The 113,698-nt window shown below is 67.7% G+C and carries 106 protein-coding genes and 1 pseudogene (1 of these 107 cut by a window edge); 44 read left to right on the top strand and 63 right to left on the bottom strand.

What is annotated here, in order from left to right:
* Positions 1–136: 136 nt before the first annotated feature.
* Together AC1RU4_RS14860 and AC1RU4_RS14865 are read right to left on the bottom strand one after the other, a co-directional pair.
* Positions 137–484 carry a hypothetical protein gene (locus tag AC1RU4_RS14860; protein WP_492891873.1) on the bottom strand — a complete coding sequence of 116 codons (348 nt, stop codon included), beginning with the start codon at positions 482–484 and terminating at the stop codon, positions 137–139.
* Positions 485–561: 77 nt separating this feature from the next.
* Positions 562–942, bottom strand: a complete 381-nt coding sequence (locus AC1RU4_RS14865; protein ID WP_492891874.1) for a hypothetical protein — start codon at positions 940–942, stop codon at positions 562–564.
* A gap of 165 nt (positions 943–1,107) precedes the next feature.
* On the opposite strand from AC1RU4_RS14865, the gene AC1RU4_RS14870 reads away from it, so the two are divergent.
* The 7 genes from AC1RU4_RS14870 (at position 1,108) to AC1RU4_RS14900 (ending at position 15,616) form a co-directional block, all read left to right on the top strand.
* A complete protein-coding gene (locus tag AC1RU4_RS14870) occupies positions 1,108–1,344 on the top strand; it encodes a helix-turn-helix transcriptional regulator (protein ID WP_492891875.1) in 237 nt (78 codons plus the stop codon).
* The gene (locus AC1RU4_RS14875; RefSeq protein ID WP_492891876.1) at positions 1,341–1,814 is read left to right on the top strand and encodes a hypothetical protein; all 474 of its coding nucleotides are present in this window, start codon (positions 1,341–1,343) and stop codon (positions 1,812–1,814) included. The genes AC1RU4_RS14870 and AC1RU4_RS14875 overlap by 4 nt, the downstream gene beginning before the upstream one ends.
* Positions 1,815–1,945: 131 nt before the next feature.
* The gene (locus tag AC1RU4_RS14880) at positions 1,946–4,501 is read left to right on the top strand and encodes a trypsin-like peptidase domain-containing protein (RefSeq protein ID WP_492891877.1); all 2,556 of its coding nucleotides are present in this window, start codon (positions 1,946–1,948) and stop codon (positions 4,499–4,501) included.
* Between the two features lie 364 nt (positions 4,502–4,865).
* Entirely contained in the window at positions 4,866–8,288 is a 3,423-nt protein-coding gene (locus AC1RU4_RS14885; protein ID WP_492891878.1) for an SIR2 family NAD-dependent protein deacylase, read from the top strand.
* A gap of 621 nt (positions 8,289–8,909) precedes the next feature.
* On the top strand, positions 8,910–11,168 hold the full coding sequence (locus tag AC1RU4_RS14890; RefSeq protein ID WP_492891879.1) for a KAP family P-loop NTPase fold protein: 2,259 nt from the start codon (positions 8,910–8,912) through the stop codon (positions 11,166–11,168).
* Positions 11,169–11,296: 128 nt separating this feature from the next.
* Complete coding sequence (locus AC1RU4_RS14895) at positions 11,297–12,736, top strand: IS1182 family transposase (protein WP_492891880.1); 1,440 nt, start codon at positions 11,297–11,299, stop codon at positions 12,734–12,736.
* A 579-nt stretch (positions 12,737–13,315) separates the two neighbouring features.
* Positions 13,316–15,616 (top strand): hypothetical protein, encoded by a 2,301-nt coding sequence (locus AC1RU4_RS14900; protein ID WP_492891881.1) that lies wholly within the window; start codon positions 13,316–13,318, stop codon positions 15,614–15,616.
* A 171-nt stretch (positions 15,617–15,787) separates the two neighbouring features.
* On the opposite strand, the gene AC1RU4_RS14905 is transcribed toward AC1RU4_RS14900, so the two are convergent.
* The 13 genes from AC1RU4_RS14905 to AC1RU4_RS14965 all read right to left on the bottom strand — a co-directional run bounded on the left by AC1RU4_RS14905 (position 15,788) and on the right by AC1RU4_RS14965 (position 29,238).
* Complete coding sequence (locus tag AC1RU4_RS14905) at positions 15,788–16,753, bottom strand: AraC family transcriptional regulator (RefSeq protein ID WP_492891882.1); 966 nt, start codon at positions 16,751–16,753, stop codon at positions 15,788–15,790.
* A gap of 137 nt (positions 16,754–16,890) precedes the next feature.
* Complete coding sequence (locus AC1RU4_RS14910; RefSeq protein ID WP_492891883.1) at positions 16,891–17,235, bottom strand: hypothetical protein; 345 nt, start codon at positions 17,233–17,235, stop codon at positions 16,891–16,893.
* A 71-nt stretch (positions 17,236–17,306) separates the two neighbouring features.
* Complete coding sequence (locus AC1RU4_RS14915; protein ID WP_492891884.1) at positions 17,307–18,047, bottom strand: ADYC domain-containing protein; 741 nt, start codon at positions 18,045–18,047, stop codon at positions 17,307–17,309.
* 190 nt (positions 18,048–18,237) lie between these two features.
* Positions 18,238–20,181: a PAS domain S-box protein gene (locus AC1RU4_RS14920; protein ID WP_492891885.1), complete on the bottom strand. Its 1,944-nt coding sequence runs from the start codon at positions 20,179–20,181 to the stop codon at positions 18,238–18,240.
* The gene (locus AC1RU4_RS14925) at positions 20,178–20,906 is read right to left on the bottom strand and encodes a response regulator (RefSeq protein WP_492891886.1); all 729 of its coding nucleotides are present in this window, start codon (positions 20,904–20,906) and stop codon (positions 20,178–20,180) included. Before AC1RU4_RS14925 ends, AC1RU4_RS14920 begins: the two co-directional genes overlap by 4 nt.
* 202 nt (positions 20,907–21,108) lie before the next feature.
* Complete coding sequence (locus tag AC1RU4_RS14930) at positions 21,109–23,118, bottom strand: nucleotidyltransferase family protein (RefSeq protein WP_492891887.1); 2,010 nt, start codon at positions 23,116–23,118, stop codon at positions 21,109–21,111.
* Complete coding sequence (locus AC1RU4_RS14935) at positions 23,115–23,804, bottom strand: glycosyltransferase family 2 protein (protein ID WP_492891888.1); 690 nt, start codon at positions 23,802–23,804, stop codon at positions 23,115–23,117. The genes AC1RU4_RS14930 and AC1RU4_RS14935 overlap by 4 nt, the downstream gene beginning before the upstream one ends.
* An 11-nt stretch (positions 23,805–23,815) precedes the next feature.
* Positions 23,816–24,493 carry a glycosyltransferase family 2 protein gene (locus AC1RU4_RS14940; protein ID WP_492891889.1) on the bottom strand — a complete coding sequence of 226 codons (678 nt, stop codon included), beginning with the start codon at positions 24,491–24,493 and terminating at the stop codon, positions 23,816–23,818.
* Positions 24,490–25,518, bottom strand: a complete 1,029-nt coding sequence (locus tag AC1RU4_RS14945) for a hypothetical protein (RefSeq protein ID WP_492891890.1) — start codon at positions 25,516–25,518, stop codon at positions 24,490–24,492. Before AC1RU4_RS14945 ends, AC1RU4_RS14940 begins: the two co-directional genes overlap by 4 nt.
* A gap of 1 nt (position 25,519) precedes the next feature.
* On the bottom strand, positions 25,520–25,936 hold the full coding sequence (locus AC1RU4_RS14950; RefSeq protein WP_492891891.1) for a PqqD family protein: 417 nt from the start codon (positions 25,934–25,936) through the stop codon (positions 25,520–25,522).
* Between the two features lie 177 nt (positions 25,937–26,113).
* Positions 26,114–27,058 carry a ketopantoate reductase family protein gene (locus AC1RU4_RS14955; RefSeq protein WP_492891892.1) on the bottom strand — a complete coding sequence of 315 codons (945 nt, stop codon included), beginning with the start codon at positions 27,056–27,058 and terminating at the stop codon, positions 26,114–26,116.
* 17 nt (positions 27,059–27,075) lie between these two features.
* Positions 27,076–28,182 carry a tartrate dehydrogenase gene (locus AC1RU4_RS14960; protein ID WP_492891893.1) on the bottom strand — a complete coding sequence of 369 codons (1,107 nt, stop codon included), beginning with the start codon at positions 28,180–28,182 and terminating at the stop codon, positions 27,076–27,078.
* A gap of 111 nt (positions 28,183–28,293) precedes the next feature.
* Positions 28,294–29,238 (bottom strand): LysR family transcriptional regulator, encoded by a 945-nt coding sequence (locus tag AC1RU4_RS14965; protein ID WP_492891894.1) that lies wholly within the window; start codon positions 29,236–29,238, stop codon positions 28,294–28,296.
* A 195-nt stretch (positions 29,239–29,433) separates the two neighbouring features.
* On the opposite strand from AC1RU4_RS14965, the gene AC1RU4_RS14970 reads away from it, so the two are divergent.
* The 5 genes from AC1RU4_RS14970 (at position 29,434) to AC1RU4_RS14990 (ending at position 35,302) form a co-directional block, all read left to right on the top strand.
* Complete coding sequence (locus tag AC1RU4_RS14970; RefSeq protein ID WP_492891895.1) at positions 29,434–30,393, top strand: carbon-nitrogen hydrolase family protein; 960 nt, start codon at positions 29,434–29,436, stop codon at positions 30,391–30,393.
* 4 nt (positions 30,394–30,397) lie between these two features.
* A complete protein-coding gene (locus AC1RU4_RS14975) occupies positions 30,398–31,018 on the top strand; it encodes a glutathione S-transferase family protein (protein WP_492891896.1) in 621 nt (206 codons plus the stop codon).
* A gap of 57 nt (positions 31,019–31,075) precedes the next feature.
* Complete coding sequence (locus AC1RU4_RS14980) at positions 31,076–32,125, top strand: TRAP transporter substrate-binding protein (RefSeq protein ID WP_492891897.1); 1,050 nt, start codon at positions 31,076–31,078, stop codon at positions 32,123–32,125.
* Positions 32,126–32,215: 90 nt separating this feature from the next.
* A complete protein-coding gene (locus tag AC1RU4_RS14985) occupies positions 32,216–34,099 on the top strand; it encodes a TRAP transporter large permease (protein WP_492891898.1) in 1,884 nt (627 codons plus the stop codon).
* A gap of 15 nt (positions 34,100–34,114) precedes the next feature.
* A complete protein-coding gene (locus AC1RU4_RS14990; RefSeq protein ID WP_492891899.1) occupies positions 34,115–35,302 on the top strand; it encodes a trans-sulfuration enzyme family protein in 1,188 nt (395 codons plus the stop codon).
* Between the two features lie 125 nt (positions 35,303–35,427).
* Here the strand turns inward: AC1RU4_RS14990 and AC1RU4_RS14995 are convergent, their stop codons facing one another.
* From AC1RU4_RS14995 to AC1RU4_RS15010, 4 genes are read right to left on the bottom strand one after another with little or no spacing between them, the layout of a single operon-like run.
* Complete coding sequence (locus AC1RU4_RS14995; protein ID WP_492891900.1) at positions 35,428–36,324, bottom strand: efflux RND transporter periplasmic adaptor subunit; 897 nt, start codon at positions 36,322–36,324, stop codon at positions 35,428–35,430.
* Positions 36,321–36,545 carry a DUF1656 domain-containing protein gene (locus AC1RU4_RS15000; RefSeq protein ID WP_492891901.1) on the bottom strand — a complete coding sequence of 75 codons (225 nt, stop codon included), beginning with the start codon at positions 36,543–36,545 and terminating at the stop codon, positions 36,321–36,323. Before AC1RU4_RS15000 ends, AC1RU4_RS14995 begins: the two co-directional genes overlap by 4 nt.
* A 2-nt stretch (positions 36,546–36,547) precedes the next feature.
* Positions 36,548–38,677: an FUSC family protein gene (locus AC1RU4_RS15005; protein WP_492891902.1), complete on the bottom strand. Its 2,130-nt coding sequence runs from the start codon at positions 38,675–38,677 to the stop codon at positions 36,548–36,550.
* A gap of 37 nt (positions 38,678–38,714) precedes the next feature.
* On the bottom strand, positions 38,715–38,924 hold the full coding sequence (locus tag AC1RU4_RS15010) for a hypothetical protein (RefSeq protein WP_492891903.1): 210 nt from the start codon (positions 38,922–38,924) through the stop codon (positions 38,715–38,717).
* Between the two features lie 176 nt (positions 38,925–39,100).
* Here AC1RU4_RS15010 and AC1RU4_RS15015 point away from each other — a divergent pair, with 176 nt between their 5' ends.
* The 3 genes from AC1RU4_RS15015 (at position 39,101) to AC1RU4_RS15025 (ending at position 41,719) form a co-directional block, all read left to right on the top strand.
* Positions 39,101–39,421 carry a hypothetical protein gene (locus AC1RU4_RS15015; protein ID WP_492891904.1) on the top strand — a complete coding sequence of 107 codons (321 nt, stop codon included), beginning with the start codon at positions 39,101–39,103 and terminating at the stop codon, positions 39,419–39,421.
* A gap of 298 nt (positions 39,422–39,719) precedes the next feature.
* Positions 39,720–41,282, top strand: coding sequence for a sensor domain-containing diguanylate cyclase (locus tag AC1RU4_RS15020; protein ID WP_492891905.1), 1,563 nt, complete (start codon positions 39,720–39,722; stop codon positions 41,280–41,282).
* A gap of 131 nt (positions 41,283–41,413) precedes the next feature.
* Entirely contained in the window at positions 41,414–41,719 is a 306-nt protein-coding gene (locus AC1RU4_RS15025; RefSeq protein WP_492891906.1) for a hypothetical protein, read from the top strand.
* Positions 41,720–41,850: 131 nt separating this feature from the next.
* Here AC1RU4_RS15025 and AC1RU4_RS15030 read toward each other — a convergent pair whose 3' ends face one another.
* Positions 41,851–42,822, bottom strand: a complete 972-nt coding sequence (locus tag AC1RU4_RS15030) for a GlxA family transcriptional regulator (RefSeq protein WP_492891907.1) — start codon at positions 42,820–42,822, stop codon at positions 41,851–41,853.
* 240 nt (positions 42,823–43,062) lie between these two features.
* Between AC1RU4_RS15030 and AC1RU4_RS15035 the strand changes: the two genes are divergently transcribed.
* Both AC1RU4_RS15035 and AC1RU4_RS15040 read left to right on the top strand, forming a co-directional pair.
* Positions 43,063–43,899, top strand: coding sequence for an alpha/beta fold hydrolase (locus AC1RU4_RS15035; protein ID WP_492891908.1), 837 nt, complete (start codon positions 43,063–43,065; stop codon positions 43,897–43,899).
* 160 nt (positions 43,900–44,059) lie between these two features.
* Complete coding sequence (locus AC1RU4_RS15040; protein WP_492891909.1) at positions 44,060–44,815, top strand: SDR family oxidoreductase; 756 nt, start codon at positions 44,060–44,062, stop codon at positions 44,813–44,815.
* Positions 44,816–44,889: 74 nt separating this feature from the next.
* On the opposite strand, the gene AC1RU4_RS15045 is transcribed toward AC1RU4_RS15040, so the two are convergent.
* From AC1RU4_RS15045 to AC1RU4_RS15065, 5 genes are all read right to left on the bottom strand, one after another.
* Positions 44,890–45,429, bottom strand: coding sequence for a flavin reductase (locus tag AC1RU4_RS15045; protein ID WP_492891910.1), 540 nt, complete (start codon positions 45,427–45,429; stop codon positions 44,890–44,892).
* 41 nt (positions 45,430–45,470) lie between these two features.
* Positions 45,471–46,784, bottom strand: coding sequence for an NtaA/DmoA family FMN-dependent monooxygenase (locus AC1RU4_RS15050; protein ID WP_492891911.1), 1,314 nt, complete (start codon positions 46,782–46,784; stop codon positions 45,471–45,473).
* A 6-nt stretch (positions 46,785–46,790) separates the two neighbouring features.
* A complete protein-coding gene (locus AC1RU4_RS15055; protein WP_492891912.1) occupies positions 46,791–47,627 on the bottom strand; it encodes an ABC transporter ATP-binding protein in 837 nt (278 codons plus the stop codon).
* Positions 47,628–48,446 carry an ABC transporter permease gene (locus AC1RU4_RS15060; protein WP_492891913.1) on the bottom strand — a complete coding sequence of 273 codons (819 nt, stop codon included), beginning with the start codon at positions 48,444–48,446 and terminating at the stop codon, positions 47,628–47,630.
* An 89-nt stretch (positions 48,447–48,535) separates the two neighbouring features.
* Complete coding sequence (locus AC1RU4_RS15065) at positions 48,536–49,618, bottom strand: putative urea ABC transporter substrate-binding protein (RefSeq protein WP_492891914.1); 1,083 nt, start codon at positions 49,616–49,618, stop codon at positions 48,536–48,538.
* Positions 49,619–49,751: 133 nt separating this feature from the next.
* On the opposite strand from AC1RU4_RS15065, the gene AC1RU4_RS15070 reads away from it, so the two are divergent.
* Positions 49,752–50,381, top strand: coding sequence for a TetR/AcrR family transcriptional regulator (locus AC1RU4_RS15070; RefSeq protein WP_492891915.1), 630 nt, complete (start codon positions 49,752–49,754; stop codon positions 50,379–50,381).
* 17 nt (positions 50,382–50,398) lie between these two features.
* Here the strand turns inward: AC1RU4_RS15070 and AC1RU4_RS15075 are convergent, their stop codons facing one another.
* The 7 genes from AC1RU4_RS15075 to AC1RU4_RS15105 form a co-directional block, all read right to left on the bottom strand.
* Complete coding sequence (locus AC1RU4_RS15075) at positions 50,399–51,262, bottom strand: efflux RND transporter periplasmic adaptor subunit (protein ID WP_492891916.1); 864 nt, start codon at positions 51,260–51,262, stop codon at positions 50,399–50,401.
* Complete coding sequence (locus AC1RU4_RS15080; protein ID WP_492891917.1) at positions 51,259–51,468, bottom strand: DUF1656 domain-containing protein; 210 nt, start codon at positions 51,466–51,468, stop codon at positions 51,259–51,261. The genes AC1RU4_RS15075 and AC1RU4_RS15080 overlap by 4 nt, the downstream gene beginning before the upstream one ends.
* A gap of 3 nt (positions 51,469–51,471) precedes the next feature.
* On the bottom strand, positions 51,472–53,553 hold the full coding sequence (locus AC1RU4_RS15085; protein WP_492891918.1) for an FUSC family protein: 2,082 nt from the start codon (positions 53,551–53,553) through the stop codon (positions 51,472–51,474).
* Positions 53,550–54,011 (bottom strand): MarR family winged helix-turn-helix transcriptional regulator, encoded by a 462-nt coding sequence (locus AC1RU4_RS15090; RefSeq protein ID WP_492891919.1) that lies wholly within the window; start codon positions 54,009–54,011, stop codon positions 53,550–53,552. Before AC1RU4_RS15090 ends, AC1RU4_RS15085 begins: the two co-directional genes overlap by 4 nt.
* A 111-nt stretch (positions 54,012–54,122) precedes the next feature.
* Positions 54,123–55,703, bottom strand: coding sequence for a DHA2 family efflux MFS transporter permease subunit (locus AC1RU4_RS15095; RefSeq protein WP_492891920.1), 1,581 nt, complete (start codon positions 55,701–55,703; stop codon positions 54,123–54,125).
* Positions 55,700–56,188, bottom strand: a complete 489-nt coding sequence (locus tag AC1RU4_RS15100) for an isoprenylcysteine carboxyl methyltransferase family protein (RefSeq protein ID WP_492891921.1) — start codon at positions 56,186–56,188, stop codon at positions 55,700–55,702. The genes AC1RU4_RS15095 and AC1RU4_RS15100 overlap by 4 nt, the downstream gene beginning before the upstream one ends.
* Before the next feature lie 244 nt (positions 56,189–56,432).
* Positions 56,433–57,563, bottom strand: coding sequence for a type III polyketide synthase (locus AC1RU4_RS15105; RefSeq protein WP_492891922.1), 1,131 nt, complete (start codon positions 57,561–57,563; stop codon positions 56,433–56,435).
* A gap of 175 nt (positions 57,564–57,738) precedes the next feature.
* Here AC1RU4_RS15105 and AC1RU4_RS15110 point away from each other — a divergent pair, with 175 nt between their 5' ends.
* The 4 genes from AC1RU4_RS15110 to AC1RU4_RS15125 all read left to right on the top strand — a co-directional run bounded on the left by AC1RU4_RS15110 (position 57,739) and on the right by AC1RU4_RS15125 (position 60,972).
* A complete protein-coding gene (locus AC1RU4_RS15110) occupies positions 57,739–58,239 on the top strand; it encodes an RNA polymerase sigma factor (RefSeq protein ID WP_492891923.1) in 501 nt (166 codons plus the stop codon).
* Positions 58,236–59,030: an anti-sigma factor family protein gene (locus tag AC1RU4_RS15115; RefSeq protein WP_492891924.1), complete on the top strand. Its 795-nt coding sequence runs from the start codon at positions 58,236–58,238 to the stop codon at positions 59,028–59,030. Before AC1RU4_RS15110 ends, AC1RU4_RS15115 begins: the two co-directional genes overlap by 4 nt.
* Positions 59,031–59,118: 88 nt before the next feature.
* Positions 59,119–59,802: a cysteine hydrolase family protein gene (locus AC1RU4_RS15120; protein ID WP_492891925.1), complete on the top strand. Its 684-nt coding sequence runs from the start codon at positions 59,119–59,121 to the stop codon at positions 59,800–59,802.
* Between the two features lie 114 nt (positions 59,803–59,916).
* Entirely contained in the window at positions 59,917–60,972 is a 1,056-nt protein-coding gene (locus AC1RU4_RS15125) for a dipeptidase (RefSeq protein WP_492892058.1), read from the top strand.
* A gap of 14 nt (positions 60,973–60,986) precedes the next feature.
* Here AC1RU4_RS15125 and AC1RU4_RS15130 read toward each other — a convergent pair whose 3' ends face one another.
* Positions 60,987–62,762 carry a chloride channel protein gene (locus tag AC1RU4_RS15130; RefSeq protein ID WP_492891926.1) on the bottom strand — a complete coding sequence of 592 codons (1,776 nt, stop codon included), beginning with the start codon at positions 62,760–62,762 and terminating at the stop codon, positions 60,987–60,989.
* A gap of 456 nt (positions 62,763–63,218) precedes the next feature.
* On the bottom strand, positions 63,219–63,476 hold the full coding sequence (locus tag AC1RU4_RS15135) for a DUF2188 domain-containing protein (RefSeq protein WP_492891927.1): 258 nt from the start codon (positions 63,474–63,476) through the stop codon (positions 63,219–63,221).
* Between the two features lie 237 nt (positions 63,477–63,713).
* Between AC1RU4_RS15135 and AC1RU4_RS15140 the strand changes: the two genes are divergently transcribed.
* The 4 genes from AC1RU4_RS15140 (at position 63,714) to AC1RU4_RS15155 (ending at position 68,124) form a co-directional block, all read left to right on the top strand.
* Positions 63,714–65,270, top strand: a complete 1,557-nt coding sequence (locus AC1RU4_RS15140; RefSeq protein ID WP_492891928.1) for an MFS transporter — start codon at positions 63,714–63,716, stop codon at positions 65,268–65,270.
* 197 nt (positions 65,271–65,467) lie between these two features.
* Positions 65,468–67,174 (top strand): uracil-xanthine permease family protein, encoded by a 1,707-nt coding sequence (locus AC1RU4_RS15145; protein WP_492891929.1) that lies wholly within the window; start codon positions 65,468–65,470, stop codon positions 67,172–67,174.
* A 159-nt stretch (positions 67,175–67,333) separates the two neighbouring features.
* Positions 67,334–67,666 carry an STAS domain-containing protein gene (locus tag AC1RU4_RS15150; RefSeq protein WP_492891930.1) on the top strand — a complete coding sequence of 111 codons (333 nt, stop codon included), beginning with the start codon at positions 67,334–67,336 and terminating at the stop codon, positions 67,664–67,666.
* Between the two features lie 35 nt (positions 67,667–67,701).
* Positions 67,702–68,124, top strand: coding sequence for an ATP-binding protein (locus AC1RU4_RS15155; RefSeq protein WP_492891931.1), 423 nt, complete (start codon positions 67,702–67,704; stop codon positions 68,122–68,124).
* 20 nt (positions 68,125–68,144) lie between these two features.
* Here the strand turns inward: AC1RU4_RS15155 and AC1RU4_RS15160 are convergent, their stop codons facing one another.
* From AC1RU4_RS15160 to AC1RU4_RS15175, 4 genes are all read right to left on the bottom strand, one after another.
* Positions 68,145–69,737 (bottom strand): Na/Pi cotransporter family protein, encoded by a 1,593-nt coding sequence (locus AC1RU4_RS15160; RefSeq protein WP_492891932.1) that lies wholly within the window; start codon positions 69,735–69,737, stop codon positions 68,145–68,147.
* 184 nt (positions 69,738–69,921) lie between these two features.
* Positions 69,922–70,290, bottom strand: a complete 369-nt coding sequence (locus tag AC1RU4_RS15165; protein ID WP_492891933.1) for a response regulator — start codon at positions 70,288–70,290, stop codon at positions 69,922–69,924.
* Between the two features lie 5 nt (positions 70,291–70,295).
* Positions 70,296–72,692 carry a response regulator gene (locus AC1RU4_RS15170; protein ID WP_492891934.1) on the bottom strand — a complete coding sequence of 799 codons (2,397 nt, stop codon included), beginning with the start codon at positions 72,690–72,692 and terminating at the stop codon, positions 70,296–70,298.
* A gap of 56 nt (positions 72,693–72,748) precedes the next feature.
* Entirely contained in the window at positions 72,749–73,924 is a 1,176-nt protein-coding gene (locus AC1RU4_RS15175) for a PP2C family protein-serine/threonine phosphatase (protein ID WP_492891935.1), read from the bottom strand.
* 170 nt (positions 73,925–74,094) lie between these two features.
* On the opposite strand from AC1RU4_RS15175, the gene AC1RU4_RS15180 reads away from it, so the two are divergent.
* Positions 74,095–74,283, top strand: a complete 189-nt coding sequence (locus AC1RU4_RS15180) for a hypothetical protein (protein ID WP_492891936.1) — start codon at positions 74,095–74,097, stop codon at positions 74,281–74,283.
* 59 nt (positions 74,284–74,342) lie between these two features.
* Here the strand turns inward: AC1RU4_RS15180 and AC1RU4_RS15185 are convergent, their stop codons facing one another.
* A complete protein-coding gene (locus AC1RU4_RS15185) occupies positions 74,343–75,422 on the bottom strand; it encodes an NAD/NADP octopine/nopaline dehydrogenase family protein (RefSeq protein WP_492891937.1) in 1,080 nt (359 codons plus the stop codon).
* 73 nt (positions 75,423–75,495) lie between these two features.
* The gene (locus AC1RU4_RS15190; RefSeq protein ID WP_492891938.1) at positions 75,496–75,957 is read right to left on the bottom strand and encodes an Lrp/AsnC family transcriptional regulator; all 462 of its coding nucleotides are present in this window, start codon (positions 75,955–75,957) and stop codon (positions 75,496–75,498) included.
* A gap of 334 nt (positions 75,958–76,291) precedes the next feature.
* Here AC1RU4_RS15190 and AC1RU4_RS15195 point away from each other — a divergent pair, with 334 nt between their 5' ends.
* The 11 genes from AC1RU4_RS15195 to AC1RU4_RS15245 all read left to right on the top strand — a co-directional run bounded on the left by AC1RU4_RS15195 (position 76,292) and on the right by AC1RU4_RS15245 (position 86,880).
* Positions 76,292–77,032 carry an aspartate/glutamate racemase family protein gene (locus tag AC1RU4_RS15195; protein WP_492891939.1) on the top strand — a complete coding sequence of 247 codons (741 nt, stop codon included), beginning with the start codon at positions 76,292–76,294 and terminating at the stop codon, positions 77,030–77,032.
* Between the two features lie 131 nt (positions 77,033–77,163).
* Positions 77,164–78,264 (top strand): extracellular solute-binding protein, encoded by a 1,101-nt coding sequence (locus AC1RU4_RS15200; protein WP_492891940.1) that lies wholly within the window; start codon positions 77,164–77,166, stop codon positions 78,262–78,264.
* Positions 78,265–78,352: 88 nt separating this feature from the next.
* The gene (locus tag AC1RU4_RS15205) at positions 78,353–79,333 is read left to right on the top strand and encodes an ABC transporter permease (protein ID WP_492892059.1); all 981 of its coding nucleotides are present in this window, start codon (positions 78,353–78,355) and stop codon (positions 79,331–79,333) included.
* Between the two features lie 10 nt (positions 79,334–79,343).
* Positions 79,344–80,135, top strand: a complete 792-nt coding sequence (locus AC1RU4_RS15210; RefSeq protein ID WP_492891941.1) for an ABC transporter permease — start codon at positions 79,344–79,346, stop codon at positions 80,133–80,135.
* A 3-nt stretch (positions 80,136–80,138) separates the two neighbouring features.
* Positions 80,139–81,209, top strand: coding sequence for an ABC transporter ATP-binding protein (locus AC1RU4_RS15215; RefSeq protein WP_492891942.1), 1,071 nt, complete (start codon positions 80,139–80,141; stop codon positions 81,207–81,209).
* Between the two features lie 94 nt (positions 81,210–81,303).
* Positions 81,304–82,818, top strand: coding sequence for an NAD(P)-binding domain-containing protein (locus AC1RU4_RS15220; RefSeq protein WP_492891943.1), 1,515 nt, complete (start codon positions 81,304–81,306; stop codon positions 82,816–82,818).
* An 8-nt stretch (positions 82,819–82,826) separates the two neighbouring features.
* The gene (locus tag AC1RU4_RS15225) at positions 82,827–83,417 is read left to right on the top strand and encodes a 2-hydroxychromene-2-carboxylate isomerase (RefSeq protein WP_492891944.1); all 591 of its coding nucleotides are present in this window, start codon (positions 82,827–82,829) and stop codon (positions 83,415–83,417) included.
* A gap of 12 nt (positions 83,418–83,429) precedes the next feature.
* The gene (locus AC1RU4_RS15230) at positions 83,430–83,978 is read left to right on the top strand and encodes a CMD domain protein (RefSeq protein ID WP_492891945.1); all 549 of its coding nucleotides are present in this window, start codon (positions 83,430–83,432) and stop codon (positions 83,976–83,978) included.
* 1 nt (position 83,979) lies between these two features.
* Positions 83,980–84,558, top strand: coding sequence for a peroxidase-related enzyme (locus AC1RU4_RS15235; protein WP_492891946.1), 579 nt, complete (start codon positions 83,980–83,982; stop codon positions 84,556–84,558).
* On the top strand, positions 84,559–85,944 hold the full coding sequence (locus AC1RU4_RS15240) for an MATE family efflux transporter (protein ID WP_492891947.1): 1,386 nt from the start codon (positions 84,559–84,561) through the stop codon (positions 85,942–85,944).
* 93 nt (positions 85,945–86,037) lie between these two features.
* Positions 86,038–86,880: a quinoprotein dehydrogenase-associated SoxYZ-like carrier gene (locus AC1RU4_RS15245; RefSeq protein WP_492891948.1), complete on the top strand. Its 843-nt coding sequence runs from the start codon at positions 86,038–86,040 to the stop codon at positions 86,878–86,880.
* Positions 86,881–86,923: 43 nt separating this feature from the next.
* On the opposite strand, the gene AC1RU4_RS15250 is transcribed toward AC1RU4_RS15245, so the two are convergent.
* The 11 genes and pseudogenes from AC1RU4_RS15250 to AC1RU4_RS15300 all read right to left on the bottom strand — a co-directional run bounded on the left by AC1RU4_RS15250 (position 86,924) and on the right by AC1RU4_RS15300 (position 95,646).
* Entirely contained in the window at positions 86,924–87,340 is a 417-nt protein-coding gene (locus tag AC1RU4_RS15250; protein ID WP_492891949.1) for a hypothetical protein, read from the bottom strand.
* Positions 87,341–87,552: 212 nt separating this feature from the next.
* Positions 87,553–88,251: a hypothetical protein gene (locus tag AC1RU4_RS15255; protein ID WP_492891950.1), complete on the bottom strand. Its 699-nt coding sequence runs from the start codon at positions 88,249–88,251 to the stop codon at positions 87,553–87,555.
* Between the two features lie 18 nt (positions 88,252–88,269).
* Positions 88,270–89,418, bottom strand: coding sequence for a pyrroloquinoline quinone biosynthesis protein PqqE (gene pqqE / locus AC1RU4_RS15260; RefSeq protein ID WP_492891951.1), 1,149 nt, complete (start codon positions 89,416–89,418; stop codon positions 88,270–88,272).
* A pseudogene (gene pqqC, locus AC1RU4_RS15265) lies at positions 89,415–90,482 on the bottom strand (pyrroloquinoline-quinone synthase PqqC). The gene pqqE and the pseudogene pqqC overlap by 4 nt, the downstream one beginning before the upstream one ends.
* The gene (gene pqqB, locus AC1RU4_RS15270) at positions 90,479–91,405 is read right to left on the bottom strand and encodes a pyrroloquinoline quinone biosynthesis protein PqqB (protein WP_492892060.1); all 927 of its coding nucleotides are present in this window, start codon (positions 91,403–91,405) and stop codon (positions 90,479–90,481) included. The pseudogene pqqC and the gene pqqB overlap by 4 nt, the downstream one beginning before the upstream one ends.
* Before the next feature lie 56 nt (positions 91,406–91,461).
* Positions 91,462–91,539 carry a pyrroloquinoline quinone precursor peptide PqqA gene (gene pqqA, locus AC1RU4_RS15275; protein WP_492892061.1) on the bottom strand — a complete coding sequence of 26 codons (78 nt, stop codon included), beginning with the start codon at positions 91,537–91,539 and terminating at the stop codon, positions 91,462–91,464.
* 226 nt (positions 91,540–91,765) lie between these two features.
* Positions 91,766–92,455, bottom strand: coding sequence for a response regulator transcription factor (locus tag AC1RU4_RS15280; RefSeq protein ID WP_492892062.1), 690 nt, complete (start codon positions 92,453–92,455; stop codon positions 91,766–91,768).
* Positions 92,455–94,179 carry a sensor histidine kinase gene (locus tag AC1RU4_RS15285; RefSeq protein WP_492891952.1) on the bottom strand — a complete coding sequence of 575 codons (1,725 nt, stop codon included), beginning with the start codon at positions 94,177–94,179 and terminating at the stop codon, positions 92,455–92,457. Before AC1RU4_RS15285 ends, AC1RU4_RS15280 begins: the two co-directional genes overlap by 1 nt.
* 190 nt (positions 94,180–94,369) lie before the next feature.
* Positions 94,370–94,639: a histidine kinase gene (locus AC1RU4_RS15290; protein WP_492891953.1), complete on the bottom strand. Its 270-nt coding sequence runs from the start codon at positions 94,637–94,639 to the stop codon at positions 94,370–94,372.
* 69 nt (positions 94,640–94,708) lie between these two features.
* A complete protein-coding gene (locus AC1RU4_RS15295; RefSeq protein ID WP_492891954.1) occupies positions 94,709–95,176 on the bottom strand; it encodes a cupredoxin domain-containing protein in 468 nt (155 codons plus the stop codon).
* Positions 95,177–95,436: 260 nt separating this feature from the next.
* The gene (locus AC1RU4_RS15300; protein WP_492891955.1) at positions 95,437–95,646 is read right to left on the bottom strand and encodes a hypothetical protein; all 210 of its coding nucleotides are present in this window, start codon (positions 95,644–95,646) and stop codon (positions 95,437–95,439) included.
* 535 nt (positions 95,647–96,181) lie between these two features.
* Here AC1RU4_RS15300 and fae point away from each other — a divergent pair.
* Positions 96,182–96,688, top strand: a complete 507-nt coding sequence (gene fae, locus AC1RU4_RS15305; protein WP_492891956.1) for a formaldehyde-activating enzyme — start codon at positions 96,182–96,184, stop codon at positions 96,686–96,688.
* Between the two features lie 260 nt (positions 96,689–96,948).
* Here the strand turns inward: fae and AC1RU4_RS15310 are convergent, their stop codons facing one another.
* The 4 genes from AC1RU4_RS15310 to AC1RU4_RS15325 form a co-directional block, all read right to left on the bottom strand.
* A complete protein-coding gene (locus AC1RU4_RS15310; protein WP_492891957.1) occupies positions 96,949–97,692 on the bottom strand; it encodes an ABC transporter ATP-binding protein in 744 nt (247 codons plus the stop codon).
* Positions 97,680–98,429 (bottom strand): ABC transporter permease, encoded by a 750-nt coding sequence (locus AC1RU4_RS15315; RefSeq protein ID WP_492891958.1) that lies wholly within the window; start codon positions 98,427–98,429, stop codon positions 97,680–97,682. The genes AC1RU4_RS15310 and AC1RU4_RS15315 overlap by 13 nt, the downstream gene beginning before the upstream one ends.
* 64 nt (positions 98,430–98,493) lie before the next feature.
* Positions 98,494–99,507 (bottom strand): ABC transporter substrate-binding protein, encoded by a 1,014-nt coding sequence (locus tag AC1RU4_RS15320; RefSeq protein ID WP_492891959.1) that lies wholly within the window; start codon positions 99,505–99,507, stop codon positions 98,494–98,496.
* The gene (locus AC1RU4_RS15325) at positions 99,504–100,070 is read right to left on the bottom strand and encodes a DUF3280 domain-containing protein (protein ID WP_492891960.1); all 567 of its coding nucleotides are present in this window, start codon (positions 100,068–100,070) and stop codon (positions 99,504–99,506) included. The genes AC1RU4_RS15320 and AC1RU4_RS15325 overlap by 4 nt, the downstream gene beginning before the upstream one ends.
* Positions 100,071–100,327: 257 nt before the next feature.
* Here AC1RU4_RS15325 and AC1RU4_RS15330 point away from each other — a divergent pair, with 257 nt between their 5' ends.
* From AC1RU4_RS15330 to AC1RU4_RS15350, 5 genes are all read left to right on the top strand, one after another.
* Positions 100,328–101,587: an ABC transporter substrate-binding protein gene (locus AC1RU4_RS15330; protein WP_492891961.1), complete on the top strand. Its 1,260-nt coding sequence runs from the start codon at positions 100,328–100,330 to the stop codon at positions 101,585–101,587.
* A gap of 55 nt (positions 101,588–101,642) precedes the next feature.
* Positions 101,643–102,635, top strand: coding sequence for a PQQ-dependent catabolism-associated beta-propeller protein (locus tag AC1RU4_RS15335; protein WP_492891962.1), 993 nt, complete (start codon positions 101,643–101,645; stop codon positions 102,633–102,635).
* Between the two features lie 311 nt (positions 102,636–102,946).
* Entirely contained in the window at positions 102,947–103,747 is an 801-nt protein-coding gene (locus tag AC1RU4_RS15340) for an ABC transporter ATP-binding protein (protein ID WP_492891964.1), read from the top strand.
* Positions 103,748–103,880: 133 nt separating this feature from the next.
* Entirely contained in the window at positions 103,881–104,723 is an 843-nt protein-coding gene (locus AC1RU4_RS15345; RefSeq protein WP_492891966.1) for an ABC transporter permease, read from the top strand.
* 23 nt (positions 104,724–104,746) lie between these two features.
* Positions 104,747–105,436, top strand: a complete 690-nt coding sequence (locus AC1RU4_RS15350; RefSeq protein WP_492891967.1) for a hypothetical protein — start codon at positions 104,747–104,749, stop codon at positions 105,434–105,436.
* Positions 105,437–105,460: 24 nt separating this feature from the next.
* Here the strand turns inward: AC1RU4_RS15350 and AC1RU4_RS15355 are convergent, their stop codons facing one another.
* The 8 genes from AC1RU4_RS15355 to fhcD form a co-directional block, all read right to left on the bottom strand.
* Positions 105,461–106,096 (bottom strand): PQQ-dependent catabolism-associated CXXCW motif protein, encoded by a 636-nt coding sequence (locus AC1RU4_RS15355; protein ID WP_492891968.1) that lies wholly within the window; start codon positions 106,094–106,096, stop codon positions 105,461–105,463.
* A 158-nt stretch (positions 106,097–106,254) separates the two neighbouring features.
* Complete coding sequence (locus AC1RU4_RS15360; RefSeq protein WP_492891969.1) at positions 106,255–107,091, bottom strand: substrate-binding domain-containing protein; 837 nt, start codon at positions 107,089–107,091, stop codon at positions 106,255–106,257.
* A gap of 49 nt (positions 107,092–107,140) precedes the next feature.
* On the bottom strand, positions 107,141–107,803 hold the full coding sequence (locus tag AC1RU4_RS15365) for a c-type cytochrome, methanol metabolism-related (protein ID WP_492891970.1): 663 nt from the start codon (positions 107,801–107,803) through the stop codon (positions 107,141–107,143).
* Between the two features lie 212 nt (positions 107,804–108,015).
* Entirely contained in the window at positions 108,016–109,821 is a 1,806-nt protein-coding gene (gene xoxF5 / locus AC1RU4_RS15370) for a lanthanide-dependent methanol dehydrogenase XoxF5 (protein WP_492891971.1), read from the bottom strand.
* Positions 109,822–110,208: 387 nt separating this feature from the next.
* The gene (locus tag AC1RU4_RS15375; protein WP_492891972.1) at positions 110,209–111,195 is read right to left on the bottom strand and encodes a quinoprotein relay system zinc metallohydrolase 2; all 987 of its coding nucleotides are present in this window, start codon (positions 111,193–111,195) and stop codon (positions 110,209–110,211) included.
* A gap of 212 nt (positions 111,196–111,407) precedes the next feature.
* Complete coding sequence (locus tag AC1RU4_RS15380) at positions 111,408–111,806, bottom strand: c-type cytochrome (RefSeq protein WP_492891973.1); 399 nt, start codon at positions 111,804–111,806, stop codon at positions 111,408–111,410.
* A 201-nt stretch (positions 111,807–112,007) separates the two neighbouring features.
* Positions 112,008–112,823 carry a formylmethanofuran dehydrogenase subunit C gene (locus AC1RU4_RS15385; protein WP_492891974.1) on the bottom strand — a complete coding sequence of 272 codons (816 nt, stop codon included), beginning with the start codon at positions 112,821–112,823 and terminating at the stop codon, positions 112,008–112,010.
* Positions 112,820–113,698: the 3' portion of a formylmethanofuran--tetrahydromethanopterin N-formyltransferase gene (gene fhcD, locus AC1RU4_RS15390; protein WP_492891975.1), read on the bottom strand. 33 nt of this gene lie beyond the right edge of the window; only the last 879 of its 912 coding nucleotides appear in the window; its start codon lies beyond the right edge, outside the window; its stop codon occupies positions 112,820–112,822. Before fhcD ends, AC1RU4_RS15385 begins: the two co-directional genes overlap by 4 nt.

The following is a 113,698-nucleotide window of genomic DNA, read 5'->3' on the forward strand; positions in this document are numbered from 1 at the left end:
ACGCAGTTCAGCCTGCAGCCGGATCAGCGCCGCATCAGGGTGGGCGTCGTCCGGCGTCTGGAGCTGCGCCGCGAGGGTGACGACCTCCTCCGGCGAGAGGAACGGGCGTGCGGCGAGGATGTCGCGGGGGCTGCGCTCAATCATGGGGCTTGCCGACCTTCTGAGCCCGCTCCGGCGCGCTCGCGGTCCGCTGCTTGGCGGCGGAGGTGTGCGCCGAGCGCCCAGCAGACTGGGCGACATGCTCCTCAATCTCCCGTCGGCACTCCTCATTGTGCGCCTCGACGGCCCACGCGGCTCCAGCCTCAAGGAAATTGATGGCGTCGCCGAGAACATGCCGCGCCGCCTCCAGGGCCGCCGGCGTGAGGTTGCCGTTGTCGCCGGCGCAGAGGGCGGCGTGCACGGTGAGCACGTAGCTTAACCCCTGCTGTAGGTCGTCATAGCCGCTGTTCCCGACGGGGAATGCGACCGGGTGGAATGCGGACATGGCTCCTCCTTCGCCGGTCACGCGCGCTGCGCGCCGGCTGGGCGTTGGTTGGGTTCCGGATCGGAAAGAGTGGGCGCTTACCGCTCGATCGACATTAGGTCGATGTGGAGCGTGTGGAGCCCGAGCAGCGTCAGCCGTTCGTAAGTGTCGGGTTGCATGCCCGGACCCGGGTGCGCGTATTCGAGGATCACCCGCAGCTTACCCAGCATGCTGCCAATGGTCGGCGCCTGCGCCGTCAGCACGGCGAGGGCAAGGTCGTCCTCCTCCGCTTCGGCTCGCAGCGCCTCACCCTCGGCCGCATCCGGCGCATAGGCGTTCAGACGGTTCCGGTCCCAGGCGGCGAGCGCGAGCTCGAACCGTTCGCGCATCGCTCCGAGATCGGACAGAGCGTGCTGGGCTTCCGACCGCTCACCCGGTCGGGCCTTCGGAGGAGTTTCGGCGGGAGTGGTCGCTTTCATGGAATCACTCTCCTCGGGAGGTCGGGGCTGCAATCACCGGGAGGGCCTGTTTGGGGCTCCCGAGTGCATCCACTTGATAATTTCTCAAGTAGGCTTTGATTAACCGCAAGCGGAGAATGCGTCAAGCGGACTTGAGAAAAAATCGCGTGGACGCTACAAAAAGCCATGATCACTCCTCAGCAAATTCGCGGCGCCAGAGCGATGCTTTCCATGACCCAGGCCGAATTGGCGGCGGCGGCGGGCATCTCCACCACAGCGCTGAACAACATTGAGCGCGGAGCCGCGGACCCCAAGGCTTCAACCCTGGGCGCCATCCAGCGCGCCCTTGAATCCGCGGGCGTGATCTTCGTCGCGGAGAACGGCGAGGGGCCGGGGGTGAGGTTGCGGAAGGAGCGGCCTTGACGGGAGACGGTTGCAACGAGGCATCTGAATTTTACGAAATGGTCGTCAGACCGACGGTGGCGGAGTTTCTCAGCCGGCCGTCAGATCAACGCCTAGCTTGTTTGGCATGCCTCTCCCTCTCAGCTCTGGTTGAGCACTACGTCCACGCAACCGCAGTGCCCAACGCAGATCGCAAGGCAGTGGCCGAATTTCGCCGCGCATCGCAGCTCGAAAGCATGGCCGTTGGCCGAGTGCACGACATCGCCAACGCAACAAAGCATGTTGTGCGAGACGGGAATGCTCTCAGCTTTCGCGACATCGAAGCGCAGGAGATCCGTGTCGGTAACATTCGTGCAGGCTGGTCATGCAATGGTTTGGAGGTCATGGTCGAAGTGGAGCCGCGCCAGTTTTTGCTGGTAAGTCAGATCGTCCGAGCGGCAGACGAATGGTGGCAGGCGAAGCTGGGTGTCGCGGATAGCGCCGCCCCTTAGACACTCTTGAAAGCCCAGCGTGCTTGCCGCTTCGATAGGCCGCTCTTCTGGAATGGAATAGGACCTACAGCCGGGGATTGCAGACCACTTGCCCGGCGGTATGCTGCTCCCGCGAGTGGGGGCATCGTGGCATGAACTATCGGATTTTCGTTCTATGCTTTGTCGCAGCGGCTGCTTGGTTCAGTGCAACCGCTGTCAGTGCCGAGAGCTTCGTCCCGCCATCGGGTAAGCAATGGGTGACGCTCGCGAGCACGCAGGATCTGGACACGGCCATCGCTGTCGCCCGGACCTTCCATGGCCAGGCCCGTGTCGTGAGAGCGAAAAATGGCTGGTATGCCGCCACGCTCGAACCGCGGACCGGAACGGTAGAGGCTATTCGCAAGGAAATACCCTGGCCGCCGCTGCCAGCCGACGCCATGCTTTCGAAAGGCACTGCCTATCTTGAAACCGTCTGGCGCTATTTCGAGGTGAAGCAGGCTACCGCGACTGTCTCAAAGGACAAGCAAGGCGTAGTGCGGATGAACGGCCTTGAGGTCACGCTTAGCCGCGAGGCGCAGCAGGAGGGATGGACGGCGCATCTCGTCGGTCGCGACCCCACCGGGGTAGTGTTCGACTTGCGTCACAACTTCGATGTAGCCGTGGACTATGACTCCTCAATTTCCCTCGTCGAGCTCGACCGATCAAACTCGACACCCGAGATCGTTTTTGATGCGTTCTCCGGCGGTGCTCATTGCTGCACGACGTCGATTGCTCTCACACAAACCTCGACCGGCGTATGGCGCTTCGTCGATCTTGGCACTCGAGATGGCGAAGGCCTCGATCTCGAAGACGTCGACGAGGATGGTGCCGCGGAGATCATTCGCGTCGACAACCGATTTCTCTACACGTTTGATTCTTATGCGGGGTCGATGCAGCCGATCCTCATCGACAAACTGAACGCCGTCCGCGTCGATGACGTGACCATGCAGCCATCCTTCCGACGCCGCGTCTTACAAGATGTGCGGTGGATGGAGTATTACGCCAAGGTTGAGCCTAACCAGTGGCGTTCAAACGGATTCCTCGCCGCCTGGGTTGCCGCAAAGACACGCATCGGCGAAGGCGACGAGGCCTGGCAGAAGATGCTGCCAATCTACGACCGAACATCCGATTTCGGCATCGACGACTGCGCGGCGCCTGTTGCGCTGAAGGACTGTCCACAGGCGAGCCGACAGCGATTGCCGTTTCCCGAAGGCCTACGGCGCTTCATGAAGGAGACCGGCTATGGGGTAGCGCCGACGGGCGATGGCACCGCGGGGCTCATTGCTCCGGCGACCGTCACGCTGAAAGACGCGCGCGCTGCCTTTATGAGCCTGCCAGTCGAAAGGCGCCGAGATGTTCAGCTTCTGCTTGCGACGGTGGGACGGTGGCCCGCGGTCGCCAATGATGGCTTTGGCCCGAAGCTCCTCGACGCTATTCGGGGTTTCCAGTCGTCCGTCGGACGCGTACCGACCGGCATTGTGACACCCGACGATTATGACGCGCTGCTACGTGCCGCCTCGCCAATCCTTCGACTGTGGGGACTGGAGCGAGTCCGGCACCCTTCCGCGGATGCGACCATATGGGTGCCGCGAGGCGTTGCAGCTGATCGTTCTGCGATGAAAGCAGGTGTTGAATTTTCGTCGAGATCGACTGGAGCCTCTGTTTTCTTCGCGTTTCTACCCTTCACCAATATCAGCGGCGCCTTCGATTATTTCGTGCAGAAGGCGAAAGATGACGGCGAGACCATCGACTACACAGCCGCGAAGGTGGAATTCTTCGTGATCAGTTCGCATTTGGATGGAGCTTCAAGATATACGCGCTTCCAGATGCGACCAGGGGGCATGACTGGTTTCACTCTGGTGTGGCCGAGTGATTCCGATATCCACGGAGACAGACTTGCAACAGTGATGTCCGATCTTTTCCGCGCCGAGAACGAACTCGGCCAGAGGCGCGTCCCTCCGGCTCCGCTTAATGAGATTGCACTTAGCCCTTCTTCGCGACCGGCCGAGCCGTCGGCTTCTTCTCCAATTCCCCCTTCAACGTCAGCGGTGGAAGTCTCCGGTTCAGGCTTCTTCATTACCGCGGATCGGCTGCTCACCAATGCCCATGTCGTTAGAGGCTGCGACAAAGTCACAGTGTCGATCGACGGGCGCCGCTCTCCCGGCAATGTCCTGCGCCGCGACCCAATCAACGATCTGGCGATGGTCGAAACGTCGGCACGGTCTACGGCGATCGCGAAATTGCGCCTGGGCGTGCGGCTCGGCGAAGATGTCGCGGCGTTTGGCTATCCACTCAGTGGGCTGCTCGCGAGTTCAGGAAATTTCACCAGAGGCACAATAACCGCAACAGCGGGGCTTCGAGATGATACTCGGCATCTGCAAATATCTGCCCCCGTTCAACCCGGTAATAGCGGGGGGCCTTTGCTCGACGAGACCGGCAACGTCGTCGGCGTGGTCGTGTCAAAGATTGATGCGGTTGCTGTGGCGGCTGTAACGGACGACATCCCGCAGAACGTGAATTTTGCCATCAAAAGTGCGATCGTCGCCAGTTTTCTGGACGCGAACAACATCAACTATGATCTCGGCGTTGCAGGCGAAACATTGAAGTCTGCGGACCTCGCTACCAAAGCCCAGTCGTTTTCGGCGGTGATCGTCTGCATTCCAGAGTAACGCAATGCTGTGTGGGGCGACTGGCAGATCCCACTGTCCGCTAATCCCGGAGAACGGCAGCAGCCCGGCGTGAGGCTGCGGAAGGGGACATAGGCGATGAAAGATCTGCAAGCTGCCCTTGGCGATCTCAAGTCATCAATCGACAGACAGAACGAGATTCAGGAAGGGATAAATGCACTGTTCCGAATCTTTAGCTGATCTACCCGATCGTCCAGCACTGGAGCAGCTTAGCCGGGCGCTATGGTCGCGCGGAACATTGCGCGGGGCGGCCGTTATGATCGGTGCCGGCGTCAGCCGCACCGGGGTTCGACTTCCCGCCAACGACACCCCGCCACCGCCCCTGTGGATGGATCTCGCGGATGACATGGCGCGCGAGCTTTATGGCGCGCAAAACGCGAACGCGCCGAAGGACCCGCTGCGGCTCGCTGAGGAGTTCCGTGCCGGCCTCGGCGACGCAGCGCTGATAGATTTTCTGCGCAACCGCATTCGCGACGACGCATTCGAGCCGGGACAAATCCATCGCGACTTGCTCGATCTTCCTTGGGCCGACGTGCTGACGACGAACTACGACACGCTGCTCGAGCGCGCGGCGAAGGAGGTACGGCGCGGCTACGATGTCGTTCTTGCGGAAAACGACCTAGCCCACGCACGCGGCCCGCGGATTATCAAGTTGCACGGCTCGCTACGAGATGGGACGGGCGTCGTGATCTCAGAAGAGGACTATCGCACTTACCCGCAGCGCCAAGCGGCGTTCGTCAACACGGCTAGACAGGTGTTCATCGAGAACGAGTTGTGTCTGCTCGGCTTCTCCGGTGACGATCCGAACTTCCTGCAATGGGCGGGATGGGTGCGCGACCGACTGGGCGGCCGCGCACGGCGCATCTATCTTGTCGGCGCACTCGATCTGCCGCCCGTGAAACGGCGCCTGCTAGAGGCGCGCGGCGTCGCGCCGATTGACCTCGCCCATGCGGTTAAGGAAGAGCGGGCCGATCGGCGCCATGCTGCTGCAATTTCCTTGTTTCTCGCGCATCTCAAGGCCGCCAAGCCTTCGGAACCGGACGAGTGGCAACCGATTCCGTCCAACAGCTATCCGAGATTAGGCGAAGGCGATCCCAAAGACTGGCCTCGTGACTTTCGAGATCCAGAGAAGGTCGACAAAGCATTTCGAGCGACGTTAGCGATCTGGCGAACGGACCGGCAAACATGCCCAGGGTGGCTCATCTGCCCTCGCGATGTGCGGCGTTCGATCGGATTCGGCACCAATGCCGTCGATAATCTTTCGCTCGCCCTCGACTCCCTGCCTGAGAACGAGCGCCGGGACGCGCTCTTGGAGTTGGTCTGGCGGTACGACCGCGGGGCTCAACCTCTCCCACCGTGGCTGGCGGATCGTATGGACGCGATTTCGACGCCTGAGGCTCTTGTCGACGCCGAGCCCGAGTTAATACGCGCGCTTGCACGAAGCCTACTGGGCGCCGCGCGTTCGGCGGACGACGAAGCCGCTCTCGCGAGCCGCGCCGCTCGCTTCGAAGCTCTCACCGTGCCGGGTGATCTGCTAGCTATCGTAACTCACGAGCGCTGCCTTTTCGCGCGCGACCGGCTCGACTTCGCATTCGTGGCAGAAAACGCGAGCAAGGTCGAGGGCTACGATCCGGTTTGGGGACTGCGGCGGGCGGCACTGCTCTATTGGGTCGGAGAGACGGAGAGGGCCCTGCTGACCATCGGCGCGGCGGCCCGAGAGTTGCGAGCACGGGTTCTGCGTGATCCCGACAGCGTCGCGCTTCGTTCGCGGTTGGCGTGGGCAAAGATGTTGGCCCATGCATTGCCTTGGGAGGACGACGGCGTTCTTCATGCTGAATTGGACGGCCTGGATCGGCTGGCACTGCGTGATTACGGCACTTGGGAGCAGTTGCGCGCGCTCGACTCGGAAGTCGACGAGGGTCTCCGGAAGCGTTTGGAAGCGAGGCAGATCGAACCCGGATTCGAAGCTGGGACCTACAGCGACAACCGGAGAACCACCACCTTCAGCAACGCCTCGAAGGTCACGTCGCTCGGCGAGTTGCGCCACATTGCCGAACGAGCAGGACTGCCGATCCGTACGCAGAACGTGAACGTGCTCGGCACTCAGCTTGCCGACGCGCTCCGACTCGTCTTCGAACCGACTGCTGCGTGGCACTCTGCGTTTCTTTCGACGAAACCGAGTTACTCCAAGGGGCCGATCGACATACATCTCGGTCGCATTCCCGTCGCCCGACTTGACGCGGAAGCGGTCGCCGAGCTGCGGAAGCGGCTTGAATACGCAATCGACTTTTGGCGCAATCGCGTTCGCAGAAGAGACGAGTTTTCTGACCACATTCAGATCCTGCGTCTCTACGTTGAGGCGCTGTCCCGAATAGCTGCCCGCGACGATGCCGACACCGCCAAAGCCCATGCGCGCCTCGCGGTAGAGATGGCAAGAGATGAAGCATTGAATCATTGGTGGCTGAACGAGCCGATTGGACATCTGCTAAAACGCGCCGTCGATGCCTTTCCCCCTGACAAACGAGGTGAGCTGTCACCCGAACTTCTGCATTTCCCCTTGGCTGCAGAGCGGGACGCAGGCGGCCGATCGATGTTTTGGTATAATCCCGGTCCGGACGCCTACCGCTTCGTTCGCCGAAGCGGGAATGAAGCCATCTTCGACGCTCGCGTAGCCGCATTCCTTCACCATCTGGCTGCCGGTGAACCCTCGCGGCCGGAGGCTGCCGTACGCCTGCTTTACCTGTACGAGAATGGGCAGTTGACGAGCGATCAGATCTCGTCGTTCGCCGAGGCCCTTTGGAAAGACGCCCCCAAGGAGAGCAATGCGTCGCCTGAGGGTACGAATCTGCTCTTGCACGCCTTCCTGATCGCGCCCGCACCCTCGGACATTGACGCCCGCGCGCGTGTCTACGCGAATCTTTTCGCGCCTGGCGCAACACCGGACCCGGTCAATTTGGTGGCAGCGGTTTCGGGCCGAACCTCTTATCTACAGCCAAACGAAGCCGACGCGGTTCGGCTGTTCCACGATCTGGCAAACTGGCGTCCGAAAGAGCTGCCCCCCGAGGGCATCACTCATGTTTTCGCCCGTTCGAGTTACGAAGAAAGCAACCGGATGCAGGCCTCCATTCTGGGCATAGTGGCCGCGCCTGCGCTCGCAAAGCATGATCGCACGATTGAACGGGCCGAGGCCGCGCTGACCTTTTTGCACGAGACGAAGCTGCCGGAGAGCCTAGCCGCGCTACCAGTGTTCTATGGTCTCAACGCCGACGTCGACGGCCGGATCGCAACTGCCTTTCGCCGGGCGCTTGCGATGGGCGACCGCCAGGCGACGCCCGCCGCTGTCGGCGCCCTCGACCGATGGCTGCGTCTATCCGAAATCGGTGAGGCATCTCCCCTGCCCGATGTCCTACGTGATAGGGCGTTGCGGGCACTGGAGCGAGGGCGGATCGGCGAATTGGTGAGTCTCATCTATCTTGCGCGTCGCCTGATCGAGGCCGGCCGCTGCGGCGATCCTGAACTCGATCAGATCGTCGAAGTCCTTGATGAGCTCCGCGCGGCGACGGACTATGGTCCCCCGGACGGCGACGCGGATGTTGAGTCTGACCGGGTCGTTTCCTTGCCCCTCGTCCGGGCCGAGTGCGTACGCCTTGCATTGGCGCTGGAGCAGAAGGGAGTAACAACTGAGTCGGTTCGCGCATGGCAAGACCTCGCAGCCCATGATCCCCTTCCAGAAGTTCGCCACGCCGCGCGTGATGTAACGAATAAATAATGTTGACGCTCGGGCTTGCCCGATTTGACGAACGCAGCCCATCGGGCATCATGCCTGTGCTGGCCCGCTGCCGATCGGCATGCCGCTGCCCTCTGGAACACCGCGGCGGGCCAGCGCCTTACAACCGGAACGATCCATACCGCCCCCCAACTGCCCTTTCAGCGACGTCCGCTTTGCGCCGCCATCTCGGCCATTGATCGGGTAACGGCCGCGGCCCAAAAGCGGACATTCGCGCGGTGGGGCACGTCGGTACCTTTGCGCCAAAAGCAGGCTTTGAGATCCAGCCGGAAAGCGGGCGTTCACTGGAGCCCGGCCGTGGAGCGTTTCCCGACCCATTGCGGAGTTTAATGCCGCGAAGCTAGTCTACAGTGGGGATGCGGATGTGACGCGGCCATCGCCGACTTCGCTCAGGAGTTGGTCGTTCGCCGACCTTCACCGCGATGCAGATCTACCGAGATACCCGATGAGTAAGAATGCGCCGAACGAGGTGATTTTTGCCGGAATTCGAGAGTTCAAGGCGAGGCGAGCCAAACGCGAGCCAGCCTTCCATTGATGCCGTGCTGCCGGGCTGTAGGCCGCACAAACTATTCCCGTTTCACGGCAGCTGAGCACAGCCTTTATATGACCGACGCAGCAATTAACTCGCCTACCCAAAAAACTGAGCTGCCTTACCTCGGCGACGATCAGCCCAAGGATAATCCTTGGCAACAGGATCGGCTGGGATACGCGCCGTTCTGTCGTCGCGTCGCTCAAACGCTTATCCGACTGCGCGCCCCAAGTGGCTACGTCATCGGCCTCAATGGGCGATGGGGTAGCGGCAAATCGACTGCGCTGAATTTCATCAAGAGTTACATCGAGAAGCACAATCAGGAGAGCGACGATGAGCACGATAAAATCACGGTCGTTGACTTTCGACCGTGGATCGTCTCTGGGCATCAAGACGTAATCGCGACATTCTTCAAAGTTTTGGCGGAGAGCCTTGGCGATCCCGCACCGTGGTACATGCGGTTTCTGCGCCGGCTTTGCCGATGGTTTAAGTCATCGGCAGATCCTCTAATTGATGCCGTCGCGAAGGTTGGCATCGTTATCGATCCTTCGGGCGGGACAGCCACGACAGCTATTTCACGCAGCCTGAAAGGGCTGGTGTCTGCGTCCATCTCCCGTTTTCTGGCCGAACCGTCGCTTCAGAAAAGCCATGAAAATCTTCGAACTCAATTGGCCGAGGATGGTCGCCGATTTGTCGTCACGATCGACGATCTCGACCGTCTTCAAGACGATGAAGTTTTAGCCATACTGCAGATGGTAAAGACCGTCGGGCGGTTGCCGAACATTGTCTATATCCTGATCTATGATCAGCAGATCGTGGGGCAAACTCTTAAAGCGAGCGTGCCACAAGGCAGCGGCCCCACCTTCATCGAGAAAATTATTCAACAAGAGTTGGAGCTGCCACAGCCTGGGAGAACGAGGCTCTTGGCGATGCTTGACCAGGAAATCTCGTTCATCGCTTCCAAAGTTCCAGAAAACGATCGTTGGTCGACCATCGTAGTGGATGGCATCTACCATTGGATCCGTAGGCCTAGGGATGTCGTGCGGTTCGCCAACTCACTGATTTTTGCTTGGCCATCGCTGGAGAATGAGCTCGACGGAGCTGATCTCATCGCGATGGAAGGGTTGCGCATTTTTGAGCCAGGCGCGTTTGCTTGGATTCGCGACAATCGAGATTTCCTTTTTGGCGAGGGGCGCTACACGCTCGCGCGAGATAATGTGCTTGCCGACGCAGTCTTGCTGCTGAAGAAGCAGATTCCGGAGGAGCGCCATAGGTCTGCAATGACTCTACTCAGCATGCTTTTTCCGCAGCGCATTAAGGCCTTCAAGGATTCTGAAGCCTTCGGTAGCGGAGAAACATATGCTGATCAGGTTTCCCGTCGCGGGATCGCAACCAGCCAAGGCTACGACGCGTATTTCACGCTCCACGTGTCCGGCGATCGCATCTCCAACACATCGATGCTGGCATTTATCAAAGCGTTCGATGACGAGGCCGCAATCGAGGCTACGCTACGCTCATACGTCGGCAAGAAGTCGGCGACTGGGTCAGATTTGATCGGGGACTTCATTGAAGAGCTCCAGATGAGATTCAGGAGCAGCAGGAAGCCTAAGCCGACGAGAGCACTTCTCAATGTCTTGCTTCGTAATGGAGAGGCAATCATCTCGCAAAGTGAGACCAGGGATTTTCTCCGGCTTTCGCCAGCTTCGCGTTTCGGCTTCCTTATCGATGATATCCTGGATGGGTGGACGATCGACGAGGCAGGCACGCATCTGATTCAAGCCTTTGAGCAAGAGTCGGCGGCACCTTCGGCATTGGCCGACGTGTACGTTGACAGGGGACGGGAGCTGGACATTTTCGAACGTGGCGGCCGAACATCGGACGGGCCGCGCATAACACCGCAGGCGTTCGATAGACTTGGACAGACCCTCCTCTCTAGGATCGCCACCAGCGCGTCAGATGGCACGCTTGTCGACGCGCCTGCGTACTATGACATCATCAAGGCGTGGGTTTATTTGGCTGGAAACGCCGCGCCCCAATCATGGCTGGAGGCGAACATGCCGGTCAGCGCGCAATTCCTTGTTAAGTTGGGCCGCGGAATGGTTTCCCATACCATCGGCGGGCGGCGAAAATCGTACGAAATGACTAACCGGCCAGAGCCCCAGATCATCGATCTGAGCTTGCTACGGAGTGCTGCAGTTCATCATCTCTCGGCAGCGAAACTTTCCGAGGATGAGCGCGATCTACTGAATGAGCTCGTACGAGGTTCCGAGCGATTTATGAGCGAGACATCTATGCCCGACGATCCGTCTGGTGAAGCGGATGATGATGCATGATTATGCGAGTGCTCGATCGCGCCAGAAACAGATCTTGCCAAGTGCGTGTATGAACGTCCGGCATGGGGCCGAGGCTGTGTGAAAACCCCTGATTTTGCTATGTTTAGGCACTGCTTCGGAGGTGCCAGATGGGACGTTTTGTCGAGGCTGCCGACCGTCATCAGGCGAGCTTTCTGCCCGCTTGTTTGGAGGACTATGTCGATCCCGACAATCCGGTCCGCATCATCGATGCCTTTGTCGATGAGCTCGATCTTGCCGAGCTCGGTTTTGCCCGCGTGCAGCCGGCATCGACCGGCAGGCCCGGCTACGCGCCGGGCACGATGCTCAAGCTTTATGTCTATGGATACCTGCATCAGCTGACCTCGAGCCGGAAGCTGGAGCGCGAGGCGGGCCGCAACATCGAACTGATGTGGCTGACCGGCAAGCTGGCACCCGACTTCAAGACGATCGCGGACTTCCGCCATGACAATGCCAGCGCGATCCAGATCGCGTGCCAGCGCTTCGTCGCCATCTGTCGTGCACTGGGTCTTGTCGGTGGCGGCATGGTCGCAATCGACGGGTCACGCTTGCGCGCGGTGAACACGCACGAGAAGAACTACACCAAGGGCAAGCTGGCGCGCCGGAAGGCCCATGTCGAGGAAAGCATCGCGCGCTATCTCGCCGAGCTTGAGGAAGCCGACAGTGCGGAAACCGGACCGGCCACTCCCCGGATCCATCACCTGACTGAGCGACTGGCGTCGCTGCGTGGTCGGCTTCGCGAACTCGAGGAGATTGGCCAGCAACTGCAAGCCGCTCCCGATGAGCAGGTGTCGCTCACCGATCCGGATGCCCGTGCCATGGCGACCGGGAGCGACCATCGCGGCGTAGTCGGCTACAACGTCCAGGCGGCCGTCGATACCAAGCATCATATCGTGGTCACCACCACGGTGACGAACCGCGGCCATGACCGGTCGCATCTGCTTGAGATGGCCACGGCCGCACAGGCCGAGATCGGCGCTACCGAGATGATCGTCCTTGCCGATCGTGGATACTATGAGGGCGAGCAGATCCGCGCCTGCGCCGAAGCTGGCATCATCCCGATGGTGCCCAAGCCAAATACCTCACCGGCTCAGGCGCGTGGTTTCTGGAGCAAGGCCATGTTCGTACATGAGCCTGAGACCGACACCTACCGCTGCCCAGTCGGCGCGCAGCTCCAGAAGCGCTTTGCCAGGGTGGAGGGCGGCAAGCTCATAAGCGTGTACTTCAACCAAAAGGCCTGCGGTGCCTGCGCATCCCGTGCGCTGTGCACGGCCGGCAAAGAGAAGCGCATCCGACGATGGGAGCACGAAGCGGTGCTCGATGCCATGGAGCGCAGGCTTCAAGCGACGCCCGAAGCCATGGCGGTCCGCCGCTGCACGGTCGAGCACGTCTTCGGCACCATAAAAGGATGGATGGGCGCCACCCACTTCCGAACGCGCGGCCTCAAGAACGTCTCCACTGAAGCCAGCCTGGCGATCCTGGCCTACAACATCAAGCGCGTCATCGCCGTCGCCGGCGCTGCATCGACCCTCAAAGCGATAACCGGGTGAACGGAGCTAACGCGCGCCGTGGCAACAACCTGCGCGACGAGCCACAGTGAGTTCTCACACAGCCTCGGCCCCAAACCGGCCATTCGCCGTCGCCGTAGCGAACTTCTGCTTCTGGCGAACCCGTCGCCCTATGACACCTCATCGGTAGCACTTCGGCTTCCGCCCTCCCGGCTTGCTGTAAGCGCTGCGCCCGCCACAGCTGCGGCCATTGCGCATCTCGTCATAGGGGCAGTCGCACGTGCCGACATAGGGCGCTCGGATCGGCTCGAAGCCGCCGCCAGGACCGGCGTGAATGCCAGCGCGAGTTGCCGCTGAGCCTTCCAGTTCACCCGCCCGTGCAAATCCCACTGCATCGGGAGCGCCGGGACGGCATTGAGCCTCCTGTCCACAAGAACCGAGCCGAGGGCGAGGAGGGCAACGGTTGCGATTGAGATCAAGGCCTCGACGGTCAAGCGGGTCTCCTCGCGTTCGCGGATCGCGCGAGTTCGCGCAGCGGCACGCTACCGGCGGATTCTTCCCGTCGCCAGAGCGAATCTTCCAGAAGGCGCGCCCTTCTCAGCTACCGTCTGGAGCGCTGCCATGACCAATTTCTCGACGACCTTCGCCCGCATGCTGGCCAAGTTCTGTCGGCAACGGGTGGCAAGCGTTCTCGCACCCGGCGACGCTCGAAATCTGCAGGCCTATCTGCTGGAGATGCTGCAAAGTCGGCGTTCTCCCCCACGCTCTGATCGAGGCTACGACTGGCGAGCGATAGCTGCTGGCTCCGGCGTGGACGAGATGACCCTTCATCGCGCCGAGCGAGCCCTTGAGCCCGGCTTCGATGCACTCCGCCGATACCTACGTCGCTCCGGCGGAAGCCCAAAGAAAGCGGCGGCATCTCTTTCGAGCAAAGCCAGGCAACGCCGCGTCGGACCCTCCCGCATCGAGCCGTTGCCGCCTGCCGAGGCTCCTATGGCGAAGAAGCGTGGACCGCGTGCGAAGCCATTCTTGGAATTTCCGCCGGCCGATGACAGCGCATGGGTTGATCCCGACACATTCCCAGATGCACTCGACCTCCACATGCGCCGTCATGGGGACAGCGCAAAGCATCTGGCCATGGCGCTGCAGAACTGCGGCGGCTACGTCGACGCAACAACGGTGCGCATGTGGCGCCGAGGCGTGAAGATCCCTCGCGCATCCCGCAGCATGGCGGCGCTGGAAATGATCGAAAGGCGGTACCGTCTGCCGCCCGGCTATTTCTCGGCCAAGCTGCCGAACACCAACCGCTGCACCTCCGCTGGCACCATCTCTGGCATCAGTCGATCCGAGCGACGGCGGCTCGCCTGGCACCTGCCGGCAGACTTCGATCGCCGCCCGCTGAATGAGCGCGAGGAAATCCTCGAATGGGTGCAGCGGGTCGTGATCTCGGGTTCGACCGAGTATCGTCGCTTCCAGGCTGCGGCAATGAAGCATCGCTATGCCATCCGCTTTCCGGGGCTGGCGGGACAATCGACGCGTGCCCGCGGACTCTACCGCTTCTGCCGGGATGAGGACGGTGCCTTGGCCGATCCGGACATTGCCACACCGGCCGTGGATGCGCCGCCGCGGCTGGCGCAGGAGATGGAAGACCTCGTCCGCTTCAAGACCTCCACGCTCACCGCCTTCGGCTATCAGCGCAACGGCGTCTGGGGTGAGGAGACCGCATCCCAGAAGGTCGAGCACCTCGGGCTCATGTTCGGCGCGCTTGCGGCCGCTCCCGGTGGCGCGGTCCATGGCTTCGGCGTCCCCCTTGAAAGCCTCACCTTCGGACTGCTGGTCTTCCCGATCATATGGGACTGGTACATCCAATGGCGCGAGCGCCGGCGGGGCTTCTACACGGCGTGGGAGGTCGACATGCTGCAGGTGGCGGTCGCGCTGACCCGTGCCGAAACGGGATGGCTACGGCAAAGCCCGCAGATCGCTGACCGCATAGCGCCTATTCCGAACCTCATCACCGAACAGGATATTGCCGCCGTTCGCGCCGACTGGGCCGGCGCCTGCGAGCAGATGTACAAGCACGGCCTTGCTCGAGCACGAGAGGTGCAGCGGGTCGCCCAAGTCCATCGCGATCCATTCGAGCCCATCATGGTCGTGCTTGAGGACGAGAGCCCGGTCGGCGCGTACCGTAAAATCACCGAGGAGATTCTGCGGCTGATGCCCGATGAGCGTCGCTACCCCGTCGCGGCTGCGGAAGCTGTCCGTGCCTTCTTGATGCTGCGTCTCGGACTGCATCTTGGGCTGCGCCAGAAGAACCTGCGTCAATTGCTCGTCTGTCCGCGCGGCCGCATTCCCAGCTCCGAGCGGCGCCTCGTCGAGATGAAGCGGGGCGAACTACGCTGGAGCGAGCGCGATCACGGATGGGAGGTGTTCATTCCGTCCGTCGCGTTCAAGAACGCCAACTCGTCGTTCTTCGGCAGCAAGCCATTCCGACTGATCCTGCCCGATCTCGGCGACCTTTACCGCTACCTCGAAGCCTATATCGAGCAGCACCGTGGCTTGCTGCTCAAGAACGCCACCGATCCAGGAACCCTGTTCGTGAAGACGGTGAAGCAGACGAGCAAGGATGCCGCCTACTGCCAGAACACCTTCTACGAGGCCTGGCGGCTCGCCATCCAGCGCTATGGGATCTTCAATCCCTACACCGGCCGCGGCGCCATCGAGGGCCTTCTCCCGCATGGTCCGCACAATGTCCGAGACGTGCTCGCCACGCATATCCTGAAGCAGACCGGTTCCTACGAGCAGGCGAGCTACGCTATCCAGGACACGCCCGAGATTGTGGCGAAGCATTACGGGCGCTTCCTGCCGCAGGACAAGGCTGCGCTCGCGGCGCAAATTCTCAATCAGGTGTGGGAGGCGGCCTAAAAGCCCCCTCCCCACTCGAGCCGCAGAATTATGTTGGCACATTCGTTGGCACATGTATCACGATCACAATACTACTCTATTGTATTTATTAGTTAATTTCACAATGATATCCGTCCTGCCGGGCCCTTTCAATGATTTAGCAGGATTTTACGGTTGGCGCCCCGGTGGCGGCTATGACCGAGTCCGGGCCTCCCCTGGCGTCATGCCGAAGCGCCGACGAAAGCAGCGGTTGAAATAGGAAATGTCGTTGAACCCGACATCGAGTGCGATCAGGCCGATGGCACGGCCGCCGAGGCGCGGATCGCGGAATATCGCGAAGGCGCGTTTCAGGCGCAGGTCCAGGACATATTCGGAGAACGTGTAGCCCTCGCCCCGAAGCAGCTTGCGCACATAGCCGGCGCTGATGCGCAGGGGCTGTGCGACCGTCTCGGCGGAGAGGTCGCCGCGGCCGAGCTGCGCCAGCACCTCCCTTTTGATGGTGCGCAGCCGGGCGGCGCGCACGCCCCGCTCGGCAAGCAGCCCGCTCGCGTCGCTCCGTGCGCCGAGGAGAACGCATATCAGATCGCGCAGATGCAGCGCGACCGTGCCGAGCAATTCCGGCGAGGCGGTCGCTCCAAGCTCCATCGCGCCCCGGGCATAGCCCGCCAGCAGGCGCAGCGCTTCGGTTTCAGGAACGAACGGCTGCATCAGGGCCGAGCCGACATCGCTCACATAGGGCAGGACCGACATGCGCGGCAGTTGAATGGTCAGGAGACAGCCGTCATCCACGAGCGTGTGGCTCGCAATCTCCGCGCTCGACATCAGCACGGCGCCGCCCCGCGGAATCGCCTCCTCGCGGCCGAGCTGGCTGGCAAGGGCGCGCCCGTTCGTCACCACCGCCAGGACGAGGCTGTCGGATGCGCTCTGGAGCAGCGGCCGCGTGATGCTGGTGCGCGTCGCCGAGCGCGAGCTGAACAGAACGTTCACCCCCGGTAGCGGGCGCAGCGCGACATCGGCGCGGAACGGCCCGTCGTCGAGGGTCTCGATATCCAGGTTGAACAGATGGCGCCCATAGACCTCGCGCCAGACGGCGAGCCGGTCGCGCTCGGGCAGGTCGTCGGTCGACAGGCGAACCTGACCGGAGCGCGATGGGGTCACAGCCGTTCCGTGATGCGGGCTTGAGCGCACAGACTAGCCGAAAGCTTTCAACCTGGCTCGGCTATTCGTATGCCCCGCACCACCCCCGACCAGGGGCACCTGCCAGGCGCGATGCCTGTCGGGTGCCCCGTGCGGGACTAGCGGGCGACGGTTTCGCCGGTCGGCAGTTCCACGGCGACAAGATCGGCAATGCTGCCGGCGCCGAGGATCGGCTCCGCCACGATGCCGGTGGGGAGCGCATTGGCGGTCAGGACGTTGGCGGTCAGGACGTTGGCCGTCAGCACGTTGGCAGTGAGTACATTCGCGGTCAGCACGTTCGCAGTGAGGACGTTCGCGGTCAGCACGTTCGCAGTGAGAACATTGGCGGTGAGGACATTGGCTGTCAGCACGTTCGCGGTGAGCACGTTGCTGGTGGTGTCGGCGGCAGCCGGGGCCGCGGCAAGGGCGAGCACGGACAGGGCGATGAAGGCGATGCGGGTCATGGGAGTCTCCTGGTGTCGTCTGAATCCGGCGCGGCACACGGTCCGGCGGGATGGGGGGAAGTGATCGCGGTTCAGCGCGATCGGTTGAAGAGCAATGCCTTGCCGGTCTCGCCGGCTCGCGCCCGCTCCTCCGTGCAAGCGGGGCCAAGACGGCCTGCGAGCCGAAGACACGACTGTTGCAGGCCGTCGAGGGTCATCTTGGCCGGCACGCGGGTATGAGCGACGCACGTGGCGCCCTCGATTCCCCATGCGGCCTCGAAGTTCAGATCGTCTTGGCCGGCGCTCGCGGCGCGTTTCTGGATGCCGATATCGTCATAGATATCGATCGCCATGCCGGTGAGCGTGGTGGCGTGGTCGCCGCAATAGTCGGCACGCACCAGCTTCACGCAGGCGCGGTGATAGACCGCGAGATCGGTGCCGTCCGGCAGGGTCTTCCACGGCTTGTAGCCGAAGCGCACGCACTTGCCCTGGGCACCGCCGGAACAGGTGAGCGTGAAGCCTTGCGGCGAGACGAAGCGGCCCTCGGAATCCCACTGGCCCCGCACCGGAAAAACCCAGCGCTTGCCCTGCGGATCCGGCTCGCAGATTTCCGAGGCGTTGCCGGCGGCATCCAGCACGCTGGCGCGATAGAGCAGCACCTCGTGGTCCGGGTCCCTCTCGTCGACCACGATCTCCTCGATCCGCACATGCCCGACGGTGTCGGAACCGGGCAACTTGAGCGAGAGCGTGGCGCCCGCCAGTTCCATCCCCTGCAGGATCCGCCCGCTGGCGAGGGTGATGCGGAATGCCGTGCCCAGCACCTCGGTCGACACGATCCGGTCCGGCTCCGCCGCGCCAGCCGCCGCCCCGGAGAAGAGGGCTCCGGCGAGCAGGACGACGCGGGCTCCGGCGCGGAGCCACGAAGGACATCTGGAGGGGGAAGGCTGTGTGGCTGTGATCATCATGGGCGGAGACTGGGCCCCGCCGGTTTCAGTCGTATGCCGCCTGTGCTTCCGGATTGTTTCAATTGGTTCCGGGCGGGCACCGCAAGGCGCAAAAGGCTCCGAGAACCCGGCGCACCTCCTCCGGCACGAACGGCTTTTCCAGCACCGGCCGACGCGCGCGGGCGAGGAAGCTGCCGGTTGCCGGACCCAGCGTATCGGCGGTGATGAACACCACGCGCGTGCGCAGGTGGCGCTTGCGGTCCAGCAGCCAGTCGAACAGGGCCGGCCCGTCGAGGTCGGGCATGTGCAGGTCGCAGAGAATGGCGTCGTAGTCCGACCGTTCCAGCAGGCCGCGGGCCTGCGTGCCGCCGAGGGCGACGTCGCATTGGAAGCCCATAGCCGAGACCATCTGCGCCAGGATGGCGGCGACCTCCGGTTCGTCGTCGACGATCAGCGCCGTGCCGGCCTCGAGAGGAATGGCAGCCTCGGGACGCACGGCCGGGAGCGGAATGACGGCGTCTGCTGCGGCGTCGGTCGCCGCGGGCCGCAGCCTCACCTCGAAGCAGGCCCCGCCGATCTCGGTCGCGGCCAGCACCAGGGTGCCGCCATGCGCCTCGACGATCCCGCGGGAGACCGCCAGGCCGATGCCGGTGCCGTGTCCCATCGGCTTGGTGGTGAAGAACGGGTCGAACACGCGGCCGCGAATGTCCGCACCGACACCGGGACCGTTATCGGTGACGGTCAGCAGCAGACCATCGGCCTCCACGGACGCGGCCACGCGGATATGGCGCGGCAGCGCCTGCGCCTGGAGCGCCTGCTGGGCGTTCACCAGCAGGTTCACCATCACCTGCGTCAACTGGTCGGCATCGCCGACCGCGAATGGAAGGTCATCCGGGATCACGACGTCCACGGTCACGCCGCTGCTGCGCAGGTTATAGGCCAGCAGGTCGATCGATCCCGTCACCAGCGGGCGCAGCGCAAACGGGCGCAGCGCGATCGGCCGCTGGCGCGCCATGGCGAGGAAGGTGCGCACGATGCGTCCGCAGCGTTCCGCCGCCGACTGGATCCTGGCCGCCCGCTCCGCCAGCGGCGGCGCCGCCTTCGCGGCATCCTCCCCCAGCATCAGGGCATGGCCGATGACGATGGACAGCGGGTTGTTCAGCTCGTGTGCGACGCCGGCCAGCAGCGAGCCGAACGCCGCCATCTTCTCGCTCTGGTGCAGCGCCTCGCGGCCGCGCGCGATCTCGGCGGCGGCGGCCTTGGCATCGGAGAGATCGCGCAGATAGGCGGTGAACAGCCGCCGCTCCGGCAGGCTCACCTCGGTAATGGTGAGTTCCACCGGGAAAATCTCCCCGTTGGCACGCACGCCCTCGATCTCGATGCGCCGGCCCAGCACATGCGCCGCGCCGGTGGCGAGATAGCGGGCGAAACCGGCCGCATGGCGCGCGCGCAGATGCTCCGGCACGATGATGTCACCTATCGGCTGGCCGAGCACGTCGGCGCGCGCATGGCCGAAGGTGCGCTCGGCGGCCGGGTTGAATTCCACCACGCAGCCCGCCTCGTCGATCATGATGACGCAGTCCAGCGCCGAGACCGTCATGGCGGCGCCGAGCGCCTGGCTCATGTCCAGCACCGCCATCTGCTCGGCGAGGCGACGTTCGGCACGCTTCATCTCGGTGAGGTCGCGCACCAGCAGGCGGTAGCCGTCGATACCGCCGCCGGCGCCATGATGGGGTACGCAGACGCCCTCCGCAAAGCGCGGTTCCGTCTCGCCCGGCCCTGCCAGCCAGCCCCGCCAAGCCGAGGTCCGACCGCCCACGGCGTGCTCGCCATGGGCGCGCACGATCTCGGGCGCCCGGTAGCCTTCGATGCCCTGCGGCGCATAGGCACGGTTGGCGTAGAGATAGCCATGCGCGCGGTCGAGGCGCGCGACGCCGATGGCCATGGCCTCCAGCATCGCGCCGAGCCATTCGTCGGCGGCATCGGCGACCGGCACGGGAGGCGCGGCGTCGAACGGTTTCATGACGGATCGCCGCCGCGGGCGGCGGGCACAAACATGTAGCCGGTGCCGCGCACGGTCCTGATCACCGCCGGCCTTCCGGGATCGGCCTCGATCTTCCGGCGCAACCGCGTGACGCGGATGTCGATGCTGCGGTCGAAGGGGTCGCGGTTGCCGCGGTGCGCCAGGTCCAGCAGGCGGTCCCGGCTGAGCACCCGGTTGGGATTGGCGGCGAACACTTCGAGCAGGGCGAATTCCATGGCGGTCAGCGCCAGCAGGCTGCCGTCCTGCCGGACCAGGCAGTGGGATTCCATGTCGAGCATCAACGCGCCGAACGGCACGTGCCGGCGGCCGGGCGCAACGTCGATGACGGCGGCCGGCCGGGCGGTGCGGCGCAGGATGGCGCGCAACCGCGCGCGCAGCTCCCGCAGATCGAACGGCTTGCTCACATAGTCGTCGACGCCGAGCTCCAGCGCGACGATGCGGTCGATCACATCGGTCACCGAGGTCAGCATCACGATCGGCACGTCGTCCTGTGCCCTGATCCGCCGCGCGATGGTGAAGCCGTCCTCGCCGGGCATGTTGACGTCGAGCATGATGAGGTCGGCGCCCTGCTTCGCCAGGCAGGCGTCGAGGTCGTTGCCGCTTGCCGCCGTGCGGACCGCAAAGCCGTGCCGGCTGAGATAATCGGCGATCAGCAGGCACAAATCGGCTTCGTCATCGACAACGATGATGCGTGGCTGATCCATCGGTCCTGAAAGTCCCCCTGCCCCGGAGCCGGATTCCGCGCGCATGATCGCAATTGACGGGTCGGTCGCTGAAGACATGGTCCGAAGTATCGCACCGGCCTGACGCAGCGTCTTGGACGGGGCGCGACGGATGTCTTGTCCTGGACGGGACAGCGACGCCCTGATCGGCTCGCTCTCCTGCGCGAGGCGGGTGACCGCTCGGCTAGATCGGGCAGGCGGCTTGCGAGGCCGGCTCGCCGCCGGGCGGAAACATCTCCGGCGTGACGGATGCCACTGCGAGGCCGAGCTTGCGGCGGTCCCCGGACTGGCCGAGATCGTGCGGCGAGACGGGGCCGTGCAGCGTGATGGTCATCTCGATCACCGAACCCGCCACGCAGGTCTCCGGCAGCACGACCCGCACGATTCCGCCGGGCGAGAGGCCGCGGCCGGCGGCAGCCGTCTCCGGCAGGCTGAAGCGGACCGGCTCCGCGTCGTCGACCCGGATGTCTAAGCCGAGCGGCGCGCCATCGGCGAAGACATGGCGCACGTTGAGCGCGACGGCCCGGACCGCGCCGGCCTCCACAGCGGGCAGGCGGAGCAGGAGACGCGCCTCCTCGCCCACCGTCCAGCGCCCGAACGCCTCGGGTGGGCCCCAACCGCTCCAGGCCAGGCAGGTGCTGTCGGATCCGTCGAGCGAGATCGAGCGATCGAGCAATGGCAGGCGCACCTGCGCCTCCGCCGTGGTGAGCATGTCGATCTGATCGACCCGCACGCCGAGGCGGCGCGAATCCGTGGTGAAGGCACGCATCTCCTCGTCGCTGAACAGGCCCTCGAGCCCCAGCCAGACGGCCGCGACCGCACCGTCGCCATAGGCGAGCAGACGCCCGGTCATGGTCACGCAGAGTCCATCCGGGTCCGGGGCGAACTCGCCGCTCCACAGGCCGTCCCCCGCCCAGGCCTGCAGCTTCAGGCGATCACGGATGTCCGCGAAGGGTGTCAGGAGCAGACGCAGGCGCCACGGCTCGCCGACGACGCCCCCGGCAACCGGGAGGCCGAAAACGCAGGCGTCGGCCTCGCTCCAGCGCCAGCCCTCTTCGGGGAAGCTCCAGCCTTCGAGAAAGACCACGTCGTCCGGGAAGGCGGCGAATTGCGGCGATGCCGCCCCGCGCAGCGACCGGCCCTGCAGCGACAGCGCGACGGCCCGATCGGGCGGCGTCTCCCGGTCGAAGCCGTCATTGGAAAAGCCGCGCGCGTTCTGCCCGCGCAACCGCGCCGTGCGCTCGCCGGGCGATACCGCAGGGCGCCCGCGCAACCCGATTTCGCGGTCCTGCCGCCGGACATGCCACGGATTCGCCAGCAGCGGCGATTTCAGCGCGCCCGGCGGCAGCGGGCGCCCGGCGACCTCCCGGACCGTCAGCAGGGACTTCCGCATCCAGCGCTGAAGCTCGAACTCGCGCGCGAGCCGGTGAAACAGCGCCCAGTCCCATCCGTCGGCGGGCGACAGCCGGAACAGCAGGTCCACCTCGGCGATCCAGTCCGCCCGCTGCTCGATCTCGTCGTGAAAGGCATGGGCAAGCAGGACAAACAGATGATCGGTCAGCGATACGACCAGGATCGGGCGTCCGTCCAGCCGTGCGGGCATGCAGCGCATCCTCACCCCGTCGGCATGGCGCGGCACCGCGATCGCCGCCGCCGGCCGCCAGTGCAGGTCGATCGCGGTCCCGCGCGGATCGCTCAGGCCGATGGCGTGGTAGCGCTCGAAGTCGGTCTCCGAAAACGCCTCCCCCAGCGCTCCCCGCCAGCCGGCCTCGTTCAGCACGGTCATCGCCGCCCGTGCCGCGTCGGGGCGGATCAGCAGGTCGAAGTCGCCCGAAGGCCGTGTCTTGACGGTTTCCGGGTAGCGGGCCATCAAGGCCGCGCCCTTCATCAGGGCAATGTCGATGCCGGCGGCCTCAAGGAGGTCCAGCGCCTTGATGAGCGTCCGGCGACGGAGCACCCCGGCCAGCCAGATGTGCTTGACCTGCCCGCCGATCCAGGCCAGCCGGTCATCGGAGAAACCGAGCCGCAGCATATTGGCGTGGAGCAGCGGCATCAGCCGCAATTCGCGCCCCAGCATGTGGTCGGGATCGGCATAGCGCCGCCATTGCCTGAAGGATTCGAGGGCCCGCACGTCGTCGCGCAGACAGGCTTCGAGCAACCAGCGATCGCGGTCAGCCAGCGGCAAGCCGTTCATGACGGGCCGCTCCGCCCGCGCTTGGCATCGGCAAACGCCTTCATCGTCAGCAGGTAGTCCCGACGCTGCCGCTCCCGGTCCTGCCGCCCCATATTGTGCGCATGGATGCGACGGCGGCACACCACGTCGGGCAGAAGCCGCCAACTGAAGCCCAGGCCGACGGCGCGCGCGTACCAGTCGATGAAATCGGCGGCGCGGCGGTCCGGGTCGAACCCGCCCACGCGCTCGAAGGCCGCGCGGCGGACCAGCATGGCGCTCTTCATGAGGCAGGGCTGGGGCGTGGTGGCGAGGCGCAGGGAGGCACGATCCTCGGCCGCCAGATCGGGGCTCGCGAAGGTCTCCATGAAGCCGAATACGGCGTCGAGGCCGGGATCCGCCGCGAGGGCGGCCACCTGCACGGCCAGCTTGCCGGGGAGCCACAGATCGTCGGCGTCGATGATCCCGAGCAGTTCGCCGGTCGCCTGCGCCGCTGCGCGGTTGAGTGCCGCGCCGACGCCCCGGTTGTCCTGGCGGATGAGCCGCACCTCGTCGCCGAAGCCCGCCATCGCTTCGGCCGACCGGTCGGCCGAACCGTCGTCGACGGCGATCACCTCGAACGGCGCCGGCCGCTGGTCGAGCACCGAGCGGATCGCGGCTCCGACATAGGCCTCGGCGTTCCGGCACGCGATCAGGACGGAGATGCGCATGGGGAACCCCTCTATCGGCGACGGCGCGCCGCCGCGCGCATGGCCGCGAGCAGGGCCGGCGCGCTGCGTTCGGCAATTCGCGACCGGTTGCGCCCATGCTGGCGATAGAGCACGGTCACGGCATCGATCGTCACGATCCGCGCGCCGGCCTCGACCAGGCGCAGGTAAAGGTCGACATCCTCGGCATGGTCATGCGTGCCATCCATGCCTCCCACGGCGAGCCACAGCGACCGGCGGATCAGCAGGGACGGGAACAGGAACGGCGTCGGATGCGGCTCGGCGCGCCGGAGCCGCTCGTCGACGTCTACCCCCGCCTCGGCACGCAGGCGGAACGCACCGCATACGATGTCGGCCTCCGGCTCGGCGCTCCACGCGTCCAGGAGCGCGGCCATGCGTCCGGGCGGCCAGAGATCGTCATGATCGAGGAAGGCGAGCGCCTCGCCACGGGCGCGGCCAGCGCCGGCATTGCGGGCCGCCGCTGGGCCGCCGCGGTCCTGCGCGATCAGGACGACGTCGGGATGCTCCCGCCGCACGATGGCAGCGGTGTCGTCCGTCGAACCGTCGTCCACGACGATGATCTCGTCGACGGGACGTGTCTGGCTGCGGACGCTCGCCAGGGCGTCGCGGATGAAGGCCGCGCCGTTATGCACCGGCATGACGGCGCTGACGGTCGCCGGCGCGCCCTTCACGACAGACGTTCCGCAAGCGCGGCGAGCGCACGCTCGCTGTCGGGACCCGGATCGAAACGCGTCGGCGGCAGGGCCGTGAGCAGCCGCGCGATCTTGTGCAGCCGCGCCTGCTTCGCGCCCGGCGTCGCGACCATGGTATTGGCGGCCAGGTTGACGAGAACGTTCGAGCGACGGATCGGGGTGAAATCCGGTGACGGACGGCCGACGCGTTCGAGAAACAGGATGTCCCGCAGCGCCGCCTCGCCGGCATGCAGCCCGGCGAGGCCAGTGAGGTTCAGTTCGTGGCGTGTCTCCGCGAAATCATGGGAGATGGCGGTGCGTGCCGCGGCGAGGTGGGGAAAGCGGGCGGCCATGTCGTCGCGCAGGCGTGCGGTCGCGAACAGCGGTGCGACCGCCGGCGCGTCATCCGTGCGCAGGAGAACGTAGTCGTCGCCGATGAAGCGCCAGCCGGCGCCCAGGCCGGCGAGACTGAGCGTGGTCTTGCCGGCGCGGCCGGGGCCGGTGAACACGCAGGCGCGCCCGTCCCTGGCGAGCGCGGCCGCATGGACGGCGATCCAGGGCGTATCGTCGAACATGGCCTGGATCGCCGGCAGGAAAGGACGCGAGCGCTCCCACGCCTTGATCGCCGCCTTGTCGGCCACCCAGCAGACCGCACGGCGGCCCGGCCGGTCGACGACATAGAGGCAGGGCGAATGCCGGCCCATCCAGAGGCAATAGGTGTCGGCGCTCTCGACAAGGCGCATGTCCGGCTCGGCGGCGCTGAAGCCGGCCAGCGGCAGCGGCATTCCGGCATCGCCCGAGAGCACGAAGAGCGACCATGGCGGCTCGTCCCTACCCGGCTCCGACGCCGGGTGGAATGCGTCGGCGAACAGGCCCGCGAGGTCGCCGTCACCGAACTGCAGCCGGATCGTCAGCGGCCCCGCCGTCACCAGGCGCATCGCCGCGACCGGCGCCTTCGCCGCCGAGGCAAGAAGCGCCGCGACGGTGTCGGCCTGCACGGGTTCGAGTGAATCGGCCGCGTTCACGTCAACGATGCGGCTCGTCGGACGTGGCGACAAAGGGCCATCCCGCGGGCGAGGCCTCGTGGATCGGATCCACCAGCAGGAGCCCCTGCAGATCGTCGAACTTCTGGAGCGTCGGCGAAGAGAAGGTCGTCGGGGCCGGCAGTTCCTCCCGCGCCACGGCAGGCACCGGCACGAGAAGACCTTCGCCCTGCAGTTCGTCGATGAAGCGGGCGATTTCGGCGGGATCGCCCCCCGTCACGGCAGCGAACTGCCGGCCGGTATGACCGGCGATGAGCGCCTTCCAGATGTCGGGTCCCGACGCGTCGACGGCATAGAAGAAGCCCGTCTCGAGATTGGCGATCACCGTTTCGTCGCCGAAGTTTTCGAAGATCACTTCGGGTCCGGCCGAGGCGAAAACACGATCGAGAACGGCGGCCATTGGCAAATCCCTGCTCGCTCCGCGCATGATCACCGCCTTGCGGCCGGAAGCACCCGGACCAAATCGCGCGGGGCATGCCGGATAATTATGACGTTGCACGTGCCGGTTTCAACCCAAAAGCGGCGGCGGCGCAGAGGTCCGCGGCAGGCCTCCCTACGCTGGCGGCTCAAACCATTTCTAAGCCGCGCGTCCGGCGAGCAGCCGCTGCTCATAGGCCTTCACATGGGTGAAGGCGAGGCGCAGCGTCGGATCGTCGATCCCAGCGGCAATGGCCTTGCCCATGACGTAACCGATGATGTGGTCGACCTCGGTACGCCCTTTCCGCTCGATGTCGCGCAGCATGGAGGTCGCATAGGCGGAGGTGGGTTCGGAGAAGATCGCGCGATAGGTCGCCATGAACGCCTCGCTCGGCCGGTGGCCGTTTCGGGCGGCAACTTCGCTGACGGTGTCGAGAAGACGCAGAAGCTGCTCGCCGCCCTGCGGCGTGCGGACGATCTCGCCCACATTGGCGCGCATGAGACAGGTCATTGCCGCCGCCGTGGAGAGATGCACCAGTTTCTCCCACATGCGCTGCATGATGTCGGGGACGGCTTCCACCTCGACACCCCTGGCTCGCGCGAACGACGACGCAATCGCGAGAACACGTTCGCTCATCTCGCCGGACTGCTCGCCGAAGGTGAGAAACCGCCAGTCGTTGAGCTGCCGGACGGTGCCGTCCTCCGTCAGCGTGGCCTGTATCTTGGCACTGCCGCCAAGGACGCGCCCGCTTCCAAAGACGTCGTTCAGCAGATCGATATGAGCGACACCGTTGAGCAAAGGCAGCACGGCCGACGATGCGCTCATGGCGGGGGTGATGGCGCGCACGGCGTCGTCGAGGTCGTAGGCCTTGCAGGTCAGGAGAACGACATCGTAGTCGGGCGCCAGTTCCGCCGCCAGGACCGTCTTGACGGTGATGCGCGCATCGCCGAACGGGCTCGCGATCTTCAGCCCGTCACGCTGGAGGGCGAGTTGCCGACGCTCTCTCACCAGGAAGGTGACGTCGCCCCCCGCCTCCGCGAGACGCCCGCCGAAATAGCCGCCGATGCCTCCGGCACCGAGCACCAGGATCCTTGGATCGCTCATGATTTTTCCTTGTAAACCTAAACTTGGATCGCGCTGGAAATGGCCCGCGTGACGGTACGCATGTCGGCCGTGCCGCCAAGATCCGCCGTGCGAGGCGCATCCCGATCCGCCAGCACCGCCTCGATCGCACCCTCGACGGCGCGTGCCGCGGCATGCTCTCCGAGATGATCGAGCATCATTGCCCCGGACCAGATCTGGCCGATGGGGTTGGCGATGCCCCTGCCCGCAATGTCAGGGGCTGAACCATGCACGGGCTCGAACATCGAGGGATGCAGGCGCTCGGGATTTATGTTGCCGCCCGGCGCGATGCCGATGGAGCCGACGATGGCGGGGCCGAGATCGGAAAGGATGTCGCCGAACAGGTTGGACGCGACCACCACGTCGAATCTTCCCGGCTGCCGCACGAAATGGGCGGTCAGGATGTCGATGTGGAACTGGTCCGTGCGGATGTCGGGATAATCGCCCGACACGGCCTTGAACCGCTCGTCCCAGAACGGCATCGAGTGGATGATGCCGTTGCTCTTGGTGGCGGAGGCGACATAGCCCTTGCGGCCGCGTGCGAGCTCGAAGGCATAGCGCATGACGCGATCGCAGCCATGGCGCGTGAAGACGGATTGCTGGATCGCGAGTTCGTCGGCGCGGCCTTCGTTGATGCGCCCACCGAGCTGCGAGTATTCGCCTTCGGTATTCTCGCGCACGACGTAGAAATCGATGTCGTCGCCGAACGGCGGCCGGAGCGCGCCCTCCACGCCCTTGAGCGACCTGACCGGACGCAGATTGACGTATTGATCGAAGCTGCGCCGGATCGGGATCAACAGGCCCCAGAGGGAAACATGGTCCGGCACGCCGGGATAGCCGACCGCGCCGAGATAGATGGCATCGAAGCCTCGCAATTGGTCGATGCCGTCGTCGGGCATCATGCGTCCCGTCTTCAGGAAGCGCTCGCAATTCCAGTCGAAGCCGTGCCATTCGAAGGCGAAGCCATGCCGCCGCGCGGCGGCTTCCAGCACTTCCTGTCCCGCCGGAACCACTTCGTTGCCGATGCCGTCACCGGGAATGACGGCGATCCGATATGTCTTTGTCACGACGCCCACACTGCCTGCTTGTTTGCGGTGGCGGATCATCGGTGCCGGCGCGGGCCGTGAGAACCTCAATGTAGGGAAGCGAGCTTTGCGTGATGCGCAAATCGACCGGGCAAGGGCTCCTGTATCCGCTTGCCGCGGTCCGGCTCCGCCTCAGCGCGCTTCCGCGTTTTGCGGAAACGCGGAAGCCAGCTCGTCGAGCATGTAGTTGGCCGCCGCACTTAGCTGACGGTTTGAATGACGGCAGAGGCAGACGCGCGTGCCATTGTGCTCGGCGCCTTCCAGCTCCAGCGCCACCAGTGCCTCATCGGCATTTTCACCCCAGATGGCGAAGGCCGGCACGATCGCGGCTCCGGCGCCCGAACGCGCGTAGAGCTTGAGCGCGGCGATGGAATTCACCGTGAGATGCGGCACGGTCCCGCCTTTTTCCGGCGGCAGGAGAGCGTCGAAGGCCACCCGCGTCGCATAGCTCCGGGGCGGCAAAGCCAGGCACGTCCCGTCGAGCAGGTCGACGCTGGCAACCGTGCCGCGGGCGGCCATGTCATGCTCGCGGCTCACGATGGCGACCAGCCGGCTGCGGTGTTCGGCGACGATTTCAAGCTCCGAATGGCTCGGTGCGTTGAAGACGACCGCAAGGTCCGCCCGTTCTTCCAGCAGCGCCCTTTCCGCCTGCCGGCCGGAGGCGACCACGATATCCGTCTTGATGTTCGGGTAGCTGCGGGCCATCGCACTGATCCTGGGCATGAGATAATCGGGGACCAGGGCTTCCGAAGCGTAGACCGAGACGTGGCCGCGCTTGAGCGCGTGGACGTCGTCCAAATCCGCCGCCAGCCGATCCATCCGGCGCAACACATGCCGGGCGGCCTCGATGAAGACCTCCCCCGCACTGGTTGGCCGCATGCCGCGCGAATGCCGCTCGAACAGCGTCACGCCGAGCTCGTGCTCCAGCTGCGCGACCTGGCGGCTCAGTGCGGACGAGGTGAGATGCACGTCATGTGCGGCGGCGAGAGTAGAACCGTGCTCCGCGATGGAGATGACGTACCGCAGAACCTGAAGCGGCATGCGCGGCAGCGCGCCGACGATCTTGGATCGGCCCATGAGTTCCCCCTGAAGCTGGATTCGCCGAAAGGCCTTCCTTGGAAGCCGCTGCCCGAGGCGCCTGCAGGTCGTCGGCAACTCCCCGTACCGCTTTGCAAGATACGCAAAGCAGACGTCGGCACATTGAAATTGTCAATGAGGCGTCAAACCAACAGCATCCACGGGAATGAAACTTGCTTGGACCCAAGGTGACTCATGAACGCTTTCGACGCGGATATTGCGGCCAGCCCGATGGTTTCCGTCGCGGTCGTCCAGGCGGCGCCTGTCGCCTTCGATCTCGCCCGGACCCTCGACAAGGTCGCCGATCTCACCGCGGATGCCGCTAGGTCGGGGGCGCAACTGGTCCTCTTCCCGGAAGCGTTCGTCAGCGCCTATCCCCGTGGCCTCGACTTCGGCGCACGGATCGGCGCGCGTTCGGATGAAGGACGCGAATGGTATCGGCGGTACGCTGAAAACTCCCTGCTGGTTCCGGGCGCGGATTTCGAACGGCTCGCGGCCATTGCTGCCCAGAACAGGGTTCATCTGGTCATCGGCGTCATCGAGCGCGACGGCGCGACGCTGCATTGCACGGTGCTGTTTTTCGGGCCGGATGGCACCTATCTGGGCAAGCATCGCAAGCTGATGCCCACGGGTTCCGAACGCCTCGTCTGGGGACAAGGCGACGGCTCCACCCTCTCCGTTGTCGACACACCCCATGGCAGACTGGGCGCCGTCATCTGCTGGGAAAACTACATGCCGCTCCTGCGTGCCGCGATGTACGCGAAGGGTATCGACATCTATTGCGCGCCCACGGCCGACGGACGGGACAGCTGGCTGCCGAGCATGCGCCACATCGCGCTGGAAGGGCGCGTGTTCGTCCTGACGGCCAACCAGTTCTGCCGCCGCAGCGACTATCCCGACGATTATCCGACCCCCTTCGGCGATGAACCGGACACCGTCATGTCGCGGGGCGGCAGCTGCATCATCGGCCCCATGGGCAACATACTGGCGGATGCCGCCTGGGACCGCGAAGCGATCCTGACCGCCGAGCTCGACCGGCGGGACCTTCTTCGAGCCCGCTACGATTTCGATCCGGTCGGCCATTACAGCCGCCCGGACGTGTTCCAGCTGCTGGTCGACGAGCGCGCGCGGACAACGCTGCGCAGCACGGTCTGAGGCGATGCAGCTCCTTTACACGCCCTTCTCGCCGTTCTCTCGCAAGGCCCGGGTCGTGGCCAACGAGAAGGCGATAGACGACCGGATCGATCTCGTCCTCACCGAGGTGGGCACGCATGTTCCGTTGCGAACCGCGGCTCACGACCAGCTCGCCGAGGTGACGCCTCTGGTGAAGATCCCGGTCCTGATCGACGGCACCGAACGGATCTTCGATTCGCGGGTGATATGCGAGTATCTCGACGCGCTGTCCGAACATCCCCGCATGTTCCCCGAAAGCGGTCCCGCGCGTTGGCGGGCGCTTCGTCGACAGGCGATCGGCGACGGCATCATGGACGCCGCCATCCTGTGCCGGTTCGAACAGGCCCGCCCGTCCGGGCGCGCCTGGGACGAGTGGTCGGCGGCGCAGACGCGACGGATCCTGCTCGCCCTCGACACGCTTGAGAGCGGCCCGCCATCGACCGACGACATCGATATCGGGACGATCAGCATGGCCTGCGCGATGGGCTATCTGGACTTCCGCTTCGCCCATCTCGGCTGGCGCACCGGCCGCGCCGCCCTGGCACGCTGGTTCGATGTCTTCCGGCTCCGCCCCTCGATGCAGGCGACCGACCCCGGTTCGCCCTAGGCGTCCGACCCACCATTCCAGCACCACGACGATGCCCGACCGAGCTGCCCGCAGACGGTGGCCGGCCTCATGCCTTTCCAGAGGAGATCGATCATGACGACACGACGCATGTTCCTTAAAGCCACGGCTGGCGCAGGGGCCTTGTGTGCAGTCAGCGGGCGCCCGCTGCGCGCGCAGACACCGCAGTTCCGCTACCGTCTCGGCCATCCCTACCCCGAGAACCTGCCGGTGCACCAGCGCGCCCTGGAAGCCGCCGAGAAAATCCGCAAGGACACCAACGGTCTCGTCGAGATCGGCGTCTACGGCAACAGCGCGTTGGGCGGCGACACCCAGATGATCTCGCAGGTGCGCTCGGGCGCGCTGCAGTTCTATTCCGGCGCCGGCGTCATCGTGTCGAGCTTCGTACCCGTGGCCGCCATCAGCGGCGTCGGCTTCGCCTTCAAGGACTACCCGGCGATATGGGCCGCGCTCGATGGCGAACTGGGCGCACACATACGCGGCGCCTTCGACAAGGCGGGTCTCCATGCGTTCGAGAAATGCTGGGACACCGGATTTCGACAGGTGAGCAGCAGCACTCGCCAGATCAAGGCACCGGACGACTTCCGCGGCTTCAAGATCCGCGTTCCGGTCAGTCGGGCCTACACCTCGCTGTTCGAAGCGCTCGGCGCCTCGCCGGCCGCGGTCAACCTGGCGGAAGTCTATTCGGCCTTGCAGACGCGGATCGTCGAGGGACAGGAAAACTCCATCGCCGTCTTCACCGCCGCCAAATTCTACGAGGTCCAGACATATATCAGCCTGACCAACCACATGTGGGACGGCTCCTGGCTGCTCGCCAACGGCGCGGCATGGAAGGCGCTGCCCGCCGATGCCCAGGCCATCGTCTCCCGGCACTTCAACGATGCGGCACTGGTGCAGCGTGTCGATTCCGAGCGGCGGAACGACGACTATCGTGCCCAGCTCGTGACCCATGGCATGACGGTCAACGAGATCGATCCCGAGCCGTTCAAGCAGGCACTGCGCACCAGCGGCTACTACACGGACTGGGCCGGACGCTACGGCGCCGAAGCCTGGAGCATTCTGGAAAAATACGCGGGCAAGCTGTCCTGAGAAATCCAATCTGCTGGGAAGTCGATGCGGGCCCACCCATGAGCGTGGGCTCGACACCTACCGCTGCCGGAACGACGGAAGGATGCGAGCATGATGCCGACACAGGCCGAGACGGGTTCCGTCGAACGATCCTCGACCTTACGCGCCCGGACCGGGCTGCTGGAGGCCACGGAGAAAAGGCTCGCCACGACGGTTGAACTCGTCGTCGCCGCCCTCGTGGTTGCGGAGATCCTCATTCTCTTTACCGGCGTGGTGTCCCGCTATGTCTTTCACCGGCCGCTGGTCTCGGCCGACGAAATCGCCGCGATCCTGTTTCTATGGCTCTCCATGCTTGGTGCGGTCGTGGCGTTTCACCGCGGCCAGCACATGCGGATGACCGCCTTCGTCTCCAAGGTGCCGCAGGGATGGCGTTCCTTCGTGGACAATGTCGCGCTGACGGCCGGCATGCTGTTCCTGGCGCTGCTGGCGGGACCGGCTTTCCATTACGCGGCCAACGAGGTGGTCATCCTCACGCCGGCCCTGGAAATCTCCAATGCCTGGCGCGCCGCCGCATTACCGGGCGGCATCGTGCTGATGGTCGCCTTCGGCGCCATTCGGCTGGTGCGATCCTCCAGCCTGTCGAGCGGCAGCGCCGCCCTTGGCCTCCCGCTTGCCGCCGCCGCTGCATTCTGGATGATGGGGAGCGTGTTTCCCGCTCTCGGCAATCTCAATCTGCTCGTCTTCTTCGTCGTGCTGGTTGCCGGGCTGGTCTTTTCCGGCGTCCCGATCGCCTTCTGCTTTGGCCTCGCCACATTCGGCTATTTGTCCCTGTCCACCAGCGTGCCGCTCGAAGTCGTCGTCGGCACCATGGAGGAGGGAATGAGCCACCTCATCCTGCTGTCCGTGCCGATGTTCGTGTTTCTCGGACTGCTTATCGAGATGACCGGCATGGCGCGCACCATGGTCGCGTTCCTGGCGAGCCTGCTGGGCCATGTGCGCGGAGGGCTATCCTATGTGCTGGTGGGTGCCATGTATCTGGTTTCCGGCATATCCGGCGCCAAGGCAGCGGATATGGCCGCAGTAGCGCCGGTGCTGTTTCCCGAAATGAAGGCGCGCGGCGCCAAGCCCGGCGACCTCGTCGCGCTGCTCGCCGCCACGGGTGCACAGACCGAGACCATTCCGCCGAGCATCGTTCTGATCACCATCGGGTCCGTGACCGGCGTTTCGATCGCCGCCCTGTTCACCGGCGGGCTGCTGCCGGGCGTCGTCCTCGGCGCGACCTTGTGCGCCGTGGTCTGGTTCCGCTATCGGCATGAGGACCTGTCGCATGTCCAGCGCGCGACGGGGCGCCAGATCGCGCGCAGCCTTGTCGTCGCGCTGCCCGCCCTGGCGCTGCCGTTCGTCATCCGCATGGCCGTCATCGAAGGCGTCGCCACCGCCACGGAAGTCTCGACCATCGGGATCGTCTATGCGGCTTTTGTCGGTCTGTTTGTCTACCGACAGTTCGACTGGAAGCGGCTGGGGAACATGCTGGTGGAGACCGCGGCGCTATCGGGCTCCATCCTCCTGATCATCGGCGCGGCCACCGGCATGGCCTGGTCGCTGACGCAATCAGGCTTCTCCCATGACCTGGCCGCGGCGATAGCCGGCTTGCCGGGTGGGCACATCACCTTCCTGCTGGTGTCCATCGTGGCCTTCATCATTCTCGGCAGCGTGCTGGAGGGCATTCCCGCGATCGTCCTGTTCGGGCCTCTCCTGTTTCCCATCGCCCGGCAGGTCGGCGTGCACGACGTCCAGTATGCGATGGTGGTGATCCTCGCCATGGGTATCGGCCTGTTCGCCCCGCCCTTCGGCGTCGGCTACTACGCGGCTTGCGCGATCGGCCGCGTCAACCCCGATGAGGGCATGAAGCCGATCCTGGGTTATATGATCGCCCTTGTGATCGGGCTTCTGCTGGTCGCGGCCTTTCCCTGGATATCGATCGGGTTTCTCTGAGAGGTCGCCAATTCGATGCCCATACCCAGCAAAAACGACCGTCCGATCCACATCAGGACGCTCGCGGTGCACGGCGGCCAAAAGCCGGATCCGGCGACCGGCGCCATCGCTCCGCCCATCGTGACGACGTCATCCTATTCCTATGGCGACTTCGACACGGGGGTCGATCGATTTACCGGCGAGAAGCCCGGCTATCTCTACAGCCGTTTCGCCAATCCCACCGTTGCCGTGTTCGAGGCCAAGATGGCGGCGCTGGAAGGAGGCGAGGCGGCTGTCGGGTTTGCAAGCGGCATGGCGGCCATCAGTTCCACGCTCCTGGCCATGCTTTCGGCAGGCGATGAGATCGTCTCCGTCGGTACGGTGTATGGCGGTACCGAGGGCGTCATCAGATCGCTGTTGCCGCGACTGGGCATTCGATGCATCCAGCTTGCAAAGCTTGAGGATCTTGCAGCGGCGATGACGCCTCGGACACGCGTCGTTTACGTCGAAACGCCGGCGAACCCGGTTCTGGGCATCGTCGACCTCGAAGAGGCATCCAGAATTGCGCACGACGGAGGCGCCATGGCGGTTGCGGACAATACTTTCGCAACGCCATGCCTCACCCGCCCCTTGTCGCTCGGAATAGATATCGTCGTCCATTCTGCGACAAAATTCATAAGCGGGCATGGGGATGCGACGGGAGGCATAGCCGTCGGCACGGCCGAGGCGATGCGGAAGGTGAGGCAGGCAGGCATGCTGCAACTGGGAAGCTGCCTCAGCCCCCATGATGCCAGCTTGCTCATCCGCGGCCTGAAGACCATGCCGTTGCGCGTGGAGGCCGCCTCGCTGAGCGCACAGAGGATCGCGGAATATCTGAACGGCCACGCCGCCATCGGAACCGTCTTCTACCCGGGCCTCCCCGACCATCCCGGGCATGATATCGCGGCACGCCAAATGGCATCGTTCGGCGGCATCCTGTCATTCGAAATGAAGAGTGGGCGCGACGCCGCCCGCGCCTTTCTGGACAAGCTGAAACTCGTAACGCAGGCGGTCTCGGTTGGAGATACCGATTCGCTGGCCTGCCATCCCGCAACCACCACCCATAGCGCGGTCCCTCCCGAGGCACGTCAGAAGAGCGGCGTCACCGAGGGACTTGTGCGATTGAGTGTAGGCATCGAATACGCGGATGATTTGATCGGCGATATCGCGCAGGCGCTGCAATGAGCATGCTTAGACCGCGAAACCTGCAGCACGGGTGACGGCCAAGAGCTGCAGATGGGGCGTCGGCTGCGGCACTGGCAGCTTGACGCTCCGGCTGTCCGAGCGGTCTGCCGGCGTCATATGCGTCCTTACGGTTGCGATGGATGCCGTTCCGGAGACGGGCGCACCACGACGGTAGCGGACATGCCTGCCACCAGGGACAGATCGGCGGGTATGTCGTCGAGCGCGATGTGCACCGGGATGCGCTGTGCGAGGCGGATCCACCCGAAATTGGGATCCACCGCCGCGAGCAGGCGGCCATTGGCAGACGTAGGATCGGCGATGGCCCGGCTCAGCCCCTGCACGTGGCCTCCAAGCACCACTCCGCCCGCCATCAGCCGCACCTCGGCAAGGTCGCCCACCCGGATGGCCGGCAGCTTGGTCTCCATGAAATAGGCGTAGACGTAGAAGGAATCCCGGTCGACGACCGCCAGCACACCGTTGCCGGCCGTCGCATAGTCCCCCACCGTGGCGGTGAGATTGGTGACGAAGCCGTTGACCGGCGAGCGCACCGTGCTGCGCTCCAGGTTGAGCTGCGCCGTGGCGAGTTCGGCCCGGGCGAGCTGCAGCGTCGCCGCGACCTCCCCGGCCTTGGTCCGTGAGGTCTCCGCGGTCACGATGGAGATGGCGCTCGGGTCGCTCGCCAGCACCTTCGCGTCACGGTCGGCATTGTCCTGCGCGAGCTTGAGCGCCTGCTCGGCCTGGGCGACGCTTGCCTGCGCCTGCTCGGCGGCGAGGGCGAAACGCTGCCGGTCGATCACGAAAAGCACGTCGCCCCTGGCCACGGCCTGGTTGTCGACGACCGCGATCGAGGTGACGAGCCCCGACACGTCGGGCGCCAGCTCGACAACGTTGGCCTGCACGCGGGCGTCCCGCGTCCAGGGCGACAGCGCATAGAAGTCCCACAGCCACCAGCCGACGAGCCCGGCCGCGATCACCGCAACTGCCGTCACCGCCACGCGCAGGGCCGATGCCGTCCCGATCATGCACCGCTCCCGAGGAAGACCACGAAGCCCACCATCAGCACATAGAGGGCAAGATTGAACAGGGATCGATGCCAGACATGGCGATAAAGGCCGAACCGCCCCATCAGCCACCGGATGGCCGCGAAGGGCACCAGCGCCAGTGCCGCCCAGAGCAGCATCGGTGGGAGGTAGAAACCGAGGAATTCGACGGTGTGGAACAGAGCGAGGCTCGGCGCGCGCATGCTCAGCTCCCGAAGCCGCGTTCGAAATAGGGACGGTCGATGGCGAAGCGGTCAGCGACGAAACGCAGCGAGGCGCCGGCCCGCAGCACCGCCCGCGCCGCCGGCGTGCCCGGCTCCAGGCGGCGCGCGGCGAGCGCGACGCGCGCCGTCGCGACCACCACCTCGACCTCGGCGAGCGGCAAAGGCCGGGCGGCGCGGCTGCCTGCCAGCGCTTCGAGCGCGGCGGCGAACCGTTCGAGGAACGCTTCCAGTTCGCGGGCGACATCGCGCGGCATTGCCGGATCGGCGATGCCGCGGACCAGCCGGCCGAGCTCAAGCGCCGTGGAGGCGGCGCCCAGCGTGCCGCGAAAGAACACCTCGTCGCGCGAACGGTCGAGCGCAAGGCGCGGCAGCAACGCGGAAAGCATGGCGACGATCTCGTCGAAAGCCCGCCTCGGCACCACCTCGCCGCGCGCCACCGCCGGCAGCACGACGCCGAGGGTGCGTTCCCAGCTCTGGTCGCGCCGGGCGCGCGAGGTCACCGGCACCGCGGCGATGACGGCGAGACAGATGACCATGCCGAGGACCAGCGCGGCCGCCGCGTTGACGAAGGCGAGCTCATCCGGCGCCGCCGCGTTGCCGGTCCCCACCTCGGCGATGGTGAAGCCGCCGAGGGCGATGCCGGTCCAGGCATGGCTCGGCGTGCCCGCCATCAGCCCGGCCGGCAGCAGCACCAGGACCAGCACCAGCGCCAGCGCCTCGAACCCTTCGAGATAGGGCAGCACCAGCACCATGACCGCATAGGCGAGCCCGATGCCGACGACGCTGCCGACGAGGAACGAGCGCGCGCCTGCCTGCGGATTGTCCTGGTTGACGGCGAAGAACAGCATGGTGGCGCCGCCGGAGACGATCGAGAAACCGCTGCTCCAGCCGGTGGCCATCCACACCGCACTGAGGAGCACGATGGCGAGAGCGGCGCGAACCGCATTGGCGAGCGCTTCCAGCGACCCTTCCGCGGCCGATCGACGGCGGCGGCCCGCGCCCGAGCCCCGCGCGCGGCGCAGGCTCGCCGCCTCGGCGACCACCACCATGGACAGGCCGTGGAGCAGATCGCCCGCCCGGCGCAGGATCAGCAGCCCGTTGGCGAGCGCATCGAAGGGAGCCGTTCCGGCCATGGCCTCAAGGTCGGCGGCGGCGGTGGCGATCCCCGATCGCGCCGCCAGCAGTTCGCGACGCAGGGCCTGCGCATCGTCCCAAACCGTGTCATCTGCCGCGAGCCGCTCGATACGTGCCGCCGTCGCCTCCAGCGCCGGTCGCATGCAAGCCAGCACCGCCGGCGCCCCGTCCTTGCCGAAATCGTCGAGGCGGAAGAACAGGCCGCGCGCTATGGAGAGCACGACAAGGAATTCCCGCACGGTGCGGGCGAGGCCGCGCGCGTCGGCGCGCATCTCCGGCGCCTCGAAGAGCGCATAGGATCGCAGGGCGTCGAACGAAATCGCCTCGGCGACCATCTGCCGGCGCATCGCCACGAAGGCGGCGGGCGGCGAGGCGAGGCGCAGCGCCGTCGACACGTAGCGCGCGAGGCTGCGGAAGGTGTCGGCGAGCGCCTCGCGCAAAACGTCGCCGGCATAGCGCGGCAGCACGATCGCGCTCGCCGCGGTGCCGCAGGCGATGCCGATGAGAATCTCGGCGACGCGGTCGCCGGCGACGATCCACGCGACGACCGGATCCATCGCCCCTTCATAGGCGATGAGGAGCGCCGTATAGCCGGCAAGCAGAACCGCATAGGCCGCATAATTGCGCAGCCGTGCGCCGAAATAGAAGCTCGCGCCGACCACGAAGGCGGTCGCGCCGACGAGAAGCTCCGCTTCCTGCGAGAACATCCCGACCAGCGCCAGTCCGACGAGCCCGCCGGCGACGGTCCCGGCGGCGCGACAGGTACCCTTGGCCATCGCGGCACCGACGGTGGGCTGCGCGAGGAGATAGACGGTCAGCGTTGCCCATTGGGGATCGCGAAGCTCCAGCCAGTAGGCGATCGCCAGGGCGACGATGGCTGCGACCGCGGTCCGCAAGGCGAAGACGACATTGCGCCAGCCGAGATCGACCGAGAATCTGCCGCCTCCGCGACCGGCTTCCGTCCCAGCGACGCTCATCACGCTCCACTTCGGCCGCCGGATACGTCCCCTCCGCCTAGCTTCGATACGGCTTCATGGCGAAGATGCCGGACTGATCCGACTGCACCTGCGCCTTGGCCTGCGCCAGCAGATGATCCTGCAATTGCTCGACCGATCCGAACAGCCAGCCGCAGCCGACACATTTTACCGGCGCATGGTCTCCATCCGCCTGATCGAACGAAAAGCGGGTGTCGCCGCACTGCCGACAAACAATCTGAAGATCCATGATTGCCTCCGTGGCCGGGCGGAGGAGTGCGAACGGCAACGAAACGCAACACGCGTCTGCACACCTGTGGGTCTGCGTCTGGAACGGGGAACATTGAGCCACAGCGAGCCTGGCGAGGCAACATTCAAGGAGCCGCCCGGCATCGGCGGAACGGCCGTTCGTCGGTGCGGAGTACCATGACGGATCTCGCTCGCCACGACAGGCCGGAGGCGATCGACGAGGGCAGCGGCCTCACCGTTCGCGGTGAATTTTCAGGGCGTCAGGAGACGCTGGAGCTTCGAGACGTCGTCAGGCACGCTGAACGCGAGGCCGGCAGGTGTAAGCTCGGTTATCTCGATCTTCACCGGGTGGCCGGATTCGAGAACCAGGACCGCTTTGCCGGAATTGCGCGCTTCAATCATGGTGGCGACTTCGGCGCTGAGGATACCTGTCGCGGTGACCACGTCCTGCCGGGCACCCTGATCGTGAAGCGCAAGCTCATAGGTCGCGGTGGATGAACCGAACGATCGGGTGCGGAGCCAGCCGGCCCCTTTGAAGCTGCCATGTATCATGGTGCACTTGCCGACTTGATGTGCCGAAGCCACGGCTGACGTGTGCGTCAAGATTGTGAACGAATGGCAGGCGCCGAAGTTCCCCGGCAGCGCCGCTCGTCCGGTACCGGCGCCTCCGGGCCGGATATCCTCGGGGAGAGGCCGAAGAATGACCCGTAGAATGTGAAATCGGCTCGCCCGGAATGCCGGCGCGGGTTAGCCTGATACAACCGCATGCATTATCTGTGATTGTCCGGGAGACGGAATGGACGGACAGCACAAGGGAACGGCCCGGGATGGCAGGGGCAACCTGGAGCGCCATCAGCGTCTCCTGGTCATCGGCAGCCTTTTCGCCGCCGTTGCCGTGCTGGCGACGATCGGCATCGCGCTGTGGCAATCGCGGGAGGACGCCTGGGAGCGCGCCCTGCTCGCGGAGACCAATATGGCCCGTGCCATCGCCACCCATGTCGAGCGCCATATCCAGAAATACGATGCCGCCCTCGGCCTGGTGGCGCAGGAGCTTCAGGATCCGTCGTTCAGTACGCTTCCGCCGACGTTCTGGCAGCGAATGCTCGCGAACATCGCCAATGGCGCCGAATATGTCGGCTCGATCCTAATCCTCGACGAGCATGGCGACATCGTCGCCGATTCAGCGATCCAACCGCGCACGGCCAATTTTTCCGACCGCGACTACTTCAAGGTCCATCAGATCAAGGCCGATTTCGGGACCTATATCAGCCAGCCCTATCAGAGCCGGCTCCGCAACGGTGACTGGAGCATTGCGCTGAGCCGCCGCCTCACCAAGCCGGACGGCAGCTTCGCCGGGGTCGCGCTGATCGCGGTGCGGCTGGAGTTCATCCGCTCGCTCATGCGCGTCATGGAGCTGGATCCGAAGGACGTGATGGTGGTCCTCAACGACGGGGGCCGGGTGCTGATGCGGCAACCCTCCGCCAATGGCGACGGCGATGTCGGACTCGACCTGTCGACCAGCCCCAATTTCCTGCGGATCAGGCGCGAAGGGACCGGCTCGTTCACCGCGACGGCAACCATCGACCATGTCGATCGCATGTACAGCTTCACCCGCGTCGCCGGTACGGATCTGATCGTGAATGTCGGCATGGCCACCGAGCCGATCTTCGCCGCCTGGCGCAGCCGATCCCTCGTCATCGCCATCATGGCGGGGCTGGTCAGCGCCGCGCTGGTGGCGCTGGCCGTGCTGCTGCGGCGGGAGCTTCGCCAGCGGACACGGGCAGAGGCCGATCTCGCATTGCTGGCGACCACGGATGCGCTCACCGGCCTCGCCAACCGCCGCCGCTTCGACGAGGTGCTGAGCAGGGAGTGGCGCCGCGCCGTGCGGACGAACGGCCTGCTTTCGGTAATGCTGATCGATGCCGACAATTTCAAGCAGCTGAACGACCGCTACGGCCATGCGGTCGGCGATGAAATGCTGAAGCTTCTGGCGCTTGCCATCGACCAGTGCGCACGGCGGCCCGGAGATCTTCCCGCACGGATCGGCGGCGAGGAGTTCGCGATCATCCTGCCGGATACCGGCTCGGACGGCGCGCATTTTCTTGCCGAGAAGGTCCGCATGACCTTGGCGCAAACCTCGCTTCCGATGGGCTCCACGACCATTCCGGCCAGCACCATCAGCATCGGCATCGCCAGCACCCTCGCCGGCGAAGCGATTTCCCCCGCCGCGCTGCTGGAGACGGCGGACCGGGGCGTGTATGCCGCGAAACGCGAGGGACGCGACCGGGTGGTGCGCGGCGAGCTGGCGACCCATCAGCCCGCGGCCCCGTCGCTGGATGCCCCGCCGACCCGGCACTGAGGTAGCGACGGCGCGCCACGCCGCTTTCGCGGGATCGTAGGACCGGAACCGTCGGCCAGCGCTGCGAAAGCTGGCGGAACCCTGCCGCGGCACGGAACGTTCTCCCTGGGTAAGCACCAGGGAGAACGGAAATGGGTGAAGTCTTTCTGACTGCCACCGAGACGCCCGGTGAGACACCTGCCCGCGGCTCGCTCGGAACGCCGTCTGCGGCACGCGAAACCTATGAAATCGTTGGACGCGAAGCCGATTGGCACGTCGCCTATGACGGCGAACGCGGCATGGGTTACGCTACCAGGGAGGCCGCGTTCGAAGCCGCCGTTGCCGGTGCCGCCAATGCGATCCGGGCGGGGCGCGAGGTCGTCATCATCGTTCCCGGCGCCGCCAGCGGCGAAAGCCTGCTGGGTGGCGAGAACCCCACCGGAGCGGCTCGGGCCTGACGGCATCGGGAGAGGGTTGAGAGAAGCAGAAGCCTGGCATGTCGATTTTGCGGGTCGGCATCCGGCATCGCGCGGCTGATCGCAGGCAGGTGGAGCCGACGCTCCGCTAGCGGCGCCTTCCAGCGGCCGCCTCACGCCGACAGCCGGTCCTCGCCCGCATCGAGCCGTCGCATCACGCGGCGCAGTTCCTGCGGGGTATGGCCGAGCGTACGCAGGAAGCTCTCGCACATGCGCTCGGGATCGACGAAGCCGACCAATCGGGCGATCTCGTCGAAGCTCCGGCGGCCGTCCTCGACCATCGGCCGCGCGGAATCCACCCGTAGACGCTCGATCGCCTTGGCCGGTGTCATGCCGGTCGAGGCGGTGAAGGCACGACCGAACTGGCGCACGCTCAGATGCGCCACCTCCGCCAGCTGCTCGACGGAAAGGCGTTCGGCGAGGTTCTCGCGTGCATAGCTGAGGCTGCGGCGGATGCGGTCGGAGCCGGGATCGAAGTCGAGCAGCGAGGAGAACTGGTTCTGGCCGCCTGGGCGGCGATAATAGACGACCAGCATCCGCGCGGCGGCCTGGGCGATGTCCTTGCCGAGGTCCTCCTCGATCAGGGCCAGCGCCATGTCGATGCCGGCCGTCATTCCGGCAGAGGTCCAGAGCGGGCCGTCCTGCGTGTAGATGCGGTCGCCCTCGACCTGCAGCGCCGGATAGCGCGCCTTCAGTTCCGGCGCGAAGAACCAGTGCGTGGTCGCCTGCCGTCCGTCGAGCAGGCCGCTTTCGGCGAGCACGAAGGCGCCGGTGCAGACGCTGGCGACCCGCCTCATGAGCGGAGCGGTCTCGGCGACGCATCGCGCCAGCGGCCGCAGTTGCTCGACCTCGGGCGGTATCGGCGCGCCGACGACGAGAAACGTGTCGGCCGGCTCGATGATCATCGGCTGCGTCACCACCTCGATACCGGTGGAACTGCGGACCGGACCGCCCGTCGCCGACACGACCTCAAGCCGGTAGCTGCTGCCGGCCATGTGCCCGGCAATCGAGAAGGCCTCGAGCGGCCCGGACAGATCGATGAGCACGAAACCCGGATAGACGAGGAATCGGATGGTTCGGGTCATGTCCAGAATACCGGGATCTATGTCCTTTCAGACGCGATGTCACATGACTAGCGTATCCCTCACCCACATTGAATACGGGGAGCGGCCGATGACGGAATTTACGCGCAGCGGACTTATCGATTCCGATCGCCGCGATATCATCGCCCTCGATGCGGGGATGGCCCTGTTCGCCGCCGTGCCGACTTTCCCGCCTTCGCTCAGACAGCCTCACCCACTTTCGTACCCGCAAGGAAGACCATCATGACCACGGTGACCACCAAGGACGGCGTCGAAATCTTCTTCAAGGACTGGGGCCCGAAGGAGGGGCAGCCGATCGTGTTCCATCACGGCTGGCCGCTCTCCTCCGACGACTGGGACAACCAGATGCTGTTCTTCGTGCAGCGCGGCTATCGGGTCGTCGCCCATGACCGCCGCGGCCATGGCCGTTCCACCCAGGTCAGCGACGGCCACGACATGGACCATTACGCCGCCGACGTCGCCGCGGTGGTGGAGCATCTCGACCTGAGCGACGCCGTGCATGTCGGACACTCCACCGGCGGCGGCGAGGCGACCCACTATGTCGCCCGGCACGGCCAGACCCAGGGACGGGTCGCCAAGCTCGTCATCATCGGCGCGGTGCCGCCTCTCATGCTGAAGACTGCCGCCAATCCCGGCGGTCTGCCGATCGAGGTGTTCGACGGCTTCCGCAAGGCGCTGGCCGATAATCGCGCCCAGTTCTATCTCGATGTCCCGACCGGCCCGTTCTACGGCTTCAACCGGCCGGGGACGACGACCTCGCAGGGCGTGATCGAGAATTGGTGGCGGCAGGGCATGATGGGCGGCGCCAAGGCGCATTATGAGGGCATCAAGGCATTCTCGGAGACCGACTTCACCGAGGACCTGAAGATGATCGAGGTACCGACCCTCGTCATGCACGGCACCGACGACCAGATCGTGCCTTATGCCGACTCGGCGCCGCTGTCGGCGAAGCTGCTCAAGCACGCCACGCTGAAGAGCTATGACGGCTTCCCGCACGGCATGTGCACCACCCATGCCGATGTGATCAATTCGGACCTGCTCGCCTTCATCAAGGGCTGATCGGGCTCCCGACACGAACCGACGGCTGGCCGCCTGCCGCGGCCGGCCGTCTCCCGAGCGGCGGATCGGGGATATGCACGCCCGGTATCTGGTATTTTATTACCATCAAATGACAGCGGCGGGCGCTGTCCGCCGCAACTGGCGGCAAGGAGGCTGAACCATGAAGATCGTCATCATCGGCGGAACCGGGCTCATCGGCTCCAAGGTCGCCGTTCTGTTGCGCGACGCCGGCCACGAGGTGGTCGCCGCCTCGCCCCGCACCGGGGTCGACGCCTTCACCGGCGAAGGGCTGGCCGGCGCCCTCGACGGCGCGCAGGTCGTCGTCGACCTCGCCAATTCGCCATCCTTCGAGCCGGGCGCCGTACTGGAATTCTTCCGCGTCTCCGGGCGCAACCTGATCGCCGCGGAAGCCGCAGCGGGCGTCGGGCACCATGTCGCGCTGTCGATCGTCGGCACCGACCGCATGCCGGGCAATGGCTATTTCCTCGCCAAGGTCGCGCAGGAAGAGATGATCATCGCCTCCGGTATTCCCCACACGATCCTGCGCTCGACCCAGTTCATGGAGTTCATCGGCGGCATCGCCGCCTCCGGCGTGCAGGACGGCGTGGTGAGGCTTGCTCCCGGCCTGTTCCAGCCGATCGCCGCCGAGGATGTGGCGGACTTCGTGGCGGACACCGCCCTCGCCTCGCCAAGGAACGGAATCGTCGAGATCGCCGGGCCGACGCGAGCCCCTCTCGACGCGATCGTCGCGCGCTATCTCGCGGCCATGGGCGACGCTCGGCCGGTGGTGGGCGATCCCGATGCCCGCTATTTCGGCGGCCGCGTCGAGGAATTCTCCCTCGTGCCTTTGGGCGAGGCCCGCCTCGGCCGGACCGACCTCGACGCATGGCTCCGCCGCCGCCCACTCTCCCTCTGAAGGCCCCTCGCCTCCCACGGCATAGCCGGGCTGGATCGCTGCGGCCCGCCACCCGCCGCGGCGAATGCCGGATGTCAGCCTTCGCCCGGTCCCAGCGCGTGATAGCGCCGTTGGAAATAGACCAGACCCTCCTGCGCCCCGGCTTCGCCGAGACCGACCACCTCGCAGAACAGCACGTCATGGGTGCCGACTTCGACATGGCGCACGATCCGGCAGTCGAAGGCGGCGAGCGCGCCCACCAGCACCGGCGCGCCGGTGATGCCGCGGTGCCATTCGCCGACGGAGAAACGTTCGGCGGGCGGGATGCGCCCACCGAAGCGATTGGACAATTCCTCATGCCCGGCGGCCAGCGTGTTGACGCACAGCACGCCGTTCGCATGGATCACCTTGCTCGCCGAGCTGCCCCGGTTGAGGCAGACCAGCAGCGTCGGCGGTGTGTCGGTGACGCTGCAGACGGCGGAGGCGGTGAAACCGTGGCGCCCGCCAGGCCCATCGGTCGTCACCACGTTCACCGCGGCGCCGAGCCGCGCCATGGCGTCGCGATATTCCTGACGCCCCACCGGCGCAGGCACATGTTCCGGCGGCTCGGCTTTCGGTCGCGGAACCTTGCCCATCGGGGTCTCCTCGCTCGATGCCCCGTTTACGCGAAGCATCCTCAGAACTCGCGCAGATTGTCGCGCAGCAGCTGGTGCTGATACGCGGTCCGGGTCAGGCCGCGCCGCTGCAGCTCCGGCACCAGCCCGTCGGCGATCTCGGTCAGGTAGCGGCGGCTCACCCGCAGCACCGGCGTGGTGATGAGGAAGCCGTCGCCGCCGACCTCTGCCATCGCCGCCTCCATCTTGTCGGCGACCTGGTCCGGCGTGCCGATCAGTTCCAGCGAGGAGACGAGGCCGCCGCCGCCATCCGCCGCCAGTTCGCGCAGCGTCTTGCCGGAGCCCCATTGCTGGAACTTGTCGAGCGTCCCGGACTCGCCATTGGTTATCAGCTTTTCCGGCAGCGGCTTGTCGACGTCGAACTGCGCAAAGTCGATCTCGGTGATGGCGGAAATGGAGATAAGCACGTCGGTGACGAAATTGTCGGACGTGGTGACGCGGTGGTATTTCGCCTTCGCCTCCTCCTCGGTCTCGCCCAGGGTCGGGGTAATGCAGAACAGCACCTTGATCTCGTCGGGATCGCGGCCGATCTTCGCCGCCCGGGCGCGGATATCGTCACGGAATGCCTTCATCCCCTCGACGCCGTTGGCGACGGAGATGATCGAATCCGCATGCTGCGCGGCGAAGTCGCGCCCGCGCGGCGAGGCGCCCGCCTGCACGTAGACCGGCCGCCTCTGCGGCGACGGCACGGTGTTGAGCGGCCCGCGAACCTGGAAATACTTGCCCTTGTGGTCGATCGTGTGAACCTTGGAGCCGTCGGCGTAAAGGCCGGCCTTGCGGTCGAGCACCACCGCATCCGGCTCCCACGAGTCGAACAGCTTGCCGACCACCTCCATATATTCGTCCGCCATGGCATAGCGATCCTCGCGGGCGGGCAGCTTGTCCATGCCGAAATTCTGCGCGGCGAGATCCTCGGCCGAGGTGACGACGTTCCAGCCGAAGCGCCCGCGCGTCAGGCTGTCGATGGTCGAGCACAGGCGCGCCAGCATGAAGGGCGGATAGGCCATGGTCGACAGGGTGGCGACGACGCCGAGATGGCGGGTGGCCATGCCCATGGCGACGGCCAGCGGCGCCGGATCGTGCTTCGGCACCATCATCGCGCTCTTCAGCGAGAGGTCGCGCGAACGGCCATAGGTTTCCGGCACCATGAGCTTGTCCTCGATCATGATGTAGTCGAAGCACGCCCGCTCCAGCGTCTGCGCCATCTCGACATAGAACTGGCCGTCCCAGGGATAGCCGCCCTGCCCGAAGGTCTCGCGCCATTCATCCGGCGTGAAATTCATGAACCAGGCGAGGTGGAAGCGCTTGTCGGCCATTACCGGTCATTCCTTCACGAGTGCCGGGGCACGGACGCCGCCGGCGGATACGAAAACATCGGAGATCAGGGTGAGGCGCGCCCGCTCGCGCTCGGCCTCGAACCGCCGCGACTCGCGCGCGACACGGCACTTGGCCTCGAAATCGGAGACGATGGTGGCGCCGAACCGCTCGGGCGCCTGCGGGTCCGCGCGTGGCCGGTCGACGGCGACGACGCGCGTCCCGAGCAGGAACGCCTCGGGCAGGTCGTGGGTGACCATCACGATGGTCATCGCGTTCTCCTCCCACAATTCGCGCACCAGTTCGTGCATCGACTTGCGGGTGCCGGGGTCGAGCGCGCCGAAGGGCTCGTCGAGCAGCAGCACCTTGGGCCGCATGATCAGCGCCTGCGCCAGGGCGAGCCGCTGCTGCATGCCGCCGGAGAGCTGGGCGGGATATTTCCCGGCATGCTCGCCGAGCCCGACCCGCGTCAGCAGCGACATGGCGCGCGCTTCGAGTTCGCGGCGGCTGGTGCCGAACAGCCGGCCGAGGATCGGCGACGCCGCCCATGTCGGGCCCATCATCACGTTGCCCAATACGGTTCGATGCGGGAACACCGAATAGCGCTGGAACACCACGCCGCGATCGGCGGTCGGCTCGGCGGCGATCGGTTCGCCGTCGATGAGGATGCGCCCGCGGGTCGGGATCTCCTGGCTGAGCAGCATGCGCAGCAGCGTGGTCTTGCCGACGCCGGAGGGGCCGATGATGACGAGGAACTCGTGGTCGTCGAGCGTCAGGTTGACGCGCTCGAGCACGACCCGGTCGTCATATTCCTTCCAGACATTGTCGAAATGGATGGTGGTCATTCAGGCCGCCTTGATCCGGTCCCACGGAAACGCCGCCGCCGCGAGCTTGCGCAATGCGAAATCCATGAGGAAGGCGAGCAGGGTGATCCAGGCGACATAGGGCAGGATCACGTCCATGGCGAGGTAGCGCCGCACCAGGAAGATGCGGTAGCCGAGCCCGCCCTCGGCGGTGATCGCCTCCGCCGCGATGACGAACAGCCAGGCGGCGCCGAGCGACAGGCGCACCGAATCGATCAGCCGCGGCAATACCTGCGGCACCACCACGCCGGTGATCATCTGCCAGGACGAGGCGCCGAGCGTCTGGGCCTTGACGATCTGCTCGGCTGGCAGCGAGGCCACGCGCAGCATCACGTCGCGGATGATGAAGGGCGCGATGCCGAAGACGATGAGCACGATCTTCGACAATTCGCCGAGGCCGAACAGGATGAACAGGATCGGCAGCACGGCGAGCGGCGGGATCAGCGAAAAGGCGGCGAAGAAGGGTTCGAAGGTCGCGCGCAGGTAGGGGATGAAGCCGACAATTATCCCCAGCACCAGTCCCAGCAGGGCGGAGATGCCGAGGCCGAGGAATAGCCGCTGCAGGCTGAGCCAGGTATCCCACCACAGGAGATACTGCTTGGTGGCGATGTCGAGCGTGGTGCCGAGCCGCATCATGCTCGCGTAGAAGGAGGCGAAGCCCGGCATCAGCTTGTCGGCCGGATCGATGGCGAGCCGGGCATTGGAGCCGAGGAGATAGATGGCCAGCACCGCCAGGAAAGGCAGGGCGGCAAGTATCACCTTCACGCCCGGTCGAGGCGCGTAGTTGACGATGCGGCGCATGGGCGAGCCTTCCCTGTGCGGACGGATGCGCTTTTGCAGGTGCGATGCGGGGGAGCCGGGCCGGCGTGCGGCCCGGCGTCAGGCGGCGGTCAGAGCTTGCCGTCGACCGCCATCCTGGTGAAGGTCGGGTTGATCCGCATCTTGATGTTGCCCTTGTCGCCGAGCACCGCGCCGCTGGCGACCTCGATGCCGATGCTGTCGACGCTGGTCGCGCCCTGGCCGAACAGGCCCTGCTGGAAGCAGAAGGTGCGGATGCTGTCCCAGATCTTGGCGTTCTCGGCCGCGGTGAGGAAGCTGTAGGCTTCGGCCGGCGTGTAGAAGAAATGGGTGGTGTCGATCTGGCTCTGCAGGCCGCCCTCGTCGGTGCCCATGGCGCTGGTCATCACCGCGCGCATCTCGTTGCCCGCCGCGCCGCCGGCCTTGAGCACGCCGATCGCCTCGTACCAGGCGCCGATGACGGCCTTGGCGAAATCGGGATTGTCCTTCAGCACCTCGGTCTTGCCGACGAACACGTCCATGATCTCGCCGGGGATCTTGGAGCTGTCGAACAGCACCGTGGTACCGGGAACCTTCTGCATGTCCTCGGTGAGCGGCTTCCAGGACACCGCGTGCTTCATCGTGTCCTGCGAGACATAGGCGGCGGAGATCTCGGTATCCGAGATGTTCACCGTCTTGGTCGCGGCCGGATCCTCGACGCCGTTCATCTGCAGCCCGCGGTTCAGCAGATAATGCGACACGCTGTATTGCAGCAGGTAGACGTCCTGGCCGGCCAGTTCCTTCACGTTCTTGGCGGTCTTCGACAGCACGATGTCGTTGCCGTTGGAATAATCGGTGATGAGGAAGACCGAGGTGTCGACCCCGCCCGCCGCCGGCATGGTGAGCCCGTCCATGCTGGCGACGCCGACCGCGTCGATCTCGCCGGCGATGAACTGATTGACGCTGCCGACATAGTCGTTGGCCTGGATGAGCTCGACGTCGAGGCCATACTTGTCGGCCCATTTCTTCATGATGCCGGACTGTTTCATATAGGCGAACGGCATGAAGCCGATATAGACCGTGTAGGCGACCTTGAAACTCTTCTTGGGGGCAGCTTCGGCCGGGTGGCCGACCCCGACGAGGACGGCAGCGGTGAGGCCGGCGAGGACGGCGGCGGCCCTCAAGATGCGCTTCATGGACGAGCTCCTGGTCGCGTGACGGGACCAGGCTATTAAACGTTGACTTAATACCGGCTGCAAGCCTAACAAACAGGCACGACTAGCATATGAGCAAGGCAGAAAAGTCGGTATTTCTACGAAGGAACTGCCAATGACCGCAAAAGCGGCACGCCGGCGACTCCCCCCGGCCGAGCGCCGGGCGATGATTCTGGAAGAGGCGCTGCGGCTGTTCGCCGAGCGGCACTACTCGGTGGTGACCGTGCGCGACATCGCGCAGGTCTGCGAGATGAATGTCGGCCTGCTCTACCACTATTTCGACAGCAAGGACGATCTGGTCAGCCGGGCGCTGGAGCACGCCATCCAGCAGCTGGTGTTCGGCTACGAGCAGCGCCGCGCCGCGCCGGCCGATCCGCTCGCCGAGATCCTCGCCTGGCTGGAGACGCACATCACCATCGCCCCGACGGTGGCGCGGATGGTGAAGCTGATGGCCGACTATGCCAGCTCCCGCATCCACGACCCGGATCTCGACGCGCTGATCGCCGGCTTCTATCGCCGCGAGCAGGAACTGCTGGAGGGCGCCCTGCGTCGGGGCATTGCCGAGGGGCTTTTCCCGCCGCTCGACGCCGCCCGTACCGCGCGGCGCATCAGCCTGATGCTCGACGGCATCTTCCACGCCTCCGCCAGCCGCGGCGACAATCGCATTGCCGAGGATGTTCGCGACCTCGCCGATTTCCTGCCGATCTGGCTCGGTGCGAACACGTCGGCCGGCCGCACCTCCTGACGGCGTGGCGGCGGCGCTCAGTTCTCGATCGACACGGTTGCCGTCAGGCCGGCGACGAGATGGGCATCGGCCGGCACATGGTCGAGCGCGATCCGCACCGGCACGCGCTGGGCGAGGCGCACCCAGCTGAAGGTCGGGTTGATGTTGGCGAGCAGCCCGGTGCCGACCGTGCGCTCGCGATCCTCGATGCCGGCGGCGAGGCTTTCGACATGGCCGTTCAGCAGCGGCGCCTGGCCCATCAGCCGGATCGACACCGGCGCGCCGACCTGTATGCGGGCGAGCTTGGTCTCCTCGAAATAGCCCTCGATGCGCAGCGAATCGGTATCGACCAGCGCGATCCGGGCCGTGCCGGCCGTGACATAGTCGCCCGGCCGCAGGTTGAGATTGGTGATGGTGCCGTTCACCGAAGCCTTCACCTGGGAGCGGTCGAGATTGAGCCGGGCGAGATCGCGGTCGGCGATCGCCTGCCGATAGGCGGCGGCGGCCTGGGCCTCGTCGGTGCGCGCCTGCTCGGTCTTCTGGGCCGACACCACGTCCTTGAGCTGGTCATAGCGGGCGAGATCCCGCTGCGTCTGCTCCAGCGCCGCCTTGCGGCCCTCCAGCACGGCTTCCGCCTGCTCCAGCGCCAGGGCGAAGCGCGCGCGGTCGATGCGGAACAGCACGTCTCCCTTGGCGACATTCTGGTTGTCGGCAACGAGGATCTCGCTGACGAAGCCGGAGACATCCGGCGCGACGCCGACCACGTCCGCCCGCACCTTGGCGTCGCGTGTCCAGGGATCGTCCATGTAGTGCGCCCATAATTCCCGCCCGGCGCCAAAGGCGGCGGCCAGCATGAGCAGGGTGACGGCAATGCGCACGGCGCGGTTCAAAGACGGTTTCATGTGAATAACCAACGGGATAACAGGGATATTCCCTGGAGAAGGACGACATAGAGGGCGACGTCGAACAGGCCGCGGTGCCAGACGAACGCATAGGCGCCCGTCCAGGCGAGCACGCGGCGGACGACGAGGCTGAGCGGCAGCGCCACCAGCATCAGCGCCAGCAGGTTCGGGATGTAGACTCCGTAGACGTCGAGTTCGGCGAGCATGATTCACTCCGCAGCCACGAGCATCGGCCGCGCCCGCTCGTGCGGCACGAATCCGCCCGAGGGCCCCGCCTGCTCGGAGAAGAACACGCGGCGCAGCCCGACCAGCGCATCGGTCGCCCGGCGGCCGTTCTCGCCCGTCACGGCCGCCGCCTCCGCAAGGGCCGCGTCGAGCCCGGCGCACAGCTCGGCCGACGGTTCGGTGAAGCGGCGGCGGGCGAGGCGTTCGCGATAGAGCTTCGCCACCTCCGCCAGCACCAGGTCGATGGCCTGCGCACAGGCAAGGCCGACGCGCGGACGCGCCTTGTGCAGTTCGATGATATTGAAGCCGACGCGCACCTCCGCGAAGCCGTCGACCTTGGCGAGTTCGCGGTCGTCGACGGCGGCAAGCCGCGGAACCAGCTGGCCGAGACGGTCGAGCAGGCGCGCCGCCAGCAGGTCCTGATCCTGGCGCCGCGCGCCTTCGGCGGTGCGCGCCAGATCGGCCCAGCCGGCAAGGACGAGACGCCGTGCCGCAAGCTCCGCGCCGAACGGGCGGGCGACCAGCGTCCAGACGAAGGCGAAGGTCAGCCCGGCCATGGCCGCCATGCCTTCATTGAGGAAGGTGGCGAAATCGACGCTGTAGCGGTTCTGCAGCGCCACGAAGGAAGCGGTGTTCACGGTCATCAACATGGCCAGCATGGTGAACTGGGGGCGGGGAATGAGCAGGCCGAACAGCAGGAAGCTCGGGGCGAAGACCAGCGCCAGCGTCTCGAAATCGTGCACGAAGGGCAGCACGCCGAACAGATAGACGCCGGCGACCCCAATGCTGACGCCGCACCAGATCGTCATCGAGCGGATGAACGGGGCCGGCCGGTCCATCGCCGCGAAGAAGGAGCAGGCCACCGCCGTCATCATCACCGCCGAGCCACCGCTCGACCAGCCGCTGGCGATCCAGAACGCCGAGGCCATGAGCGTGGCGAGCGAACAGGAGGCGGCGGAGAACAGCATCAGGCTGTAGTCGTAGTGATGCACCCGGCCGACCACCCGGCGGTTGCGGAACCGGAGCTGGAACGTCTGCGCATGCGGGCCCCGCCCGATCTCCTTCTGCAGCGCCAGGCAGTCGGACCAGAGGTCGACGATCTCCCGGAGCCGGTCGAGCGCGCTGGCGCGCATCAGGCCGCCCCAATCCGACGGCTCGCGCGGGCGGGCGGCGGCGATGGCGAGAACCAGCGCGTCACGCTCCTGCCCGTCACGCTCATCATCCGCCTTGGCCGCCGCATCGCGGCCGATCCAGGCGGCCGCCCGCGCCAGCACGGTCGAGAGATCGGCCGGCAGCGCGCCGTCCTGTGCCTTCAGCGCGTGGAGGCGATCGGCGAGCGAGGAGAGCAGCGGCAGCAGCATGAGCAGCCGGCCGCGCAATTCACGTGCATGGCCAACGACATCGCGCGTGGCGGCATCATAGGCGAGCTGGCTGATGACCAGATCGAGGCCGGCAATGTCAGCAGCGAGCTTCTGGCGGCGCAGCGGCGTCGCCGGCACGGCCCCCTCCCCGCGCAGGATCTCGCCGGCCCAGTCGCCGGCATCGCCGAGCCAGCCGCGCAGGCGGGCGGACAGCGCGGTGCCGACACTGGTGGGAAACACCACCGCGCCGACCACGCTGGCGCAGGTGATGCCGATGATGATCTCCTCGGCGCGGGCGACCGCGGTGTCGAAGATCAGTTCGGGCGTGCCGATCACCGGCAGCGCGATCAGCGGCAGGCTGTAGCCGGCGAGCATGAACACATAGCTGCGCGGGGTGCGGTCGAGCATCGAGACATAGAGCAGGCAGCCGGTCCACAGGGCGACCACCAGCGACAGCAGCTCCGGCGCATTGACGAACAGGGGCACCAGAAAGACGGAGGCGCTGGCGCCGATCAACGTGCCGAGGGCACGGTAGAGGCCCTTGGAACTGGTGGCGCCGGCCAGCGGATTGGCGACGACATAGACCGCCGCCATCGCCCAGTAGGGGCGTGGCAGGTCGAAGGCCAGCGCGATGTAGAGCGCCAGCATCGAGGCAAGGAAGGCCTTGGCGGAAAACAGCAAATCCCGCGACGACGGCAGGTTCACGATGCCGTCTCCTCGTCCGGCGTGCGGGCGGATGCCGCCTCGAACGCCTTGAGGACGCGCAGGGTGGCGAGGATGTCCGCCTCGTCGATCCCGGCGAGCACCTGCCCGCGCCGCTCGACCAGCACGTCCTCGATCCGGGCACTCAGTTCCTCGCCGGCCCCGGTGAGCCAGATCGTCTTGGCCCGGCGGTCGGTCGGGTCTTCCTTGCGCAAGACCAGGCCGGCGGCGACCAGCTGGTCGAGCAGCCGCACCAGCGAGGGCCCCTCGATGCCGACATGGGTGGCGAGCGTCACCTGGCGCACCCCGCCCCCGAGCCGGCTGGCCCAGAGCAGAGGCGCGGCGCAAGCTTCTGAAATACCGAGGTTTTCCAGCCCGCGCTCGGCAATGCGACGCCAATGGCGTCCAGCCTGGAGAAGCTGCGCGGTGAGCTGGCGCTGCAGGTGATCGATATCGTTCATAAGCTAATAAGTAGTATCCTATCAATTATATGGCAAGGGTGCCCGCCACTTTTCGTCGCCGCGGAGACGAGTGTGGCGAGCCGTCAGGCAAGATATTGAAAATGAATGACTTTACGCAGCCGGCCCGGCTTGTCCGGCAAGCCCTGCTTGCCCGGCATCGCGGCGAATGCCCAGCGCCAGCACGGCGGCGGCGAAGGCGAAGGCGGCGAGCATCGCCCATGCCTCGTTGATCGACAGGGCCAGGGCGGCCTTCTCGACGAGCGGCCGGACCATGGCCTCGATCGCCGGATCGACCGGCAGCGTCACCGGGCCAGACAGGAATTCTTTAGGAATGCCAATGATTTCCGCCGTGGCGGCGTCGCCGGCGAGCAGGCCCTCCCCCAGCCTTTGCGCATGGATGGGCGCGCGGCCGAAGATCACCGTGTCGACGAGGGCGATGCCGATCGCGCCGCCGAGATTGCGCATCAGGTTGAACAGGGCGCTGGCATCCGGCACCTCTGCCGGCGGCAGGTGGCCGAGCGCCAGCCGGGTGGGCGGCAGCAGGCAGAGCAGGATGGCCGCCCCGCGCGCCACCTGCGGCCAGAACATGCCGTCGAAATCCGTCTCGACGGTGGCGAAGGCGCTCATCGCCAGACCGAGGCTGAACAGGGCGAAGCCACTGAACGTCAACGCTTTTGCCGACACGCGCCGCTCCAGCGCCACCGCCAGCGGCGCGGTGGCGAACTGGGTGAGGCCGGTGACCAGCATGACGAGGCCGATGGCGAGCGGCGCCTTGCCGCGCACCAGCGCGAGGAACACCGGCATCAGGTAGACCGAGCCGAACAGCCCCATGCCGAGCAGGAAGCTGAGGGCGCAGCCGAGCGCGAATCCGCGGTCGCGGAAGGCGGCGAAACGCACCACCGGCGAGACCGATGAGGTGTACGATGAGACCGATCGGCGCACGAAAAGCACGCCGGCGACGAGACTCAGGCCGAGAAGGCCGATCACCGCCGCCGAGAACCAGCCGCGACCCGGTGCCTCCTTCAGCCCGATCTCCAGGGAGGCGAGGCCGACGGCGAGAAGGGCGAGGCCCGTGAGGTCGAGCCCGCGCAGCAGGGCGGGCTCCCCGTTCTCCCGCGCGAGCATCGCCAGCCCGAGCGCGCAGGCGAGGATGCCGGGGGCGACATTGATGAGGAACAGCCAGTGCCAGGAATAGCTCTCGGTGATCCAGCCGCCGACCACCGGGCCGACCACCGGCGCCAGCACCGCCAGCATGCCGGCCAGCGTCGTCGCCGGCCCCTGCAGCCGGAACGGGAACAGGATGAACACCGAGGAGAACACCAGCGGGATCAGCATGCCGCCGGAGAAGCCCTGCACCACGCGGGCGGCGACCAGCGTCGCGAAGCCGCCGCTGACGGCGCAGGCGATCGACGACAGCGTGAACACCCCCACCGCCACCGTGAACAGCACCCGCATGCCGAGCGCCCGCGTCAGCACCCCGGTCAAGGTGATGGCGACCACCTCGGCGATGAGATAGGCGGTCTGCACCCAGCTCATCCGGTCGGCGGGAATGGCGAGCGCGTCGCTGATCGCCGGCAGCGAGGTCGCCACCACCTGGATGTCGAGCACCGCCATGAACATGCCGAGGCACATGGCGGCAAAGCCGACCCAAGCGCCGGCGGTCACCTCCCGCTCGGGTGCCACCACGCTCATCGGACCGGCTCCAGCGCGGCATTCTCGGCGCGGACGCGGACGAAAAGCACGGCCGCGTTCAGCACCGTGAACAGCGCCGCATACCAGACGAGGCCGAACATCAGCGGCAGCAGCGCGATCTCGCCCACCACGACCACGTAATTGGGATGCGAGAGGAAGCGGTACGGCCCGCGCGCCACCAGCGTCTCGCCGGGCAGCACGAGGATGCGCGTGGTCCAGCGCGACCCGAGCGTCGCCAGCACCCAGAGGCGCAGCACCTGCAGGGCGCCGTAGCCGGCCAGCAGCGCCGGGGCAACCGGACGGCCGGGAGCCAGCAGCCACAGCCCCGCCAGCCAGGCGGCATGCATCGCCACCATGTAGGGATAATGGCCGGGCGCCCGCTCGACGGCGCCGGCGGCGACGAGGCGGGCGGTGTTGCGCCGCGCCAGCACCAATTCGCCGAGCCGCTGGGCGGTGACGAAGGCGAGGATGAGCACGGCTTCCATGGCGGCCTCCTCAGAGACCGCTCGGCAACGATGTGCCGGGATCCCTGTACGTCCTTAGAGGTCCGGCTGCGCCGGACACCTCGGGATGAAGAGGTTCCGAGACACGCCGCGGATAATCCCGCATGGGCCGGACCTTCCGCTTCATGTCCCGGCGCGCCGAGGCATGGAGCCCCGGCGCAGGCATGGGGATGACGGGGTTCGTCGGCAGGGCGGCATGACGGCTGGTCCTCATGGGTCCCGCTCCTCAGGCGGCACGGGCCAGCGACAGGCAGGAAGCGGTGAAGCCCGGCCCCATCGAGACCAGTGCCGCGCGCTCCGGCAGGCCCTGCGCGATCACCCGCTGCAGGATGAACAGCACGGTCGGCGCCGACATGTTGCCGAAATCGGCGAGCACGCCGCGTTCATGGTCGAGCGAGCCCTGGTCGAGCCCGAAGCCGCGCTCGATGGCGGCGACGACCTTGGTGCCGCCGGGATGGCAGACGAAGCGGCCGACATCCGCGGTCGACAGGCCGATGCGCCCGAGTATCCCCTCCACCGCCGGGCGCAGGTTGGCGAGCGCGAAGGCCGGCACGTCCTGCGCCAGGATGACGCCGAAGCCGACGGGATCGACGCTCCAGCCCATGATGCCGAGCGTGTCGGGCCACAAATGCTCGCCGCCGCCCTCGGCCAGCGCGATGCCCGCCTCGCCGCTGCGCAGCACGCAGGCGGCGGCGCCGTCGCCGAACAGCGCCGCGGAGATGAGGCTGGCCTTGTCCGGCCGATCGAGGCGGAAGGCCAGCGAGTTGAGCTCGACCGTCACCATCAGCACCGTCGAACCCGGCTGCGCCTGCGCCAGCCGCGTCGCCACCGCCAGCCCGGTGACGCCGCCGGCGCAGCCGAGGCCGAAGATCGGCACCCGCTCGACATCCGGCCGGAAGCCCATGCGCCCGTGCACCACGGCGTCGAGGCTCGGGGTGGCGATGCCGCTGGAGGAGACGAAGACCACGGTGTCGACCTCGTCCGCGGCACAGCCGGCCTGCGCCAGCGCCCGCTGCGCCACCTCGACGAACAGGTCGCCGCCGGCCTGCGCATAGACGAGCGAGCGTTCCGGCCAGCCGCGCGGCGTCAGATACCAGTCGAGCGGGCGGGCGGCGTAGCGCTGGTGAATGCCGGTGCTGGCGAAGATTCCGGCCATGGTCTCGGACCGGGCGAAGATCTCGCGAAACGTGTCGTGCAGGGCCACGGCGACGTCGCTTTGCGCCAGCGCATGGGGCGGCACCGCGGTGGCGAGGGACAGCACGCCGGCCGGCGGAGCGGAGGACCGGCGGGCCCGCGCGCGCGGCGACGGGCTGTGCGCTCCGGGGGCGTCGGCTTGGAAATCGCTGGTCTGCAACATGTCGGCCTCTGAACTGAATGCCCCGCTCGGGGAGACAGACGCCGCGACGGGCACGGTCATTCCCTGCCGCCCGGGCGTCAATCTATCACAGACTCGTGATCGCGGATGCACGCCGGCGACGGAAGCAACGCCCCCGGCGTGGCGTCTATTGGGCGTCGACACCCGGAACCGGGCCATGGATGAGATCGCCGCGCTGATCGAGCCGCACATACCTGCGCTGCGCCGCTATGCGTGGTCGCTGCTGCGCGAGCGCGAGGCGGCGGACGACCTGGTGCAGGACACGCTGGAACGCGCGGTCGGCCGCTGGGCGCTGCGGCGGCGCGATGGCGACGTGCGGGCCTGGCTGTTCGCCATCCTGCACAATCATTTCGTCAGCCAGGCGCGGACCGGCCGGCGGCGCGGGCTTCATGTCGTCTACGAGGACGATATCGCCGCGCCCGCGGACCCGCCGGACGACCGGCTGACGGTGCGCGACGTGCTGGCCGGGATCGACCTGCTGCCGGACGACCAGCGCGCGGTGCTGCTGCTCGTCGGGGTGGAGGAATTCGACTATGCCGAGGCCGCCCGGATTCTCGGCGTGCCGGTCGGCACGGTGATGTCGCGCCTCAGCCGCGGCCGCGAACGGCTGCACGCCTATCTGGAGACCGGCGCGCCAAGGCTGAGGAGGGTGAAGTGAACGCGGGGCTGCCGATCGGCGAGGACGACCTGCAGGCGCATGTCGACGGGCGGCTGGCGCCGCGGCGTGCCGGCGACGTCGCGGCCTATCTGCGCGAGCGTCCGGAGCTGGAGCGGCGTCTCGCCGCCTATCGCCACGAGCGCGAGGCGCTGGCCGAGCGGCTGCGCCCGCATGCCGAGGAGCCGATCCCGGCGCGGCTGCGGGTTTCGGCGGTCCGTGCCGGGCGCCGGCATCGGCGGGGCGCCCTCGCCCTGCGCGCCATGGCGGCGGGGGTGATCATCGCCCTCGGCGCCGGCGGCGGCTGGTGGGCGGCGAGCCGGCTCGCGCCCGTTGCGGAAGGCGGGCAGGAACTGGCGGCCGAGCCGGCGCTCGATCTCGCGCTGGCGGCGCACCGGCTGTTCGCCGCCGATACCGGGGCCTCCGCGGCGTTTCGCACCGATGGCGGGGCGGAACTGTCGGAATGGATCTCCGCCGGGCTGAAGCACGATGTGACGGTGCCCGACCTGTCGCGGCACGGGCTGCGCCTCGTCGGGGCACGGGTGCTGCCGGGCAGCCGCTATGCGGCGGCGCAGGTCGTCTACCGGACCGGCGACGGCGCAGCGCTGACGCTCTATGTCAAGACCGGCGAGCCGGGCACCTCCCGCCCGGCCTTCACCGAGGCCGGCGGGCTCGCCGCCACGCTGTGGCGGGACGACGGCTGCGCCTATGCGCTGATCGGGGCGATGGACCGCGACGCGCTGGCGCGGGTTTCCGGCGCCGCCTTCGAGCAGATGGAGCCGCAGGGCTCGTAAGGCGGAGCCGGGGTTGGAAGCGGCGGCGGCATCGGGCAAGGTCCGGGCGAGCGAACCGCCTCCCCCTCACCTCGCCGAAAGCCCTCCCATGCCCGCCATCGACGCCCGCCCCTATGAATGGCCGCATGGCCGCGACCTCGCGGCGGCGACCACCGCGCTGGTCATCATCGACATGCAGCGCGATTTCTGCGAGCCGGGCGGCTATGTCGATGCCATGGGCTACGATGTCGGCCCGGCCCACGCGCTGGTTCCCCGGCTCACGGCGCTGCGGCAGGCGGTGCGCGACTGGGGCGGGCTCGTCGTCTACACCCGCGAGGGGCATCGGCCGGACCTCACCGACCTCACCCCGCAGAAGCGCTTCCGCTCGCGGGCCGCCGGCGCCGAGATCGGCAGCATGGGGCCGCTCGGACGACTGCTGATCCGCGGCGAGGCCGGCTGGGACATCGTGGAGGCGCTGGCGCCGGCGCCGGGCGAGCCGGTGATCGACAAGCCGGGCTTCTCCGCCTTCTACGCCACCGATCTCGACCGCATCCTCGTCGCGCGCGGCATCCGCCACCTGATCGTCTGCGGCGTCACCACCGACGTCTGCGTGCATTCCACCATTCGCGAGGCGGTCGACCGCGGCTACGAGCCGCTGCTGGTGAGCGACGGCTGCGCCGCCACGGTCGAGGCCAATCACCGGGCGGCGATCGAGACGATCTGCACCGAGGGCGGCATTTTCGGCGCGGTGGCCGAGAGCGCCGCGATCGTCGCGGCGCTGCGGCGTACCTGACCAAGTGTCGGGATTGCCGGACCGCGGCCGAAGCGGCTAGGGCATGGGCGATGCCGGCGGCCGATCGTGGCCGGCGCAATCAGCAAATACGGGTGATGCAGCATGCCGCAGCGGATCGAGCAGGTTTTCGACGGCCATAACGACGTGCTGCTGCGGCTCTGGAGCCATGCCGCCGCCGGCATCGACCCGGTGCGCGAATTCGGCGAAGGCACCGACAAGGGCCATATCGATGCCGGGCGGGCCCGCGCCGGCGGGCTGGCCGGCGGCCTCTGCGCCATCTACATCCCCTCCGGCGAGCTGGTGCTGAAGCGCCCGGACGAAAACGGCCACTACGCCACCCCGCTCGCCGAGCCGCTGGAGCGCGCGCCCTCGCTCGACATCGCACTGGAAATGGCGGCGATCGCCTTCCGGCTCGACCGCGCCGGGCTGTGGAAGCTGTGCCGCACCACCGCCGAGATCCGCGCGGCCATGGCGGGCGGGCCGTTCGCCGCCGTGCTGCACATGGAGGGGCTCGAGCCCATCGGCACCGACCTCGCGGCGCTGGAGACCTTCCATGCCGCCGGGCTGCGCTCGCTCGGGCCGGTGTGGAGCCGCAACAACGCGTTCGGCCACGGTGTGCCCTTCGCCTATCCGATGAGCCCGGATACCGGGCCGGGCCTGACCGACGCCGGCTTCGAGCTCGTTCGCGCCTGCAACCGGATGGGCATCCTGATCGACCTCGCCCATATCACCGAGCAGGGCTTCTGGGACGTGGCGAAGACCACCGACCAGCCGCTGGTCGCCAGCCATTCCAACGCGCATGCGCTGACCCCGGTGGCGCGCAACCTCACCGACCGCCAACTCGACGCCATTGCCGAGAGCGGCGGGCTGGTGGGGCTCAACTACGCCACCACCATGCTGCGGGCGGACGGGCAGGAGAACGCCGACACGCCGCTCGCCGACATGGTGGCGCATATCCGCCACCTGGTGGCGCACGTCGGCATCGACGGCGTGGCGCTGGGCTCGGATTATGACGGCGCCACCATTCCGGCGGAGATCGGCGATGCCGGCGGCCAGCAGGCGCTGGTGGCGGCGCTGGCGGCGGACGGTTTCGGGCCGGAAGACCTCGCCAAGATCTGCCGGGAGAACTGGCTGCGGGTGCTCGCCCGCGCCTGGCATGAGCAGGCCTGAGGCGGGAGGCCGGCTCAGCCGGCGCGCTCGCCGGTGATCTCGCCGGTGATCTCGCCCATGCGCCGGCTCATCTCCTCGCTGTAGCGGCGGATGGCCTGCTTCTCGCTGAGCAGGCCGACCAGACGGCGGTCACCCGCGCCCGCCACCACCGCCAGCGCGTCGGCCTCGGCGTGCTCGAAAGCCTTGAGCGCCTCGGCGATGGTGGTCTCGGGCGTCAGCGCGATATCGGCCGAGCGCAGCAGCGGCCGCAGCGGCGCGTCGGCGGCGGCGGCGTAGAGCGCCGCCGGCAGCAGCAGGCCGGCATAGGCACCGTCCGCCTCGGTGACGACGATGCAGCTCGCCGATCCCGGCGGATAAAGCCGGCGCGCCTCGGCCGGGCTTGAGTCGACAGCGAGCCGCGGCACGTCGATCCGCATCAGCCCGCCGACCTTGAGGTCGCGCAGCCAGCCGATATCGTGGGCGCCGCGGATGCTCTCGCCGCGCAGGTGGAACCGCCAGGTGGCGAAGGAGAAGCCGAACAGCCGCCGCGTCATCAGCGAGGCGACGCCGGAGGCGGCCAGCACCGCCAGCGTCAATTGCAGGTCGCCGGTCATCTCCAGCGCCAGCAGCGTCATGGTCATCGGCCCGCCGACGACCGAGACCGCCAGCGCGCTCATGGCGATCAGCGCGTAGAAGGAATGATCGACCGCCATGTCCGGCGCGACCAGCGCCAGCGCGCCGGCGAACACCCGGCCGGCGAGCACGCCCATCAGCAGCGAGGCGAAGAACAGGCCGCCGCGGAAGCCGGAGCCGATGGAGACCGAGGAGGCCGCCATCTTGGCGACCAGCAGCAGGGCCAGCGGCAGCAGCAGGTCGTCGGTGGCGACATAGCGATAGACCGCGCCATGGCCGGCCGAGAGCACCATCGGGCTGCCGAGCGCCAGCACGCCGACCGCGAGCCCGCCAAGGGCCGGACGCGCCCATGCCGGGACCGGCGAGCGGCGGAAACCGGCCTCGACCAGGGTGGCGCCGCGCATCACCGCGATGCCGGCAAGCGCGCAGGCGGCGCCGAGCAGCAGCACCGCCGGCAGGTCGCCGAGCGTCGGCGCGGCGAGCGCGGGCAGCACCGTCGCCGCTTCGGGCGCGAGGAGCCGGCGCGTGAGGGCGGCGGTGAAGCTCGCCGTCATCATCGGCACGAAGGCCGGGATGGCATAGGTGCCGAGGATCAGCTCGAAGCCGTAGAAGGCGCCCATCAGCGGCGCGTTGAAGGCGGCGCCGATCGCCGCCCCCGAGGCGCAGCCGACCATCATCCGCAAATCGGCGCGGCGCAGGCGCAGCGCCTGCCCGAGGCGGGAGGCGAGGCCGCTGGCGGCCTGGGTATAGCCCGCCTCCAGCCCGACCGAGGCGCCGACGCCGCTGGAGAACAGCGTCTGCACCGCCACCACGAGGCTGTCCCCCAGCGACATGCGCCCGCCATGCAGCGCGTTGGCCTCGATGGGATCGACCGGCTGGCCGGGGCGCAGGCGCCGCACCAGCGCCGAGGCGAGGCCGAAGACCAGCCCGCCGAGCGCGGGGCCGAGCACCAGCAGCAGCGGCGCGATGCCGGGCGTGGTCGAGAGATGGCCGTCCGGGGCGATCCGGAACAGGGCGACGTGCATCAGCTGCACCGCCTCGCCCATGGCGATGACGACCAGCCCGGCGAGCACGCCGACAAGGGCGGCCAGCGCGACGACGGCGAGCTCGCTGGTCCGCACCAGCGCCCGCATCTGCGCGGCGGCGGATCGCGGTTCCGAAGCGGGGTCGAGCGTCACGGGCCAGCCTTTGGCATCGGCGTTGCTGCCCGTGTTTAGGCAGTCGCCAGGCCGCAGGCAACCGCCATGCCGTTCCGGCTCCGGCGCGGACCGGCCGTCAGGACTCGCGCGCCCTCAGGACGTGCCCCCTCAGGAGGTGCCCCTCGGAATCTGTCTGGAAAATCCGGTTCGGCACGCTTTCAGCCTGCATGAACCCTCTGCGTGCTTCGAGGCCCTGCTACGCAGGACACCTCGGCATGACGAATCCCTGTTGATTGCAAAGCATTCACGTCATCCCGAGGTGCGAGCGTGAGCGAGCCTCGAAGCAGGCTCCAGCCGGAAATGCCGGTTCATGCGACTTCCAGACAGGCGCTCAGGGCCCGACATAATCGGTCCGGCCGATCGAAGCCGCCTTTTACGCCCTCATGTCCGGGCATGACCCGGCCACGAGGCGCATTTGACGTGTCGGTCAGGCTTTCAGGATTTGCCGGCGCTCGGGTCGTCGATATCCGCCTCCGGGCGGTCGGTGCCGTCGGCGGTTTCCTCGTGCCAGGCGCCGGAGGCGTCCTGATAGAGAATCGGACGGGTCTCGCCCGAGAGCGACTGCCGGGCGGCGGCGGAGCGGGCCGCCTTCAGCGCCCCGTCATGGGTGGCGTGGGTTTCGGAGAAAACGTCGCCGAGCTTGTAGGCCCAGCCGCCGTCATGCTCGACGATCTCGTAGCGAATGTGACTCATCTCATGTCCTCCCGGCCTTGAAAACCGCCAGCGGCGGCGCCGGTTCCTGATGGGGTGGCGACGCAGCCTAGCACCGGAGCCGGACGAGCGGTTGCCGATCCACATGCTCGACATCGGGCGGGCGGCCCCGTGGATCGGGCCATCGTGGCCGGCCCATCGGCGGCCGCCCCATGGCGGCGAAGGCCGGAATGCGCTATCCAGCCGGCCGGCCGGACAGGCCAGAGTGGAGTGCCAACCATGCGCGCGGACCCGGTTCACCTGTCGCAGGGCAGCGTGCGGGCGACGCGCCGGGAATGGACCGGGCTCGCCGTCATCGCCCTGCCCTGCATCGTCTACGCCATGGACCTGACGGTGCTGAACCTCGCGGTGCCGCAGCTGGCGCTGCATCTGGCGCCCAGCGCCACGCAGCTGCTGTGGATCATCGACATCTACGGCTTCATGGTCGCCGGCATGCTGATGCTGATGGGCACGCTCGGCGACCGCATCGGCCGGCGGCGCCTGCTGCTGATCGGCGCCGCCGCCTTTGCCGGCGCCTCGGTGCTCGCCGCCTTCTCCCGCAACGCCACGGAGCTCATCGCGGCGCGGGCGCTGCTCGGCATTGCCGGGGCGACGCTGGGACCCTCGACGCTGTCGCTGATCCGCAACATGTTCCTCGACGAGCGCGAGCGCACGCTGGCCATCGGCATATGGACCGCCTGCTTCTCGGCCGGCGCGGCGATCGGGCCGCTGATCGGCGGGGCGGTGCTGGCGCATTTCTGGTGGGGGGCGGTGTTCCTGCTCGCCGTGCCGGTGATGCTCGGCCTGATCCTGCTCGGCCCGCTGCTGCTGCCGGAATATCACGACCCGCAGGCCGGGCGGCTCGACGTCGTCAGCGCCGTGCAGTCGGTGGTGGCGGTGCTGGCGATCATCTACGGCATGAAGCATGTCGCCGCCGACGGGCCGGGATGGCAGGCCGCCGTCGCGGCGGCGCTGGGCCTTACGGTCGGCGCCTTCTTCATCGCCCGGCAGAAGCGGCTCGACGACCCGATGATCGACCTCGCCCTGCTGCGCCACCGGCTGGTCGGCGCGGCGCTGTCGGTGAACGTCATGATGATGTTCGGTGCCATGGGGATCTTCCTGATCCTGGCGCAATATCTGCAGCTGGTGCTCGGCATGGGGCCGTTCGAGGCCGGGCTGTGGACCGCCCCCTCCGGTGTGTGCTTCGCCATCGGCTCGCTGGCGACGCCGCATATCGTGCGGCGCGTGCGGCCGGTCGACCTGCTGGTGGCGAGCCTGCTGCTCGCCGCGGCGGGCTTCATGCTGCTCACCCAGATCGACCGCGCGCCGCTGCCGGTGCTGGTCGTCGCGATCACGATGTTCTGCCTCGGCCTGTCGCCGATCGGCACGCTCACCACCGACCTGATGATGCGCCACGCCCCGCCCGAGCGTGCCGGCGCCGCCTCGGCGATCTCGGAGATCAGCTTCGAGTTCGGCGGCGCCTTCGGCATCGCGGTGCTCGGCAGCGTCGTGGCGGCCACCTACCGGGTGAACATGGCGGGCCTCGATCTGGCGAACCTCGATCTGGCGGGGCTCCCGCTGCCCGAGGCCGGGCCGGAGCTGGTCGCGGCGGCACGGCGCACGCTCGACGCCGCCGTGACCGCGGCGGGGCAGTTGGCGCCGGTGCCGGGCGAGAAGCTGCTCGCCGCGGCGCGCGAGGCCTTCGGCCGCGGCCTGCACCTGACGGCGCTGGTCTGCACCGGCACCACGCTCGCCGCCGCGCTGCTCGCGCGCACGCTGATGGGCCGGGCGACGTGAACGGGGAGGACGCCGCAGGATCGAGTTGCCGCGACCCCGGCGAGGTCTCATAGTCGCCGCAACGGATTCCCCGATCGATGATCGCGATGCGCGTGGCCGAGTGAGGCCAGCCGCGTGGGCGTGACGGCGAGGCGTCCGCGCCCCGCCTCGTCCCCCCGCCTTGTCCCGCCAGCCCCTGAACCGCCGGTGCCTCGCCCATGCCGCGTAAGCCTTCCAACATCGTCTACGCCGCCGACGACAAGATGCCGATCGGCACGATGGTGATCCTCGGCGTGCAACACGCGATCCTGTCGCTTCTGTTCATCGTCTATCCGCTGGTCGCCGCGGTGCAGGCCGGCCTGTCCTTCGACGACACCCAGATCCTGATCACCAGCTGCATCATCTTCATGGGCGTCGCGACGCTGCTGGAATGCTGGCCGCGCACCGGGTCGGGGCTGCTGCTGGTGCAGATACCGAACCTCGCGCACATGCCGCTGATGGTGCAGTCCTTCGGCATTGGTGGGTCGGCGCTCTATGCCGCGATGAGCCTGGTCGCCGCGGTCTCGCAGATCACGCTGTCGCGCTTCATGAAATCGCTGCGCGCCGTGTTCCCGCCCGAGGTGTGCGGCGTGGCGGTGGCCATGATCGGCGTCGCGCTGGCGGAACCGGCGATCCGCCGCATCTTCGGCACCATCGACGTCGAGCAGATGACCCTCGACCTGCGCTACCCGCTGGTGAGCTTCAGCGCCCTGGCCATCATCCTCGGGCTGGCGATCTTCTCGCGCGGCATGCTGCGCCTGTTCGCGGTGGCGATCGGCACCGCGCTCGGCTGGATCCTCGCCGGCGTCACCGGCATCGCGGTCGCGCCGGCCGAGCCCTCCTTCTCCGCCCTGCCCTATATCGACCTGCCGAGCCTCGGCTGGCCGGGCCTCGCCTTTTCCTGGGCGGTGCTGCCGGCCGCCGTGCTGACCGGCGTCATCTCCGCCGTCGACATGCTGGGCACCGTGGTGTCGATGCAGCGCATGGACGATTCCGACTGGCGCCGCGTCAACATGGACCAGGCGGAGCGCGCCGTGCGCGCCAATTCGCTGAGCGACATGGGCACCGCCGTCACCGGCGGCTTCGCCAGCGCCTCGTCCTCGGCGGCGATCGGCGTCGCCTTCGCCACCGGCGCCACCGCCTGGCGCATCGGCCTCGTCTCCGGGGTGGTGATGCTGGTCGCCACCTTCTCGCCGCGGCTGATCGGCGCCATGACGCTGATCCCCGACCCGGTGATCGGCGCCATCCTGCTCTACAGCGCCGCCTTCCTCATCGTCGCCGGCATGGAGCTCATCCTGTCCCGCCGCCTGAGCGACCGGCGCATCTTCACCGTCGGCCTCGCGGTGATGGCCGGCCTCGCGGTCGCCGTGGTGCCGGAACTGGTGAAGACCGCCCCGGACTGGACGCATCCGATCCTCGAATCGCCGCTGTCGGTGGCGACGGCCATCGCCATCGTGCTCAACCTGGTCTTCCGCATCGGCATCCGCCAGCAAGCCTCGGTGACGGTGACCACGCAGGACAATCCGTTCAACGCCACCACCGAGTTCCTGGAACGGCAGGGCGACCTGTGGGGCGCGCGCCGCGACGTGGTCGCCACCGCCATTCCGGTGGTCGCCGAGGCGGTGGAGATGCTGCTCGACACCGGCGTCGCCCCCGGCACGCTGGAGATGCGCGCCCATTTCGACGAGAACAATTTCGACGTCGTGCTGGTCTACGAGGGCGCCGCCATCGAGATCCCGACCCTGCGGCCCTCGCCGGAGGACCTGCTGGGCGACAGCGAGGCGGTGGCGCGCTTCGTCGGCTACATGCTGAGCAAGCGCGCCGACAAGCTGGCGCTCGGCAAGGCGGGGAACCGCCAGACGCTCAGCCTGCGCTTCGAGCACTGAAACGGGGTCGGCGGATGCGGCGGCCGGACGCGCGCGCCGGCCTCACGCGCGCCGGCAGCACGCTTGCCCAAACCGGCCGATCTCGGCTAGTTCTCGTCCGGCGGGACGCGATGCGCGTGCCGTCATCGCCAGAACCAGTCAGCCGGAGCCAGGTCTTCGATGCATATCGACCGCTTTGTCGAAAAGGATGTGGTGATCACCGCGGTGAGGGGGCGGCTCGACAGCAGCACCTCGCCCAAGCTCGACGAGTTCATGGCCGCGATCCCGGACGGCAGCAGCGCCATGCTGCTCGATTTCGCGGAGCTGACCTATATCAGCTCGGCGGGGCTGCGCGTGGTGCTGAAGGCCGCCAAGCTGGCGCGCGGCGCCGGATTGACGCTGGTGGTGTGCGGGCTGATCCCGCCGGTGCACGAGGTGTTCGACGTCAGCGGCTTCTCGACGCTCATCCCGATCCACCCGACGCGCGACGCCGCGCTCGCGACCCTGACCTGACCGCACCCCCTCCGATCCGGCCGGCGGACAGGGACATGATCATCGCCCAGCTCGACCTCCGCCTCGTCAACGACCTGTCGGAACTGGACGCGCTGGTGCAGGCGCTGGAATGGTTCGTCGAGACCGCCGCCCTGCCGCCCAAGGCCGCCTACCGGCTCACCCTGGCGGTCGACGAATTCGTCAACAACGCCGTCGACTACGGCTATCCCGACGGGCGGCGCGGCGAGATCGTCGTCTCGATCCGCCACCGGGGCGACCATCTCGAACTGGTGCTCGCCGATGACGGCGACGCGTTCGACCCGTTCAACGCCCCGCCGCCCGACCTGACCGGGTCCATCGAGGAGCGGCGCATCGGCGGGCTCGGCGTCCATCTCATCCGCACGCTGGCCACCTCCTTCGCCTATGAGCGGGCGCAGGGGCGCAACGTGGTGACGCTCCGCCTCGGCCTCGCCGAATAGGCGGCCGACCGATCGGCGGGTCAGTCGAGGGCCATGGACCGGTGCGCCTGGCTGAAATTGTTCACCAGCCGGCGCGCCAGCCAGACGATGCGCTCGAACAGCATGGTCATGCGGAACAGCGCGTCCTGCGCCTGCGGCGTGATCTCATGCTGCGAGGACAGCCGCAGCCGCAGCCCCTCCATGACCTGGTCGCGGTGGCCGAGCAGGCTGAGCACCAGTTCCGGGTCCTCGGTGCCGAGGCTCTCGCCATGTTCGGCCACGGCGCCGAGCAGCGCATGCGCCGATTCGATCAGCAACCGGGCGGTAGGCACCGCCTGCGCCTGTCCGGCCGCGTCGGCGAATTCCGCCAGCGCCTCGTGCAGAGCGGCGGCATTGGCGGCGGCATCGTCGAGCAGCAGCGCCACCGCCACCTGCCGCCGGTTCGGATGGCCGTCGAGCAGCGAGGCGAGATAGGCCTTGATGCTGCCGGCAAGCGCGACGCCGGCGGTCCGCAGCGTCGCCGGCGTCGGCGTCGCCGCGTCGGGTTCCTCGCGCACCCGGTCGAGCAGCAAAGGCAGCCGGACGGCGAGGCGGGCGAGCTCGCGCAGCGAGAGATCGAGCGCGGCGTTCGGATCGCCCAGCGATTCGCGCAGCAGGAAGACCGGCTGCGCCAGCGTCTCCGCCGCGCCCGCCGGCAGGAAGCGCTGCAGCGCGCGGCGGGTCAGCGGATCGGCGAGCGTGGCGATCAGCGCGCCGCCCACCTGCGCCAGCAGGAAGATGACGGCGATCTGCGCGCCGGGATCGTCGCCGATGCCGGACAGGGCGGCGGCGACACCGGGGAACAGCGCGAGCACGGCGCAGAGCAGCGCCAGCAGCAGCGAGCCGGCGGCCTTCTGCACCACCTGGATGGTGAAGATGATGCGGCCGGCCATGGTCTCGCCCGGCACCATCAGCGCATTGTTGACCGCGCCGGCCGCATTGGCGCCGGCCACCAGCGGCAGGGCGGAGCCGAGGTCCAGCAGCCCGCCGCCCACCGCCGCCACCGCGATGGCGGCGGCGACCGAGGAGGACTGGGCGGCGAAGGAGAAGCCGCCGCCGATCAGCGCCAGCAGCCACGGGCTGGTCAGCGCCGCCTCCCACCACGGCTCGTGCATCAGGCTGTCGCGGATCGGCCCGACCGCCACCGCGACCAGGTGCATGCCGAACAGCAGCAGCGCCGCGCCGAGCGCGGCATCCACCACGTGGCGCATGCGGTCGCCGTGCGCCAGCTTGAAATAGGTGACGAAGCCGGCGACGCCGATGACGATGCCGGCGACGGAGGAAGTGTCGATGGCGACGATCAGCGGCAGCAGCGCGGTGCCGACATTGGCCCAGTTCGGCGCCGCCAGCGCCGGGCCGGCCGGCAGCACGCCGCCGCGCACGAAGGAGACGATGATCCATGACACCGCCGTCGCGCTCTGGGTGATGGTGCCGGCGATGACGCCGCTGACGGCGCTGCTCACCGGCCCGCGCAGGGCGCGCGCGAAGGCGGCGCGGCCGCGCCGGCCGACCAGCGGCACCAAATTGGCGGACAGGGAGCGCACGCCGATGAAGAACAGGCCGAGGCCGCTGAGCAGCAGCGCCAGTGTCGCCATGGTGCTCAGCGATCCCACGTGGTGACAGACGGCATGCAAACCTCTCGACGCGACGCGGGCGGCCCGGCACCCCTTGGCGCGGCCACCGTGAAAATCCAATGCGACATCAGGACCGGCCCGCCCGCATCCGGCGAGCGGCGGCCACGCCGGCGAACGCCACGCGGGCCGATGCGGGTCCCACGCTTCAGCCCTGGCCCAGCAAGGCGTTGATCTTGCCCATCAGCCGCGGCAGCTCGACCGGCTTGGTGTCGAAATCGTCGCAGCCCGCCGCCATCGCCGCCTCGCGGTCCTGCGCCATGGCATGGGCGGTAAGCGCGATGATCGGGATCGCCGCGGTCTCCGGCGCCGCCTTCACCCGGCGCGTCGCCTCCCAGCCGTCCAGCACCGGCAGGCTCATGTCCATCAGGATGAGGTCCGGCCGGCGCGACAGGGCGAGGTCGACCCCCTGCTGCCCGTCCACCGCCATCAGCACCTCGAAGCCGTTGCGCGCGAGGCGGCGCGAAAGCATGTCGCGGTTCATCTCGTTGTCCTCGACGAGGAGTATCGTCGCCATTCGTCCTACCCCGCCTTGCCGGAAGCGGCCCTGCTGCGCCCGGCGATCGCCGCCAGCGCCGCGCCCAGCGTGCCGATCGGCTGGGCGCTCTTGTTGAGGATCAGCAGCGTGTTCTGCGCGAGATAGGTGCGCTCGGCCTCGGTGAGCTCCTTCGCCGTCAGCACCACGACCGGCAGGTCGGCATGGGCGGGCGTGGCGCGCACGTGCTCGAGGAAGGCGAAGCCGTCCATCACCGGCATCATCAGGTCGAGCAGCACCAGCGAGGGCGCCGGATGCGCCCCGAGCCAGCCGAGCGCCTCCGAGCCGTTCGCCGCCTCGATGGCGTAGAGGCCGGCATCCTCGATGGCGGCGCGCATCATCGCCCTGACGTCCGGGTTGTCGTCGACCACTAGGACCTTGCCGCCGCCGCCGTCGCCGGGGGTGAACTTGTGGATCAGCGCCAGCAGCCGCTGCCGGTCGATCGGCTTGGTCATGTATTCCGAGGCGCCGAGCGCGTAGCCCAGATTGCGGTCGTCGACGATGGTCAGCATGATGACCGGAATGTGCTCCAGCTCCGGCTCCGACTTCATGATGCCGAGCACCGACCAGCCGTCGATCTTCGGCATCATCACGTCGAGTGTGACGATGTCCGGCGGGTCGCGGCGCATGAGCTCGAGCGCGTCGATGCCGTCGCGGGCATGGCGCAGCACATAGCCTTCCTTGCCGAGCGTGGCGGCGAGCACCTCGTGCACCGCCGGGTCGTCGTCGACCACCAGCACGGTGATGGCCCCCGCCTCCGCCGGCGCGCCGGGATCGATGGGCAAGGCCGGCGCCCCGGACGCGGCGGACGCGGCCTCGGCCGGCAGCTCGATAGTGAAGACCGAGCCCTCGCCGGGCGTGCTCGCCACCGTGATGGTGCCGCCGAGCATGGCGACGAAATGCTTGGTGATGGTGAGCCCCAGCCCGGTGCCGCCGAAATTGCGGGTGGTGGAGGAATCCGCCTGGGTGAAGGCCTGGAACAGCCGGCCCATCTGCTCCTCGCTCATGCCGATGCCGGTGTCGCGCACCTCGAAGCGCACGCGGCCGACGCCGCCCCCGCCCGCAAGCCCTCCGCCCGCGCCCCCCTCGCCCGTAGCCCCCTCGACCGCACGGCGCGACAGGGTGAGGCTCACCTGCCCGCCTTTGGTGAACTTGGCGGCGTTGCTGAGCAGGTTGATGAGGCTCTGCTTGAGCTTGGTGACGTCGGTGCGCAGCGAGCCGAGGTCGAGCGGGCACTCGATGACGAAGCGGTTGCCGTTCTTCTCCATCATCGGGCTGACGATGGTGCCGACCTCCTCGACCATGCGGTTGAGGAACACCTGCTCGAGATAGACGTCCATGCGGCCGGCCTCGATCTTCGACAGGTCGAGGATGTCGTTGATGAGGCCGAGCAGGTGCTTGCCGGCGGCCTGGATCTTGTCGAGATCGGCCACCATGGCGGTATTGCCCTCGTCGGCGGCGTCCTCCGCGAGGATCTCGCTATAGCCGATGATGGCGTTGAGCGGGGTGCGCAGCTCGTGGCTCATGTTGGCGAGGAAGGCGGACTTCACCTGGCTGGCCGATTCCGCCGCCTCCTTGGCCTCGCGCAGCTGCTGCTCCATGCGCACCCGGTCGGAAATGTCGACGAAGGTGGCGATGACCGCCGGCGCGCCGCGGAAATCGAGATCGCCATGGGCGACCATGGTGCAGACCGCCTCGCCATCGGCGCCCGGCAGGGTGAATTCCTGGCGGTCGGAGATCGGGGTGCAGAGGATGTCCCACAATTCACGCCCCTTGTCGGGGTCGGCGAACATGTCCTCGATCGGCCGGCCGGCAAGGTCGGCGGGCGCGCGGCCGATCAGCCGGCTGAAGCCGCCATTGAGGTGCTGGAGCACGCGGGTGGCGCGGTCGACGATGATCAGGCCGACCGGCGCGGCGGCGTCGATGGCGCGCAGCTGCTCCTCGTCCTCGCGCAGCTTCATCTCGGCGAGCTTGCGCTCGGTGATGTCGGTATAGATGGCGATGAAGCCGCCGCCCGGCACCGGGTCGCGGCGCACCTCCAGGATGGTGCCGTCCGGCCGCGTGCGCTCGAAGCGGTGCGAATGGTCGAGCTGGGCGAGGCGCTTGGCCAGCACGGTCTCGATGTCGACGTCGCCGAACTCGCCACGCTCGCCGAGATAGCGGATATAGTCGAGGAAGGTGTGGTCGGAGCCGAAGAACTCGTCCGGCATCTCCAGATAGTCGCGGAACAGCCGGTTCCAGGTGACGAGGCGGTACTGCGCATCGTACATGGCGACGCCCTGCGACATGTTCTCCAGCGTCGCCCGCAGCAGCGTGGCCTCCCGCCCGAGACCGCCGGCCTCGACGACCGCGGCGGCGTCGCGCCGTTCCGTTCCGGTGCCCATTCGCCCCTCCCCACAATCCCGTTCCGGTCAGGCTTAAAGCCCGGCGGCGATTCCTTCTAGGCCGTCGTCCCATCGAGGGCGAGCAGGATCGCCGCCATGTCGTCCGAGGGCGGCTCGCCGGCCTCGAAGGCGCGCACCGCCTCGACCAGGCGCCGGAGCGGCGCCCCGGCCGATTCCGGCGAGCCGAGGAAATCGGCGATGCGCTCATCGCCATAGAGCGCGCCGGCGGGATCCTGCGCCTCGGTGAAGCCGTCGGTCACCACCAGCAGCCGGTCGCCCGGCGCCAGCGCGACGGTATGGGCGACATAGGCGAAGTCCTCCACCACGCCGAGCGCCGGCCCGCCGGCCCCGGCGAGGCGCGACACCGCGCCGTTGGCGCGGGCGAGATAGGGCGGCACATGGCCGGCACGCACGAAGGCGAGGCTGCCGGAGGCGAGGTCGAGGCTGGCGAGCAGGAAGGTGACGAACATGCAGCTGGCATTGCCGCGCGACAGCGCGTCGTTGACCAGCCCGACGGCGCGGGCGGGATCGCCGAACAGCTCCGGCGCGTCCGGCCGCCCGGCGAGCGAGCGGAACAGCGCATGGGTGCGCGCCATCATCAGCGCGGCGCCGGCGCCCTTGTCGGAGACGTCGCCGAGCGCCAGCACCACCTGCTCCTCGCCGATAAAGAAATAGTCGACGAGGTCGCCGCCGACCTCCCGCGCCGGCTCCAGCAGCGCGTCGATGGCGAGACGGCGCCCGGCGGCCTGCCCGGCGAAGGGCGGCGGCACTAGGGCAAGCTGCAGGATGCGTGCCTCGTTGAGCTCGGCATGCTTGCGCTTGAGCTCGTCGCGGGTGCGGTCGCGCAGCGCCTTCTTCTCCAGCGTGGCGAGCACGCGGGCGCGCAGCAATATCGGGTTGAACGGCTTGAAGATGAAATCGTCGGCGCCGAGCTCGATGCAGCGCACCACCGGGTCGATCTCGTTGAGCGCCGAGACGACGATGACCGGCAGATCGTTCAGCCGCCCGTCGCGGCGCAGCGCGTCGAGCACGCCGAAGCCGTCGAGCTCCGGCATCATGATGTCGAGCAGCACGAGGTCGTAGGGCGTCTTGGCGATCGCCGCCAGCGCCTGATGGCCGTTCGCAGCCTCGTCGATGCGGCTCAGCCCGAGCCGGCGCAGGCGACGCGCCAGCAGATCCCGGTTTTCCGCCACGTCGTCGACCACCAGAATGGCCGCATTCTGGTCCACCATGCCCGCGATACCACCACGTTGGGTCTGAAAAGGCGCCCGAAGCGCCGCGGCGGGACTATCCCCGCATTCGCGCCGCTTCGCAACGGCGAGATGGCCGCCCCCGGCCGGAAGTCCGCCGCCGGGAACTCCTCCGCCTGCCACGCATTCATGAGGTAACGGGGGAGGAACCCATGCTCACCATCATCGTGCTGATCCTGATCGTCGTGCTGCTGGGCGGCGGCTATGCCGGGCACCGCGCCTACGGGCTGCGCGGCCTGCTCGCGGTGCTGGCGATCGTGCTCCTGGTGCTGGCGGTGCTCGGTTTCGTCAGCGACGAGATCGCGGTGGGACCCGGCGTGGCGCCGATCATGCAGAAATAGCCCCGTCCGGCACATGGCCGGCCGGGGCGTGCGCGCCCGCGCGCCATGCATGGCCGGCGTCACGCCGCCGGCGCGGCGCCCTCGCACAGGGCGACGAGTTCGGCCGGGCCCAGCCGCTCCAGCCCGAGCGCCGGCAGCAGGTCGTTGTCAGCGGCGAGATCGCGCCCGGCGGCGGCGGAAAGCAGCGCGATGCCGGCCTCGTGCAGCGGCGCCGGATGGCCGCTGAGCCGGCCGAGCAGCGCCGTCGGCACCAGCCCGAACGGCACGTCCTCGAAGATGTAGCGGCTGTCGAAGCTGGCGGGGCCGAAGCCGCCGCGCCCCTCGGCGTGCATCTGCTGGTTCATCTCCGACACGCTGGCCATGGGGACGTGGAAGGACAGCGAGAAATGCTCGCGCACCGTGCGCACCGACAGGCCGAAGCTGCGGGCGATCTCCAGCCGCTCGGCGTCCAGCGCCTCGATGACGCGGCCGACGGCGGGGGTGACGTGCTCGCCCTGCCCCCAGGTCTCGCCCTTCTCCATGCGGGTGAGGTTGAGCAGCGCGATGCCGAGATGGTTCTGCGGGTTGAGGTTGCTCAGCGCGATGGCGAGCAGCCCGTCGCGCCTGACGAAGCGGTCGCCGAACAGGGCGGTGCACAGCGCGTGGCCCGCGTCGATCGCGCTTTTGGGCAGGGTGGCGATGTCGATCTTCTGGCGGACGGTGTTGACCTTCACCTCGTCCGGCCCCTGCACGCGGGCGGTGAGCAGCGTGGTTCCCCAGACCGAGATCGGCACCTCGATGCCGCGCTCGGCCAGCTTTCGCGCCAGATAGAGCGCGCCGAAGGAGCTGTGCGAGCTGACGATGACCGGTTGGCCGGCGACTAGGTGCGGGGCGGCGGCATCCATCGCGGCGCGATGGCCGTTGCCCGGCATGACGATGACGACCGCGTCGGCCCCGGTCACCGCCTCGGCGCAGCTGGCCGCGACGGCGACCGGCCCCTCGAATTCGAGGGCATTGGTGGCGCGCAGCGGCCGCCCCTCCGCCAGGGCCCGCGCATTGCGGCCGGACGGCGACCACAGCACCGGCCGGTGGCCGGCGCTGGCGAGGAAGGCAGCGACGCCATAGGCAATCGAGCCGGCGCCGAGAAGTGCAACACGCATCACATGTCCTTTGTCGGTAGGGATGTTCCTCACTCGCCGGCCGCGCGGCGGCGAGTGCTCCATGGGCCGGGCGCTACATGTATTTGGTCGGCAGCGCGGTGGTGAACTTCATCTCCTCCATGGCGATGGAGGACGAGAGGTCGGAGAACTCCACCCGGCTGATCAGGTTCTTGTAGACTTGGTCGTAGACGTCGATGTTCGGCACCACGAGACGCAGCAGGTAGTCGGTCTCGCCGGTGAGGCGGTAGGCCTCCATGATCTCGGGGATGTCGCGGATCTCCTTGCGGAACGTGTCGAGCCAGGTCGTGGTGTGGCGCGGCACCTTCACGGCGATGAAGATGGTCATCGGCACATTGGCCATGCGCTGGTCGATCAGCGCCACCTTGCTGCGGATCAGCCCCATCTCCTCCATGCGCTTGATGCGCCGCCAGCACGGCGTGTGCGACAGCCCGACCGCGTCGGCGATCTCGACCACCGACCTGTCGGCGCTCTGCTGGAGGATGTCGATGATCTTGCGGTCGATGTGATCGAACATGAGCCTCTCCGGTATATTTTTCTTTCTGAAGGCGGAAGCGAAGAAGAACGTTCCTCATCAGCGTCAAGCCACGCAATCCGCTTCTTCGCAACCTGGAGCATATTGACGAAACGCTGGGGCAGGCCTCCGATGCGTCGAGATGCGCGACCAACAAATGGGCAGGAATGATCATGTCTTAATCATTCTCGCGATTTTGTATTTTCATCCTATGAGAAAGACATTTTGTAGGACAAGTTTGCATAAATTGAGCTCGCATAGCAATATAACGCAATGCAATAACCGGCGTCGCTCCCTATCCTTCGAGCCTGAATTCGATGGCATGATGGGTCCGACAATGAAACGAATTGGCTTGATCGGCGGCATGAGCTGGGAAAGCACGGCCGTCTATTACCGGCGGCTCAACGAGCAGGTGCGCGACACGCTGGGCGGGCTGAACTCGGCCGATCTCGTGCTGCGCTCGGTGAATTTCGAGGAGATCGTCGCCCTGCAGAAGATCGGCGCCTGGGACGACGCGGCCGGGGCGCTGCGCGAGGCGGCCTGCGATCTCGAACGCGCCGGCGCCGACATGATCCTCATCTGCACCAACACGATGCACATCCTCGCCGACGAGGTGCAGGGCGCGGTGGGCATCCCGCTCGTGCACATCGCCGACATCACCGGGCATGCGGTGCGCGAGGAAGGCTGCCGCCGGCCGCTGCTGCTGGCGACCCGCTACACGATGGAGAAGGACTTCTACCGCCGCCACCTGGAAGAAGCCTTCGGCCTCGAGGTGCTGGTGCCCGACGAGGCCGACCGGCAGGACGTGCACGACATCATCTTCGGCGAGCTGTGCTGCGGCGTGGTCACGCCGGCCTCCAAGCAGCGCTATCTCGACATCGTCGCCAAGGGCAAGGCGGCCGGCGCCGACAGCGTCATCCTCGGCTGCACCGAGATCGGCCTCCTGGTGAGCGACGGGGATTTCGACATTCCGACCTTCGATTCCACCCTGCTCCACGCCGATGCGGCCATCCGGCTGTCGCTCGGCGTCGAGGCCGGCGGGCGGGCGGGGCACGGCTTGGCCCTGCCCATGCATTGACGCAGCGTCACGATGTCCGAGAGTCGGAACGGATTCGGACGACGGAAGCCAAACGCGTGCCCCCGCCAACGAGCGACCCCTGTCAAACGAGCGATCCTGTCAAACGAGCGATCCTGCCAAACGAGGACCACATGAACCACTTTGATGCCAACCGCCGCTCGACTCTCAAGCTGCTCGCCGCCGGCGCCGGCCTCGTCGCCGCCCCGGCGATCATCCGGCCCGCCCAGGCGCAGAGCAAGGTCGTGAACATCACGACCTACGACAAGTTCGTGCCGCAGGCCTTCATCGACCAGTTCCAGAAGGACACCGGCATCGAGGTGCGCGTGCGCCTGACCGACGACCAGGGCAAGCAGTACAACCTGCTCTCCGCCGAGGGCACCTCGCCGACCACCGACATCGTCACCGTCACCGGCCACCGGCTGTCGCAGTTCATCACCTCCGACCTGCTGTCGCCGCTGGACACCGGCCGCATCAAGAACTGGGGCAACCTCGCCGGCCCGTACAAGGGCGCGCCGCAGCTCGTCGTCAACGGCTCGGTCTACGGCGTGCCGCTGCTCGCCGGCTTCGAAGGCATGGCGCGCAACACCCAGTACACCAAGCCCACCGACACCTGGGGCTACATGTTCGACAAGGAATTCAAGGGGCTGACCTCCTACATCATCTCCGACTTCCTCGCCATCGTGATGCGCTACCAGGGCAATGACGGCGATTTCGTCACCTATGAGGGCAAGCCGGAGATCGCCCAGGCCGCCACCAACAAGGCGCGCGACCTCCTGATCGCCAACAAGGACAAGGTCCGCAAATATTACGACGCCGGCTCCGAGGTGCAGCAGATGTTCCTCAACGAGGACATCCATATCGCCCAGACCTGGTCCGGCCCGGCGGCCAAGCTGATCATGGACGGGCACCCGATCGCGCTGTCGATCCCGAAAGAAGGCACCTACGGCTTCATCTATTCCTTCAACATCGTGAAGAACGCGCCGAATGCCGACGCCGCCTACACCTTCCTCGACGCCATCCTGTCCTCGCCGGAGATCGGCGCGGCGATGACGCGGCAGTCGGGCTTCTCCTCCGCCTTCGCCGGGGTGGACAAGGTGCTGACCGAGCGCGAGCGGGCCGCCAACGGCCTGCCGCAGGAGGAAATGGCGCGCATCCAGTTCTTCAGCCCGATCAACCGCAAGATGAAGAACGACATGATCGAGAAGGCCACCGCCGAAGTGAAGGCGGCCTGATCGCGTTCCCGACAGTTTTCCGACACCATGACCGGCGGCGGCCTCGCGGTGGGGCCGCCGCCCTCGAGACAGGGCGATGAACGACGCGATGGTGGATGGCAGCATGAGCGGGGCGAGGCCCTCCGGGCACGACAAGGCGCCGGCCTATGGCGGCTGGATCGGCCGCATGGTCCGCTCGCGGCTCTATGCCGGCACGATCGGGCTCGTCGCCAACAATGCCCGCGCCCGGCTGGTGCTGCTCATCGTGGTGCCGCTCGCCTGGATCGTGACGCTCAATATCGGCCCGATCTACCAGATGGCGCGCATCAGCCTGATGTCGACCTATCCGCCGCCGGCGACGGGCACGGTCTATACGCTCGACAACTACCTGCTGTTCTTCAACGAGCCGCTCTATTTCATGCCGTTCGTCCGCAGCCTGGTCTTCGCGGCCGTGGTGACGGTGACGACGCTGATCATCGTCTACCCGGTCGCCTATTACGTGGCGAAGGTGGTGCGCCCGACCAATCGCAGCCGCGCCCTGCTGCTGCTGCTGGTGCCGTTCTGGGCCGGCGAGCTCATCCGTACCTTCTCGGTGATCATGCTGCTGGCCAATCGCGGCGCCATCAATTTCGTGCTGCGCGAACTGGGGCTGATCGATCGGCCGGTCTCGATGCTCTACACTTATTTCTCGCTCAGCTTCGGCGTCGTCTACCTGATCGCGCTCTACATGCTGCTGCCGCTCTATTCGGCGATCGAGAAGATCCCGCCGCAGCTCATCGACGCCGCCGCCGATCTCGGGGCCGGGCCGGTCGAGCGGTTCCGGCGGGTGATCCTGCCGCTGTCCAAGGACGGCATCGTCTCCGGCTGCAGCCTCGTCTACCTCATCTCGATCGGCGTGTTCACCGCGCCGCTGCTGCTCGGCGGGCCGAACACGGTGATCTTCCCCGAGATCATCGCCAGCCTGTTCCACTCCTCCAGCGACAAATGGCCGGCGGGTTCCGCCTTCTCCATCCTGATGCTGATCGTGTCGCTGTCCACCGTCGGCCTGTTCATGAAGGTCGTCGGCGGCCGCTCGGTCCGGCTGACGTGAGGCGCCGCCGATGAACCGCTATTTCACCGACCTTCCCAAAACGGCGCTGTCGGCCTCCTACTGGCTCTTCGTCATCTACCTGCTGCTGCCGCTGGCGCTGATGATGGCGATGAGCTTCAAGGAAGCCAATTTCATCGCCTTCCCGATCCAGTCCTGGACGCTCGACTGGTACGCCACGGTGCTGCGGGACAAGCAGTTCCTCAACGCCGTCGGCTATTCGATCCTCATCGCGGCGATGACCACGCTGTTCGCGCTGACCATCGGGGTGTGGACGGCGCTGCTGGTCGCCGCCGAGGGCATCTGGGGCCGGACGATCATCTTCGCGCTGGCCTGCCTGCCGGCGGTGGTGCCCGGCCTGATCAACGCCATCTCGATGCGCATCTTCATCCGCGTCGTCGACATCCCGACCGGCACCGGCGCCATCATCCTCGGCCACACCGTGCACGCCGTGCCCTTCGTGGTGGTGATGGTGCTGACGCGGCTGCGCTCGATGCCGGTGAGCCTCGTCGACGCGGCCCGCGATCTCGGCGCCGACAATTTCGTCGCCTTCATGCGCGTCACCGTGCCGTTCCTGGCGCCGGCGCTGATCGGCAGCGCCATCTTCTGCGTGCTGAGCAGCATCGACGACTTCGTGCGCACCTTCTTCCTCGGCGGCTACCAGCCGACGCTTCCCATGCTCATCTTCGCCAAGGTGCAGGGTGGCATGTCACCGGAGATCAACGCGATGGCCACCATCGTCCTTGTCGTGACGGCCGCCGTCGGCCTCTATGCCGAACATTTCACCCGCCGTTCGAAGGCCTGACCGATGCAGCCCGTCGTCCAGTTCCGCAACATCAACAAGTCCTACGAATCCAGCCCGGCGGTGATCGACCTCAACCTCGCCATCGCGCCGGGCCAGTTCGTCACCCTGCTCGGCCCCTCGGGCTGCGGCAAGTCGACGACGCTGCGCATGCTGGGCGGCTTCGAGCTGCCGACCTCCGGCGAGATCCTGCTCGACGGGCGGGACATCACCCGCCTGCCGCCCAACAAGCGCAACGTCAACATCGTGTTCCAGGACTACGCGCTGTTCCCGCATCTCACCGTCGGGCGCAACGTCGCCTTCGGGCTGGAGCTGAAGGGCCTGCCGTCCGACGCGATCCACCGGCGGACCATGGAGCTGCTGTCGCTGGTGCAGCTCGCCGCCTTCGCCGACCGCATGCCGGGCCAGCTTTCCGGCGGCCAGCGCCAGCGCGTGGCGCTGATGCGGGCGCTGGCGCCGGACCCCAACGTGCTGCTGCTCGACGAGCCGCTGAGCGCGCTCGACGCCAAGCTGCGCGAGCAGATGCAGGTCGAGCTGAAGTCGATCCAGCAGAAGACCGGCAAGACCTTCCTGTTCGTCACCCACGACCAGGAGGAGGCGCTGACCATGTCCGACGTCGTCGTGGTGATGAATGGCGGGCGCATCGAGCAGATGGGCGACCCGCATACGCTGTATTCGCGCCCGCGCAGCCGCTTCGTCGCCAATTTCATCGGCCAGAGCAATCTGGTCGAGGGCACCGTGCTCGGCACCGATGGCGGCATGGCGGCGATCGACTGGAACGGCCGCATCGTCCATGCCGGCCTCAACGACAGCCGCCCGGCCGCCGGTGCCCGCGTCGCCGCCGCCGTGCGGCCGGAATCGATGTACTGCCTCGCCGAACAGCCGGGCGACGGCCTCGCGGTCGAGGGGCGCATCGCGCGGCGCATCTTCAAGGGGAGCCACACGACGCTGGAGATCGAGCTCGCCAACCGGCAGCTGGTCACGGCGGAGCTGGACCCCAAGGCCCTGGCGCAGATCGCCGGCGACGAGGTGTTCGTCGGCTGGCGCCGAGAGGACGCGATCGTCCTGGCGGACTGATCCGCCACGACCGCGACCGTCTCATCACGGCAGCGACCCCCGCGCGCCCGGCGTGCGGGCCGGCACCGGCTTTGAAAGGATACAGGGACTGCCCATGACCAGCCAGGCACACCAGCCAGAGGCATATCAGGCGGACGCCGCTCGGCGGCTCGCCGAGCTCGACCGCCGCGTCCGCTACGATCTCGACTGCCTCAACTATCCGCCGGCGAACTGGTCGGCGCCGGTCGTCTCGCCGGACGGCCGGCCGGTGAGCGACGTGACGATCATCGGCGGCGGCATGTGCGGGCTGGTAGCGTGGTTCGCGCTGACGCGCGGCGGGCTGCGCAACATCCGCATCATCGACCGCGCGCCCAAGGGCCGCGAAGGCCCCTGGCGCACCTATGCCCGCATGGAGACGCTGCGCTCGCCCAAGACCCTGCTCGGCCCGGCGCTGGGCATGGCCTCGCTCACCTTCCGCATGTGGTTCACGGCGCAGTTCGGCGAGGCCGCCTGGGAGGAGCTGTTCCGCATCCCCCGCCCGATGTGGATGGACTATCTCAACTGGTACCGCGACGTGCTCGACATCCCGGTCGAGAACGGCACCGATGTCAGCCGCATCCTGCCGCGGCCGGACGGGCTGATCGAACTGGAGATCGCCGGCGGCGCGCGGCCGGGCATCCTCACCCGCAAGGTGGTGATGGCGACCGGGCGCGACGGGCTCGGCGAGCCGACCATCCCGGATTTCGTGGCGCCGATCGAGCGCCACCGGCTGTGGGCGCATTCCGCCGACGCCATCGACTTCGCGGCGCTGCGCGGCAAGCGGGTGGTGGTGATCGGGGTGGGCGCCTCCGCCGTCGACAATGCCGCAGAGGCGCTGGAGGCCGGCGCCGGCGAGGTGCGGCTGCTGGCCCGCCGCACGACCATGCCGACCATCAACAAGCTGATGGGCATCGGCTCCTATGGCGTCACCGCCGGCTTCCCGCGCATATCGCCGGAATGGCGCTGGCGGCTGATGGACTACGCCGCCCGGCAGCAGACGCCGGCGCCGCACGGCTCGACGCTGCGGGTCAGCCGCCATGCCAATGCCTATTTCCATTTCGACTGCGGCATCGGCTCGGTGCGCGAGGAAGACGGCGAGGTGGTGATCACCACGGTGAACGGCCGGGAATTCCGCACCGATTTCATCATCCTCGGCACCGGCTTCTCGATCGACCCGGTGAGCCGCGACGAGCTCGGCGACTATCGCGACGCCGTCGCCTGCTGGGAGGACCGCTTCACCCCGCCGCCGGAGGAGGCCAATCCCGGCCTCGGCCGCTTCCCGTGGCTGGCCGACGACTTCGCCTTCACCGAGAAGGTGCCCGGCACGGCGCCCTGGCTCGCCGACATCCATTGCTTCAACTACGGCGCCACCATGAGCCTCGGCAAGGTGAGCGGCGACATTCCGGCGATCAGCGAGGGCGCGCTCTGGCTGGCGCAGGGCATTGCCGGCGGCCTGTTCATCCGCGACGTCGACCATCACTGGCAGGCGCTGCAGCGCTACGCCAAGCCGGAGCTCGACGGCTCGGAATGGACCGACGCCGACGCCGAAACCGAAGCCGACACACCCGTCCCCCAGCAGAAGACCGCGTGAGAATCCCGATGCGCAAGACCGTCTATTACTACCACGCCCTCTCCTCGCCCTGGGCCTATCTCGGCTGGCCGCAGTTCAAGGCGCTGATCGAGAAGCACGATCTCGACGTGGTGGTGCGCCCGACCCGCATCGTGACGGAGAATGGCGGCGTGCCGCTGCGCTCGCGCCCGCAGCCGCGGCAGGATTATCACGCGGTGGAGCTCGACCGCTGGCGCAAGCGGCTGAACATGCCGCTGGTGCTGAAGCCGAAATACTACCCGACCAATAACGAGTTCTCCGCCCGCATGGTGATCGCCGCCGACCGGCTCGGCCTGCCGGCGCTGGAGCTGAGCCACGCGCTGCTGCGCGCGCTGTGGAGCGAGGAGAAGGACGTCACCGTGCCGGAGGTGCGCATCGCGGTGGCGAACGCGCTCGGCCTCGACGGGGCGAAGCTGCAGGCGATGGAGGACCAGCCGGAGATCATGCAGGCCTGGCTCGACAGCCACGCGGAAGCCGGCAAGCGCGGCGTGTTCGGCACCCCGACCTGGATCTACAAGGACGTGCTCTATTGGGGGCAGGACCGGCTGGGCTTCCTCGACGAAGCCTTGTCCGAGGGCTGAGCGGAGAGCGACATGACGATCTCCGCGAGCCCCGTCACCACCGTCCCCGCCACCGCCCCCGCCACTCCTGCCGGGGACGTAATCGACGCCGTCCTCGGCCTCGACGCCTCCTCGCCGGTGCTGGAGCTGCGCCGGCGGCGGGAAAAGCTGAAGCACCTGACGCAGACGAGCTATGTCGCCGCGCTGCATCCCGCCGAGTCGCGCCATTTCTCCTATGGGCTGCGGGCGGCACTGGCGGCGCGCATGGCCGGCCTGTGGAAGGCGGACGAGCTCGCCACCCATTACCGCGCCCTGCTCGCGACCGAGGGCGGCACCAGCGAAGAGGCGCGGATCGCCGACCCGTCCTGGCAGCCGGAGGATGCGTCGAGCCGGCTCGCGGCGATGCTGCGCCATGTCGATCTCGTCACCCTGACGCCGAAAAGCGCGACGCGGGCGCATGTCGAGGCGCTGTCGGCGGCGGGGCTGGACGACCGCGACATCGTCACGCTCGCCGGGCTGATCGCCTTCGTCAATTACCAGGTGCTGGTGGTCGCCGGCCTGAAAATGCTGCGGGATCACTGACATGGCCGAGACGGTGCACGATTTCACCACCGAGCCGCTCGACTGGAACCCGTATGTGACGCCGGTCGATTTCGCCCAGGCGACGCCGGCGCAGCAGGACGCGCTGGGCATGACGCCCTCCAACAAGGGCATCTCGCCCTATGTGCTGGTGCTCGCCCACGAGCCGGAGGCGCTGCGCGAGCGCACGCCGCTGTTCAACGACATCATGTACAGCCAAGGCGGCCTGTCGCGCGGCGGACGCGAGCTCGGGGCGCTCGGCGCCTCGGTGGTCAATCGCTGCGTCTACTGCGCCGCCGTGCATGCGGCACGCTATATCCAGCTGGAGAAGAAGCCGGAAATCGTCGCCGAGATCTACGCCAGCGAGGTCAAGGCCGACCTTCCCGCCCCGGAACAGGCGCTGTTCGACTTCGCGGTCGACCTCACCTCGGCGCCGGCCGATATCGGCGGCTACCACCTCTACCATCTGCGCGGCATGGGGCTGTCCGACCTCGAAATCCTCGACCTGATCCATTCCGTGGCCATTTTCGGCTGGGCGAACCGGCTGATGCATACGCTCGGCGAACCGCAGAAAAAAGCCTGAGTGGACACGCTCGCGCATCCGGCGGCCGGTACGCCGGTCCGCCCGTTCGAGGTCGGGCATCGCGACGTGCTCACCATCGCGCTGCCGATGATGGCCGCCTATCTCTCCACCCCGCTGGTCGGGCTGGTGGCGACGCTGGTGGTGGGCCAGCTCGGCGACGAGGCGCTGATCGGCGGCGTGGCGCTGGCGGCGGTGATCTTCGACGTGATCTTCGTCTCGTTCAACTTCCTGCGCGGCGCTACCACCGGCTTCACCGCGCAGTCGGTCGGCGCCGGCGACCGGGCGGCCGAGCAGCGCACGCTGCTCGCCGGCCTGGTCATCGCGCTGGTGGCGGGCCTCGTCATCCTCGCTTTGCACGTCCCGCTCGGCCGGCTCAGCCTGGCGGTGCTGGGCGCCGAGGGCAAGGTGGCCGAGGCGGCGGGGGTCTATTTCGGCTGGCGGGTGTGGTCGGCGCCGTTCGTGCTGATCAATTTCGTCATCTTCGGCTGGACCATCGGCCTCGGCCGGGCGGTGACCGCCATGGCGCTGCAGACGCTGCTGAACGGCCTCAACCTGGCGCTCAGCCTGTGGTGGGTGCTCGGCCTCGGCTGGGGCCTTGCCGGCCTGGCGCTCGCCAGCCTCGCGGCGGAGGCGACCACCACGCTGGCCGGCCTGGTGCTGGTGCTGGCGCGGACCGATCCGTCGCTGTGGCGGCTGCCGGACCTCGCGGGGCTGCGGCGGCTGTTCGCGGTCAATTCCGACATGATGATCCGCTCCTTCTCGCTGCTGATCGGCCTGTCCTTCTTCACCCGGCAGAGCGGCACGCTCGGCATCGACATCCTCGCCGCCAACACCATCCTGCTGCGCTTCTATTTCTTCGGGGTGGCGTTTCTCGACGGCAACGCCACCGCCGCCGAGCAGCTCGCCGGCCGGGCGGTCGGGGCGCGCTACCGGCCGGCCTTCGACCGCGTCATCGCCCTCACCACGCTGTGGGGCTTCGCGTTCGCCGCCGTCGTCTCGGCCGGCTTCTTCCTGCTGGCGCCCTGGGTGATCGGCCTTGCCGCGCCGACGCCGGCGGTGGAGCGGCTGGCGCACGAGTTCCTGCCCTATGCGGCGCTGCTGCCGCTGATCGGCGTCGTCGCCTTCCAGATGGACGGCGTCTATATCGGCGCCACCTGGTCGCGCGAGATGCGCAACCTGATGCTGCTGTCGCTCGTCGCCTATCTCGCCGCCTGCGCGGTGCTGCAGCCCCTGTTCGGCAATCACGGGCTCTGGATCGCGCTCAGCCTGTTCCAGTGCGTGCGCAGCGTCGCCTTCCGCTGGATGCTGCCGGGGCTCGCGGCGCGGACCATGGGTCCGGCGGCCTCCGGCGGGCGCGGGTCGGCCCCTCGCCCGGACGCCGGATGACAATTTGACCTGCGATTCCCGGCGCGCGGGCGTATGATCGACGCCTGAACCGCCGGGCGGCCAACGACCCGGCGGACGCACCGGGAGAATGACATGCGCTTCGCCAGGGGGATTCTCGCCTCATCCGTCCTTGCCGCGTCGATCATGGCGGCCGTGCCGCTGGCCGGCCTCACCGCCGCCTCGGCGCAGGAGGCGAACGCCGACGCCACCTGGAAGGCGCTGAAGCCGGACGTGTTCGGCGAGCGCCCGGTCCTCGACGCCGGCCCGCTGGTGACGCTCACCGCCCCGACGCGGGCGGAGGACGCCGCCATGGTGCCGATCGAGATTTCCGTGGCGCTTCCGCAGGACGATACCCGCACGGTTCGCAAGCTCACCCTCATCGTCGACGAAAATCCGGCGCCGGTCGCCGCGACCTTCACCTTCGGCGGCGAGCGCCGCGACCTCACCCTCGGCACCCGGCTGCGGGTCAATTCCTATTCCTATGTGCGGGCGGTGGCGGAGCTCAGCGACGGCTCGCTGCGGATGGTGCAGCGCTTCGTCAAGGCGTCGGGCGGCTGCTCGGCCCCGGCGATGAAGGACGAGGAGGCGGCGCTGAGGAATATCGGCCAGATGAAGCTGCGCGTGGTCGCGCCCGGCCTCGAGGGCGACGCCACCAAGGCCAGCCGCTTCGCCCGCATGCAGCTGATGATCCGGCACCCGAACTATTCCGGCCTGCAGATGGACCAGGTGACCCGGCTCTATATCCCGGCCGAATATGTCGACCGCATCGAGGTGAAGCAGGGCGACGAGCTCATCCTCTCCATGCAGGGCGGCATCTCGCTGAGCGAGGATCCGGCGCTGCAATTCTCCTATGAGCCGACCGGCCGCGACATCCGTGTCGATGCCGGCGACACCGACGGGCGCCGCTTCGAGAGCGAGCTAAAGCCCGCCGGGTGAGCCGGCGCGGCGCCGCCCGTGCCGGGGTCCCGATGGCCCCGTCTCAATAGAAGCAGGTGATCTCGGCCTCGGCCTGGGCCCGACGCAGGTCGGCGACGATGTCGCGGAACATGCCGGTCGCGCGGAACACCTCGGCCTGCTGTCCGGCCACCTGGCTGACGCTGAGGATGGTCTCGGCCTCGACATATTTCTCATAGGGCAGGATGGTGGCGATGGTGTCGATCGAGCAGGAGCATTTCTCCAGCGCCTGCCGGGTCTGGCCGTTCGCCGCCATGCAGCCGAACACGTAGTCGGCCCGCGCGACGGTCGGATAGTCATTGATGAAGCCGGGCGGCACGTTCGCGCTCGGCGCGGGCCGGCTCGCGCCCGCCGGGCCGGCCGCGCCGGCCTCCTGGGCGGAGGCGGCGCCGGCGGCGAGGCAGAGGCAAAGGCCGATCGCGGCCCCGGCGAGAATACGCATGGCGTTGCTCCCAGTCTCAGAGCCGCTTCCGATCCGGCGAAACCGCCGGATCGACAGGAAGGCGCTCTCGATTCAACAAGCTGGAGGATGTTCCCATCGCGCCGGAGGAGGCTCCCCCGGCAAAAGCCGTTCAACTTTGGCGGAATGTTCTCCAGCCGCCGGCCGGCGTCGTTCCGTTCCCGGCCCGACGCGGACCGGCGCGAGCCGAAGGCTCATTTCACCGCCGGCGACGCACCGCCTTCGAGCGTCAGGCTGGTCTCGATGAGATTGGCCTTGCCATCCTGCTGCGGCGTGACGACCCGGACGGCAACGAGCCCGCCCGGCACCTCGTCCGAGAACAGGAACTCGTAGCGCCGGTTGATGATCTCCACGAGCTGCTCCTTGTGCGGGTCCTTGGCGAACGGCGTCATGCTCATCTTCCAGCCGGCAAGCTGCCTGCCGCCATAGTCGACGGTGGCCGGCTCCACCGTCGCGTTGGCGAGCGCGTCGCGCAGGCGGTTGCGGATATAGTACGGGCTGCCCTTGCTGAGCTGGGTGATCTCCTTGGCCTCGCGCTCCAGCAGTACCAGCGTCAGCGGATTGCTCAGCGCCGGGAACGGACCGGCGCCCTGCTCGGCCTCGCCGCGGCGGATGTCGACCTTGGCGACCTGCCTGGAGGCGTCCTCGGGCGCCGGCACAAGGGTGAGCTGCATGGTCTCGTCGAAGCTGTCGCCGAGGTCCTTCTTCGCCGTGGTGTGGGTGTAGCTGTAGGCGAGGCGGGTGCCGTTCGGCAGCTTGGCGAGATAGGGCGTGTCGAAGAACAGCTCGATCGGTCCGGGCTCGGCGACGGCGGCGCTCACGGGCAGGATGGTGGGGCCGGCAAGGACGGGCAGGATCGCCAGAACGGCGAGGCGAGGCAGGAGGCGGCGCATGATGGGCTCCGGAAGGCGTTACGAGGCCCGGTCAGGGGTCAGGAAGCGGCGATAGTCATAGGTGTCCTGGCCCGTCGCCGCGTCGGCCTCGGCCAGCGCCAACAGATGGGCGTGCAGCGGCGACTTGTGGCAGGCGGGATCGGTGGCCGCGGCATCGCCGGCAATCGCCATCGCCTGGCAGCGGCAGCCGCCCCAGTCCACCTCCTTGCGCTCGCAGGAGCGGCACAGATCCGGCATCCAGTCGGTGCCGCGGAAGGCGTTGAAGGCGGGCGAGGATTGCCAGACCTCGGCGAGCGAATGCTCGCGCACGTTCCAGAAATCGAGATCGGGGATGGTCTCGGCGGCGTGGCAGGGCAGCACCTTGCCGGACGGCGTGACGTTCAGCGACTGCCGGCCCCAGCCGTTCATGCACGGCTTGGGATATTTGGCGTAATAGTCCGGCACCACGGCGTCGATGGTGAGCACGCCCTTCAGCCGCTCGCGCGCCTCTTCCACCACGTCGAGCGCCCGGAACACCTGGTCGCGCGTCGGCATCAGCGCCCCGCGGTTGCGCAGCGCCCAGCCGTAATATTGCGCGTGGGCGATCTCGATGCGCCGGGCGTCGAGGCGGAGCGCCAGCTCGATGAAATCGGGGATCTGGTGGATATTGGCGCGGTGGACCACCGAGTTGACGGTCAGCGGCAGGCCGAGCCGGCGGACCTCGCGGGCCACCGCCAGCTTCCGCTCATGCGCGCCCTTGAAGTTCGACACATGGTCGGTCACCTCGGCGCTCGCGCCCTGGAAGGACAGCTGCACATGGTCGATGCCGGCATCCGAGATCGCCTGCAGCCGCTCGGGCGTGACGCCGACGCCGGCGGTGATCAGGTTGGTGTAGAGCCCCACTTCGACGCAATGGCGGATCATCGCCTCCAGGTCGCGGCGGACGGTCGGCTCGCCGCCGGAGAGATGCACCTGCAAGACGCCGAGCCGCGCCGCCTCGCTGAAGACGCGCAGCCAGGTCTCGGTGTCGAGCTCGGCATTGCGTCGGTCGAGCTCGACCGGGTTGGAGCAGTAGGGGCACTGGAGCGGACAGCGATGGGTCAGCTCCGCCAGCATGCCATAGGGCACCGGCAAGGCCGGGCGGGCGAGCGCGACGAGATCCGGTTCGGGGCGGGCCACGACGTTCATGGGGCCACCTCCACCATTCCCTTCTCGGCAAGGCCCGAGAGGAAGGCATCGACATCGGCGGCGACGCGGGCGCGGTCGACCGAGAAGGCGATGATCAGGTCGTCGACGATCGCCTCGATGCTGCGCTGGCCGTCGACCCGCTGCAGGATCTCCACCGCCACCGGGTCGGGATGCAGGACCCGCTCCGGCGCCAGCAGCACCCATTGCCCGCGCGCCTCGTCATGGCGCAGCCGGACCCCGCGGGCGAGCCTCGGCACGCCGGTGGCGGGCAGTGTGGTGGCGGGAAGCGTGGTGGCGGGCTCGGCGTTCATTCAGGCCTCCTGCCTTGCTGACGCACGCTCCGGCACGAAGGCGCCGGGATAGGCCATGGCCGGGTCGACATAGGCGAAGTAGAGCGCATCGAGCTGCACCCACAGCACGTCGCACTTGAATTCGAGCGCCCGTATGGCGGCCTGCTGCTGCTCGCGCGTGCGGGCGTTGCGCTTGACGTAGTCGAGCGCGAAGTCGGCGTCGCGCGGCGCCTGCGTCAGCCGCTTGTCGAAATAGGCCAGCGTCTCCTTCGAGACGAAATCATAGTTCTTCAGCATGCCCGCGACACGCTCGCCGATGATGCCCGGCGAGAACATCTCCGTGAGCGAGGAGGCGATGGCCTCCAAGAGGCTCTTGTCGCGCACGAAATGCACATAGGCGTCGACGGCGAAGCGGGTCGCCGGCAGCAGGCCGCTGAGCGAGGTGACATAGTCGCGGTCGAGCCCCAGCCCGTCCGTCAGCTTCAGCCAGCGGGCGATGCCGCCCTCGCCTTCCCGGTCGCCGTCATGGTCGATGATGCGCTGGCGCCAGGCCCGGCGCAGCTCCGGCTCCTCCATCCGCGCCAGGATGGAGGAATCCTTCACCGGGATCATCGCCTGATAATAGTAGCGGTTGAGCGCCCAGGCCTGGATCTGGCCGAAGGCCAGCTCGCCGCCATGCAGCAGCCTGTGGAACGGGTGCAGGCTGTGATAGCGGCGCCGGCCGACGTCGCGCAGCCGCGCCTCCAGTTCCTCCGGGGTGAGCAGCGTGGTCATGATGCGGTCTCCATCCTCGCGTCCGCCGGCACGATCTCCATGCCGTCCTCGGCGATCTCCCAGCCCGCGGCCTCGGCGGCGAGCCGCTCGGCAGACCCCTCGATCAGCACGGGGTTCGTATTGTTGACATGCACGTAGACCTTGCGCCGGACGTCGATGGCCTCGAAGGCGGCGAGCGAGCCATCCTCGCCCGACATCGCCATGTGGCCCATGCGGCGGCCGGTCTTGGTGCCGACCCCGGCGAGGATCATCTCGTCGTCCCGCCACACCGTGCCGTCGAACAGCACCGCGTCGGCGCCGGCGATGCGGGCGCGGAGCGCCTCGGTCATCCGCGCGCAGCCGGGAATGAACAGGATGCGGACGACGCCGTCGCCGAGCTCGACCCCCACCGTCTGCTCGCCCTCCAGGGCGGTCGCGACCTCGCCGCGCTCCAGATAGAGGGCGACCTTGCCCGGCACGGGAAAGATCTCCGCCGTCACGCCCTCGACCAGCGCGAACGGGACGTTGAGCCCGACGCTGCGGCGCTCGACCAGGTCCTCGGCGAGGACATCGAACACCGGATTGGCGCGGAGTACGTCGTGGATGGCGGTCGTCGCGTGCAGGGCGAAAGCCTGGCTCTCGCGAAGGCTGAGCAGGCCGGCGACATGGTCGATGTCGGCATTGGTAAGCAACACGGAGGCCACCGGCGTGTGCCGGCGTCCTCCTCGCGGATGCAATGCCGGCATGGCTTGGATCTGCGAAAGTATCTCGGGCGCGCAGTTGACCAGCGCCCAATGCTCGCCGTCGGCGCTGACCGCGACGGAGGTCTGGGTCCGTCGCCGCACGCGCGGATCGCCTTCCCAGGCGAGCGCGCATACCGCGCATCGGCAGTTCCACTGCGGGAAGCCGCCGCCGGCGGCAGAGCCGAGAACCACGAGCCGCAGGCGGGACTTGCGATCGGGCATGGCGATGCCGGGGACGCGCGTCCCGCCTCCGGGCGTCAGAAATCGGCCGGCATATAGGCGTTGACTTCCATGCCGACGCAAACTTCGACGATACGAGGAGTCGTCCAGGTCATTTCGGTGTCCTCCAGGTTAAATTGCCTCTCTACGCGCTTCTAAGAAGTTCATAAGAGGCTTTTGAGAAGTTCGTAAGAAACATTCGCCACCACTCTTCGTGACGACGACAATATTAGTTTGATCACTCCGACGCTCAAGTCAAGAACAAGTCCAGAATTATTGTCGGTCGACCATATGCCAGAACTATTGCAGTGCAGCACATTTTAGCCCCGCACCGGAACGTGATCAGTCGGGATTGGGCTCGAACATGAAGCCGCGGCCGCGCACCGTGACGATGAGGTGCTCGCCGCCGGCCAGCACCTCGGCGAGCTTGTGCCTGATATAGCCGACATAGACGTCGACGACGTTGAGCGAGGCGCCGCCATGGCCGGCCCATAGCGCCGCGAAGATGTCGGCGCGGGCGAGCGGCTCGCCGGCGTGGCGCATGAGCAGGGCGAGCAGCTCCACCTCGCGCTCGGTCAGCCGCACGCGGGTGTCGCCCGCCTGCGCCTGGCGCAGGTGGAGATCGAGCGTGAGCGGCCCCGCGGTCAATACCCGCGGCTCCTCCTCGCCGCCGCTGCGGCGCATGGCCTGCACCTTCACGCGGGCGAGCAGCTCCTCGAAGGCGAAAGGCTTGACGATGTAGTCGTCGGCGCCGGCGAGAAGCCCCTCGGTGCGCTCGTTCACGCTGGAACGGGCGGAGAGCATGATGATCGGCGCGGTCTGGCCAGCCGTCCGCAGCGCCTTGCACACCTCGATGCCCGAGCGCCCCGGCAGCATCACGTCGAGGATGATCGCCTCCAACGCCTTGCCGCCCGCCGCCTTCAGCGCCTGGTCGCCGTCGCCCAGCAGCTCGACCTGATAGCCCTCCGAGGCGAAGCCGCGCCGCAGCAGGGAGCCGATATCGACATCGTCCTCGACGATCAGGATGGTCATCATGCGGGCTCCAGCGTGACATGCGGCAGAGAGGCGGGCAGTCGGATCGCGACGCAGGTGCCGGCGGCCTCGCGATCGGCGGCAGCCGGCGAGAGCGGCGGGGCGACCGGCGGCGGGAGCGGTGCCGATGCCTCCTGCTGCACGGACGCGTCGTCCGTGCTCTCGATCGCGATCGAGCCGCCATGCCGCTCGACGACCCATTTCGCAAGTGCGAGACCGATGCCGAAACCGCTCCCCTCCCCATTACCCCGCGCGCCGCGCCAGAAGCGTTCGAAGACGTGCGGCAGCTCGTCGCGGGGAATGCCCTCGCCGTGGTCGCGCACCCGCAGGACGATTTCGGTCCCCTCCAGCGCCGCCGCGAGTCGGATCCGCCCGCCGGCGGGCGAGTGCCGCACGGCATTGGCGACCAGCCCCTCGACCACCTGGCGGAGCCATTCGCGGTCGGCCTCGACGGCCAGCCCCTCGGCCGGGTCGCTCTCCAGCGTCAGCCGGCGGGCGGCGGCGAGCGGCCGCATGCTCTCCTCCACCTCGGCGAACAGGCCGGCGACCGGCACCAGCGTGCGCTCGAGCTCGATCTGCCCGGTCTCGGAGCGGGCGATGCGCAGCAGGTCCTCGACCCGCCGGTGCAGCCGGCGCGCGCGGGCCTGGATCACCAATAGGGAGGAGCGCAGGTCGTCGGGCCGGGGCGCCGCCTGGCGCAGCGTCACCTCGGCCTCGCCCAGGATGACGGTGAGCGGCGTGCGCAATTCATGGCTCACATCGGTGAAGAAGCGGCGGCGGGCCAGGTCGACGTCCTCCAGCCGCTGGTTGGCCCCGCGCAGCTCGGCGGTGCGCGCGTCGACGATCTCCTGCAGCCGCTGCTGGTCGGCGACAAGGCGCGCCTCGCGGCGGGCGAGCTGCATCGCCATGCGGTTGAACCGCGCCATGGCGAGGCTGAGCTCGTCATGGCCGGTCACCGTCACCCGCGTGTCGGTGCGGCCGCGCGCGATGTCGGAGGCCGCGGCCGCCACATCGGCCACGCGCCGGATCAGCGAGCGGCCGAGCCGGTGGTAGAGCAGCGCCGCCAGCAGCAGCGCGAGCACCACGCCGGCAATGCCCCAGCGCAGGGTGCGGGCGCGCAGATCGCGCACCGCCTCCTGCGCGGCCTGGGCGCTGGCGCGCTCCTCCTCGATCGCCTGGCCGAGCGGCGCGCCGAAACCGGCGGCGAAGACGTCGAGCGCGACGCGCACCCCGGTCGCGCGCTGCGGCGCGATCATCGCCGCCTTCACCCGCTGGTCGAGGATTTCGAACTGCGCCCGCAGCCGGGCGATGGTCCGGCTGCGGGCCGCCATCAGGGTGCGCTGCTCCTCGCCCGACAGCCGGGCCACGTCCTCGCCGAGCGTCGTCTCGAAGCGGCGGAACGCCTCGCGCGCCCGGTCGCCGGCGGCGGGCAGGCTGCCGAGCCCCTCCGGCGCCTGGGAGGCCTGCAGCGCCACCAGGGCGTAGTCGCCGATGCGGCCGGAAAGGCCGGAGAGCAGTTCAAGCCGGGTCTGGGCCGAAGCCAGCCGGTCGACCTCGCCATTGACGAGGCCCAGCACCGTCACCAGCGAGGCGGCGGAGGCGGCGGTCACCAGCACCGCGACCGCGAGCAGCAGCGCCATGCGCCCGCGCAGCGAAGACATCGGCCCGCGCAGCGAAGACGCGTGTCCGCTCAGCGAGGACGTCAGTCCGCGCAGCGAAGGCATGCGTGTCCGAAGCGACGAAAAGGATACGCGCAGCATGCAGGCGGCTTCCCGGATTCACGCCTTTTTTCGCGAAGAGACACGATGATTTCATGTCCGGCGAGGCAGCGCACGCTGCGGCGCAGCACGCGCCCGGCGCGGGTTTGCGACACCGGCGCCGGGTCTTTACCTCGCGCTTTCCGGGTTGGGCGCGTCAGCCCTGCACCGCCTTCTTGCCGTCGCTCACGAAGTCGAGGCACTCGTCATATTCCTTCTCGCCCAGCTCGCGCTCGGCGCCCTTGAGTGCCTTGTTGATCTTGTCCAGCGTGGTTTTGGGCGGGTTCTTGGCGGCCTCGGCCTTGAGCAGCGCGATGCCGGCCGCGCAGTCCTTGGCCTCGTCGGCCACCGCCGCGACCGTCAGGCCGAGGCCGAGCGCCACCGTCAGCAAGGCGCCGGATGTGGCGCTGCGTGCGAATCTTCCCATGATGTCCTCCCCGATTGCCGGTCGTCTGCGCCGGCTTGCGTCATGCGTGCGGAATTTGCGCGGGCGCGGCTATTTCACCGTCAGGGTGCCGTGCATGCCCTTGTCCTTGAGGCCGTCGATCCACCATTCGAAGGTGCCGGTGCGGATCGGCACGAATTCGAGCGCGATGGTGCCCGCATCGTCGAACTCGATGTGATGCGGTGCGCCATAAGGATGTATTTCGAGGTGATTGATGACGATCTGGTTCATCCAGATCATGCGGAAGAATTCCGGCGCCATGAACTTGTATTCCTTGCCGCCGTTCGACGTCACGTTGAGCCGGTAGGACTTGCCGCCCTCCATGGTGATGTCCTTCACGGAGACGGTGAAGTCGTTGCCGCTGGTGTCGCCGAGCACGATCTCCGGCAGGTCCTGCCGGCCCTTCGCCAGATCTCCGGCCAGCGCGCCGGAGCCGGCCGGCAGCCATGCGGCGGCGCCCCCGAGCAAGGCGGCGAGAATCAAGCCCGCGCAGAGGCGGCGGCCATGCCCGTCCCTCATAGGTTCCTCCTGACGTTGTTGTTCCTTGGCATCGGGGCGCCGGCCCGCCGTGCAAGGCGGGGACGATCCGAGCCGGGACATTTCCCGCCGGAGAGCCTATGAGCGGCTGTTCTTCCTGTCTAGAACATTGATTCTTATGAATATTTTATGATTTTGCCGGGCAGCGCCCGCGACCTGGCAGCGCCCGCAGCCCGGCGGCGGCGCGCCGCCGCCGGCCGGCGCGCATGGCACCGACCGACGGCAGCAGGCGGCGCAGAACCTCAGATGTCCTTGCCGGCGGCGCCCGGACGACCGCAGCGCCACTTGGTCACGTGCCATTTGGGATGGCTTTCCGACCATTCGGCAATCACGGGCTGGGCGCCCATCATGCACTGGGTAGGGAGAGACACCTGCTCGATGTTCAAGGACAACGCTTCTTCCTTGCACACGCCGGGCGAGGCAATCAGGCAGATAGACAGTATGAGCTCCATAGCTGGCCTCTTTGAGTGTGGACTGGCTACCTGAGCGTTCCCCCTTAGACGCCACGTAAGACAGCAAGCCTCGTGCCAGATACGCAGGACGGGCGCGTTCGTATTATATCCGCGCACGGATTTTCGTGCTCCCGCGCGTCCTCGGCCGCGCCGCGCCGGCATCGGCCGCGGAAAGGCGTGGCGGAACGCCGCGCGGCACGGCTCCGGCGGCACCGGTCAAGGATTGGGCGCGGCCCCGCCGACGCTGATTAAAGCCTGACCAGCGCCGCGAGGCGCGGCCGAGTGTCGCGAGCGGCCGCCCTCCCCGCCCGGCCGTGGCGGGACGCCGCCGGAAACCGGCGCAAAAGCAGCGATTCCAACGAAGATTCCCTTGCAGGAAGTCGAGAAGCGGCACTAGTCTCTCGACCGTGACGTGTCTGGTCGCGCTATCGGGCCAACCGGTTTGGTGTTTCAAACGCTGCAACAAAGATAGCCGGGACATCGGAGAGGGGCGCCCCGTCCCTCTCATGAGCAACCCCGATTTGGGAGGAATTAGATGGCCAAGATCAACAAGGTGATGATCGGTGAATCGCTGGTCGGCGATGGCAACGAAGTCGCTCATATCGACCTCATCATCGGCCCGCGCGGCAGCGCGGCGGAAAGTGCCTTCGTCAACGCCCTGACCAACAACAAGGACGGCTTCACCTCGCTGCTCGCGGTGGTGACCCCGAACCTGCTCGCCAAGCCCAACACCATCCTGTTCAACAAAGTGACCATCAAGGACGCCCGCCAGGCCGTCCAGATGTTCGGCCCGGCCCAGTATGCCGTCGCCAAGGCGGTCGTCGACAGCGTCGCCGACGGCACCATTCCCGAGGACGAGGCCGACGACCTGTTCATCTCGGTCGGCGTGTTCATCCACTGGGAAGCGGCCGACGACGCCAAGATCCAGCAGTTCAACTACGAGGCGACCAAGGAAGCCCTCAAGCGCGCCATCACCGGCGAGCCGAAGGTCAAGGACGTCGTCGCGCAGGTCGCCACCGCCAAGCATCCCTTCGCGGCTTAGATCGGAAGCAACCCTGAGCAGATAATCCCCCCGCCCGCGGTTCCTCTGCCGAAGGGCCTGCTCCAGCGGTTGGCGGCGATATTCCTCGATAAGTGAGGGAGTGGCGCGCCACTCCCGATGCTTGCGCAAGCTGAAGCGGCGCTGCCGCCTTCAGGACCGCCGACTCCCCGAGATCCGAGGCCCCCAGGCCTCGGATCTTTTTCATGAGGGGCCCGGCCGCACGCCTCGCATCTTTATTCATGGGGAGAGAGCCCGGCGGGTCAGCCGACCACGGCCCGGCGCAGTTCCTCGACGGCGGCGGCCGAGCGCCGCTCGATCGGGCCCAGCCCCACCGCGACATCGGCGACGATCCGGGCCGGCGCGCCGTCGAGCCGCACGATCCGGCTGCCCAGCTCGACCGCTTCCCGGCTGTCATGGGTGACGAACATGACGGTGGTCGGCCGGCGCTCCAGCAGCCGCCGCAACAGGTCGCGCAGCCGCGCCGCACCCGCCTCGTCGAGCGAGACGAAGGGCTCGTCCATCAGCAGCACCTCCGGCTCGATGGCGAAGGCGCGCGCCAGGGCCACCCGCCGCTGCTGGCCGAGCGACAGGCGCTCGGGATAGGCCAGCGCCTGCTCCTCCAGCCCGACCTCCCGCAGCATGGCCAGCGCCGTCCCCGCCGCCGCCTCGTCGCGCCCCAGCGGCAGCGCGACATTGTCGAGCACGGTGCGCCACGGCAGCAGCCGCGGGTTCTGGAACGCATAGGCGAGGCGGGGGCCATGTGGCGAGGCCGGCGAGGCTTTCGCCGGTTCGAAGGAGATCGTGCCGGCGAAATCGCGGTCGAGGCCGGCGACCATGTTGAGCAGCGTCGTCTTGCCGAGCCCGGACGGCGCGAGCAGCACGACGAAGGAGAACGGCGCCACGTCGAGCCGGAAATCCTCATAGATGAGCCGCGACGGCGCGCCGGCGGCCGCCGGGAAACGCTTCTCCCTGATGTCGATGCAGATGCCCGTCACCGGCGCCACCGGTTGGCGTGGCGCTCCCAGGGCTGGAGCAGGACCAGCTCGATCAGCTGCACGACAAGGGTGAAGGCCAGCGCATAGGCCAGCACCATGGCGACGTCGAACAGCTGGAACGCCGTCTGCAGCTCGAAGCCGACGCCGTTCGAGCGGCCGAGCAGCTCGACCACCAGCACGATCTTCCAGGTGAGCGCGAGGCCGGAGCGGGCGGCAGCGGCGAAGAAGGGCGCGAGCTGCGGCAGTACCACATGGCGCAGCGTGCGCGCCCGCCCGAAGCGGTAGACCAGCGCCATCTCGTCGAGCTCGCGCGACAGCGCGACGGTTCCCTCGCGCAGCATCACCGCCACGTTGGGGATCTTGTTGATGGCCACCGCGGTGATCGCCGCCGCCTCGGTGAGGCCGAACCAGACATAGCAGAGGATGATGATGACCAGCGCCGGCAGGTTCAGCAGCACGATGAGCCACGGGCCGAACACCCGGTCGAGCGCCTTCGAGCGGCCGAGCGCGATGCCGATGCCGGCGCCCACCACCATGGCGACGAGGAAGCTCGCGGCCACCCGGCCGAGGGTGATGAGGATGTTGCGCGGCAAGGCGCCGTCGGCGGAAGCGCGCAGCATCGCCTCCGCGACCCGCGCCGGGCCGGGCAGCAGCGGCGATGCCACCAGCATCGACGCCGCCTGCCAGGCGAGCGCGAGCAGCAGCAGCGACATGAGCGTCGTCGCCACGCGCGGCAGGGTCGCCATCCCGGCCCCCTGCCTCCGCGCGGGATCAGCCGCCGCGGTACCGCTGCGCACGAAGGCCATGGCGTCAGCCCCTGGACGGCGCGAACAGGCCGGCATCGAAGCCGGGCTTCGGCCCGACCAGCTCGGCGCCGCCGATCCGCGCCAGCACCTCGTAGAGCTTGGCGCAGGCGGCGACGCCGGCCGCGTCGAAGCTGCCGGGAATGCCGGCCCGGAAATAGTCCCGCAGCTTGCCGAACTCCGCCTCGTCCGCCGCCTGCATCAGCGGCCGAAGCCGCTCCCACGCGGCATCGGAGGTCGCGAGCACGCGGTTGGCGGCCGCAGCGGCGCGGAAGAAGGCGTCGAGCTGGGCGCCCTTCGCCTGCGCCACGCGCTCGCGCCAGACGAAGCCGACCAGCGGCGGCGGCGGCGCGATGCCGAGCCCGGCGACCACATCGCGCATGTCGAGCAGCCGCGAGAAGCCCTGCGCGTCGAGCCGGGCGGCGAAGGGCCAGAAGGTGAGCGCCGCATCGACCCGGCCGAGGGCGAGCTGCTGGGTGATCAGCGGCGGCGCGCCATAGACCGGCTCGGCGTCGCTGACGAGATCGAGCCCCGCCTTCTCCTGCGCATAGGCGCGCAGCAGCAGCCAGCTCTTGTCCAGCGCCCCGCCGGCGACGCCCAGCCGGCGCCCCTTGAGGTCGGCGATGCCGCGCACCGGCCCGTTCGAGGCCACCATCAACGCGCCCAGCGCATTGGAGAACGGCGCGAAGCGGAAATCCTCCCCGTCCTGCCGGCGGCGCATCGCCCACAGCCAGTCGCTGACGATCAGGTCGACATCGCCCGCCTGCAGCGCGACCGTGGTCGCCTGCCCGCCGGCAAAGTCGACGGTCTGCATGTCCAGGCCCTCGCGCGCGGCAAGCCCCTCGGCGCGGATCGTCTCGGTGAGCCAGTTGAGGGTGCCGAATTTCAGCGAGCCGATCCGCAGCGGTTCCGCAGCTGCCGCGCAAACGCCGCTCGGCGCCAGCGCCAGCAGCAGCGGCGCCGCCAGCACGCTACGGCGGCTCGGCCGGATGTCGCTCATGATGTGGTCCCGGCCCTTCATGGCGCCGCCTTTCCGGTGAGCGGCGGATCCAGCAGGCGGTTGCGCACGAGATAGGAAATGCCGCGCTGCCAGCTCTCGTCGGTGTTGTTGCGGATATCGGCGCTGCCGGCGCGCAGCACCTTGCCGGTCTCGACGTCGCGCAGCTGGAAGTTGATGTTGAGGATGAGGTCCGACACTTTCTGCACCAGCCCGATCACCTCGATATCGGCGCCGAGCGCGCGGGCGATCGGCAGCTCGCAGCTGTTGCAGTTGCGGAACGGCGTCGCCTCCTCGATCCGCGCCCGCTCCGGCGCGAGGTCGACGACATCGTAGCCGGCGGAGGCGAGGCTCCGGCGCAGGTCGAGGGTGATGAGGTCGAGCCGGTGCAGTTCCTCCGGCCGCACGCCGCCGGCCTGGCCGCTGGTGTCGAGCAGCTCGAACGCGAACACCGCCACCCGCGTCGCCGCGCCGGCAGCCGCCGCCCCCAGGAGCCAGAGCCCCGCGGCGAGCGCGGCCAGCCGTGCCGGCGCAACGGCCGACCCGCGGTGACGTCGTCCGGCGGCACGCGGCGGTGGACGGATCATGGGGCGGGCTCCGGTTCGGCGCTGTCTCATCGGCAGCGGATCATATCCCGGCGCCGGTGGGCGGCAAGACATCCCCTTCACATTTACGACAGATCGGCATTGAAATCCCCGATATACGATGAGAAAAGTCGGCGCTTATTAATTTCTTATGGAGCTTTAACTGTTGAAGACTTCAATTCGTTTGTTAGTCTTCTTTCCCAGATAACAAAAGGTCGGGCGCATCGACGCAGGGCCGGAATAATACGGGACGGACGCTCATGAGACGGATGGCCTGTGCCGCGACGGCCGCAGCCGTGCTGGCAATGGTCGGCATGCTGCTGCCCGCCGTGCTGCTGCCCGCCATGGCGCAGCAGAAATCCGCGCAGGAAGAGGCCCCCGCCCCGGTCGCGCCGAAGCCGGCATCGCCGGCCGCCGCCGCGCAGACCTTCCGCATCGGCCTCGTGCGCCAGATCCCGCCGCAGCCGCCATGGGTGGCGCCGCTGACCGCCCCGCCCGAGGATCTCGGCGTCGCCGGCGCCGAGCTCGGCCTGCGCGACGCGCTGGCCTCCGGCCGCTTCCTCAAGCTCGACTACAGGCTCGAAACCGAGATCGTGCCGACCGACGGCGATCCCCTGCCCGCGGCGCAGAAGCTCGCCGAGGCCGGCAACAGCTACATCCTGCTCGACGTCCCGGCCGAACAGCTGCTGCGGATCGCCGATGCGCTGAAGGACAGGGATGTGCTGATCATCAATGTCGGCGCCCCCGACGACCGGCTGCGCCAGGCCGACTGCCGCGCCAACGTGTTCCACGTCGCGCCGAACCGGGCCATGCTCACCGACGCGCTGGCGCAGTTCCTGATGAGCAAGCGCTGGCGCAACTGGTTCCTGATGATCGGCCGCACCGAGGGCGACGGGCTCTATGCCGAGGCGGTGCGCAACTCGGCGAAGAAATTCGGCGCGAAGATCGTCGCCGAGAAGGTCTGGGACTACGGCCCGGACGCCCGCGCCACCGCGCAATCGGAAGTCCCCCGCGCCACCCAGGTCGGCGAGTACGACATCCTCGTCGTCGCCGACGAGCTCGGCGAGTTCGGCGAGATCCTGCCCTACAACACCTGGCTCGCCCGGCCGATCGCCGGGACCCAGGGGCTGATGCCGCTCTCCTGGCATCCCACCATGGAGAACTGGGGCGCCTCGCAGCTGCAGAGCCGCTTCTTCAAGCAGAACAGGCGCATGATGCAGACGCTCGACTTCCAGACGTGGGAGGGGGTGTTCGCCATCGCCTCCGCCGGCATGAAGACCCGCTCCAGCGACGTGAAGGCGGTGCGCGCGCAGCTGCTCTCGCCGGAATACGACCTGCCGGTGTTCAAGGGCGTCGCCGCCAGTTTCCGCGACTGGGACCACCAGCTGCGCCAGCCGATCCTGCTCACCCACGCCACCAACACCGTCACGCTGTCGCCGCAGCAGGGCTACCTGCACCAGCGCACGCCGCTCGACACGATGGGCTTCGACAAGCCGGAGAGCCGCTGCACGTTCAAGTGACGGCATACCCCGCCCGCGCCCGACCGGCGAACCGACAAACCAGGAGGAGGAAACGATGACACGCCGTATCTTGCTGAGCGCCGGCCTCGCCGCGGTGGCGGGCCTGCTGGCAATGGGGGAGACCCGGCCGGCGCAGGCGCAGGTCCGCGCCTTCGTCTCGAACGAGCGCGACCATACGGTGAGCGTCGTCGACCTCGACAGCCTGAAGCTGGTGGAGACCATCAAGACCGGCCGCCGCCCGCGCGGCATCACCGCCAGCCCGGACGGCAAGCTCATCTATCTCTGCGCCTCCGACGACAACCGCGTCGAGGTCTATGATTCCAGCACCTACAAGCTGGTGAAGACGCTGCGCTCGGGCCCGGACCCGGAGCTGTTCGTGCTCGCCCCCTCCGGCAATCCGCTCTACGTCGCCAATGAGGACGACAACATGGTCACGGCGGTGAACGTCGAGAACAACGAGCTGGTGGCGGAGATCCCGGTCGGGGTGGAGCCGGAGGGCATGGGCATCAGCCCGGACGGGAAATACCTCGTCAACACCTCCGAGACCACCAACATGGCCCATGTCATCGACACCGCGACCAACGAGGTGATCGAGAACATCCTGGTCGATTCCCGCCCGCGCTACGCCCAGTTCAACCATGACGGCACGCAGCTCTGGGTGTCGGCGGAGGTGGGCGGCACGGTCGCGGTGATCGACCCCAGGGATGGCTGGAAGATCGTCAAGAAGATCGGCTTCAAGATCCCCGGCGTGAACAATGATTCCATCCAGCCGGTCGGCGTGCGCATCACCAAGGACGGCTCCAAGGCCTTCGTCGCGCTCGGGCCCGCCAACCGGGTCGCCGTCGTCGACACCAAGACGCTGGAGGTGGAAAAATACCTGCTGGTCGGCCAGCGCGTCTGGCAGCTCGCCTTCACGCCGGACGAGAAGCTGCTCATCTCCACCAACGGCAATTCCAACGACATTTCCATCATCGACGTCGCGAGCGAGAAGGTGAGCAAGTCGGTCGCGGTCGGGCGCTCGCCCTGGGGCGTGGTGGTGGTGCCGTGAGGCGGCGACGGCAGTCGTGGGACCGGATCGGATCCATCCGAATGCCTACCCCCGGAGCATCGTCATCCTGAGGTGCGAGCGCAGCGAGCCTCGAAGGATGCTCGCCTCGCGCAGCCGGATGCGTGTCCTGCGAGGCCCGGCCTTCGGCCGGGCACCTCAGGATGACGTTGATCCCGGAATCGAGGCTTTCGAAATGGTTCCAGGCGATCTCCTCGCGACCTCGGCCCTTGGCCGTCCTATCCTCCCCATCCCCGGCCCGACGCCGGGGATGCTAGTCTAGCGCCACGCACCCTTCCTCGACGGAATGCCGGATGCCGACCGACCTCACCACCATCGCCCCGCGAGAGACGCCCGCCGCCGGGGCGCCGCCCGCGCTCGCCGTCGCCGGCGTCACCCATCTCTTCGGTGCGCGCAAGGCGCTCGACGATGTCAGCCTCGACGTGCCGCGCGGCAGCTTCACCGCGCTGCTCGGGCCGAACGGCGCCGGCAAGACCACGCTGTTCTCGCTCATCACCCGGCTCTACGACAACCGGACGGGATCGATCCGGGTGCTCGGCCACGACGTGCGCCGCGAGCCGGCCGCCGCGCTCTCGCGGCTCGGCGTGGTGTTCCAGGCCCGCACGCTCGACCTCGACCTCACGGTGACGCAGAACCTCCTCTATCACGCGACGCTGCACGGCATCGGCTTTCGCCGGGGCAAGGCGCGCGCGCTGGAGGCGCTCGGCAGCGTCGGCCTCGCGGACCGGGCGGGCGACAAGGTGCGCCAGCTCTCCGGCGGCCAGATGCGCCGCGTCGAGATCGCCCGCGCGCTGATGCACCGGCCGGACCTGCTGCTGCTCGACGAGCCGACGGTGGGCCTCGATATCGGGTCGCGCGCCGCCCTCGTCGCCGAGGTGCGCCGGCTGGTCGTCCGCGAGGGCATCGGCGTGCTCTGGGCCACCCACATCATCGAGGAGATCGAGCCCGGCGACCGCATCGTCGTGCTGCATCGCGGCCGGGTGCGGGCGCAGGGGTCCTGCGGGGAGGTGCTCGCACAAACCGCCGCCGCCGACATCTCGCACGCCTTCCTGAAGCTGACGGCGGCGGATGGCGGCATGGAAGGTGCGGGATGACGAGAAACAACGGTCCGCTCGGTCATCGCCCTTCCCTGCTCCCCCGCCCCCACGGGGAGAGGGTCGCGGCGCGGGGGAATGCGGCGGCCGCCTCGGGTACGGGGAGAGGCGACGCCATGGCGGGGAAGGCCCGATGACCGATACGCCCGCCCCGTCCCGGCTGAAGCTGTCCGGCTACGCGATCTGCATGGCCGGCATATGCTGGCGCGAGGCGCTGCGCTTCGTGAACCAGCGCGGCCGCTTCCTCTCCGCCCTGGTGCGTCCGCTGGTATGGCTGTTCATCTTCGCCGCCGGCTTCCGCTCGGTGCTCGGCGTGTCGATCATCCCGCCTTACGAGACCTATATCCTCTACGAGGTCTATGTGGCGCCGGGGCTGGTGGCGATGATCCAGCTGTTCAACGGGCTGCAATCCTCGCTGTCCATGGTCTATGACCGCGAGGTCGGGGCGATGCGGATCCTGCTGGTGAGCCCGTATCCGCGCTGGTTCCTGCTGGTCTCCAAGCTGGTCGCCGGCATCGGGGTGTCGCTGCTCCAGGCCTATGCCTTCCTCGCCATCGCCTGGTTCTGGGAGGTGGAGCCCCCGCCCATCGGCTATCTCACGGTGCTGCCGGCGCTCATCCTGTCGGGGCTGATGCTGGGCGCGATGGGGCTGTTGATGTCGTCGCTGTTCCGGCAGCTGGAGAACTTCGCCAGCGTGATGAACTTCGTCATCTTCCCGATGTTCTTCACCTCCTCGGCGCTCTACCCGCTGTGGAAGGTGCAGGAGAGCAGCCTGCCGCTCTATTACATCTGCCTGTTCAATCCCTTCACCTATGCGGTGGAACTGATCCGCTTCGCGCTCTACGTCCAGTTCGACGCCTTCTCGGCGATGGTGGTGGCGGGCTGCGCGGCGGCATTCCTCATCGCCGCGATCATCGCCTATGATCCATCCGCCGGACTGATGGCCCGCCGCGGCGGGCCGGAGGCGGCCAAATGAAAACAACGCCCCGGGAGACGCCCATGGACTCCTCCAAGACCCACATACCCACCACGAACGTACCCACCACGAACGCACCCGCCACGAAGGCCCCCGCGATGCATTCGCCGCGCGCGGCTCTCCTCGCCGCCGCGCTCCTCCTCGCCGCCACGGCGGCGGAGGCCGCCGGCCCGGCGGGAAGCCTGTGGCCCTGCATCCAGCCGCGGGTGGAAAGCCTCGCCGCGGCGCAGATGTGGGACGGCCCGCCCATTGACGGGCTCGCCTGGCGCGACGATTCGGGCGTCGCCGATCTGGTGCCGGTGCTGGCTGCCCGGCGCACCCCGATCGAGGACGCCACCACGCATATCGACGATTTCGCCCGGCAGGCCGGCGCCGACAAGAACAAGAGGCTGACGCTGCTGTTCGCCGGCGTGTTCGACCAGATCAACGGCCTGCGCGCGCGCATCCTCACCGGCATCGAGCGCTATTCGAAGCACCAGATCGACCTCTCCACCCGCATCAAGGACGAGAGCCTGCAATTCGCCCGGCTCAAGAAGGCCGCCTCCACCGACGAGGAGAAGGCCAGGGCGGCGGACGCCGAGAAGCAGCTTCTGTGGGACACGCGGATCTACGACACAAGGACCCAGGCGGTGACGGCGGTGTGCGAGAGCCCGGTCATTCTGGAGCAGCGCGCCTTCGCGCTGGCGCGGGCGATCCGGGCGCAGATGGACTGAAGGATCTCCGGGGAACCGGCGCCGCTATTCCAGCGGCGTCGCCTTTTCCAGCGGCAGGCCGGAACTGGCCCAGCCGTCGCTACCCTGCGGATACCAGGCGACATGGGCGGAGCCGTATTCCATCGCCCGCTTGGCGGCGTTCCACGACATCCAGCAATCGGTGAGGCAGTAGAACACCAGCAGCGACTCGCGCCGCCCGGCGGTGAGCTGGTCGAGGCTGCGGCGGAAATAGAGGTCCATCGGCTCGCTCAGGGAGCCGTAGCCGACATTGGGCAGCCAGACGCTGCCGGGCAGGTGATCGCGCGGCTTGTCGCGCCAGACGGTGCCGGGAGCGAGATTTGCCGGCTTCACGTCGCGCGGCAGCACGTCGACGAAGATCGCCGCCTTCGCCCGCCACAGCCGCTCCGCCTCCGCCGTGTCGATCACGCGCGCGCCCTTCAGCGTCGCCGGTGTCGGCGCGCGGAAACTGTCCATGCGGTAGCCGTCCGGCTCGGGAACTCCCCCCTGGCCGGGCGCCCCCTGCCCGGCCGATTGCGCGGGTGGCGGCGCCGGCTCCCGGACCGGGCTTTGCGCCTCGCTCGGCGTGAGGGCGAGCAGCAGCATGGCGAGCGCCGCCATGCCCAGCCAGGCGAGCGGCACCAGCGGCGAGCGGGGAAGCATCCCGCCGGGAAGGCGCGAACCGGACGAGGCCGGCGCCCGGCGGGAGGGGGTGGGGCCGGACGGGGTGGGACGCGAGGGCGCGGGACGGAATGGCGGCCGGCGTATCGGCGCGGCGCCGGCCAAGGCCCGGAGCCCTCGCCCGAACGCCGCGAGGGCGTTCATTTGCCGGCCTCGATCGGCTGGTTGCGCTCATCCAGCAGCGGCACGCCGTATTCCATCAGGATGCGGTCGATCTCCGGCTGCGCGCCGGCGATGAACTCGTTGAGCTGGTGCTTCCAGTTCAGCTCGCCGGGGCGGATGCCGAAGGTGATGCGGTAGACCATGGCGGGATCGCCGCGCTCCTTGGTGAGCGGCACCACCGCCAGCGGCGCCTCGGAGCGGCGGGCGTAATAGCCGCCGATCGGCCCCCAGAGGATGCCGGCGTCGATGGTGCCGGCATTGATGTCGGCGATCATCTGCTCGGCCGGGTTGTCGTAGCGCCGGTCGACCATCAGCGAATAGGGCCGGGCAAAGCCCATCAGCCCGTTGCGCTGCAGGAGGTCGCCCGGCGGCGTGCCGGCCACGACGCCGATATGCTGGCCCTTCAGGCGCGGATCGGCAAGCGTGTCCACCCCGTCGAGCGGGCCGTCCTTGCGGGTGACCAGCACCCAGGCGGACTTGTAGTAGGGATTGGTGTTCAGCACCGGATCGCCGCCGGCGACATAGCCCATGACGATGTCGCAGCGCTTGGCGCCGAGCGTCATCCGGTAGAAGCCGGTGGCCTGCGGGAACCAGGTGTAATCGAGCGCGAGGCCGAGCTTGCCGGCGAGCAGCTCGGCGATCTTGTTCTCGAATCCCTCGCCCTTCTCGTCGGTGAACGGCATGTTCGCGGGATCGGCGCATACCCTCAGCGTCGAGCGGTCGACGAGGTCGGAGACCTGCGCCCGCGCCGGCCCGGCGCTGGCAAGCACGGCCGCTGCGAGCAGCAGGCCGGCCGACGCGGCTGCGCCGGCCACGCGGCCTATCCGGCGAGCGCCGCTGCGGAGGGCGCGCGCGCCCGCCCGGTCATTTCCGGCCGAAGCACTGGTTCTCATTGTCGGCATACGCCTTCGTCTTGTCCTCGCGCTTGCTCGGGCGCGTGCGGTCGAGCGCCCCGTCGGCGCGGGCCTTGAGGTAGACATAGAGGTCGTCGAGATAGCACATGACGTTGAGGTTCTCGCCGAAGGCCGGCATCACCTGGTCCGCCGTGCCATGGCCGACATTGCGCTTGCCGTTCACCACGATCTCGGTGAACTGCTCGTAGGTCATGGTCTTGAGGGAATTGGCGAGCGCCGGCGCGTAGCTCGATCCCATGCCGTCCGGGCCGTGGCAGACATGGCACTCGGCATGGTAGCGGCGATACCCGGAATAAGTGTACCAGTCCATCGTGCCGTCCGGCCCGATGTGATAGGTCGGGTTGCCATCCGGCAGGGTGTACTTGCCGAGATCGTCCTTGCTGGCCTGCTCCCCGCCAGCGGCGGGCGCCGGGGAAGCGGCGGCGGCGGGCGGCGTGGCCGGCTGCTGGGCGCGGGCCTCGCCGGTCGGCAGGGCGATACACAGGACCGCAAGGGTCATGACGGCGAGGCTCAATACCATCGCAGCGATGGCCGGCAGGGCGGACGGCACGAGTCCGGCGAGGCGCGGGCGCGCCGGGCTGGAGATCGACCGTCCGGAAGCGGAATTCGTCATGGAGTCACTCCCGGAGGCACCAGGCCAGAATTGAGGGTCGGAATGCACCGTGATGGCGAACGGTAGCCGGCACACGACCTGGAATATTTCTAAGAATCTCATAAGGAACGATCGCCCGAGACGCCGGGGCCTGGCCCACCGCATCGGCGATGGCCAGGCCCCTTCGTCGTCAGTCGGGGGAGGCGCCATCCCCGAGGGGATGGCGATTTCCGTCAGTTGGGAAGGCTGAAGACAGTGAGCTGGCCACCGAGATTGGTGTAGCTGCTGAGCGCGGCGTAACCGCCCACGGCCCCCAAGCCGGCATTCGGATCGGTCAGGCCGGCCGCAAGGCCGATACCCGCCCAGCCGCCGACACCCGAGAGGACGGCGACGTACTGCTTGCCGCCATGCTCATAGGTGGTGACGTTGCCGATGATGCCCGACGGGGTCTTGAACTTGTACAGTTCCTTGCCCGTCTTGGAGTCGACCGCCTTCAGGTAGCCTTCGAGCGTGCCGTAGAAGACCACGTCGCCGGCGGTGGCGAGCGCACCCGACCACACCGAGAACGGCTCCTTCACCGACCACACGATCTTGCCCTTGGTGTTGTCCCAGGCGACGAAGTTGCCCATGCCGCCATGGCTGTTCGGGGCCGGATACATCGACAGGGTCGCACCGACATAGGGCTGGCCCGCGGTATAGCTGACGCGGAACGGCTCGTAGTCCATGCAGACGTGGTTGGTCGGCACGTAGAAGAGGTTCGTCTTGGGCGAGAAGGCCGCCGGCTGCTGGTCCTTGGTACCGAGAGCCGCCGGGCAGATGCCCTTCGAGTTCACGTCCTCGCCCTGCTGCTCGGTCGAGTATTGGGCAACGACCAGCGGACGACCATAGGTCTTGCTGTTCTTGTCCATGTCGACCTTGGTGGCCCAGTTCACCGCCGGGTCGTATTTCTCGGCCACCAGCAGTTCGCCCGACACGCGGTCCAGCGTGTAGCCGAAGCCGTTGCGGTCGAAATGGGTCAGCAGCTTGCGCGGCGCGCCGTTGAACTGCTGGTCGGTGAGGATCATCTCGTTGACGCCGTCATAGTCCCATTCGTCATGGGGCGTCATCTGATAGACCCACTTGGCCACGCCGGTATCGGCGTCGCGCGCCCAGACCGTCATCGACCACTTGTTGTCGCCGGGACGCTGCTTCGGGTTCCAGGTCGAGGGGTTGCCCGAGCCGTAATAGACGAGGTTGGTCTCGGGGTCATAGGAATACCAGCCCCAGGTGCAACCGCCGCCGATCTTCCACTGGTCGCCTTCCCAGCTCTTCAGCGAGGAGTCGGCGCCAACCGGCTTGCCGAGTTCCGTCGTCTTCTGGGGGTCGACCAGCATCTCGCCGTCCGGGCCCATGGAATAGCCGCGCCAGACCTGCTTGCCGGTCTTGCTGTCATAGGCGGTGACGTGGCAACGCACGCCGAACTCGCCGCCCGAGATGCCGACGATGACCTTGTCCTTCACCGGAAGCACGGTGGCGGTGTTGGTCTCGCCCTTCTTCGGGTCGCCGTTGACGACGGACCATTTCTTCTCGCCGGTCTTGGCGTCGAGCGCCACCAGCGTCGTATCGGCCTGATGCAGGTAGATCATGCCGTCGGAATAGGCGAGACCGCGGTTGACGGTATCGCAGCACATGACCGGGATGACGTTCGGATCCTGTTTGGGCTCGTATTTCCAGAGGATCTTGCCGTCTTCGTTGAGGTCGAGCGCGTAGACGATGTTCGGGAACGGCGTGTGAACATACATCACGTCGCCGATCACCAGCGGACCACCTTCGTGGCCGCGCAGCACGCCGGTGGAGAATCCCCAGGCCACCTGCAGCTTGCCGACATTGCCGGCATTGATCTGGTCAAGCTTGGAGTACCGGGTGTTGGCGTAGTCTCCAGTCTGAATACCCCACTGCTTGGGGTCCTTTATAATCTTCATCAGCCCGTCATTGGCCGTGGCGGGCCAAGCATAGGCTGCAACACCCAAAAGCAAAGCCACAGAGGCAAGCTTGCGCATGCGTATATCTCCTCCTGAACGCGTTCCTCCGGGCACAGCCGACTGTATTCAGTCATACCGTGACCGATTTATTATTGTCGTTTTACGCTCGTCTTCGGCAGCGTGTCACGACCGACTGGGGGAGAAACAGCCGGAATCACGGGGGCCTTCGCCCCAAGCTGGCCTACGAAGCGAATTCCAGGGTTTGGGCCCCCGAAAATTCATTGAAGCCGAAGATGCAGAAACCGTAGACCGATTTTGAACAACACGCAATAAGAACCGAGCCGCCAAATCTCTCTTATTATGATTTTGCTGCAGGTGCGAAATGATGTTCTGTATGCCAGCGTAAAATACTTGGAATTTGCGCTGATTTCGCGAAATTCCTGTTGCAGGCGCACAGGTCCCGCCTCACTCCCATTCCAGTTCGTGATAGGCCGCGATGGCGTTGCGGGCGTTGAATTCGTCGAACAGGGCCCAGGATTCCCGTTCCGAGCGCCCCGCCTGCTCCGCCGCCTGCCCCATCGGGATGCCGCCTGCGATGAGACGCCGCACGTTGGATTGCAGCACCCCCAGATAGCGCCGCTCGGCCGCCGCCGCCTCGGGCCAGGCGACGCCCGACGGCCCGTGGCCGGGAACGGCGCGGGCGGCGTCGCGCGCGGCGAGTGCGTCGAGCAGCGCCAGCCACCCCCTGAGGCTGCCGTCGAGCGTCGGGACATGGCCGACGAAGAGCAGGTCGCCCATGAACCAGGTACCGCTGGAGGCGTCGCGAATCGTCAGGTCGTTGTCGGTATGGGCGGTGGGATGGGCCTCGAGCTCCAGCGTGCGGCCGCCGAGATCGATCGCGAGCCGGCTTTCCACCAGCAGGTCCGGCAGCACGACCCGCGTGCCTTCCGCCGCCGCGCCGAGCAGGCGCCTGGTCTGGTCGAGATAGGTGTCGGCCCGCATCGAGAGCGCGCGCGGCAGCTTGCGATGGCCGACGAACCGCACGCCCTCGCCCTCGAAGGCGGAATTGCCGAGCACGTGGTCGGGATGCATGTGGGTGTTGACGACATGGCGCACCGGCCGGTCGGTGACGCGACGCACCGCCTCGCGCAGCCGCAGGCCGGCCAGGTGGCTGTTGCCGGCGTCGATCACCGCCGCCGCCTCGGCGCCGACGACGAGGCCGACATTGGCGATCGCGCCGTCATTGTCCGGCGACATCAGCTCGTAGGGGGCGCGATGGACGAAGACCCCCGGCGCGATCTCCTCCAGCGAGATCTCCGCCGGAGCCGCGAAGGCACAGCCGCAGAGGGGAGCCAATCCGGGAGCCAGCCCGCCGCCGACGGCGCCGCCGGCCGCGAACGCCCCGAAGGCGAGCACGGTGCGGCGATCCATCGGCAGGAACCTCATGGCCATGTCGTTTTCCCCCTGCGGGGTCGTCTCCCCCTTGCGGGGATTCCGCCGCCGGCGCTGCGGCGGCGTGCAAGACGGGCCCGGCGACGCTCCGGCCGGCCGGAAGCCTCTCCTGGAGGAAAGGCCTCCTGCTTCAGCAAGCCGTCGTCCGCGCGACCCGGCGGGATCGCACCGTCACGGCACGGCCGGGTCTACGGCCGGGTCTACGGCTGGATCTATGGCTTCTTGGCGCCGGTCTCGTCGAACTGCGAGAGATAGGCGATCAGGTCGGCGCGGTCGTCGTCCTTCGGCAGGCCGGCGAACACCATCTTGATGCCGGGCATGAAGCCCTTGGGGTTCTGCAGGTACTGGCCGAGGATCTCGGCGGTCCAGACGTCGCCATTGGCGTTGTGGCCCTTGAGCGTCTCGGAATAGTTGAACCCTTCCACCGCGCCCATCTTGCGGCCGACGATGCCGTTCAGCTCGGGGCCGACCTTGTTCTTGGCGCCCTCGCCGGCGGCATGGCAGGCCATGCATTTCTTGAAGACCGTGGCGCCCTTGGTGGGATCGCCGTCGGCGAGCGCGGCGGTGGAGCCGAGGGCGATGAGGGCGGCGGCGGCAAGAAGACGGTTCATGGGGATCCTTCCTAGGCTTATTCGTTGAACGGCGCCGTCATGTGCGACGCTTGACCGGTTTCAGCTTAGCGCCTCGACTAGAACGATCCTAGACGGCTGATGGTTCACGCGGCCGTCAGGTTCTCGACAATTGTGCGCATTTCCCAGCGGGAGCCGCCGCAGCCGACGTGCGTCATTGCGTCACGAGGGCGCCTCCGCGCGTCAGCCGAGCACCAGGACCTCGCCCTGGCCGCCCTGCAGCCGGTCGCCGACGAGGCGGCGGGCCTGGGTGGCGTCGCCGATCGGGCCGGCGAGGTCGGGGACCCGGCGGGCCAGCAGCCGCAGCGCGACGAGGTCGTGCAGGCCGGTATCGGCGAAGCCCTCCGGCAAGGCGGGGAACGGGCGGTCGGGAAGCGGGCGCACCAGCAGCGTGCCGCGCTTCATGCCGCGCCCGGCGCCGGCGCCGAGCCGGCCGCCGACCGCCAGCGTGCCGGCGACCATGTCGATCGCGGCGCCGTCCCCGGCATCGCCGGCGACCACGATCAGCCCGCCGCGCTGGCGCTCGCCGAGCCGGGCGCCGGCCGAGCCGCCGATCGCCATCACCCCGCCTTCCATGCCGCGCCGGGAGCCGGACAGCGCCGCCCCGGCATGGTCGCCGACATCGCCGCCGATCTCGATCCGCCCGCCCGACATCCCGGCGCCGGCGAAGGCCCCGGCATTGCCGCGCACCGCCAGACGCCCACCCGCCATCAGCGCGCCGGCATAGGCGCCGGCCTCGCCCTCGACGATCACCTCGCCCGCGGCGAGCCCGTCGGCGACATGGTCGAGCCGCGCGTCGCCGCCCTCGACGACCAGCCGCCCCTCGGCGCCGGCGCGCACGGCGAACACGTCGCCCAGCGCGACCTGCCGGCCGCCATGCGGCAGCGCGATCCGCTCGACCTCGCCGGCCGACAGACCCGCCAGCGCCGCCGGATTCACCCCGGAGACGTCGAGCCGCGCGGCCAGCGGCGCCGTCAGCCGCAGCACATATCCGCTCATGCCCCCGCCCCCGCACTCATGATCTCGCGCAGCCTGAAGTGGAACGGCCCGAGATTGCCGCCGTAATTGCCGGCATCGACGGCCACCACCCCGCCGGCGGCGCCGATGGCGCACACCGCCTCGATGCCGACCCTGGTCGCCAGCGCCACCTGGTCGAAGCTCACCCCGTCGATGACGATCTCCATCACCGAGGCCACCTCGTCCGGCAGGGCCGAGGCCGCCACCCCGCGCAGCGTCGGGCAATAGGCGTCGTTGGTGGAGGCGAATAGCCCCTTGTATTTCGAGCCGACCTTGGAGCCGGAGCGCACCACCCCGCCGGGGAACGGCATGATCACGCCGTCCACCGCGCTCATCGCCTTCACCGCCGCCTCGGCCGCCGCCAATGCCTGCCCGCGCGAGCGGGCGAGGATGAGGAAATTGCCGCCGCCGACGCCCTCCACCGAGCCGGTATCGTCGTCGCAGACGAACTCGCCGTCCATCACCGGCAGCCGCCAGAACCGCTTGTCGCCGATCTTCTTGGCGATCTGGTAGCCGTCGGCGAAATAGCGGATGGTCTTGGCCAGCGGCACCCGCTTGCCGGTCTCCATGCCGGCATAGCAGGCGGTGGTCGGGCAGGTGAGGATGCATTGGCCGAGCCGCAGCGGCACCATCTTCTTCAGCGAGCCGAAATCCATGGCGAAGATCAGGATCGCCACGCCCGGCCGCCCGTCCGGCGTGTCCTGCGGTGCCAGCACCTTCTCCACCGCCGCCTCGCAGCCGCAGCCGATGACGGAGGTGGCGAAGCCTGTGGTGGTCCGCCCGGCCGTCATCGCCCATTCCGGCGTGTCGGCGGTGATGATCAGCCGGGTGCCGACCATCGGGAAGGCCTCGGCGAA

The organism is Ancylobacter sp. GW821-FHT10E12 (assembly GCF_058809335.1).

Coding starts and splice junctions, on each gene's coding strand:
- AC1RU4_RS14860 (WP_492891873.1), bottom strand. CDS start 484: ATGTCCGCATTCCACCCGGTCGCATTCCCCGTCGGGAACAGCGGCTAT.
- AC1RU4_RS14865 (WP_492891874.1), bottom strand. CDS start 942: ATGAAAGCGACCACTCCCGCCGAAACTCCTCCGAAGGCCCGACCGGGT.
- AC1RU4_RS14870 (WP_492891875.1), top strand. CDS start 1,108: ATGATCACTCCTCAGCAAATTCGCGGCGCCAGAGCGATGCTTTCCATG.
- AC1RU4_RS14880 (WP_492891877.1), top strand. CDS start 1,946: ATGAACTATCGGATTTTCGTTCTATGCTTTGTCGCAGCGGCTGCTTGG.
- AC1RU4_RS14885 (WP_492891878.1), top strand. CDS start 4,866: ATGGCGCGCGAGCTTTATGGCGCGCAAAACGCGAACGCGCCGAAGGAC.
- AC1RU4_RS14890 (WP_492891879.1), top strand. CDS start 8,910: ATGACCGACGCAGCAATTAACTCGCCTACCCAAAAAACTGAGCTGCCT.
- AC1RU4_RS14895 (WP_492891880.1), top strand. CDS start 11,297: ATGGGACGTTTTGTCGAGGCTGCCGACCGTCATCAGGCGAGCTTTCTG.
- AC1RU4_RS14900 (WP_492891881.1), top strand. CDS start 13,316: ATGACCAATTTCTCGACGACCTTCGCCCGCATGCTGGCCAAGTTCTGT.
- AC1RU4_RS14910 (WP_492891883.1), bottom strand. CDS start 17,235: ATGACCCGCATCGCCTTCATCGCCCTGTCCGTGCTCGCCCTTGCCGCG.
- AC1RU4_RS14920 (WP_492891885.1), bottom strand. CDS start 20,181: ATGAAACCGTTCGACGCCGCGCCTCCCGTGCCGGTCGCCGATGCCGCC.
- AC1RU4_RS14925 (WP_492891886.1), bottom strand. CDS start 20,906: ATGGATCAGCCACGCATCATCGTTGTCGATGACGAAGCCGATTTGTGC.
- AC1RU4_RS14930 (WP_492891887.1), bottom strand. CDS start 23,118: ATGAACGGCTTGCCGCTGGCTGACCGCGATCGCTGGTTGCTCGAAGCC.
- AC1RU4_RS14935 (WP_492891888.1), bottom strand. CDS start 23,804: ATGCGCATCTCCGTCCTGATCGCGTGCCGGAACGCCGAGGCCTATGTC.
- AC1RU4_RS14950 (WP_492891891.1), bottom strand. CDS start 25,936: ATGGCCGCCGTTCTCGATCGTGTTTTCGCCTCGGCCGGACCCGAAGTG.
- AC1RU4_RS14955 (WP_492891892.1), bottom strand. CDS start 27,058: ATGAGCGATCCAAGGATCCTGGTGCTCGGTGCCGGAGGCATCGGCGGC.
- AC1RU4_RS14960 (WP_492891893.1), bottom strand. CDS start 28,182: ATGATCCGCCACCGCAAACAAGCAGGCAGTGTGGGCGTCGTGACAAAG.
- AC1RU4_RS14965 (WP_492891894.1), bottom strand. CDS start 29,238: ATGGGCCGATCCAAGATCGTCGGCGCGCTGCCGCGCATGCCGCTTCAG.
- AC1RU4_RS14970 (WP_492891895.1), top strand. CDS start 29,434: ATGAACGCTTTCGACGCGGATATTGCGGCCAGCCCGATGGTTTCCGTC.
- AC1RU4_RS14975 (WP_492891896.1), top strand. CDS start 30,398: ATGCAGCTCCTTTACACGCCCTTCTCGCCGTTCTCTCGCAAGGCCCGG.
- AC1RU4_RS14985 (WP_492891898.1), top strand. CDS start 32,216: ATGATGCCGACACAGGCCGAGACGGGTTCCGTCGAACGATCCTCGACC.
- AC1RU4_RS14990 (WP_492891899.1), top strand. CDS start 34,115: ATGCCCATACCCAGCAAAAACGACCGTCCGATCCACATCAGGACGCTC.
- AC1RU4_RS14995 (WP_492891900.1), bottom strand. CDS start 36,324: ATGATCGGGACGGCATCGGCCCTGCGCGTGGCGGTGACGGCAGTTGCG.
- AC1RU4_RS15000 (WP_492891901.1), bottom strand. CDS start 36,545: ATGCGCGCGCCGAGCCTCGCTCTGTTCCACACCGTCGAATTCCTCGGT.
- AC1RU4_RS15005 (WP_492891902.1), bottom strand. CDS start 38,677: ATGAGCGTCGCTGGGACGGAAGCCGGTCGCGGAGGCGGCAGATTCTCG.
- AC1RU4_RS15010 (WP_492891903.1), bottom strand. CDS start 38,924: ATGGATCTTCAGATTGTTTGTCGGCAGTGCGGCGACACCCGCTTTTCG.
- AC1RU4_RS15015 (WP_492891904.1), top strand. CDS start 39,101: ATGACGGATCTCGCTCGCCACGACAGGCCGGAGGCGATCGACGAGGGC.
- AC1RU4_RS15020 (WP_492891905.1), top strand. CDS start 39,720: ATGGACGGACAGCACAAGGGAACGGCCCGGGATGGCAGGGGCAACCTG.
- AC1RU4_RS15025 (WP_492891906.1), top strand. CDS start 41,414: ATGGGTGAAGTCTTTCTGACTGCCACCGAGACGCCCGGTGAGACACCT.
- AC1RU4_RS15030 (WP_492891907.1), bottom strand. CDS start 42,822: ATGACCCGAACCATCCGATTCCTCGTCTATCCGGGTTTCGTGCTCATC.
- AC1RU4_RS15035 (WP_492891908.1), top strand. CDS start 43,063: ATGACCACGGTGACCACCAAGGACGGCGTCGAAATCTTCTTCAAGGAC.
- AC1RU4_RS15040 (WP_492891909.1), top strand. CDS start 44,060: ATGAAGATCGTCATCATCGGCGGAACCGGGCTCATCGGCTCCAAGGTC.
- AC1RU4_RS15045 (WP_492891910.1), bottom strand. CDS start 45,429: ATGGGCAAGGTTCCGCGACCGAAAGCCGAGCCGCCGGAACATGTGCCT.
- AC1RU4_RS15050 (WP_492891911.1), bottom strand. CDS start 46,784: ATGGCCGACAAGCGCTTCCACCTCGCCTGGTTCATGAATTTCACGCCG.
- AC1RU4_RS15055 (WP_492891912.1), bottom strand. CDS start 47,627: ATGACCACCATCCATTTCGACAATGTCTGGAAGGAATATGACGACCGG.
- AC1RU4_RS15060 (WP_492891913.1), bottom strand. CDS start 48,446: ATGCGCCGCATCGTCAACTACGCGCCTCGACCGGGCGTGAAGGTGATA.
- AC1RU4_RS15065 (WP_492891914.1), bottom strand. CDS start 49,618: ATGAAGCGCATCTTGAGGGCCGCCGCCGTCCTCGCCGGCCTCACCGCT.
- AC1RU4_RS15070 (WP_492891915.1), top strand. CDS start 49,752: ATGACCGCAAAAGCGGCACGCCGGCGACTCCCCCCGGCCGAGCGCCGG.
- AC1RU4_RS15075 (WP_492891916.1), bottom strand. CDS start 51,262: ATGAAACCGTCTTTGAACCGCGCCGTGCGCATTGCCGTCACCCTGCTC.
- AC1RU4_RS15080 (WP_492891917.1), bottom strand. CDS start 51,468: ATGCTCGCCGAACTCGACGTCTACGGAGTCTACATCCCGAACCTGCTG.
- AC1RU4_RS15090 (WP_492891919.1), bottom strand. CDS start 54,011: ATGAACGATATCGATCACCTGCAGCGCCAGCTCACCGCGCAGCTTCTC.
- AC1RU4_RS15095 (WP_492891920.1), bottom strand. CDS start 55,703: ATGAGCGTGGTGGCACCCGAGCGGGAGGTGACCGCCGGCGCTTGGGTC.
- AC1RU4_RS15100 (WP_492891921.1), bottom strand. CDS start 56,188: ATGGAAGCCGTGCTCATCCTCGCCTTCGTCACCGCCCAGCGGCTCGGC.
- AC1RU4_RS15105 (WP_492891922.1), bottom strand. CDS start 57,563: ATGTTGCAGACCAGCGATTTCCAAGCCGACGCCCCCGGAGCGCACAGC.
- AC1RU4_RS15110 (WP_492891923.1), top strand. CDS start 57,739: ATGGATGAGATCGCCGCGCTGATCGAGCCGCACATACCTGCGCTGCGC.
- AC1RU4_RS15120 (WP_492891925.1), top strand. CDS start 59,119: ATGCCCGCCATCGACGCCCGCCCCTATGAATGGCCGCATGGCCGCGAC.
- AC1RU4_RS15135 (WP_492891927.1), bottom strand. CDS start 63,476: ATGAGTCACATTCGCTACGAGATCGTCGAGCATGACGGCGGCTGGGCC.
- AC1RU4_RS15140 (WP_492891928.1), top strand. CDS start 63,714: ATGCGCGCGGACCCGGTTCACCTGTCGCAGGGCAGCGTGCGGGCGACG.
- AC1RU4_RS15145 (WP_492891929.1), top strand. CDS start 65,468: ATGCCGCGTAAGCCTTCCAACATCGTCTACGCCGCCGACGACAAGATG.
- AC1RU4_RS15150 (WP_492891930.1), top strand. CDS start 67,334: ATGCATATCGACCGCTTTGTCGAAAAGGATGTGGTGATCACCGCGGTG.
- AC1RU4_RS15155 (WP_492891931.1), top strand. CDS start 67,702: ATGATCATCGCCCAGCTCGACCTCCGCCTCGTCAACGACCTGTCGGAA.
- AC1RU4_RS15160 (WP_492891932.1), bottom strand. CDS start 69,737: ATGGCGACACTGGCGCTGCTGCTCAGCGGCCTCGGCCTGTTCTTCATC.
- AC1RU4_RS15165 (WP_492891933.1), bottom strand. CDS start 70,290: ATGGCGACGATACTCCTCGTCGAGGACAACGAGATGAACCGCGACATG.
- AC1RU4_RS15170 (WP_492891934.1), bottom strand. CDS start 72,692: ATGGGCACCGGAACGGAACGGCGCGACGCCGCCGCGGTCGTCGAGGCC.
- AC1RU4_RS15175 (WP_492891935.1), bottom strand. CDS start 73,924: ATGGTGGACCAGAATGCGGCCATTCTGGTGGTCGACGACGTGGCGGAA.
- AC1RU4_RS15180 (WP_492891936.1), top strand. CDS start 74,095: ATGCTCACCATCATCGTGCTGATCCTGATCGTCGTGCTGCTGGGCGGC.
- AC1RU4_RS15185 (WP_492891937.1), bottom strand. CDS start 75,422: ATGCGTGTTGCACTTCTCGGCGCCGGCTCGATTGCCTATGGCGTCGCT.
- AC1RU4_RS15190 (WP_492891938.1), bottom strand. CDS start 75,957: ATGTTCGATCACATCGACCGCAAGATCATCGACATCCTCCAGCAGAGC.
- AC1RU4_RS15195 (WP_492891939.1), top strand. CDS start 76,292: ATGAAACGAATTGGCTTGATCGGCGGCATGAGCTGGGAAAGCACGGCC.
- AC1RU4_RS15200 (WP_492891940.1), top strand. CDS start 77,164: ATGAACCACTTTGATGCCAACCGCCGCTCGACTCTCAAGCTGCTCGCC.
- AC1RU4_RS15205 (WP_492892059.1), top strand. CDS start 78,353: ATGGTGGATGGCAGCATGAGCGGGGCGAGGCCCTCCGGGCACGACAAG.
- AC1RU4_RS15210 (WP_492891941.1), top strand. CDS start 79,344: ATGAACCGCTATTTCACCGACCTTCCCAAAACGGCGCTGTCGGCCTCC.
- AC1RU4_RS15215 (WP_492891942.1), top strand. CDS start 80,139: ATGCAGCCCGTCGTCCAGTTCCGCAACATCAACAAGTCCTACGAATCC.
- AC1RU4_RS15220 (WP_492891943.1), top strand. CDS start 81,304: ATGACCAGCCAGGCACACCAGCCAGAGGCATATCAGGCGGACGCCGCT.
- AC1RU4_RS15225 (WP_492891944.1), top strand. CDS start 82,827: ATGCGCAAGACCGTCTATTACTACCACGCCCTCTCCTCGCCCTGGGCC.
- AC1RU4_RS15230 (WP_492891945.1), top strand. CDS start 83,430: ATGACGATCTCCGCGAGCCCCGTCACCACCGTCCCCGCCACCGCCCCC.
- AC1RU4_RS15235 (WP_492891946.1), top strand. CDS start 83,980: ATGGCCGAGACGGTGCACGATTTCACCACCGAGCCGCTCGACTGGAAC.
- AC1RU4_RS15245 (WP_492891948.1), top strand. CDS start 86,038: ATGCGCTTCGCCAGGGGGATTCTCGCCTCATCCGTCCTTGCCGCGTCG.
- AC1RU4_RS15250 (WP_492891949.1), bottom strand. CDS start 87,340: ATGCGTATTCTCGCCGGGGCCGCGATCGGCCTTTGCCTCTGCCTCGCC.
- AC1RU4_RS15255 (WP_492891950.1), bottom strand. CDS start 88,251: ATGCGCCGCCTCCTGCCTCGCCTCGCCGTTCTGGCGATCCTGCCCGTC.
- pqqE (WP_492891951.1), bottom strand. CDS start 89,418: ATGAACGTCGTGGCCCGCCCCGAACCGGATCTCGTCGCGCTCGCCCGC.
- pqqA (WP_492892061.1), bottom strand. CDS start 91,539: ATGACCTGGACGACTCCTCGTATCGTCGAAGTTTGCGTCGGCATGGAA.
- AC1RU4_RS15280 (WP_492892062.1), bottom strand. CDS start 92,455: ATGACCATCCTGATCGTCGAGGACGATGTCGATATCGGCTCCCTGCTG.
- AC1RU4_RS15285 (WP_492891952.1), bottom strand. CDS start 94,179: ATGCCTTCGCTGCGCGGACTGACGTCCTCGCTGAGCGGACACGCGTCT.
- AC1RU4_RS15290 (WP_492891953.1), bottom strand. CDS start 94,639: ATGGGAAGATTCGCACGCAGCGCCACATCCGGCGCCTTGCTGACGGTG.
- AC1RU4_RS15295 (WP_492891954.1), bottom strand. CDS start 95,176: ATGAGGGACGGGCATGGCCGCCGCCTCTGCGCGGGCTTGATTCTCGCC.
- AC1RU4_RS15300 (WP_492891955.1), bottom strand. CDS start 95,646: ATGGAGCTCATACTGTCTATCTGCCTGATTGCCTCGCCCGGCGTGTGC.
- fae (WP_492891956.1), top strand. CDS start 96,182: ATGGCCAAGATCAACAAGGTGATGATCGGTGAATCGCTGGTCGGCGAT.
- AC1RU4_RS15315 (WP_492891958.1), bottom strand. CDS start 98,429: ATGGCGACCCTGCCGCGCGTGGCGACGACGCTCATGTCGCTGCTGCTG.
- AC1RU4_RS15320 (WP_492891959.1), bottom strand. CDS start 99,507: ATGAAGGGCCGGGACCACATCATGAGCGACATCCGGCCGAGCCGCCGT.
- AC1RU4_RS15325 (WP_492891960.1), bottom strand. CDS start 100,070: ATGATCCGTCCACCGCCGCGTGCCGCCGGACGACGTCACCGCGGGTCG.
- AC1RU4_RS15330 (WP_492891961.1), top strand. CDS start 100,328: ATGAGACGGATGGCCTGTGCCGCGACGGCCGCAGCCGTGCTGGCAATG.
- AC1RU4_RS15335 (WP_492891962.1), top strand. CDS start 101,643: ATGACACGCCGTATCTTGCTGAGCGCCGGCCTCGCCGCGGTGGCGGGC.
- AC1RU4_RS15340 (WP_492891964.1), top strand. CDS start 102,947: ATGCCGACCGACCTCACCACCATCGCCCCGCGAGAGACGCCCGCCGCC.
- AC1RU4_RS15345 (WP_492891966.1), top strand. CDS start 103,881: ATGACCGATACGCCCGCCCCGTCCCGGCTGAAGCTGTCCGGCTACGCG.
- AC1RU4_RS15350 (WP_492891967.1), top strand. CDS start 104,747: ATGGACTCCTCCAAGACCCACATACCCACCACGAACGTACCCACCACG.
- AC1RU4_RS15355 (WP_492891968.1), bottom strand. CDS start 106,096: ATGCTTCCCCGCTCGCCGCTGGTGCCGCTCGCCTGGCTGGGCATGGCG.
- AC1RU4_RS15365 (WP_492891970.1), bottom strand. CDS start 107,803: ATGACGAATTCCGCTTCCGGACGGTCGATCTCCAGCCCGGCGCGCCCG.
- xoxF5 (WP_492891971.1), bottom strand. CDS start 109,821: ATGCGCAAGCTTGCCTCTGTGGCTTTGCTTTTGGGTGTTGCAGCCTAT.
- AC1RU4_RS15375 (WP_492891972.1), bottom strand. CDS start 111,195: ATGGCCATGAGGTTCCTGCCGATGGATCGCCGCACCGTGCTCGCCTTC.
- AC1RU4_RS15380 (WP_492891973.1), bottom strand. CDS start 111,806: ATGAACCGTCTTCTTGCCGCCGCCGCCCTCATCGCCCTCGGCTCCACC.
- AC1RU4_RS15385 (WP_492891974.1), bottom strand. CDS start 112,823: ATGAGCGGATATGTGCTGCGGCTGACGGCGCCGCTGGCCGCGCGGCTC.